A 114,684-nucleotide genomic window follows, 5' to 3' on the forward strand; every position below is an offset into this window, starting at 1 on the left:
ATGGCTGATGTTCTGGATCGGAGCGATCTCGGCGGCCACCGCGGCCACCACATCGGTGAAGTAGAACTTGGCTTCCTGATAGTCGCGCTCACGGCGGGCGAACAACTCACCCACCGCCGCCAACCGCCGACCCATCGCCGCCGACTCCTCCCGGGTCTCCTCACCCATGAAATCAACCAGCTCGCCATCCGACACCGCCTCGAACATAGGTTCGACAATAGTCGGCGCCGCCGACATATCTCAGAGTTCGGCGGCGGCGCCCTCGTCGAGCAGCCAGACCGTTGCTTCTCGACCGACCGCGCCTGCCGACGGCCAATCGGCGGGGTTGGCGCCGCCGACGGCGGCGGCCACCGCTTCGGCCTTGGCCCCTCCGGATACCACCAGCCACACCTCCCGCGCCCGCTGCACCGCCGGCAGCGTCAGCGTGATGCGCTGCGGCGGCGGCTTGGGGGAGTCGGTGACGGCCACGACCATCCGGTCCTTCTCGCGCACCGCGGCGGTGTGCGGAAACAATGAGTTGATGTGGCCTTCGGGACCCATGCCCAGCAGGTGCACATCGAAGGCCGGAGCCGGCTCACCGTCGTCCGCGTTGGCCGCCAACTCCCGCTCGTAGTCCTGCGCGGCGGCCTCGATGTCATCGCCGAACTGGCCGCCGCTGGCCGACATCGGGTGCACGTTGGCGTCGGGGATGTCGATATGGTCCAGCAGCGCCTCACGGGCCTGCTTGTAGTTGCGCTCGTCGTCGTCCTCGGGCACGAACCGGTCATCGCCCCAGTACAGATGCACCTTCGCCCAGTCGATTCCAGAACCGTGCGCGCCGACATGCTTGAGCAGGCCGATGCCCGTACCGCCGCCGGTCAACACGACGTGGGCGATGCCCCGCTCGGCGATCGCGTCGCCGATCGCACCGATCAGGCGATCACCTGCGGCCTCGACCAAAGCGGTGGTGTCCGGGTACTTCTCGACGACCGTGCTCATGTGTATTGCACCTTGCCTATGCCCTGTAGCGCTTCATGGTAGATCTCATCCGGGTCGAGCCTGCGCATGTCCTCGGCCAGGCACTCCTTGGCTTCCCTGCGCGCCAACGGAATTCGCGCCTCCGGCCTGCTGGTGCGGGTCAGTGTGGCGGTGACGCCGTCCTGCGGCCGCTGCAGCGTGATCGTCTCGCCGGTGCGGACCAGTTCCACCTTGAGGTCACCCGACACCCGCCGTACCGGACCGTCGATCCTGCTGGCCAGCCAGCCGGCCAGGATGTCCAGCGCGGGTTCGTTGCTGAGTCCCGACACTAGCGCCGAGGTGATCGGCTCGTGGGGATCCAGTTCCACGGCGGCGGCCAGCAGGGCTCGCCAGTAGGTGACCCGGCTCCACGCCAGATCGGTGTCGCCGTCGGCGTAGCCATCCAGGCGGCTCTTGATCGTTGCCAGCGGATCGGCGCTGGCGGTGGCGTCCGTGATGCGCCGAATCGCCAACTTGCCCAACGGGTCCTGTGCGGGCACCGGCGGGGCAGCGGCGGGCCACCAAGCCACCACCGGGGTGTCGGGAAGCAGGAACGGAAGTACCACGCTGTCGGCGTGCTCGGCGAGCTCACCGTGTAGGCGCAGCACCACCACCTCGCCGGCGCCCGCATCGGCGCCAACGCGGATCTCACCGTCCAGCCGGGGTTGCGGCGCGCCGCGATCGCCGGCGACCGCCACGATCACCCGGCACGGGTGCTCACGGCTGGCGTAGTTGGCGGCCTCGATGGCGTCCTCGAGGCATTCGTCGGAATCGGGTGCGATGACCAGCGTCAACACCCGGCTGAGGGTGATCGCCCCGCCCTCTTCGCGCAGCCCGGTGATCTTCTTGCTGATGTCGGTGGTGGTGGTGTCTGGCAGCTCGACGATCATGGCCGCCTCCATTCCCGGTCCAACCGGTGCAACATGTCGGACGCCGAAGGCGGACCCCAGGTGCCCGCCTCATAGGGCTCCGGTTTGCCGTGAGCCGCCCAGTAGTCCAGCACGGGATCAAGGATCTCCCAAGACAATTCGACTTCGGCGTTCACCGGGAACAACGAGGGCTCACCCAACAGCACATCGAGGATCAGCCGCTCGTAGGCCTCGGGGGAGTCCTCGGCGAACGCCGAACCGTAGGAGAAATCCATGTTGACGTCACGGACTTCCATCTGGCTGCCCGGCACCTTGGATCCGAACCGTGTGGTGATGCCCTCGTCGGGTTGGATCCGGATCACCAGCGCGTTCTGCCCGAGTTCCTCGGTCATGGTTTCGTCGAACGGCAGAAACGGTGCCTTCTTGAAGATCAGCGCGACCTCGGTGACCCTGCGCGCCAGGCGCTTACCGGTGCGCAGGAAGAAAGGCACACCGGCCCAGCGCCGGTTGTCGACCTCGAGCGTGATCGCGGCGAATGTCTCGGTTGCGGAGTCCTTCGAGAAGCCTTCCTCCTCCAGCAGTCCGGGCACCTTCACGCTGCCCTGCCAGCCGGCGGCGTACTGCCCGCGCGCGGTGGTCTGGTCAAGCGGGTGCATCAGCCGTGTCGCCGAAAGCACCTTGATCTTCTCGGCTTGCAGTTCCCGCGGCCCGAAGTTGGCCGGCTCCTCCATGCACACCAGAGCCAGCAGCTGCAGCAGGTGGTTCTGGATCACGTCCCTGGCGGCTCCGACCCCGTCGTAGTAGCCGGCCCGTCCGCCGAGACCAATGTCTTCTGACATCGTGATCTGCACGCTGTCAACATAATTGGCGTTCCACACCGGCTCATACAACTCGTTGGCGAAGCGCAGTGCCAAAATGTTCTGCACCGTCTCCTTGCCGAGGTAGTGGTCGATGCGAAACACCGACTCCTCGGGGAACACGCTGTTGACCACCGCGTTGAGTTCGCGGGCGCTCTGCAGATCATGGCCGAAGGGCTTCTCGACGACCACCCGGCTCCAGTGGCCTTGCGTTGGACGGGCCAACCCGGTCTTCTGCAGCTGTTCGCACACCAACTGAAAAGCGTTGGGCGGGATGGAGAGATAGAACGCGTGGTTGCCTGCGGTGCCTCGCTCCGCATCCAGCTTCTCCAAGGTTTCGGCGAGCCGCACGAAGGCCGCATCGTCGTCGAAAGTGCCTTTGACGAACCGGATTCCCTCAGCCAAACGGTCCCAGACCTCTTGGCGAAACGGGGTGCGCGCGTTCTTCTTGACGGCCTCATAGACCACCTCGCTGAAACTCTCGTCGGCCCAGTCGCGGCGAGCGAAACCCACCAGGCTGAAGCTGGCGGGCAGCAGGCCACGGTTGGCCAGGTCGTAGACCGCCGGCATGAGTTTCTTGCGGGCGAGGTCGCCGGTGACGCCGAAGATCACCAGACCACAGGAACCCGGGATGCGGGGCATCCGTTTGTCCCGCTTGTCCCGCAGGGGATTACGCCATCCCGCGCCGCCCGATGCGGCTCGCTGGGCCGCGGAGGTCATTTGTTCGCGGCGTCGAGCTGACCCTGGGTAGCTTCGAGCAGTTCGAGCCATGACTTCTCGAACTTCTCAACTCCTTCGTCTTCCAAGACCCGGAACACGTCGGGCAGATCGATGCCGACGCCGCTGAGCTTGTCGAAGACGTCTTGGGACTCCGCGGCCTTGCCGGTCACCGTGTCACCGCTGATGACGCCGTGGTCGGCGACCGCGTCGAGCGTCTGCTCCGGCATGGTGTTCACCGTGTGGGGGGCGACCAGTTCGGTGACGTAGAGCGTGTCGGCGTACTCGGGGTTCTTCACGCCGGTGGACGCCCACAGCGGGCGCTGCACACGTGCACCGGCGGCCTTGAGCGCCTCATACCGTGAGCCGCCGACGAACACCTCCTCGTATGCGGCGTAGGCGAGACGGGCGTTGGCGACGCCGGCCTGGCCGCGCAGCGCGAGGGCTTCGTCCGAACCGATCTTCTCCAGCCGGTTGTCGATCTCAGTGTCGACGCGGGAGACGAAAAACGATGCCACGGAGTGGATCTTGGACAGGTCGTGGCCGGCTTCCTTGGCTTTTTCCAGCCCGGCCAGGTATGCGTCCATCACCATGCGGTGCCGTTCGACGGAAAAGATCAGCGTGACGTTGACCGAAATACCTTCGGCAAGCACCGCGGTGATCGCGGGCAGCCCGGCCATGGTGGCCGGGATCTTGATGAACAGGTTGGGCCGGTCGACGATCTTCCACAGTTCGACGGCCTGCAGGATCGTCTTGTCGGTGTCGTGCGCCAGCCGCGGGTCGACCTCGATGGAAACCCGGCCGTCCACGCCGTCGGAGGCCTCGTGGGCCTTGGCGAGCACGTCGCAGGCGTTGCGGACGTCGTCGGTCGTGACGGTGCGGACCGTGGCGTCCACATCGGCGCCCCGGCTGGCCAGTTCGTTCACCTGATCGTCGTAGGCCGTGCCGTCCGACAGCGCCTTCTGGAAGATCGTCGGGTTGGTCGTGACACCCACAATGCATTTGGTGTCGATCAACTCCTGCAGGTTGCCGGTCTGCAGCCGGTCTCGGGAGAGGTCGTCGAGCCATACCGACACTCCCGCAGCGGACAGCGCCGCCAGGTTGGGATTTTGAGCCATTGCTCTACCTTTCACTTCAGTTGTCTAGCGATCGCTCCGCGGCGGCCACCACAGCTTCTGGGGTGAAGCCGTACTCGCGGAACAACGTCTTGTAATCAGCGGATTCCCCGTAATGCTCAATCGACACGATCTCGCCGGTGTCGCCGACCAGTTTGTGCCAGCTCTGCGCGACCGCCGCCTCCACGGCGACGCGCGCAGACACCGCGGGCGGCAGCACGCTGTCGCGGTACTCGACCGGTTGCGCTTCGAACCACTCGACGCACGGCATCGACACCACGGTCGCCGTGACGCCCTTGTCGCCCAGGATCTTTTGGGCGGCCACGCACAGCTGCAACTCCGACCCCGTGCCGATGAGCACGACGTCCGGTTGCTTGTCGGGGGCGCCGCCCAGGACGTACCCGCCCTTGGCGACGCCTTCGGCGTCCGTGCCCTCGAGCACCGGGATCGCCTGGCGGGTCAGGATCAGGCCGACGGGGCCGCTGTTGGCACCGCGTTCGATGATCGTGCGCCACGCGTAGGCGGTTTCGTTCGGATCGCCTGGGCGCACCACGGACAGGTTTGGGATGGCACGCAGCGCCGCGAGGTGTTCGATCGGCTGATGGGTGGGGCCGTCCTCGCCGAGCCCGATCGAGTCGTGGGTCCAGATGTAGATGGTGTCGATGTCCATCAACGCCGCTAACCGCACCGCGGCGCGCATGTAGTCGGAGAACTGCAGGAACGTACCGCCGAAGGCGCGGGTCGGTCCGTGCAGCACGATGCCGGACAGGATCGAGCCCATGGCGTGTTCACGCACACCGAAGTGCAGCACCCGCCCGTACGGGTCCGCCGTGTAGTCCTTGGTGGAAATCGAGGGCGGGCCAAAGGAGTTCGCGCTCTTGATGGTGGTGTTGTTACTGCCTGCCAGGTCGGCTGAGCCACCCCACAGCTCGGGCAGCTTCGGCGCGACGTCGTTGAGCACCTCGCCGAACGCGGCGCGGGTCGCGATGTCCTTGGAGCCGGGCTCCCAGTAGGTCAGGTCGGCGTCCCAGCCGTCGGGCAGCTTCTTGGCCAGCAGTCGGTCCAGCAGCGCCTTGCGTTGCGGTTCGCGCTGCGCCCAGGCGTCGAACTCGCTCTGCCACTTCTCGCGGGCCTCCTTGCCGCGGTCGACGAGCTTGCGGGTGTGCTCGATGACATCGGGACGTACCTCGAAGTTCTTCTCCGGGTCGAAGTCGAGGATCTTCTTGACCGCGGCGACTTCCTCCTCGCCGAGCGCGGCGCCGTGGGCCTTGCCGGTGTTCATCAGGTTGGGCGCGGGGTAGCCGATGATGGTGCGCAGCGCGATGAACGACGGCTTGTCGGTCACCTTCTTGGCCTCGGCGATGGCCTCCTCGATGCCGACGACGTTCTCGCCGCCCTCGACCTCCTGCACGTGCCAGCCGTAGGCGCGGTAGCGGGCGGCCGTATCTTCGGACAGCGCGATGTTGGTGTCGTCCTCGATCGAGATCTGGTTGTGGTCGTAGAAGACGATCAGGTTGCCCAACTGCTGGGTGCCTGCCAGCGACGACGCCTCACTGGTGACGCCCTCCTCGATGTCGCCGTCGGAGGCGATCACGTAGATGTAGTGGTCGAACGGGCTGGTGCCCGGTGCGGCGTCGGGGTCGAACAGCCCGCGCTCGTAGCGCGACGCCATCGCCATCCCGACCGCGGAGGCCAGCCCCTGGCCCAGCGGGCCGGTGGTGATCTCCACCCCCTTGGTGTGGCGGAACTCCGGATGCCCCGGCGTCTTGGACTTGAAGGTGCGCAGCGCCTCGATGTCGGAGAGCTCCAGCCCGAAACCGCCCAAATACAGCTGGATGTAGAGAGTCAGGCTGGAGTGCCCGCACGACAGCACGAAACGGTCGCGGCCCAGCCAGTGTTCGTCGGTGGGGTCGTGGCGCATCTGGCGCTGAAACAGCGTGTAGGCCAGCGGAGCCAGGCTCATCGCCGTGCCGGGATGACCGTTGCCGCGCTTCTGCACCGCGTCGGCGGCGAGCACCCGCACCGTATCGACGGCGCGCGTATCGACCTCCGTCCAGTCGTCCGGGTGATGCGGGCGGGTAAGGGCGGAAATCTCGTCGAGTGTGGTCACTAGGCGCTCCTGGTCGAGGGTTGAGCTCGGCACGCTGCTCGTAAAAACACCCTAGTGCGGGATAGTCATCCGCTGCAGGCTGCTGGGGGAGGATTAGGACGCCGTTCGGGCGAGGTCTACCATCGTCTGTAGTAGACGCTTCGCGTCGCCGGTATTTCGACAGGAGTGACCTGCGTGAACATTCGGGAAGGCCACCTCAACGAGGAGACGCTGGACCGGACGTCGACCGCCGTAAGCCTGCGGCGAAAGTTCCTCAACAAGGTGCTCGGCTACGTCTCGCTGACCAAGCCGCGCGTCATCGAGTTGCTTCTGGTCACCACCATCCCGGCGATGCTTCTGGCCAACCGCGGAACCGTCGACCCGCTGCTGATCCTAAACACCCTTGTCGGTGGCCTGCTGGCGGCCGCGGGCGCCAACACGCTCAACTGCGTCGCCGATGCCGACATCGACAAGGTGATGAAGCGCACCGAGCGCAGGCCGCTGGCGCGGGCCACCGTGCCGCGCAGCCACGCGCTGGTGTTCGGCCTGATGCTGTCGGTCGCGTCGTTCTTCTGGCTGTGGTGGACGACGAACCTGCTCTCGGCGCACCTGGCGGGCGCAACCATCGCCTTCTACGTGCTGGTGTACACGCTGCTGCTCAAACGCCGCACCTCGCAAAACGTTGTGTGGGGCGGGGCGGCCGGGTGCATGCCGGTGATGATCGGATGGTCCGCGGTCACCGGCACCATCGCCTGGCCCGCGCTGGTGATGTTCGCGATCATCTTCTTCTGGACGCCGCCGCACACGTGGGCGCTGGCCATGCGGTACAAGGAGGATTACCGCGCGGCCGGCGTGCCGATGCTGCCCGCGGTGGCGACCGAACGTCAGGTCACCAGGCAGATTCTCATCTACACCTGGCTGACGGTCGGGGCGACGCTGGCGCTCGCGCCGGCAACCGGATGGCTGTACACGGCGGTGGCGCTGCTCGCGGGCGGCTGGTTCCTGGTGATGGCGCATCAGCTCAACGCTGGGGTGCGCCGCGGTGAACCGGTCAAGCCGTTGCGGCTGTTCCTGCAGTCCAACAACTATCTGGCCGTGGTGTTCTGCGCGCTGGCGATCGACTCGGTGCTCGCGCTGCCGACATTGTTCTGAGCGGGCTGACCCGCCCGGCTACGGCACCAGCACCACTGAGCCGAAGGTCTTTCGGCCCTCCAGGTCACTGTGCGCGGTTGCCGCGTCCTCGAGCCGGTAGCGTTCGCTGACCGTCACGTTGAGGGTGCCGTTGGCGATCGCTTCGAGCAGTTCTCCCGCGCGCCAGGCGAATTCATCGGGTGTGCGGGTGTAGTGCACCAGCGTGGGCCGGGTCAAAAACACCGAACCCGAGGTGTTCAGCAGCTGCGGGTCGAACGGCGGGACGGGCCCGCTGGCCGCGCCGAACAACGCCAGCGTGCCACGCACCGCCAGGCTGGCCAGGCTGGCGTCGAAGGTGGCCGCCCCCACGCCGTCGTACACGACCGAGACGCCGCCGTCGGTCAACTCTTTGATCTTCGCGCCGAACTCGGCCGGGTCGTCGGGGTAGTCCAGCACCTCGATGGCGCCTGCGGCGCGCGACATCTCGGCCTTCTCCGGCGTCGACACCGTCGTGATCACCCGGGCGGCCATGCTGGTCGCCCACTGCGTCAGGATCAACCCGACGCCGCCTGCGCCCGCGTGCACCAGCACGGCGTCGCCCTGCTGCACCGGGTAGGTCGACTTGATCAGGTAGTGCGCGGTCATACCCTTGAGCAAGGATGCGGCGGCCACTTCTGGGTCGACACCGTCGGGTACGTAGGCGCAGAAATCGGCTGCGGCGACGCTGTATTCGGCGTAGGCGCCGTTGGCCTGGGCGGTGACGACCCGGTCGCCGACCTTGAGCGCGGGAACGTTGTCGCCGACCGCCTCCACCGTGCCGCACACCTCGTTGCCGATGATGAACGGCGTCTCCCGCGGATACAGCCCGGAACGAAAATAGGTGTCGAGGAAGTTCACGCCGATCGCCTCGGCCTTGATCAGCACCTCGCCGGGGCCGGGAGCGGGCTGCGGTTTCTCGACGTAGGTGAGGACCTCTGGTCCGCCCGTCTCGGTGATCTCGATAGCGTGCATGCTCACATCCTCCCAATATCCTTGCAGTTGTGAAGCTGGCCCGGCCCGACGTGTTCCATCCCCGCATCGTTCTGGCGGGTAGCCCCGAGCTGCCCGACGGGGACCGCGACGACGCCGGGCTGGTCGGAGCGCTGCGCGAGCACGGTCTGCACGCCCGGTGGCTGCCCTGGGACGATCCCGCCACCCTGGCAGCCGACCTGGTGATCCTGCGCGCGGCCAGCGCCGGCGAGGAGTTCCTGGCCTGGACCCGCCGGGTCCGCAACCTGCTGAACGCGCCGGAGGTGGTCGGCTGGAACACCGGCGCGCGCTATCTACAGGATCTGGCCGACGCCGGCGTTCCGACAGCAGCGCGCGGCGCCAAAGAGGTCTCGCTGGTGTTCCTCGGCGGCCGGCAGTCACACGCCTTCACCCGCCGGGCGCAGGCCGAACCGGACTTCGAGGTGTGGGACGTCGGCCACGCGGCCCTTGGGGCGGCAGCCGATCGCCTGCGGCTCGCACCTGCCGAGTTGCTCTACGCGCGTGTCGACCTGACATGGGAGTCACGTCTGCGCCGCCTCGACCTCGTCGCACCGACGTTGGGCTGGGCACGGCTGGACCCGACCACCCGCGCTCGACAGCAGCGGGTGTTCGTGCGCGGCGTGGAGTCAGCCCTGGAGCGGCTCGGGCTCGGCCCGCTCTCGCATCGACGCCCATAACGCGGCGGTGGCCGCGGTGCACAACGCGGCACCCGCGACGTGCACGGCCACCAGGGCCGCGGGCACGCCGGTGTAGAACTGCACGACGCCGACGAGCCCTTGCACGCACACCAGCACCAGCAGCACCGCCAACCGGATCAGCACGGGGCGGGTGGTTTTCACCGCGAGCAGCCCGAAGCCCAGGCCGACCAGCAGCGCCAGATACGCCACCAGAAGCGACGAGTGCAGGTGCACCAGCGTGGTGATCTCGACTTCGAGCCGCGGGACCGGGCGGGTCGCGCTCTTGTCACCCGCGTGCGGACCCGCGGCGGTGACCAGCGTGCCGGTCACCAGCACGGCGGCCAGCGCGACGCCGCTGAGAAACGTCAGCTGCCGCAACGGTTTCGGCGCCCGCCGCACCAGCACACCGTCGTCGGGTTCGCCGACCTTGACGAACAGCAGCACCGCCAGCCACACCATCGTCATCGAGGCCAGCAGGTGGATGGCCACCGTCCACCACAGCAGCCCGGTCAGCACCGTGATGCCGCCGATCACCGCCTGCACGACCGTCGATGCCGGCATCAGCCACGCATAGATCTGCACCTCGCGGCGCCGGCGGGCCCGGGTGACGGCCAGCACCGCGAGCGCGGCGGTGATCACCACCAGGAACGTCACCAACCGGTTGCCGAACTCGACCACTTGGTGCACCACCGGCACCTCGGCCACCGGAACGGGGGTGAAGCTGCCGGGGAAGCACTGCGGCCAGGTCGGACAGCCCAGTCCGGACGCGGTGACGCGCACGATCGCGCCGGTGACCGAGATGCCGCCCTGGGTCAGGATGACCAGGAAGGCGATGACGCGCTGCGTCCGCAGGCTGGGCAGCGGCAGCAGGTCGACCAGCCGCAGAAAGACGCGTCGCACGCTCCGATGGTAGTGCAGGCCAACTACACGCCGTAGTAGCGGGTGCTCAGTGCCAGATCGCGATCAGTTGGCCGTGCTCGTTGCGCTGCGGCGGATCCGGTACGCACACCGCCTCATCGCGCGCGATCCGGTCGGCGCTCCACGCCACCGCCGCGGCGTCCAGCACATCGTCGGCGGGCACCTGCTCGACCTCGGCGCCGAGGTCCTCCGGCACCATGACCCCGGCCTGAGCGAGCACCCGCAGCCGGGCGCGTTGCCCGCGCCAGGTCTTCTTGGCGCCGTCCTCGTAGCGCAACCCCAGCCGCTGAAACGACAGCTCCGGGTGGACCTCGTGCAGCACCGTGCCGGCATCGTAAAGCCGGTTGGCCTCAAGCACTTTCGTGCGCAGCCCCCATGCCTGCCTGCTGAGCATCCAGCCTGCCAGGGTCTTGCAGCGGCGCTTGGCCGCGTCGTAGTCGGGTGCGTCGAAAACCGGTCGCGGCGGCGTGATGTACACGCTGGCGCCGCGACGGCCGAGCATCGCGCGCGCGGCCCGGTCCGCGGCCCGTTCCCCGGAAGCCACCAGCCCGAGCGGGATGTCGACGGCGACGACGTCGGCGTCGGCGACGCGCGCGACGAGGTCGTCGAGCCGTGCGGCGAAGTGTGCGTCGGCGAATCCGCCGTCGTGCAGCTGCACGCCGACCCAGCCGTCGCGGCAACCGTCCACACCCAGCACGGTCGTCATGACGGGCGGGGCGTCACGAACGGCACAAGCACCTCGTCGACGAGCGCCACGACCAGGGCGTCGGTGATCGGGTCGCCGGTGATCAGCAATCGGTGCCACAACACGCTCTGGCCCAGCTCGCGGGCGATCTCCACGTGCACGTCGGCGCGTACGTCGCCGCGCTCGATGCCCCGCGACAGCAGCGCCGCCATCTCCTTCTTGCGCCAGCCGATGACGTCGGCGCGAAACGCCTCGGACAGCTGCGGATCCTGCGCGGTGGCGGCGACGGCGGCGCGCAGCACCGCGGCATCGGGCCCGGTGAACAGCGCCGCCCAGCCGCGCAGCACGCTGAGCATGTCGGAGCGGTAGCTGCCCGTGTCGGCATGGGGGATCGACGTTGTCGCGATGCGCAGCAAGGTATCTCGCAACAGGGAAGCCGCGTCGGGCCACCTGCGGTACAGGACCGGCTTGCTGGTCTGGGCGGCGGCGGCCACGGCCTCCATCGTCACGCCTGCCGCGCCGTGCTCGGCCAGCAGGCCCAGCACCGCGGTGCGGATGGCGGTGTCGAGTTCGTCGCCGCGGCGTCGCTGCATCACCAGACTCCTAGGAAACGCTTGCGTATCTTAATGCAGGAGCCTAACGTACCGGATATAGGAAACGATTCCGTATCTTGGAGGCTCCTCATGGCCCGGCCCGTGCTCTACCCCCTGCGTTCGGTCGACACCGCGACAGTCCGGTACGCGAGCTTTCCGCACCATCGGCGGCGGGTCACGGTCGTGCACCGGCCGTTGCGCGGGGTCACGCCGACGGACCTGCTGGACTGGTTCACCCAACTGGGCGGGACCATGCGCTACGGCGGCGAGGTCATCGACCGCTACCTCGCCTGGCATCCCGTCGACCACATCGGCTGGGAACTCGCCAAGCCGGCGCCGGGTGGCGGCGCGGCCGAGGGCGCGCGGTTCCGGATTGTGGAGGCGTTCGGTGCCAGGCCAGAGTTTCGCGTCGATGTCGTGGAACGGGTGGAGAAACTCGACGAGACCGGGATCCGGCTGGTGCAGCGCCTCGGCGGGGCGGTGATCTTCGCGCTCGAGCACACGTGGTCGGCCGGCGCAGAGGGGGCGCACTACGTCAGCGTGATGGACGTCGGGGCGCGTGGTGCGTTGATGGCGCCGGTCAACCGGCTGGTGCGGCGCAAACTTCCCGACGAGATGCTGACCGCATGGGTCAAGCACAACATCGAGGAGGTGGGCCAGCTGGAGTATCTGCTGCCCACGCTGGGCTCAGGTGAAGCGGAACCAGCGCAGCGCGCACAACGCGGCAGCCGTCCCCCACACGGCGAGAACCAGCAGGCCGAACCAGTCCACTGACAGCGCCATCGCCTGCGACAGCGCCTCGGTCAGCGCCCCCGACGGGGTCAGCCGGGCCACCCACCGCAGCGCCTGCGGCACCATGCCGCCCTCCAGCGTCAGCGCGCCGAGCCCGGCGAAGACGAACCACAGCAGGTTGGCCACCGCCAGCACGATTTCGGCGCGCAGCGTCCCGCCCAGCAGCAGACCCAACGCCGCGAACCCCGCGGTGCCCAGCGCGATCACCGCCGCGCCGAGCGCCAGCCCGGCCAGCTCCGGTCGCCAGCCCAACGCAAAGCCGATGCCGCCCAACACAATCGACTGCAGAAAGACCACCGCCACCACCGCGAGCGATTTGCCCGCGATGATGCCCCACACCGGAAGAGCCGTCGCTCCCAGCCGTTTGAGCGCACCGTAGCGACGGTCGAACGCGACCGCGATCGCCTGCCCGGTGAACGCCGTGGAGATCACCGCCAGCGCCATGATGGCCGGCACGAACGTCGCCGCTCGGTCCGGACCGAAATCGCCCAGCGGTAGCACGATCAGCCCGATGAGCAACGTGATCGGGATGAACATCGTCAGCAGCAGCTGTTCGCCGTTGCGCAGCAGCAACCGCAACTCCAGCCCGAACTGGGCGGCCAGCATCTTCGACACCGCGGCCGGACGAGGGTCGGGCGTAAACGTGCCTGGCGTAAAACGATTCGGGGTGGTCACGGGCGCAGCTCCCTGCCGGTGAGGTCGAGGAACACGTCTTCGAGGCTGCGCTGTTCCACGCGCATATCGGTGGCCAGCACGTCGAGCCGCGCGCACCACGCCGTCACGGTGGCCAGCACCTGCGGGTCGATCGCACCCTCGACGAGGTACTCGCCGGGGGAGGTCTCGGTGGCTTTGTAGCTCTCCGGCAGCGCCGAGATCAGCAGCGAAAGGTCGAGCCGGCGCGGCGCGCGGAACCGCAACTGGTTCTCCGCGCCGCTGCGCATCAGCTCCTCGGGCGTGCCGGTGGCCACCGGCGACCCGTTGTCGATGATCAGGATCCGGTCGGCCAGCTCCTCGGCCTCGGTGAGCTGGTGGGTGGTCAACACCACCGTCACGCCGTCGCGGCGCAGCCCGTCGATCAACTCCCACACCACGATCCGGGCGTGGGCGTCCAGACCGGCCGTCGGCTCGTCGAGGAATACCAGCTCGGGACGGCCGACGACCGCGCATGCCAGCGCCAGCCGCTGTTGCTGGCCGCCGGACAGCCGCCGATAGGTCGTCCGCGCGGCTTCGCTCAGCCCCAACGTCTGCATCAACCACTGCGGATCCAGGGGGTTGGCGGCGTATGCGGCGACGAGGTCGAGCATCTCACCGGCGCGCGCCGCGGGATAAGCGCCGCCGCCCTGCAGCATCACACCGATGCGTGCGCGCACAGCCGCGTTGTCGTCGAACGGATCGAGGCCGAGGATCTCGATGGTGCCGGAGTCGGGTTTGAGGAACCCCTCGCACATCTCGACCGTGGTGGTTTTTCCCGCCCCGTTGGGGCCGAGCAGCGCGAACACCTCGGCGGTGTGCACCTCTAGGTCGAGGTTCGACACCGCGGTCGTCGAGCCGTACCGCTTGCTGACTCCGCGCAGGCGCACGGGAACGGACGACGCCCGCGATCCAGGGTGGCTCACGGGGAATCAGCGTAGGCGTCGGGCTTCACCGAAGGTGGGGGCGGTGGCGAGGGCTGGTCGTCGGGCGCCGGCTCGTCGGTGGTGGGCAGTTTGCGCCAGGGCAGGCGGTTGTGGGACAGCATCATCAGCAGCAGCACCGTCACAGTGCTCGCCACCACGGCCAGCAGGATCTGGAAAAGCGTGAACCGGTCGCCGTTGGCGGTCGGGCCGAAGATGCCGACCACCAGCGTCACCACGATCGTCGTGCCGCGGAACGCCGGCCGGGTGGCCCAGGCCGCAAGGGGGATGACCGCCCACAGCACGTACCAGGGCTGCACCACGGGGAACAACAGCACCGTCATACCGAGCGCGACGCCGAGCCCGCCGACGGGGTGCAACTTGCCCCGCAGCACGGCCAGCAGCAGCCAGGTGACCAGGATCGCGATCAGAAGGACGCCGATGCCACGGGTCAGGCCGAGGATGGCGGTGGTGTGATCGCCGAGCCCCAGCAGGATGCCGACCTGACCGGTGCCCAGCGCCAGCAGCGTGGGCAGCGACATCCAACTGCGCACGACGTTGGCCGTGCCCAGCGTGAACAGCCAGCCGAACCCGAGCCCGCTGGCCCAGCCGATCAGCGCCATCACGGCCACGGAGATCGCGGCCAGCGACCCTCCGGACACCACGAACGCCTTGACCGTGCCGCCCCAGCGGTGCGCCAGCGCCATCGCCACAAAGCCCAGCGCCAGCAGCGACGGCAGCTTGACCTGCGACGACATCGTGATGAGCACGACGCCGAGCAGCAGCATCGCCAGCGGGTACCACTGCGCCCACTCCTCGCGGCCGCGGGGCCACGTCATCGGGCGCGGAAAAAGAGAGTTGGCGGCGTCGACGCCGCGCAGCGCGAACTCCGTGCCCGCCAGCATCAGGCCCAGCATCAGCGCCTCGTTGTGGATGCCCGCGACCAGATGCATGATCAGCAGCGGGTTGGCCGCGCCCAGCCACAGCGCGCTGACCTCGGCCACCCCGCACCGGCGCGCGAGCCGCGGGGTCGCCCACATGATGAGCGCGACACCGAGCAGCACCACCAGCCGGTGGCAGAGCACCGCGGCCACGATGTTCTCGCCGGTGATCTCGGAGATGCCCTCGCCCAGCCACACGAAGAGCGGGCCGTAGGGCGCGGGGGTCTCGCGCCACATGGTCGGCACCGACAGCGTGAACACGTGATCGAGGCCCAGCCCGGTGGCCGGCCCGACCCGGTAGGGATCGAGGCCCTTGCTCGCGATCTCGCTTTGGGCCAGGTAGGAGTACACGTCGCGGCTGTACATCGGCGGCGCGATGAGCAGCGGCGTCACCCACAGCAGCAGGGTGCGGTCGAGCTGGCTGCGCGACATGCGGCGATCGCCGAGGACGAAGCGGCCCAGCATCAGCCACGCCAGCGCCATCATCACCGCGCCGGTGGTGGTCATGGTCAGCGACACGGTCTGCAGCCGGGACGGCAGGTTCAGCAGCCGCACCCCGAAGGTAGGGTCCTGGACTACCGGGCGGGCACCGACGCCCAGCGCCCCGATGGCCATCAGCACGGTGCCGGCGGCCCCGAAAATTCGGGTCCGCCGCAGCGCGATGACCTCGGCGTCGTTCAGTGGCGAGCCGACCGGCCGCTCGTCGGCGTGCCAGCGCGCGATCGACGAGGACAGGGACTTGAGGCGGGCAGCCACCACAGCAGCGTAGCGGCCGGGAATCGGTGATCTCAGCCACGTTCGCGGCGGCTAAGGGTGCCCTTGCTTTACATGTGTTTTCGAATTCCGTCACAATGGTGTTGTGAAAATAAGTCCGGAAGTCAGCAGCGATCGCCACACGCGTGGCGCGATCGTGCAGATGCTGCTGGAATCCGGACCCATCACCGCAGGTGAGATCGGCGAACGGCTCGGTATTTCCGCCGCGGGCGTGCGCCGACACCTCGATGCGCTGATGGAGGCCGGCGACGCGCAAGCCAGCGCTGCGGCGGCCTGGCAGCACAGCGGCCGCGGCCGTCCGGCCAAACGGTACCGGCTCACCGCTGCGGGCCGGGCCAAACTCGGTCACCGCTACGACGACCTGGCGGCGGCCGCCATGCGGCAACTGCGGGAGATCGGCGGCGACGATGCCGTGCGGACTTTCGCACGTCAACGCATCGACAGCATCCTGTCGGGAGTAACCGGCGGGGCCGATGACGTTGAAACAACTGCGGACCAGGTGGCGGCGGCGCTGACAGAGGCCGGTTACGCCACCACCACGACGCCGGTCGCCGGTCCGGTGGATGGCATCCAGCTGTGTCAGCACCACTGCCCGGTGTCACACGTCGCCGAGGAGTTTCCCGAACTCTGTGAGGCCGAGCAGGAGGCGTTCGCCGAGGTGCTCGGAACCCACGTGCAGCGGTTGGCCACCATCGTCAACGGCGACTGCGCGTGTACCACGCACGTGCCGCTCGCCGAGAAGAGTGCGAAGAAGAGCAAGGCCAAACCGAAGACCCTTCGGCGCACAGCCCGCGCCGAAGCCCCGACAAGCAAACAAGGAGCGTCGAAATGACGACCACCCCCGAGATCCAAAAGGTCGGCGAACCGCTCAGCCAGGAAGATGCCATCGCCTCGCTGGGCCGGTACGGCTACGGCTGGGCGGACTCCGACGACGCGGGCGCGGTCGCGCAGCGCGGGCTGTCCGAAGCGGTGGTGCGCGACATCTCGGCGAAGAAGAGCGAGCCGGAGTGGATGCTGGAGACCCGGCTGCGCGCGCTGCGTACCTTTGACAAGAAGCCGATGCCCAAATGGGGTTCCGACCTCGGCGGTATCGACTTCGACAACATCAAGTACTTCGTGCGCTCCACCGAGAAGCAGGCCGCCTCCTGGGAGGACCTGCCCGAGGACATCCGCAACACCTACGACAAGCTGGGCATCCCGGAGGCCGAGAAGCAGCGCCTGGTCTCCGGCGTCGCGGCCCAGTACGAGTCCGAGGTGGTCTATCACCAGATCCGCGAGGATCTCGAGGCCCAGGGCGTGATCTTCCTCGACACCGACACCGCGCTCAAAGAGCACCCGGAGATCTTCAAGCAGTACTTCGGCACGGTGATCCCGGCCGGCGACAACAAGTTCTCCGCGCTGAACACCGCGGTGTGGTCCGGCGGCTCGTTCATCTACGTGCCGCCCGGCGTGCACGTCGACATCCCGCTGCAGGCCTACTTCCGGATCAACACCGAGAACATGGGCCAGTTCGAGCGGACGCTGATCATCGTCGACGAAGGCGCCTACGTGCATTACGTGGAGGGCTGCACCGCACCGATCTACAAGTCCGATTCACTGCACTCCGCCGTGGTGGAGATCATCGTGAAACCCGGCGGGCGTTGCCGTTACACGACGATTCAGAACTGGTCGAACAACGTCTACAACCTCGTCACCAAGCGTGCCCGCGCCGAGGCGGGCGCCACGATGGAGTGGATCGACGGCAACATCGGCTCGAAGGTCACCATGAAGTACCCGGCCGTGTGGATGACCGGTGAGCACGCCAAGGGTGAGGTGCTCTCGGTCGCGTTCGCCGGTGAGGACCAGCACCAGGACACCGGCGCGAAGATGCTGCACCTCGCGCCGAACACGTCGAGCAACATCGTGTCCAAGTCGGTGGCCCGCGGCGGCGGACGCTCCTCCTATCGCGGTCTGGTGCAGATCAACAAGGGCGCGCACGGCTCGAAGTCCAACGTGAAATGCGATGCGCTGCTGGTCGATACGATCAGCCGCAGCGACACCTACCCGTACGTCGACATCCGCGAGGACGACGTCACGATGGGCCACGAGGCCACCGTGTCGAAGGTCAGCGAGGATCAGATGTTCTATCTGATGAGCCGCGGCCTGTCCGAGGACGAGGCGATGGCCATGGTGGTGCGTGGCTTCGTCGAGCCGATCGCCAAGGAGCTCCCGATGGAGTACGCGCTGGAGCTCAACCGGCTGATCGAGCTGCAGATGGAAGGCGCAGTTGGGTGACGACAAGCAATCTGACCACGGCCGTCGAGGGGCAGAACAAGGGCGAGGTGTTCACCTCGTTCGACGTCGACGCCTTCGAGGTGCCTCACGGCCGTGACGAGATCTGGCGGTTCACTCCGCTGAAGCGGTTACGTGGACTGCATGACGGCACCGCGCCGGCCACCGGAAGCGCGCGCATCGACGTGACGGAGCGCCCGGGTGTGACGGTGGAATCCGTGCGCCGCGGCGACCCGCGTCTGGGTGAAGGTGGTGTGCCCGCCGACCGGATTGCCGCCCAAGCGTTTTCGTCGTTCAACAATGCGACGGTCGTCACCGTCGGGCGCGATACCGTGGTGGACGACCCGATCGAGATCGCGGTGACCGGGCCCGGTGCGGGCGCTACGGCATACGGACATCTTCAGGTGCGCGTCGAAGAACTCGCCGAGGCGGTGATCGTCATCGATCACCGCGGCAGCGGAACCTACGCCGACAACATCGAGTTCGTCGTCGGTGACGCCGCCACGCTCAAGGTGGTGTCGATCGCCGACTGGGCCGACGATGCGCTCAACGTCAGCATGCACCACGCATCGCTGGGCAAGGACTCGGTGTTTCGGCACACCGCCGTCACGCTGGGCGGCGACCTGGTCCGAATGACGGGACGGGTGCGCTACCGCGCGCCAGGCGGTGACGCCGTACTGCTGGGCCTGTACTTCGCCGACGACGGGCAGCATTTCGAGTCACGCCTGCTCGTCGACCACGCCGAGCCGAACTGCCGCTCGCAGGTGACGTACAAGGGTGCGCTGCAAGGCGATCCGGCGTCGGCCAAACCCGATACCCGCACGGTGTGGATCGGCGACGTGCTGATCCGGGCCGCGGCCAGCGGCACCGACACCTTCGAGACCAACCGCAACCTGGTGCTCACCGATGGTGCACGTGCGGACTCGGTACCCAACCTCGAGATCGAAACCGGTGAGATCGTCGGCGCCGGCCACGCCAGCGCGACCGGGCGGTTCGACGACGAGCAACTGTTCTATCTACAGGCGCGCGGCATCCCCGAGGATCAGGCGCGACGGCTGATCGTGCGCGGCTTCTTCGGCGAGATCATCCAGCAGATCACCGTGCCCGCAGTGCGCGAACGCCTCAGCGACGCCATCGAACACGAGCTCGAGCTCACCGAAGTACTTCAAGGCAAGGACAGCTAATGACCACTCTGGAAATCAAGGACCTGCACGTCAGCGTCGCAGCCACTGAAGCGGCCGATGCGATCCCGATCCTTAAGGGCGTCGATCTCACCGTGAACTCGGGGGAGGTCCATGCCCTGATGGGGCCCAACGGGTCCGGGAAGTCGACGCTGTCCTACGCGGTGGCCGGACACCCCAAGTACGAGGTGACGTCGGGCTCGATCACGCTCGACGGCCAGGATGTGCTGGAGATGAGCGTCGACGAGCGCGCCCGCGCTGGCCTGTTTTTGGCCATGCAGTACCCGGTGGAGGTGCCCGGGGTGTCGATGTCGAACTTCCTGCGTTCGGCCGCGACGGCGGTGCGCGGTGAGGCCCCCAAGCTGCGGCACTGGGTCAAAGAGGTCAAGGGCGCGATGCAGGCCCTCGACATCGACACGTCGTTCTCCGAACGCAGTGTCAACGAGGGCTTTTCGGGCGGCGAGAAGAAGCGCCACGAGATCCTCCAGCTGTCGCTGTTGAAGCCGAAGATCGCGATCCTCGACGAGACCGACTCCGGTTTGGACGTCGATGCGTTGCGCGTCGTCAGCGACGGGGTGAATCAGTACGCCGAGACCGAGAACGGCGGCATCCTGCTCATCACGCACTACACGCGGATCCTGCGCTATATCCAGCCGCAGTTCGTGCACGTGTTCGTCGGTGGGCGCATCGCGGAATCGGGTGGACCCGAACTGGCCGACGAACTCGAGGAGCACGGCTACGAACGGTTCGCCCAAGCCGTGGAGGCCTGAGGTGACGACCGCGCAGACTCTGGACGTCACCAGGATCCGGGCCGACTTCCCGATTCTGAAAAAGGTGATGCGCGGTGGAAACACGTTGGCGTACCTGGATTCCGGAGCCACCTCGCAGCGGCCGGTGCAGGTGCTCGACGCTGAGCGGGATTTCCTGACCACGTCCTACGGCGCGGTGCACCGCGGCGCGCACCAGTTGATGGAGGAGTCCACCGACGCCTACGAACAGGGCCGTGAAGACATCGCCGCGTTCGTCGGCGCCAGGCCCGATGAGCTGGTGTTCACCAAGAACGCCACCGAGGCGCTCAATCTGGTGTCCTACGTGTTCGGCGACAACCGGTTCGAGCACGCGGTCGGACCCGGAGACGTCATCGTCACCACCGAGGTGGAGCACCACGCGAACCTGATCCCGTGGCAGGAACTTGCCCGTCGTACCGGTGCGACACTGAAGTGGTACCAGGCCACATCCGAGGATCCAGAGGCCGGACGTATCGACCTCGACTCCCTCGCGCTCGACGAACGCGTCAAAGTCGTTGCGTTCAGCCATCACTCGAACGTGACGGGCGCGCTGGCGCCGGTGCACGAACTCGTGGCGCGGGCCAAGGCGGTCGGGGCGCTGACCGTGCTGGACGCGTGCCAGTCCGTTCCGCACCAGCCGGTGGACTTCGCGGCCCTGGATGTGGACTTCGCGGCGTTCTCCGGACACAAGATGCTGGGCCCCACCGGCATCGGTGTGCTCTACGGACGACGTGAACTGCTCGATGCGATGCCGCCGTTTCTCACCGGCGGCTCGATGATCGAAACCGTCACGATGGATGGCGCGACGTACGCCCCGCCGCCGCAGCGCTTCGAGGCCGGAACGCCGATGACGTCTCAGGTCGTCGGATTGGGCGCCGCCGCACGCTATCTCCGCGAGGTCGGCATGGACGCGGTGGAAGAGCACGAGGCGCAGCTGGTGGCCGCGGCGCTCGAGGGGCTGGCAGGCATCGACGGCGTACGCATCATCGGGCCGACTTCGCTTCAGAACCGGGCGTCCCCGGTGTCGTTCGTCGTCGACGGGGTGCACGCCCACGACGTCGGGCAGGTGCTCGACGACGAGGGTGTCGCGGTGCGCGTGGGTCATCACTGCGCGTTTCCGCTGCACCGCAAGTTCGGGATCGCAGCAACGGCGCGCGCGTCGTTCGCGCTCTACAACACCCTCGACGAGGTCGACCGCCTGGTGGCCGGTGTGCGGCGGGCCATCGAGTTCTTCGGCAGGGCCTGAGGCTTCACGATGCGCCTGGAGCAGATGTATCAGGAAGTGATCCTCGACCACTACAAGCGTCCGCACCATCGGGGTCTGCGCGAGCCGTTCGCCGCCGAGGTGCACCACGTCAACCCGACGTGTGGTGACGAGGTGACGCTGCGGGTGGAGCTGTCCGACGACGGGGAGACCGTCACCGACATCTCCTATGACGGGCAGGGTTGTTCGATCAGCCAGGCGGCGACGTCGGTGCTGACCGATCAGGTGATCGGCCAAAGCGTGGGCGATGCGCTCAAGACGGTGGCGGCGTTCAGTGAGATGGTTTCGTCGCGCGGCACCGTTGAAGGGGATGAAGATGTGCTCGGCGACGGCGTGGCATTCGCGGGGGTGGCGAAATACCCCGCGCGGGTGAAGTGCGCGTTGCTGGGTTGGATGGCTTTCAAGGATGCGCTTGCGCAAGCCAGTGAGGAGATGTCAGATGAGCGACACCGCAGTGCCTAACGAGGAACTGTTGTTCGACCTCGAGGAGGCGATGCGCGACGTCGTCGACCCCGAACTGGGGATCAACGTCGTGGACCTCGGTCTTGTCTACGGTCTGAACGTCGAGAAGGGGGAGCAGGGCAACGTCGCGCTGATCGATATGACGCTGACGTCGCCGGCCTGCCCGTTGACCGACGTCATCGAGGACCAGTCACGCAATGCCCTGGTGGGCACCGGGCTGGTCACCGAGATGAAGATCAACTGGGTGTGGAACCCGCCGTGGGGCCCGGACAAGATCACCGACGACGGCCGCGAACAGCTGCGGGCCCTGGGCTTCACCGTCTAACCACCGTCTAACCACCGTCGTCCGGCCGCCTCGGTTCGGCGTCGGATTACGCTGTTCGCGTGACCAACGGGGACAACACGTTTCGCAGGCAGGCGGAGCCGTTGGGAAGTGCGCTGCGGCGGCGGATGCTGCTTGCCTACCTGGCCATTCTGTGCGGGTTGTACGCGCTGAGCGTGGCGGTCGCCGTCGGCGTGGACTCAGCACCAGCAGATGCCCGTGGGGAGGGCCTCGCGGCCGCGCTGTGCGCGATCGGCGTGTTATTGGCCGTTGGCAGACCCCTCCGTGGCTGGCGGTACATCGCGGCGGTGGTGTGCGTGAGCACGGCACCGATCGTGGCCCTGCTGTTTCACGAACAGCTCGCCGCGCAGGTCTGGTCCGTGGTCCCGCTGATGTTCGTGGCGATATTTCTGCGGAGCTGGCATCGGCCGGTCATGGCGCGCGCGACGTCTGCCGCCATCGCCGTAGGCGCGGCAGCGGCCCTGTCGTTCGCCCCGGCCCCGGTGCCGGCAATGTGGTTGGTGCTGTACCTGGTGTGCATCCCCGGAGCTGGGGAAGTGTGCGGCTGGGTGAGCTCGGCGTTGATCGATCTGGCGTTGCGTGACCCGCTGACGACGGTGTGGAACCGGGCCGGTGTCGAGCGGTACGCGAACGGTATCGCGGCGCGTTCGCGACGCCGGCGCCAGCCGGTTGCGGTGATTGCCCTCGACGTCGACGACTTCAAAGCCGTGAACGACCACTACGGGCATCCGGCCGGCGACGCAATCCTGGTCGAGCTGACGCGGCGGTGGACCGCGACGCTGCCCGAATCGGCAGTGCTGGGCCGGGTCGGCGGCGACGAATTCGTCGTCATTCTCACCGGTTACGACCGAAACGGCGCCCAGGCGGTGGCCACCCAGCTCGTCGACGGACACCCGGTGCACGTCAGTTACGGGCTGACAGTCGAACCCGATGGTGACCGACATTTCGAGACCCTGTTCAGGGCCGCCGACGAGGACCTCTATCGGCGCAAGCGCATGCGCAATCCCAGCCGAGGGTCACGGCTGACCTGACGGACGCCGCACCACGTTGAAGCCGTGCCCTGGGCGCTGCACTCGATGAGATGGTCGACCGCACCTATCCAGGTGGTCCTGCTCAATCCGGTGGCCCTGCATGGCGATCACCACCGGCGCGAGGCGGTGGGCATCGCGCAGGATGTCGATGACGTCCAGACCGTCGAACACGAACTCCAGATCGGGGGGAGCTTCACCGTTTGAGCACCCGGCCAAGGAAGTCGCGCATCAGGACCGCGACCTGCTCGATGTGGGTTTCCAGCAGGAAATGACCACCGTCGAGCAAGTGAATCTCGGCCTCTGGGGCATCCTTGCCGAACGCCCGGGCGCCGTCGGGGCCGAAGATCAGGTCGTTCTGCCCCCAGACCGCGAGCACCGGCACCCGGCTGGTTCGCAGGTGTTCGTGCAGCGCGGGATAGAGCGGCGAGTTCGTCGCGTAGTCGCGAAAGAGCTTGAGTTGCACCAGATCATTACCGGGCCGGGAGATCAGCGCCGCATCGTGTGACCAGGTGTCCGGGCTGACCATCGTCTCGTCGGCCACCCCGGTGACGTACTGCCACTTGATCGCGTCGACGCTGAGTGCGCTGCGGATCGCCGCCTCGGTCTGGGGCGTCTGCTCGCGTTGGTAGGCCCACACCGGTTTCCAGAAGTCCTCGACGAAGCCCTCGTCGTAGCCGTTGCCGTTCTGGGTGACGATCGCGGTGACCGCATCGGGGCGGCGCAGCGCCAGCCGCCACCCGATGGGGGCGCCGTAGTCGTGCACATAGATCGCGTATCGGGCGACGCCGAGGTGGTCCAGCAGCCCCGCGGTCAGGTCGGTCAGCGCATCGAAGGTGTAGTCGAACTCGTCGATGCCCGGAGCGTCGGACAACCCGAACCCGAGGTGGTCCGGCGCGATCACGTGATAGGCGTCGCTGAGCCGGGGGATGAGGTCGCGGAACATGAACGAGCTGGTGGGGTAGCCGTGTAGGAGCACGACGGTCGGCGCGTCGGGGTTGCCGGCCTCCCGGTAGAACAGTTGCCTGCTTTGCACCGTGGCGTAGCGGTGGTGGACCGGTGCGGCCATTTCTAACTCCTTTAGCCTATTTTGTCGGTTAGTACACATTGAACACCGCTTCCTGTAACCTGTCAATAACGATTTGGAGGTTAGATATGGAACTGGCGGCGGTGGGGGATGCGGACGAGGCGCTGTTGCTCGATCTGCTCAACACGACGCCGGTGGTCGACGGTGTGGTCCACGACGACCTCGCCGAATCCGAGTCCGCGCGAAAATGGCTGCACGACAGGGGCGTAGCGACCACCGGCGCGGAATTGGCGGCGTTGCTCGAAGTGCGGCCGGTGCTGCAGGGCGTGGTCCGCGGCGATGTGGAGCCCACGGCACTGCGCGGATTCCTCGACGGCGTTCGGCTGCAGCCGACGATGAGCGGGACCGGCCTGGACTGGCGGCTCACGGTCGACGGTGCTCAGGGAGCGGCACGGGCGGTGCTGGCGTGGGATGCGCTGCGGGTGAGCAGCCCCGGTCGGCTGCGGCCATGCGCGAACACCGAGTGTCAGCTGTTCCTACTCGACCGGAGCAAACCGAACACCGCCCGCTGGTGCTCGATGGCTGTGTGCGGCAACCGCATGAAGGCGCGACGGCACTACCGGCGAACCCGATCAGCGCAGGCCCCGTTATGACGGGCCGGTATGTCGCGACCCGTCGCCAGCTGCGCGGGGTCGCCGAGAGCCTGATCGCGGGTCCGCAGTACCGCGCCGCAGGCACGATCCGGCTCGCGGTGCGTCCGGCGGGCTTCACCGGCACCGCGATCGCGTTGGAGGTTCAGGGCCGCGAGTTGATCTGGCCCAACGGCGCCGTACCGCTGACCGGACCGCTTCGGGAGGTCGCTGCCTGCGCCGGGGTGGTGCCCGGTCCACCCGAAGACGTGTACGACGTCGGCGAAGCGCTGTCACCGGACACCGTCCTCGACATCGACGACGCCGCGGCCGGTTTCCTCTATCGCAGCCTGTATGCCGGCGGGCATGCCCTCAAACGGGTTCTGCCGGAGTGCCACCCGGTGCTGTGGCCGGAGCACTTCGATGTCGCGGTCACCGAGAACGAGGTCAACTACGGCGTGTCCGCCGGCGACGACTTTCATCCCACGCCGTACGCCTACGTCGGCCCGTGGGCCACACCCACCGGCCCGTTCTGGAACGCGCCGTTCGGTGCGCTGCTGGCACTCGATCCCGCGCACGACGTCGATACGCTCACCGAGCGCATCGTCGACTTCTTCGAGCGCGGTCGCGCCGAACTGGGGGATCGCCCGTAGGCTGGGAACATCCCACCGCCAACCAGCGTTAGGAAGCAACGTGGCTACCAAAGACCTGACCGCCGAAGAATTCAACGACACCATCAACGACAACGAGATCGTGCTGGTGGACTTCTGGGCGTCGTGGTGCGGCCCGTGTAAGGCGTTCGCGCCGACGTTTGCAGCGTCTGCGGAGGAACATCCCGACGTGGTGTTCGCCAAAGTCGACACCGAGGCCGAGCAGGAACTCGCGGCCGCCGCCGATATCCGCTCCATCCCCACCCTGATGGCGTTCAAGAAGGGCAAGCTGGTGTTCAACCAGGCCGGTGCGCTGCCGCCCGCGGCGCTCGAGGAGCTCGTGCAGCGCGTCAAGGAGTTCGACGTCGACGCCGCGATCGCCGCCCAGAACGACGGCCAGCCCGAGTGAGCGGACGCACGCGATAGCGTGCAGTCCGTGACCGAGCAGCCCGAATTCGTCCTCGTCGACCGCCCGCGCCCCGATATCGCGCTGGTGACCCTGAACCGGCCCGAACGCATGAACTCGATGGCGTTCGACGTGATGGTTCCGCTCAAGACCGTCCTCGACGACCTGAACTACGACAACGCCGTGCGGGTGATCGTGCTCACAGGCGCCGGGCGCGGCTTCTCGTCGGGCGCCGACCACAAGTCGGCGGGCAGCGTCCCGCACACAGATGGCCTGACCCGGCCGACGTTCGCGCTGCGGTCGATGGAAGTCCTCGACGAGGTGATCCTGGCGCTGCGCAAGATGCACCAGCCGGTGATCGCCGCGGTCAACGGCGCAGCGATCGGCGGCGGCTTGTGCCTGGCGCTGGCCTGCGACATCCGGGTGGCCGCCACCAGCGCGTATTTCCGTGCCGCCGGGATCAACAACGGCCTGACCGCCAGCGAGTTGGGGCTGTCGTACCTGCTGCCCCGCGCGATCGGCACCTCGCGGGCGTTCGAGCTCATGCTCACCGGCCGCGACGTCGACGCCGAGGAAGCCCAACGGATCGGCCTGGTGTCCACGACGGTGGCCGACGACGCGCTGCTGCAGACCTGCTACCAGCTGGGGGAGCGGATCGGGTCGTTCTCGCGGCCGGGAATCGAGTTGACCAAGCGCACACTGTGGAGTGGACTGGACGCCGCTAGCCTGGAAGGGCACATGCAGGCCGAAGGTCTGGGCCAACTCTATGTGCGTCTGCTCACCGCGAACTTCGAAGAGGCGGTGGCCGCGCGCGCCGAGAACCGGGCCCCCAACTTCACCGACGACAAGTAACAGGAGAGCAGCCGCGTGATCACCGCAACGGACCTCGAGGTCCGCGCCGGCGCGCGCACGCTGCTGTCCACCGACGGTTCGGCGCTGCGGGTGCAGCCCGGCGATCGCATCGGGCTCGTCGGACGCAACGGCGCGGGTAAGACGACCACGATGCGGATTCTGGCGGGTGAGGGCGAACCCTACGCCGGGAAGATCCTCCGGGCAGGTGAAATCGGTTACCTGCCACAGGATCCCAAAGAGGGCGACCTCGACATGCTGGCCCGCGACCGGGTGTTATCGGCGCGCGGCCTCGACACGCTGCTCTCCGATCTGGAAAAGCAGCAGGTGCTGATGGCCGAGGTCGCCGATGACACCGCCCGCGACAAGGCCGTCCGCCGCTACGGCCAGCTCGAGGAGCGCTTCGCCGCCCTGGGTGGCTACGCCGCCGAGAGCGAGGCGGGCCGGATCTGCGCGAGTCTGGGCCTGCCCGAACGGGTTCTCACCCAGCCGCTGCGCACGCTCTCGGGCGGACAACGGCGCCGGGTGGAGCTGTCGCGAATTCTGTTCGCCGCCTCCGAGGACGGCTCCGGCGCCTCGGGTTCGACGACCACGCTGCTGCTCGACGAGCCGACCAACCACCTCGACGCCGACTCGATCGGCTGGTTGCGCACCTTCCTGCAGAACCACACCGGCGGGCTGGTGGTCATCAGCCACAACATCGACCTGCTCGCCGACGTCGTAAACCGGGTCTGGTTCCTCGACGCCGTGCGCGGTGAGGTCGACGTCTACAACATGGGCTGGCAGCGCTATCTGGACGCCCGTGCCACCGACGAGCAGCGTCGCCGTCGGGAACGCGCCAACGCCGAACGCAAGGCGGCCGCGCTGCGCACCCAGGCCGCGAAGATGGGCGCCAAGGCGACCAAAGCCGTTGCCGCGCAGAACATGTTGCGTCGGGCAGACCGGATGATGGCCGCGCTCGACGAGGAGCGGGTGGCCGATAAGGTGGCCCGGATCAAGTTCCCGACGCCGGCCGCGTGCGGGCGCACCCCGTTGGTCGCCAAGGGGCTGACCAAGAACTACGGGTCGTTGGAGGTGTTTTCGGGCGTCGACCTGGCCATCGACCGTGGATCACGCGTGGTGGTGCTCGGCCTCAACGGTGCCGGCAAGACCACGCTGCTGCGCCTGCTGGCCGGCGTGGAGACACCGGACGCCGGCGCGATCGAGCCGGGCCACGGCATGAAGGTCGGATACTTCGCCCAGGAGCACGACACCCTCGACGACGCCGCCACGGTGTGGGAGAACATCCGCCACGCGGCACCCGACACCGGCGAGCAGGATCTGCGGGGGCTGTTGGGCGCGTTCATGTTCAGCGGTCCGCAACTCGAGCAGCCGGCAGGCACGTTGTCCGGCGGCGAGAAGACCCGGCTGGCCTTGGCCGGCCTGGTCGCCTCCACCGCCAATGTGCTGCTGCTCGACGAGCCGACCAACAACCTCGATCCCGCGTCGCGCGAACAGGTGCTCGACGCGCTGCGCAGCTACGTCGGCGCGGTGGTGCTGGTGACACACGATCCGGGCGCAGCCGAGGCGCTGGACCCGCAGCGGGTCGTGCTGCTGCCCGACGGCACCGAGGACTTCTGGTCCGAGGACTACGCGGAGCTGATCGAGCTCGCCTGACGGTCGGGCGGCGCGTGTAGCCGAATTGCGAACCGTTTCACCCAATTCCACCCACCGGGTGTAGCCGCTTCCTACCCTGGGTATCCGTCGGGGCATCACAAGTGCGCGGGGAGGTGCCAGGCAGGATGACCCAGAAAAAGTCCAGCAAACCACGAGACCAGCTCATGAACGAGTTGCGCAGCGCGTACGAGAACGGCGCGAGCATCCGGACGCTGGTCGCGTCGACCGGCCGCTCGTACGGCTCGATACACAGTATGTTGCGGGAGTCGGGCACGACGATGCGCAGCCGCGGTGGCCCCAACCACCGCAGCCGCCGTTAGCGTTGCTGCTGGCGCAGCGACGCCTCGACGAGGTCTAGTACGCCGCTGAGCTTTTCAGGATCGTCGCCTGACGCCAGCCGTGCAACCAGACCGTCGAGCACGAGGTCCAGGTAGGTCTGCAGGACGGCGCTGGGGACGTCGTCGCGTAGCCGCCCGGCCTGCTTCTGTCGCCGCAGCCGCGCGGTCGTGGCCGCGGACAGTTCGGCGGACCGCTCCTTCCAGCCGCGGTGGAACTCCGGGTCGTTGCGCAGCTTGCGGGCGATCTCCAGCCGGGTGGCCAGCCAGTCGAACTGATCGGGGGCGGCCAGCATGTCCCGCATCACCTGCACGAGGCCCTCGCGCGCCGCCACATCGGCCATCCGCTCGGCGTCCTCGCGCGCCAACTCGAAAAACAGCGTGTCCTTGTCGCGAAAGTGATGGAAGATGGCGCCGCGCGACAGCCCGATGGTCTGTTCGAGCCGTCGCACGGTCGCCTTGTCGTAGCCGTACTCCGCGAAACACTTCCGGGCGCCGTCGAGGATCTGACGACGGCGGGCCGCCAGATGGTCGTCGGTGACCCGCGGCATCCGTCAGGACTTCAACATGTTGCGCAACACGTACTGCAGGATGCCGCCGTTGCGGAAGTAGTCCGCCTCACCCGGAGTGTCGATCCGCACCACCGCGTCGAACTCGACGTCCTCGCCACCGTCCTTGCTGGCCTTCACCTTCACCGTCCTCGGCGTCTTGCCCTCATTGAGCGCTTCGATGCCGGTGATGTCGAACGTCTCGGTGCCGTCCAGGCCGAGGCTGCTCGCCGACTCGCCCTCCGGGAACTGCAGCGGGATGACGCCCATGCCGATCAGGTTGCTGCGGTGGATGCGTTCGAACGACTCGCAGATCACCGCCCGCACGCCGAGCAGCGTGGTGCCCTTGGCCGCCCAGTCCCGCGACGAGCCCGAGCCGTACTCCTTGCCGCCCAGCACGACCAGCGGAATATTCTGCGCCGCATAGTTTTGCGCGGCGTCGTAGATGAACGCCTGCTCGCCGTCCTTGGTGAAGTCACGCGTGTAGCCACCCGACACGTCGTCAAGCAGCAGGTTGCGCAACCGGATGTTGGCGAAGGTGCCGCGGATCATCACCTCGTGGTTACCGCGCCGCGAACCATAGGAGTTGTAGTCCTTGCGTTCCACACCGTTGGCCTCCAGGTACTGCGCGGCCGGCGTGCCGGGCTTGATGGCCCCGGCGGGGGAGATGTGGTCGGTGGTCACCGAGTCACCCAGCAGTGCAAGCACTCTGGCCCCGGCGATGTCGGACACCGGCTCCGGCTCCGCCGACATTCCGTCGAAGTACGGCGGCTTGCGCACGTACGTCGAGTCGGGGTTCCACTCGAAGGTGTTGCCGCTGGGCGTCGGCAGGTTGCGCCACCGTTCATCGCCCTTGAACACATCGGCGTAGTTCTTGGTGAACATCTCCTGGCTGATCGCCGAGGCGATGGTGTCGCTGATCTCCTGCTGCGACGGCCAGATGTCCTTGAGGTAGACCTCGTTGCCGTCCTTGTCCTTGCCGAGGCAATTGCTTTCGAAGTCGAAGTCCATCGAACCGGCCAACGCGTAGGCGATCACCAGAGGCGGCGACGCCAGATAGTTCATCTTGGTGTCCGGGTTGATGCGGCCCTCGAAGTTGCGGTTGCCCGAGAGGACGGCGGCCACCGCCAGATCGTTGTCGTTGACCGCTTGTGAGATCTCTTCGGGCAGCGGGCCGCTGTTGCCGATGCACGTTGTGCAGCCGTAGCCCACCAGGTAGAAGCCCAGCTTCTCCAGGTACGGCCACAGCCCGGCCTTGTCGTAGTAATCGCTGACGACCTGCGAGCCCGGCGCCATCGTGGTCTTCACCCACGGCTTGGTGGTCAGGCCCTTCTCCACGGCGTTCTTGGCCAGCAGTGCGGCCCCCAGCATCACCTCCGGGTTGGAAGTGTTGGTGCACGAAGTGATCGCGGCGATCACCACCGCGCCGTGGTCGAGCACGAACTCGCCGAGCTCATCGGATTTCACCTGCACCGGTTTGCTTGGCCGGCCTTCGGGTTCGACCGCCGCGGAGGCGATGTGCGCGGGCGGCTTCTTGCCGTTGAGGAACGACGTGTTGCGCACCGGATCGCTTGCCGGGAACGTCTCGTCGATGGCCTCGTCGAGTTGCGAGTACTCGCCGTTGAATTCGCCGTCGGCGACGTAATCGGCGATGTCGCGGCGGAAGGCGCTCTTGGCCTCCGTCAGCGCGATGCGGTCCTGCGGGCGCTTCGGTCCTGCGATCGACGGCACCACCTCCGACAGGTTCAGCTCGATGCACTCGCTGAACCTCGGCTCCCGACTCGGGTCGTGCCACATGCCCTGTTCCTTGGCGTAGGCCTCGACCAGCGCCAGCTGCTCGTCGCTGCGACCGGTGAACCGCATATAGCTGATGGTCTCTTCGTCGATCGGGAAAATCGCTGCGGTGGAACCGAACTCGGGGCTCATGTTGCCCAGAGTGGCGCGGTTGGCCAGCGGCACCTCGGCCACGCCGTCGCCGTAGAACTCCACGAACTTGCCGACCACACCGTGCTGGCGCAGCATCTCGGTGACGGTGAGCACGATGTCGGTGGCGGTGACACCCGGCTGGCGTTCGCCGGTCAGCTTGAACCCGACCACCGGCGGAATCAGCATCGACACCGGCTGACCCAGCATCGCCGCCTCGGCCTCGATACCGCCGACACCCCAGCCCAGCACGCCGAGCCCGTTGACCATCGTGGTGTGGCTGTCGGTGCCCACACAGGTGTCCGGATAGGCCACCCCGTCCCGGTCCATCACGACCGACGCCAGGTACTCGATGTTGACCTGGTGCACGATGCCGGTGCCCGGGGGCACCACCTTGAAGTCGTCGAACGCGCCCTGGCCCCAGCGCAGGAACTGATAGCGCTCCCCGTTGCGCTCGTATTCGATCTCGACGTTGCGTTCGAAGGCGTCGGCGCGGCCGAACAGGTCGGCGATCACCGAGTGGTCGATCACCAGGTCCGCGGGTGCCAGTGGGTTGACCTGCTCGGGGTCACCGCCGAGTTCGGCGATCGCCTCCCGCATGGTGGCCAGGTCGACGATGCACGGCACGCCGGTGAAGTCCTGCATCACCACCCGGGCGGGGGTGAACTGGATCTCCACGCTGGGTTCGGCCTTCGGATCCCAGTTGGCGATCGCCTCGATGTGCTCCTTGGTGATGTTGGCGCCGTCCTCGGTGCGCAACAGGTTCTCGGCGAGCACCTTGAGGCTGAAGGGCAGGTTCTCGGTACCGGGCACCGCGTCGAGGCGATAGATCTCGTAGCTCTTGTCGCCGACTTTCAAGGTGTCACGGGCATCGAACGAATTGAGGGACGAATTGGCGTTATTACCTTTGCTCACATCAACTCCCGGCTAGTTCTCGCCGCCGACGGGCTGAGTCGACGGCCCACGTAACCCTAACAGTACGCTTGTCCTGCAATACGGCCAGGGTCGTCGCTTTACGAGTACCCATAACGTACGGTTCTGACTGTGAACGGACCCCAGGTGCTCCCGTTTTTCCCCGGCTACATCCCGCCGGACGTCGACATGAACCAGATCAACGCCGACGTCGCCGACGACGGGGTCGCCGTGCCGCCCGCCGCCGCAGCCGACGTACCCGCGCTACGTCAGGTCGTCGAGCAGGCCGGCCAGGAAGGCATCGACCTCAAGATCGTCATCATCGAACACAACCCGCCGATCGACACCCCGCTGCGCGACATCGCGACCGAGGTCGGTCAGGCGCACCCGGGGTCCACGGTGCTGGTGCTCAGCCCGTCGGAGTCCGGCACGTACAGCCCGACCATCGACCGGGTCACGCTGGAGGCCGGCCAGGACGTCGCCGAGGGCCGCGGGCCAGTGCAGGGCGCGAAGAACTTTCTCGGCGAGGTGACCAGCGATCATTTTCCGTGGACGGCATTCACGCTATTGCTCGTAGTCGGGGTGGTGGCCGCCGTGATAGCGACCCGAATGTTGCAGGTTCGTAGCAAGCGCGTACTTTCCCGCGACTAACCTCAAAGTCCACGCCAGCCAGCAGCTTTTGTCTGCATTAGGTGTCGCCGGGCAAATGCAAAGATCACGGCGAGATAACACCTTCTGCAATTACAAAGTTGTAGTTTGTTACTAAAGTTTCCCCAGCGTCAGATGTGTCGTACGGTGCAAACGGTGGCTGATGTTGTAGTTGTGATTACTGTGACTTCTGCGTACTCAGGCGCCCGACGAATGTGCCCGCACGTTCGCGTCGAGCCATAGGAGACACGAGTCGATGAGACGCAAACCTGGCGCCTCTGTTTCGCGGCCGCGCGGACGTCTTTGCGCGGCTCTGCTTTCGGTAGGCCTGTTGTTCGCGACACCCGGTTTGTTGACACCGGCCCCCTCCGCCGCGCAACCCGGCGGGGCAGACGGAGTCGCCGAGCTTGTCGCCGCCGTCGCCAACGCCAACCAGAAGCTGCAAGACCTGGGCGCGGCGATCCAGGCCGAACAGGAGAGCGTCAACAAGGCGATCGTCGACGTGGCGACCGCGCGCGACAACGCCGCCGCCGCACAGCGCGAGGTCGAGGCGAGCAGTCAGCGGGTCGAGGACGCCAACCGGGCGATCGAGGCCGCACAGCAGCGGTTCGACAAGTTCGCGGCCGCCGCGTATGTCAACGGCCCCTCGGACTCGTATCTGACGGCAGGCGATCCGGGCGACATCCTCGACACCGTCGCCGTCGGACAGACCCTGGCGGTCAGCACCCAACAGGTGATCGAAGACCTGCAGCGGGCCCGCACCGAACAGGTGAACCGCGACTCCGCGGTGCGGTTGGCCAAGCAGAACGCCGACAAAGCCCTCGCTGAAGCCGAAGCCAGCCAGCAGGAAGCGGTTTCGGCGCTCAAGACCGCGCAGGGCACCTTCAGCGCGCAGCAGGCCGAGTTGGACAAGCTCACCGCCGAACGCGCCACCGCGCAGGCCAAGCTCAACGAGATCCGCCCGATGGCCGCGCAGGCACCGGCGCCGGCCAGCGGCCCGCAGCCGCAAGCGGCACCGGGGGCGCCGGCGAACCCGGCCGCCGACTGGGACCGCGCGCCCCAGAAGATCGACCCGGCCACCGGCAACTGGGCCACCGCGTGGGATCCGTTCCTGCCCGCCATTCCCAGCGCCTTCGTCAGCGGTGATCCGATCGCGATCATCAACGAGATCCTGGGCATCATGGCGACCTCGGCGCAGGTCACCCAGGACCTGGGCCGCAGCTTCCTGCAGAAGTTGGGGCTGCTGCCCACCCCGACCGGCTACACCAACGGCGCGATACCCCGCGTCCACGGCCGCCAAGCCACCGAGTACGTCATCCGGCGGGCCATGACCCAACTCGGGGTGCCCTACTCGTGGGGCGGCGGCAACGCGGCCGGTCCCAGCCGCGGCATCGACTCCGGTGCAGGCACAGTCGGATTCGACTGCTCCGGGCTGATGCTCTACGCGTTCGCCGGTGTCGGCATCAAGCTGGACCACTACTCGGGTTCGCAGTACAACGCGGGCCGCAAGGTTCCGTCGTCGCAGATGCGCCGCGGCGACATGCTCTTCTGGGGACCCAACGGCAGCCAGCACGTGGCCCTCTATCTCGGTGACGGCCAGATGCTCGAGGCGCCCTACACCGGGTCGGTGGTCAAGGTGTCACCGGTGCGCACCAGCGGCATGACCCCGTACGCGACACGTCTCATCGAGTGGTGACAGTAAGGACTCCCTTGCGTTTCAGGCTTTTTCGTTATCTCACCGGTCTGCTGCTCTGGGTAGCGGCCCTGGCGGTGGCGGCCGGGCTGGCCACGCCCACCGCGGCGGCGCCCAACGACGGCCAGTGGGATCCCACCCTGCCCAAACTGATCAGCGCCGGCGCGCCCGGGGATCCGTTGGCCATCGCCAACGCGTCGCTGGCGGCGACCGCCCAGGCCACCGAAGTCACGATGAACCTGGGCCGCAAGTTCTTGTCCACCCTGGGTCTCGCGCCACCGGAGGCGGCGGCGGCCGGCGTCGCGCCGGGCCGGGTGCGCGGCCCGCAGGCCATCGAGTACGTGATCCGTCGCGGCGCCTCGCAGATGGGTGTGCCCTACTCGTGGGGCGGCGGTAAGCCCAACGGCCCGAGCCGCGGCATCGACTCCGGCGCCAACACCGTCGGCTACGACTGCTCGGGGTTCACCCAGTACTCGTTCGCCGGGGTCGGCGTGCTGATCCCCAAGTATTCGGGCGACCAGTACGACACCGGGCGCAAGGTGCCGACCTCCCAGGCCAAGCGCGGCGACCTGTTGTTCTGGGGTCCGGGCGGCAGCCAGCACGTCGCGATCTATCTGGGCGGCGGGAAGATGCTCGAGGCGTCCGGCAGCGCAGGCAAGGTCACCGTCAGCCCGGTGCGACACGCGGGGCTGCAGCCATACGTGGCGCGGATCATCGAAAGCTGAACGCACGCTGAGCGCACGCTGAGGGATTCGACGTACCGTACGGGCAACGTCGACGGATTCCGAACTGCCTGGAATAGTTGACGACGAGCTACCGGCGCAGATCGGGCCGAGCCGCCATGACCAGCGAGTTGATGTGGAAGGAACGTTGATGACGTCACCGAGTGGGCCGCCGCAAGGCGCTGGAGGGTACTCCGGCCAGGCACCGGGGCAGGGTTACCCGCAGGGCTCACAGGGCTCACACGCCGCACCAGCAGGCACGGCCCCCTCCAACGGCGGGCTGCAGCAGGAGGTGCACACCCTCGAACGGGCGATCTTCGAGGTCAAGCGCATCATCGTCGGCCAGGACCAGCTGGTCGAGCGGATGCTCGTCGGGCTGCTGGCCAAGGGCCACGTGCTGCTCGAGGGCGTACCGGGGGTGGCCAAGACCCTGGCCGTGGAGACCTTCGCCAAGGTGGTGGGCGGCACCTTCGCGCGCATCCAGTTCACCCCCGACCTGGTGCCCACCGACATCGTCGGCACCCGCATCTACCGGCAGGGCAAGGAGGAGTTCGACATCGAGCTCGGCCCGGTGGTGGTCAACTTCCTGCTCGCCGACGAGATCAACCGCGCCCCGGCCAAGGTGCAGTCGGCGCTGCTGGAGGTCATGGCCGAGCGCAAGATCTCGATCGGCGGCAAGACGTTTCCGCTGCCGCAGCCGTTCCTGGTGATGGCCACGCAGAACCCGATCGAGCAGGAGGGCGTCTACGCGCTGCCCGAAGCCCAGCGTGACCGCTTCCTGTTCAAGCTGAACATCGACTACCCGACACCCGAGGAAGAGCGCGAGATCATCTACCGGATGGGCGTCAAGCCGCCGGAACCCAAACAGGTGCTCGCCCCCGGTGATCTGCTGCGCCTGCAGGACGTGGCGGCCAACACCTTCGTGCACCACGCCTTGGTCGACTACGTCGTGCGCGTGGTCACCGCCACCCGCCAGCCCGAAAAGTTCGGGATGCCCGACGCCAAGGCGTGGATCGCCTACGGCGCCTCGCCGCGTGCGTCGCTGGGCATCATCGCGGCATCGCGTGCGCTCGCACTCATCCGGGGCCGCGACTACGTGGTCCCGCAGGATGTCGTCGAGGTGATCCCTGACGTGCTGCGGCACCGGTTGGTGCTGACCTACGACGCGCTCGCCGACGAGATCTCGGCCGAGACGGTGATCAACCGCATCCTGCAGACCGTGGCCCTGCCGCAAGTGAATGCCATTCCGCAGCAAGGTCATTCGGTGCCGCCCGTCGTGCCCGCCGCCGCAGGCGCGGCCAGCAGTCGGTGACTAGTTCGCGGCGCCCGGTCGACCTGCCGTCGCTCAAGCGCGGGGAGATCCGTGATCCCGCGCTGAGCGCGGCGCTGCGCAAGCTCGAGCTGACGGTGCGGCGCAAGCTCGACGGTGTGCTGCACGGCGATCACCTCGGGCTGCTGCCCGGCCCGGGTTCGGAACCGGGGGAGTCGCGGCTCTACCAGCCCGGCGACGACGTGCGCCGGATGGACTGGTCGGTCACCGCACGCACCACCCATCCACACGTGCGCCAGATGATCGCCGACCGCGAGCTGGAGACGTGGCTGGTGGTCGACATGTCGGCCAGCCTGGACTTCGGCACCACCGGCTGCGAGAAGCGCGACCTCGCGGTGGCCGCCGCCGCGGCGATCACGTTCCTCAACAGCGGTGGTGGCAACCGGATCGGTGCCGTCATCGCCAACGGCGACACGGTGCGCCGAGTGCCCGCGCTGTCGGGCCGCATGCACGAGCAGCAGATGCTGCGCACCATCGCGACGATGCCCAAGGCGCCGACGGGTGTGCGCGGAGATCTGGCCGCCGCGATCGACGCGCTGCGCCGTCCGGAACGCCGCCGCGGCATGGCGGTGATCATCAGCGACTTCCTCGGCCCGATCAACTGGATGCGCCCGCTGCGCGCCATCGCAGGCCGTCACGAAGTGCTCGGCATCGAGATCATCGACCCGCGCGACGTCGAGCTGCCGCCGGTGGGCGAGGTCGTCCTGCAAGACGCGGAAACCGGTGTGACCCGCGAGTTCACCATCGACGAGCAGCTACGCGACGACTTCGAACGCGCCGCGGCCGCACACCGCGCGGAGGTCGCCAGAACGCTGCGGCGCTGCGATGCGCCGCTGTTGACGCTGCGCACCGACCGGGACTGGATCGCCGACGTCGTCCGATTCGTCGCCAACCGCAGGCGCGGTGCGCTGGCGGGCCACGCCTGATCGGGTTGGCCGTGAAATGATTAGGCGCACATGACATTGCCGTTGCTCGGTCCGATCACCCTCTCGGGCTTCGAACACGCTTGGTTCTTCCTGTTCTTCCTCGTGGTGCTCGCGGTGATCGGGCTCTACATCATCGTTTCGCTGTCGCGGCACCGGCGCATGCTGCGCTTCGCCAACATGGAGTTGCTGGAAAGCGTTGCGCCCAAACGGCAGACACGCTGGCGGCATCTGCCCGCGATCCTGCTCGTGGCCGCATTGGTGTTCTTCACCGTGGCGATGGCCGGGCCGACGCACGACGTTCGCATCCCGCGCAACCGCGCGGTGGTGATGCTGGTGATGGACGTGTCGCAGTCGATGCGGGCCACCGACGTGCTGCCCAACCGGATGGCCGCCGCCCAGGAGGCGTCCAAACAGTTCGCCGACGAACTCACCCCGGGCATCAACCTCGGGCTGATCTCGTATGCGGGTACGGCCACCGTGCTGGTGTCGCCGACGACCGGGCGCGAGGCCACCAAGAACGCGATCGACAACCTGCAGTTCGCCGACCGCACCGCGACCGGCGAGGGCATTTTCACCGCGCTGCAGGCGATCGCCACCGTCGGCGCGGTGATCGGCGGCGGCGACGAACCGCCGCCGGCGCGCATCGTCTTGTTCTCCGACGGTAAGGAGACCGTGCCGTCGAACCCGGACAACCCCAAGGGTGCCTACACCGCGGCCCGCACCGCCAAGGACCAGGGCGTGCCGATCTCGACGATCTCGTTCGGCACGCCGTACGGCTACGTCGAGATCAACGAGCAACGCCAACCGGTGCCCGTCGACGACGAGATGCTCAAGAAGATCGCCGATCTGTCCGGCGGCGAGGCGTTCACCGCGTCCAGCCTCGAACAGCTGCGCGAGGTGTACGCCAACCTGCAGCAGCAGATCGGCTACGAGACCATCAAGGGTGACGCAAGCACCGGCTGGCTGCGGCTGGGAGCGCTGGCGCTGGCGCTGGCAACGCTTGCGGCGCTGGCCATCAACCGTCGGCTGCCGAACTGAGGCGAGAGCTAAGAAGATATGAACCTTCCGCTGCTGGGACCGGTATCGCTGACGGGCTTCCAACACATCTGGTGGTTCGTGCTGTTCCTGGTCGTGGTGCTGGGTCTGGCGGCCTTCTACGTCATCACCCAACTCGCCAGGCGCCGGCGGCTGCAGCAGTTCGCCAACACCGAGCTGCTCGACAGCGTCGCGCCGAAACGGCCGAGCCCGTGGCGGCACGTTCCGGTGGCGTTGCTGGGAATCGCGTTGCTGCTGTGCACGATTGCGCTTGCCGGGCCCACCCACGATCAGCGGCTCCCACGCAACCGTGCGGTCGTGATGCTCGTCATGGACGTGTCGCAGTCGATGAAGGCCACCGACGTCGAACCCAGCCGCCTGGCGGCCGCGCAGGAAGCGTCGAAGAACTTCGTCGACGAACTCACCCCGGGCATCAACCTGGGCGTGATCGCCTATGCCGGTACCGCGACGGTGCTGGTCTCGCCGACCACCAACCGCGACGCCAGCCGGCGCGCCATCGAAAACTTGCAGGTGGCCGACCGCACCGCAACCGGTGAGGCGATTTTCACCGCGCTGTCGTCGATTTCGACCGTCGGCGCGGTCATCGGCGGCGGCGACACCCCGCCGCCCGCGCACATCGTGTTGTTCTCCGACGGTAAGGAGACCTCGCCGAACAACCCGGACAATCCCAAGGGCGCCTACACCGCGGCCCGGGCCGCCAAGGACCAAGGCGTGCCGATCTCGACGATCTCGTTCGGCACCGCCAACGGTTCGGTCGAGGTCAACGGTGAGCGGGTGCCGGTGCCCGTCGACGACGCGATGTTGAAGCGCATCGCCGAACTCTCCGGCGGCGAGGCCTACACCGCGGCCAACCTCGATGAGCTCAACAAGGTCTACGACACGCTTCAGGATCAGATCGGCTATGAGACCGTCCGCGGCGAGGCCACCACGGGCTGGTTGCGGTTGGCCGCGCTGGTGGCCGCCATCGCGGCCGTGGCGAGCCTGTTGATCAACCGCCGGCTGCCGCTGTGACTTTTTACGCCCAACGGGACAAACCGGCGGAGTGATTTCAGTCAACCGCAGCCCGCACGTTAGGTTGGCGGGCATGACCGAGACTGCAACAGGTGAATCGGCCAGCCAGACGCCCGGCGCCCGTCCGCCGTTCGTGTCCCGTTCGGTGCTGGTCACCGGTGGTAACCGGGGTATCGGGTTGACGATCGCGCAACGCCTGGCCGCCGACGGGCACAAGGTGGCCGTCACGCACCGCGGTTCGGGTGTGCCCGACGAGAACCTGTTCGCCGTCGAGTGCGACGTCACCGACAGCGCCGCCGTCGACCGCGCGTTCACCGAGGTCGAAGAGCATCAGGGCCCCGTCGAGGTGCTGGTCTCCAACGCCGGCATCTCCAAGGACGCCTTCCTCATCCGGATGACCGAGGAGCGGTTCGAGGAGGTCATCAACGCCAACCTCACCGGCGCGTTCCGGGTGGCCCAGCGCGCGTCACGCACCATGCAGCGCAAGCGTTTCGGCCGGATCATCTTCATCGGGTCGGTGTCGGGCATGTGGGGCATCGGCAACCAGTCCAACTACGCGGCCGCCAAGGCCGGCCTGATCGGCATGGCCCGCTCGATCTCCCGTGAGCTGTCGAAGGCCAACGTCACCGCCAACGTGGTGGCCCCCGGCTACATCGACACCGAGATGACCCGTGCGCTCGACGAACGGATTCAGGCCGGGGCGCTGGACTTCATCCCGGCCAAACGGGTCGGCACCGCCGAGGAGGTGGCCGGCGCGGTCAGCTTCCTGGCGTCCGAGGACGCGTCTTACATTGCCGGCGCGGTGATCCCGGTCGACGGCGGCATGGGCATGGGCCACTAGAAGAGATAAAAGGAGGCTTCACATGCAACTTCTACAGGGTAAGCGCATCCTCGTCACGGGGATCATCACCGATTCTTCGATCGCATTCCACATCGCGCGGGTGGCACAGGAAGCCGGCGCCGACGTGGTGCTGACCGGATTCGACCGGATGAAGCTCATCCGGCGCATCGCCGACCGGTTGCCGAAGGAGGCGCCGCTACTCGAACTCGACGTGCAGGACGAGAAGCACCTCGACACGCTCGCCGACCGGATCACCGAGGCGATCGGTGACGGCAACAAACTCGACGGCGTGGTGCACTCGATCGGGTTCATGCCGCAATCGGGGATGGGCATCAACCCGTTTTTCGACGCGCCCTACGAGGACGTCTCCAAGGGCATCCACATCTCGGCCTATTCGTACGCCTCGCTGGCCAAGGCGACGCTGCCGATCATGAACCGCGGCGGCAGCATCGTCGGCATGAACTTCGACCCCACCCGCGCGATGCCCGCCTACAACTGGATGACGGTGGCCAAGAGCGCGCTGGAGTCGGTCAACCGGTTCGTCGCCCGTGAGGCCGGCCCCCACGGAGTGCGGTCCAATCTTGTTGCGGCAGGCCCGATCCGCACGCTGGCGATGAGCGCGATCGTCGGCGGTGCGCTGGGCGAGGAAGCCGGTGAGCAGATGCGGCTGCTCGAGGAGGGCTGGGACCAGCGCGCGCCCGTCGGCTGGGACATGAAGGATCCGACCCCGGTCGCCAAGACGGTGTGCGCCCTGCTCTCGGACTGGCTGCCCGCCACCACCGGCACGGTGATCTACGCCGACGGCGGCGCCAGCACGCAGCTGCTGTAAGCGATGGTCGACCCGGCCTTTGACGCCGTCCTGCTGCTGTCGTTCGGCGGGCCGGAGGGTCAGGCCGACGTGATGCCGTTCCTGGAGAACGTCACCAGGGGCCGCAACATCCCGCGCGAGCGGCTGGCCGACGTCGCCGAGCACTACCTTCACTTCGGCGGAGTGTCGCCGATCAACGGGATCAACCGCGCGCTGATCGACCAATTGCGTGAGCTCATCGACGTTCCGGTCTATTTCGGCAACCGCAACTGGCAGCCGTATGCCGAAGACACCGTCGCCGCGATGGCCGATGACGGCGTTCGGCGCGCGGCGGTGTTCGCCACGTCGGCGTGGGGCGGCTACTCCAGCTGCACCCAGTACGTCGAGGACATCGCCCGGGCGCGCGCGGCCGCGGGCGAGCGCGCCCCGCATCTGGTCAAACTGCGCCAGTACTACGACCATCCGCTGTTCGTGCAGATGTTCGCCGACGCCGTCACCGCCGCCGCGCAGACCGTACCCGACGGTGCGCGGCTGGTGTTCACCGCGCACTCCATCCCGCTGTCCGCCCGGTCCCGTTGCGGTCCGGACCTTTACGCGCGCCAGGTCGCCCACGCCGCCCGGTTGGTCGCGATCGCGGCGGGCTACGACGACTACGACCAGGTGTGGCAATCACGCTCCGGCCCACCACAGGTGCCGTGGCTGGAACCCGATGCGGCCGACCACCTCACCAAGCTCGCCGACGGCGGCACGACGGCGGTGATCGTATGTCCCATCGGTTTCGTCGCCGACCACATCGAGGTGGTGTGGGATCTGGACCACGAACTGCGGCTGCAGGCCCACGGCGCCGGCATCGCGTTCGCGCGGGCCGCCACCCCCAACGCCGACCTCGCGCGGGTGGCCGCCGACCTGTTCGACGAGCTGCGCGCCGGACGCGAACCTGCCCGCGTCACTACGGCGAACCCGCCTCCGCTGCAGGGATATTCGATCGACGGGGTGGTGTGCACCCCCAACTGCGAGGGTTAGTCACGCCACGCGGAGTGCAGGATCTCGGTGACCGCAGCCAACCGCGCCGAACGCACCACGGCCGAAAGCGGCTGCAGCACATCGGAGGCCAGCCGTAGCTCCGAGGAGCTGTGCAGGCCGATGGGAATCAGCCCTGCGCTCACGGTGATGATCGCGTCGACCTGTGCCGCGTTCTCGAGCACTCGAAGCGCCCGGGTCGACGCATGGTCGGGGAGCCGGTGTCGGCGCTCGGATTCCAGCACCTGGGCCACCAGCCCGCGCGGGTCGTCGACATCCAACTCTGCGGCGCCCGCGCGCAACGTGGCCAACGCCTCCGCCGCCGAACGCACCGCCGAGCGCAACTCGTACTCGGCGTCCCCGAGATCCGGCACCGCCGCGGGCGCAACGGCGGGCACCGAGTAGACGGTCCACGCGATCGCGCACGGATACGCATCCTCGTCGGCGTCGTCCTCGAGGTCGGCAAGCTCCGGGTACTCGAAATCAGGTACCAGCCCGACGGCCTCAGCGCCGTCGCCGGTGACGATGACGGCCTCGCCGGCCGTCACCGCATCGCGCTGGAACTGGGTTCCGGCCGGTAAACCACGCACGTCGCCGGGGACCGGCAGCGCGAGCACCACCGGGGGAGTCGACCTCGTGCCCGACGCGGTGCGCAACGTCTGAAGCATCGAGACCGCGCCCGCATCGACCAGATCCGGCCACGGCAGGCCCGTGCGGCCGGCCGCGACGGAGTCATAGGCGAGAACGGAATGCTTTGGTGCCCAAAGTGATAACGCATCGAGGAGATCGTCGGGAGCGGCCGCACCTGCGAGCCAGGCGTTGGCCCACACCGACAACGAAACACTGGGACACCACATGATGGTCGCAGTGTAGTTGTTCACCGGGGCGTATCGCGGACCCGCGCTAGGCTGGCGGTATGCCCGCTGCATTGATCTGGCTTGTCGCCGCGCTGGCCCTCGCCGGGGCCGAAGCGCTGACCGGCGACATGTTCCTGCTCATGCTCGGCGGCGGCGCGCTGGCCGCGGCGGGCTCCAGCCTGATCTTCGATGAGCTGTGGGTCCACGGCGTGGTGTTCGCGGTTGTGTCGGTGCTGCTGCTGGTGCTGGTGCGGCCCGCACTGCGCAGGCAAGTCCAGTCCGGACGCGGCCTGCCCGAGCCGGCCAAGGCGCTGGAGGGCAAGAGCGCGCTGGTGCTCGACCGGGTGGCGCGACATGAGGGACAGGTCAAGCTCGACGGTGAGGTCTGGACCGCGCGCCCGCTGAACTCAGACGATGTGTACGAACAGGGCGACCACGTGACCGTGGTGCACATCGACGGCGCCACCGCCGTCGTCCACAAGCTCGACTAGAGGCACGAAAGAAGGAACCACCATGGACGGTGCCATAGCCGGTTTGATCCTCCTCGCGGTGTTGGTGGTGTTCGCCGCCATCGTCGTCGCCAAGGCGGTCGCGCTGATTCCGCAGGCCGAGGCCGCGGTCATCGAGCGGCTGGGCCGCTACAGCCGCACGGTCAGCGGCCAGCTGACGCTGCTGGTGCCGTTCGTCGACCGCATCCGCGCCAGGGTGGACCTGCGCGAACGCGTGGTGTCGTTTCCGCCGCAGCCGGTGATCACCGAGGACAACCTCACGGTCGCGATCGACACGGTGGTCTACTTCCAGGTCACCAACCCGCAGGCCGCGGTCTACCAGATCAGCAACTACATCGTCGGTGTCGAGCAGCTGACCACGACGACGCTGCGCAACCTGGTCGGTGGGATGACACTGGAGCAGACGCTGACCTCGCGCGACCAGATCAACACCGCGCTGCGCGGTGTGCTCGACGAGGCCACCAACCGCTGGGGGCTGCGGGTGGCGAGGGTGGAGTTGCGCGCCATCGACCCGCCGCCCTCGATCCAGGATTCGATGGAAAAGCAGATGCGCGCCGACCGGGAGAAGCGCGCGATGATCCTGACCGCCGAGGGTCAACGCGAGTCGGCGATCAAGCAGGCCGAGGGGCAGAAGCAGGCGCAGATCCTGGCTGCCGAGGGCGCCAAGCAGGCAGCGATCCTGGCGGCGGAGGCCGATCGCCAGTCGCGGATGTTGCGGGCCCAAGGTGAGCGCGCCGCCCAGTACCTGCAGGCCCAGGGTCAGGCCAAGGCGATCGAGAAGACGTTCGCCGCGATCAAGGCCGGCCGTCCGACGCCTGAGCTGTTGGCCTACCAGTACCTGCAGACCCTGCCGCAGATGGCCAAGGGGGAGGCCAACAAGGTGTGGCTGGTGCCAAGCGATTTCGGCGCCGCGCTACAGGGCTTCGCCAAGCAACTCGGCGCCCCCGGCGACGACGGCGTGTTCCGCTACACCCCGTCGCCGGTCGAGGACGATCTGCCCAAACCCGAAGACGACTCCGACGAAGTGGCCGACTGGTTCTCCACCGAGACCGATCCGGCCATCGCGCAGGCCGTCGCCAGGGCCGAGGCAGAAGCCCGCACTCCGGTGCAGCAGCCGGGTTACCCTGCGCCGCAACTGGATCGGTCGCCGAGCACCCAGCCCGAAGGCTGAGCCGGCGACCTCCAGGCCCTACTGGGCGGGCTTGCGGAACCGCTGGATCCCCCACGCGAGGTGGCCGTCGTCGGCGGCCTGCACCCAGTTGCGCAGGCCGACCACCATCTTGTCGAGGTAGGCCTTCGACGACTGCTGTTCGAGCTCGCCGCGGCGGGCCTCGAGTTCGGAATGCACCCGGTCGTAGTGGGTCCGCAGGTTGTGCACCAGGTCGATCTGCTCGACCACCTCGAACCCGAGCGCCAGCGCGGCCTGCTCGTAAAACCGCATGGATCCCAGGTCGGGCAGGTTGAGCCGGTCGTAGACCGGCTGCAGAACGCCGTCGGGCACATCGTCGGCCTGCATCGGATCGGTGAAGATCATCTCGCCGCCGGGTTTGAGCACCCGGAACGCCTCGCTGAGCACTTTGCGGCGGTCCGACGCGTGCAGGATCGCGTCCTGGGACCACACCACGTCGAACGTGTTGTCCGGTGCGGGGATGTCGTCGAAGCTGCCGTGCACGACGTGGATGCGGTCGGCGAGTCCGGCGGCCACGTTCTTGGCGCGGTTGGCGTCGTTCTGAGTTTCGGAGATGTTCAGACACGTCACCGTGCAACCGGTCGTGGCGACCAGGCGACGTGCCGAACCGCCGTAACCGGAGCCCAGATCGAGCACGTTGCTGCCGGGTTCCAGCCGCGGCAGCCGCTCGATCATCCGGTCGACGGTCTCGACGCTGGCCGCCCGGATATCGCGGGTGGTCTCGTAACAGCCGACGTGGATGTCTTCGCCACCCCAGATCATCGAGTAGAACGCGTCGGCGTCGTCGCTGTCGTAGTAGGCCTCGGCATCCGCGCGGGTGGTCACCGTCGCGTCTTCGGCCACCGACTTCTCGGCGATGTGGATGAAGAAGTCGGGCTCGTTCTCCTGGTAGGTCTCCTGGAAGTCGCCGTAGGTGCGGACCCGTTCGAACCCGGCCTCGCGCATCAGGCGCCGAACGTAGTTCTTGCGCAACGGGTACATGTTGAGCGTGTACTTGGAGCCGTCCGGGAACTCGTAGGTGAAGCGGGCCAACCCGTCGTCGATGTGCTCGGGTTCGGCCGACACCTGATCACCGCAGTAGTAGTACTTGTGTTTGGACGAGAAGCCGTTGTCGAGCATTTCGTCGTAGTTGCGCTGGTCCAGGATCAGGATCCCGTCGTGGCGCAGCGCAGCGTAGAACTCGGCCAGCGCGCGGCGCCGGTCCTGCTCGTCGTGCAGGTGGGTGAACGAGTTACCGAGGCAGATGATCGCGTCGTACTTGCCCTGGATGCCGCGGTTCAACTGCCGCCAATCGGCCTGCACGGTCTTGAGGATCAGCCCGCGGCGTTGGCCGTTCTCGAACGCTTTGGCCAGCATCGCCGCCGAACCGTCGGCGCTGGTGACGTCGAAGCCCGCCTTCGTGAGACGCACGGAATGAAATCCGGTGCCGGTCGCCACGTCGAGCACAGTCTGCTTATTGCGCGCCCGCAGTACGTCGATGAAGAACTGTCCCTCGGACTGGGCACGCGCCTCCCAGTCGATCAGCTCGTCCCACTTCTCGACGAAGCTCATCACGTATTCGCCTCGGTACAGATCGGTTTCGCGATCGGCTAGCGGGTCGTCGCCGTAACTCTGTTCGCGCAAAACCAATTCCGCGTTGTCTTGAAGGCCAGGTGGCCGGGACACTTCAACCTCCTCCTGTCGTCGTGCTCCCAACGTCGACACGCGAAAGAGCACTGGTCACGCGGGCGGAAAACACTGCGGTGGGACCAAGAATCGTGCGGAGGGCGAGCTGGCCGCACCGGCCAACGCTCGAATCATCCTCGCTTTTCACCGCTTAACCAGCCTAACGGTTGCCGATAACGCAGGTCACAGCGGGTCAGCGGCAAGTTCATCTTCGGTCGAGATCGCCTGTGCCACAGGAGGAGCCACTTCTGCCGAATGGTGGCGGCGATGCGCGCGGAGTTCGTACACCAAACCGGCGATGCCGACGCTGGCGGTGCACGCCGACACCAACACCAGCAGCGGGTTGACGTTGCCGGTGAGCGCGTCGCCGAGGATGACCACGGCCGCGGTGCCGGGGAGCAGTCCGACCAAGGTCGCCAGGGTGTAGGGCAGCGCCCGCACCGCAGAGGCGCCCGCGGCGTAGTTCAGCACCGAGAACGGCACGGCGGGGATCAACCGCATAGACACCACGGTCGGCCAACCCCGTTGGCGAAGCCGCGCGTCCAGCAAGTCGATGCGCGGATGGCGCACCACGCGCGCCAGCTGCCAGCCGACGGCGCGGACCAACAGCAACGCGATCAGGGCGCTGACGGTGGCCGCCACCACCGCCAGCGGGATGCCGAGCGCCGGGCCGAAGAGCAATCCCGCGGCCAACGTGAAGGCCGTGCGCGGAAACGGGAAGACCGTCGCCACGATGTGCGCGCCCAGAAACGCCAGCGGGAACCACGGCCCGACCGAGGTGGCCCAGTCACGCAGTTGAATCGCGGTCGGCAGGGGCACGAGCAGCGCGAATGCGATGAGGATCACAATCGCGGCGACGATCGTGACGACGCGTCGCCGGGGCACGCCGGTAGCCGTGACGATCACCGCCGCGCGGACCGCGCGCAGGGTGCTGACGACGGTGTTCACGCCTACTAAGAGTACGGAACCCCGCCCGGTATCGGCGCTCGGCGGCGCGGGGAGTCGCCTGCCCGGCGAACAACGGCTCCGGGGTGATCAATTAGCCTGATGGCGTGCAGAAATCCACTGCGATCGAAGCCGATGTCCAGCGTTGGCGCTCGGCGGTGGCCGGGGTGTTGGCGAAGAGCACCAAGCGGGACCCCGCCGATCTGCCCGCCGAACCCGAACGGCTGCTCGACTCGCCGACCTACGAGGGCTTCCCGATCCGCCCGTTGTACACCAGCCTCGACGCCGTCGCCGAGCATCCGCTGCCCGGCCAGTGGCCCTACGTTCGCGGCGGCGACGCGCTGCGCGACGTCAAGGCGGGCTGGAAGGTCGCCGAGGCCTTCCCAACCAACGGCTCGACCGCGGCCGGTGAGCAGAACGGCGCCCTGCTGCTCGCGCTGACCGAAGGTGTCAGCAGCCTGGTACTCACGATCGGCGGACCCGACGGGGTGCCCGCGGCCGAACTGGACCGGCTGCTCGACGGCGTATTCCTCGACCTGGTCCCGGTGGTGCTGGACGCGGGAAGCGACTACGTCGCCGCCGCCGACGCAGTTCTGGCCCTGTTGGCCGATTTCGACGACGACCAACGCGCGCGGTTGTCGCTGGACCTGGGCGCCGATCCGCTGACCGCCGCGGTCAGCGGCAGATCCGCGCCCGACATCGCCGACGTCGTGCAGACCGCGACCAAGGTCACCGGCCATCACGGACACGTGCGGGCCATCACGGTCGACGGCCCGGCGTTCCACAACATCGGCGCCAACGCATCGTGGGAGCTGGCGGGCAGCATCGCGGCGGCGGTGACGTATCTGCGGCTGCTTGGCGACGGTGGCGTCGGCGGGGTCGATGCGCTGCGTCAGATCAGCTTCCGGCTGGCCGCCGACGATGACCAGTTCATGACGATCGCGAAGATGCGTGCGGCGCGGCTGCTGTGGGCGCGGGTGGCTGAGGTCATCGGCGGGGCCGAAGCGGGGGCAGCGACGCTGCACGCGGTGACGTCGTTGCCGATGATGGCCAAACGCGATCCGTGGGTGAACATGTTGCGCACCACGCTGGCCGCCTTCTCTGCGGGCGTCGGCGGCGCAGACACCGTGCAGGTGCATCCGTTCGACGTCGCGATCGTCGGCGGATTTCCCGGCACCGCAGCCAGTTTCGCGCGCCGCATCGCCAGAAACACGCAGCTGCTGCTGATCGAGGAGTCCCATGTCGGCCGGGTGCTCGACCCGGCGGGGGGCTCCTGGCACGTCGAAGACCTCACCGAGCGACTGGCCGAGCAGGCGTGGAAACAGTTTCAGGACATCGAATCCCGCGGCGGTTTCCAGACGGCTCGCGACTACGTCGTCGAACAGATCACCGAGGTGGCCGAGCGGCGCGCGGCCGACATCGCCCACCGCCGGACCGCGATCACCGGTGTCAACGAATATCCGAACCTCGGTGAACCGCCGCTGCCGCCGGGGGAGTCGCTGCCCGGCGTGGCCCGCTACGCGGCGGGATTCGAAGCGCTGCGGGACCGCAGCGACGCGTTCCTGGAGCGCACCGGCGCCAGGCCGGCGGTCCGGTTGCTGCCGCTGGGTCCGCTTGCCGAACACAACATCCGGGCGACGTTCGCGACGAACCTGTTGGCCTCCGGCGGTATCGAGGCCGTGACCGACGCAGACGGGGCGGACCCGGTGAAGGTGGCAGTGATCTGCGGCACCGACGCCCGCTATGCGACCGAGGCGTCGGCCGCCGTCGATGCCTCGCGTCGCTCGGGTGTCGAGCACGTGCTGCTGGCCGGACCGGAACAGGCGGTCGCCGAGGCCGATTCGAAACCGGACGGCTACCTGACGGTCAAGATCGACGCGGTCAGCGTGTTGTCGGACCTGCTCACCAGATTGGGGGCCTGAGATGACTGTCAACGATGTCGCCGGGACGGATATCGCAAGCTTCGCCGACGTGCCGTTGCGCGGCGAGCAGACGCCGGCGCCGCCGACACCGGCCGACGTCGCAGCCCATGTCGAAGCCGCCGCCGCTGCCCACGGCTATGCCGCGGAGCAACTGACCTGGGGAACCCCGGAGGGCGTCGACGTCAAACCGGTCTACGTCGGCGCCGACCGGGAGGCCGCCGTCGCGGCCGGCTACCCGCTGGACACCTTCCCGGGGGAACCGCCCTACATCCGCGGGCCGTATCCGACCATGTACGTCAACCAGCCCTGGACCATCCGTCAGTACGCCGGGTTCTCCACCGCCGCGGAATCCAACGCGTTCTACCGGCGCAACCTGGCCGCCGGCCAGAAGGGTTTGTCGGTGGCGTTCGACCTGGCCACTCACCGCGGCTACGACAGCGACCATCCGCGGGTGCAGGGCGACGTCGGAATGGCCGGCGTGGCAATCGATTCGATCCTGGACATGCGGCAGCTTTTCGACGGCATCGACCTGTCGACGGTGTCGGTGTCGATGACGATGAACGGCGCGGTGCTGCCCATCCTGGCGCTGTATGTGGTGGCCGCCGAGGAGCAGGGTGTGCCGCCGGAGAAACTGGCGGGGACCATCCAGAACGACATCCTCAAGGAGTTCATGGTCCGCAACACCTATATCTATCCGCCGAAGGCGTCGATGCGGATCATCTCCGACATCTTCGGCTACACCAGCGCGAAGATGCCGAAGTTCAACTCGATATCGATCTCGGGCTACCACATCCAAGAGGCCGGTGCCACAGCGGATTTGGAGCTGGCCTACACGCTGGCCGACGGAGTCGAGTACATCAAGGCAGGGCTGGACGCCGGGCTGGACATCGACAAGTTCGCGCCGCGGCTGTCGTTCTTCTGGGGCATCGGGATGAACTTCTTCATGGAGGTGGCCAAGCTGCGCGCCGGGCGGATGCTGTGGAGTGAGCTCGTCGCGCAGTTCGAACCCAAGAACCCCAAATCGCTGTCGCTGCGCACCCACTCGCAGACGTCGGGCTGGTCGTTGACCGCGCAGGATCCGTTCAACAACGTCGCGCGCACCTGCATCGAGGCGATGGCGGCCACCCAGGGCCACACCCAGTCGCTGCACACCAACGCGCTCGACGAGGCGCTGGCGTTGCCGACCGATTTCTCGGCCCGCATCGCCCGCAACACCCAGCTGCTGTTGGCGCAGGAGTCCGGCACCACCCGCCCGATCGACCCGTGGGGCGGCTCCTACTACGTCGAGTCGCTGACCCGGGCGCTGGTGGAGAAGGTCCGCGAGCACATCCACGAGGTCGACGAGCACGGCGGCATGGCGCAGGCGATCAGCGACGGCATCCCCAAGCTGCGCATCGAGGAGGCCGCCGCACGCACCCAGGCCCGCATCGACTCCGGGGCGCAGCCGGTGATCGGCGTCAACAAGTACCAGGTCGACGAGGACCACGAGATCGAGGTGCTCAAGGTCGAGAACAGCAGGGTCCGCGCCGAGCAGCTGGCCAAGCTGGAGCAGCTGCGCGCCGACCGCGATCAGGGCGCCGTCGACGCCGCGCTGCAAGCCTTGAGCCGGGCCGCCGAATCGGACGGCAACCTGCTCGAGTTGGCCGTCGACGCAGCCCGCGCGAAAGCCACCGTCGGCGAGATTTCCGACGCGCTGGAGAAGGTTTGGGGCCGCCATCAGGCCGAGATCCGTACCATCGCCGGGGTCTACCGCGACGAAGTCGGAAAGGTCAGCAACATCTCAAGCGCGAGCGAGTTGGTGCAGGAGTTCGCCGAGGCCGACGGCCGTCGGCCACGCATCCTGGTGGCCAAGATGGGGCAGGACGGCCACGACCGCGGGCAGAAGGTCATCGCCACCGCGTTCGCCGACATCGGCTTCGACGTCGACGTCGGCTCGCTGTTCTCCACCCCCGACGAGGTGGCCCGGCAAGCCGCCGACAACGACGTGCACGTCGTCGGGGTCTCCTCGCTGGCCGCGGGGCACCTCACGCTGGTGCCCGCGCTGCGCGAGGCGCTGGCCGAGGTCGGCAGGCCCGACATCATGGTCGTGGTCGGCGGCGTCATTCCGCCCGGTGACTTCGACGAGCTCTACGCCGCCGGGGCCACGGCGATCTTCCCGCCGGGCACTGTGATCGCCGACGCCGCGGTCGGTCTGCTCAAGAAGCTGGCCGAGCGGTTGGGATACCAGCTGAGCTAAATGGTCGCCACCAAGCTTGCGTCGGGCATTTCGCAGGGCGACCGCGCCGCGCTGGCCAAGGCGATCACGCTGGTCGAATCCACCCGGCCCGACCACCGTGAACAGGCCCAGCAGCTGCTGCTCGAGCTGACCCCGAACGCCGGTGACGCCATGCGCGTCGGGATCACCGGGGTGCCCGGCGTCGGCAAGTCGACGACGATCGAGGCGCTGGGCATGTACCTCATCGAGCAGGGTCATCGCGTCGCGGTGCTGGCAGTCGACCCGTCGTCCACCCGCACCGGCGGATCGATTCTCGGCGACAAAACCCGGATGGCGCGGCTGGCAGTGCACCCCGACGCCTACATCCGCCCGTCGCCGACGTCGGGCACGCTGGGTGGGGTCGCCAAGGCGACCCGGGAGACCATCGTGCTGCTGGAGGCCGCCGGCTTCGACGTCATCCTGGTCGAGACCGTCGGCGTCGGACAGTCCGAGGTGACGGTCGCCGACATGGTGGACACGTTCGTGTTCCTGACCCTGGCGCGCACCGGGGATCAGTTGCAGGGCATCAAAAAGGGTGTCCTCGAACTGGCTGACGTCGTCGTGGTGAACAAGGCCGACGGCGAGCATGCGGTGGAGGCCAGAAAGGCCGCCCGCGAGTTGTCCCAGGCGATCCGGCTGATCTATCCGCGCGAGACGCTGTGGCGCCCGCCCGTGCTGACGATGAGCGCGCTGGAAGGTGTCGGCCTGGCCGAGGTGTGGGACACCGTGCTCAAACACCGTCAGGTGCTCACCGAGGCGGGGGAGTTCGAGGTGCGCCGCCGCGACCAGCAGGTCAACTGGACGTGGTCGATGGTGCGCGACGCGGTGCTGGACCGTGTGCTGTCACATTCGGCAGTAAAGGAGATCCGCGCCGAAGTCGAGCGCCAGGTCAGATCCGGCGAGTTGACCCCTGCCCTTGCTGCACAACGGCTTCTCGATGCGGCTGAACTCGGCTGACCTAACAAATGGGTAACGGCTGGTTTATTTGCCGGGCTAACAGGTAAATTAGATTCATTGTGGCGTACGTCAATAATGGGGAGCGCAGCGTCGCACTCCCGCACGGTGTCCAGGGCGCGGCCGACGCGAACTTCGCGTGTTCTCTGCGCGCGTTCTCCCAGCTGTTCCCGGGGCGCCGATTCGGCGGCGGCGCCTTGGCGGTCTACCTGCACGGCGAACCGGTCGTCGACGTGTGGACCGGTTACTGCGACCGGCGCGGCACCGAGTACTGGACCGCCGACACCGGCGCCATGGTCTTCTCGGTCACCAAAGGCATGGCGTCGACCGTCATCCACCGACTGGCCGACCGCGGGCTGATCGACTACGACCGGCCGGTGGTCAAGTACTGGCCGGAGTTCGGCGCCAACGGCAAGGAAGCGATCACCGTGCGCGAGGTGATGCAGCACCGCGCCGGGCTGTCGCACCTCAACGGCTGCACCAAGGCCGAGTTGCTCGACCACCAGGCGATGGAGAAGCGGGTCGCGGCCGCGCCGGTGAACCGGCTGCTGTACGGGCATCAGGCGTATCACGCGCTGACGTACGGCTGGCTGATGTCGGGACTGGGACGCGCCGTCACCGGCAAGGGGATGCGCGATCTGATACGCGAAGAACTCGCCGAGCCGCTCAACACCGACGGGCTGCACCTGGGCCGTCCACCGGCGAAGGCTCCGACCCGTGCCGCGCAGATCCTCGCACCGCAGGGCACGATGGCCAACCCGGTCTTCAACTTCGTCGCGCCGCGCGTGGCCGCGATGGGCATATCGGGCATGTTCGGCTCGATGTACTTCCCGGGCATGAAGGCCGTCGTACAGGGCGACACACCGTTTCTGGACTCCGAGATCCCCGCGGCCAACGGCGTGGCCACCGCCAGGGCGCTGGCCAAGATGTACGGCGCGATCGCCAACGGCGGCCGCATCGAAGACAGCCAGTTCCTCTCCCAGGAGCGCGTTGCGGCGCTGACCGGGAAACCGGTGTACTGGCCGGACCGAAACATCTTCGTACCGCTGAGTTTTCACCTCGGCTACCACTCCGTGCCGTTCCCGCCGGGTTTCCTGCCCGGCTTCGGGCACGCCGGGTTGGCGGGCTCGGTCGGGTGGGCCGACCCGTCAACGGGGCTGTCGTTCGGCTTCGTGCACAACCGGCTGCTCACCAGAATGGTGTTCGACCAGGTCACGTTCGCCGCACTGGGAACGCTGATCCGCCGCGACGCCGCCAAGGCGCGACGACGCGGTTACGAGACGGTGCCCGGGTTCGGCGCGCCGTACTACCCGGCGCTCAAACCGGTCGCGGGTTAGCGGTCAGGAGTTCGCGCTGGTGAACCACTTGGTCTTGTTGCGCCACGACTCCGCGGAGGTGATCGCGAACCCGGCGCCGCAGCCGCACGCGAACACCCACACGAGCACCGAACCGTTGTCCCAGGCCTGCAGCTGAGGAATGAACGCGGTGGCGAGCCGGGCCAGACACGCAGCCACACCAGAGGCCGACGCGACGAGGTAAATGTTGGCGACCTTGCGCGAACGCGGGTCCTGACGGAGCACCATCAGCGCCCGCGCACCGTAGCCCAGCAAGTAAATCAGGGTGGCGCACAGCAGCAGCCAGTACATGTTGAGCCAGAAGTCGGTGGGCACTGTGAAGAAGTCGGGCCGGTAGATCTTGGCGCCGTTGCCGAGCGTGAAGGTCACCAGCAGCAGCGGGATGCACAGCGTTGCGGGTAACTCGACGTACTGCTTGAAGGAGCGCTGCAGGTCATGGTCGTCTTGAAGCCGGCCGAGGGTGTTGTAGACGACCGCGGAGGCGGCCACGATGTAGAGGTCGTGGCCGATGTAGTCCTCGAGATTGTATTTGCCGGTGAGCGAGTGCAGCATGACGCCGACCGTCTCGGACGCCCACGGCGACATCAGCAAAACGGCGCCGCCTTGCAAGGCGATGTTCAGTGTCGCCGCAAACTCCCACCGCGATGACCACGTGACCCGACGAATCCACAAGCTCCACGCGATACAGCAAAGCGTGATCACGATGAGTGTCGCCAGAGCCATTTGGTTCGCCTTAGAGCCGCGGTGTACTCAGCAAAGTATAGGGCTAGAGCGGGGGTGCGTCACTGCGTGGCTTGAGTTCAGAAAGTTTGGGGGGTCGCGACGTACGCGTGGCTTTCGTTTCGCGTACAGCAGTGACGGTGAAAGCGGGGGACTCGACGTAGCTCCACACCTCTTGGCGGCTCATCAAGCCGAAGCGGATTTGCAGGTCCGGATAGCTGAGATCGAACCTTTCAGCCACCCGCCGCAGCTCCTCGGCGTTCGGATAGTCGGATTCCTTGATGCGCCGGTAATACGTGCTGCTCGACGTTCCCAGCGCGTCGTAGATGTCCTTGGCTTCGACCTCTCCGTCAAGGAGATAGTCGAGCAGGGCCTTGAGCTGTCTGCCGTTCTCGTCGGTGCGTGGCACCCCAACACCTTAAACCAATCTCCTGTTCTTGGGCAGTCCCGTCCGCAAACAGGAAATAGTTGCTTTAATTGACACAGCCGTCACAGTTTTGGGAGGGGTCTCCCATATTTGGGACATGTCCGCTATCTTGATGCCCATGGTTGCTCCCTTTCTGGACACGCCCACAAAACAGGTTGGGCGCCCGGTCGGCAATTTTGCTCTAGCAACAGTCAGCATCGCCGACTACGACATCGCCGAAGCTGCGACTACTGACACGTCGGCCGCCATGGCGAAGGTGTCCACCCCGGCGAACGACGAGTTGACCGCCGAACTCGACGGCGCCACCGAATGGCTGGGCCTGGCCCCGGGCGAGATCCTTCTGGCCGCGCTGACCCGCACCATCGCCCGCACCCTGGGCGAGGGCGTCGTCGCGGTCGATGTCGCCAGTGGGCGCGGTCCGCTGCTCGACGCCGTTCCGCTGGTATGCGCGACCTCGCACCAGATGAGCGCCACCGACGTCCTCGCCGGCGTGCACCGCGCGCTGGCGGCAGGGTCCGAAAGCCTCGCGTCGGCGCCCTCGGAGGTGTACTTCAACTTCATCGGCGAGGCGCCGGACGAGGCTCAGCCCGTCCAGGAGACCCCGCCGACGCTCGGCCATCTGCTGGAGGTCCGGATGTACCGTGCCGACGGCGACATCCACATCGACTGGTGGTACGACACCCGCGGGTTCACCGGCCACACGATCACCGAACTGTGCGAGCAGTTCCCGCTGGCCCTCTACGAGATGACCTCGGACGCGCTGCCACCGTTCTGACCATTAAGATCGGGTCATCGGCGTCGAACCGGCCATCACCGGGGAGCCTTCGGAAGAACGGCTGATCCAGCCCAGTAGAACCGAACGGGTGGGCCCGTCATCGCCCGAAGTGAGCGGCGCGCCTATCGGTGCGCAAGCGGGGTGGTACCGCGGCGCTCGCGCACCGCGCGAGGTCGTCCCCGTGCTTGACACAACATCAGGCACAGGAGAGCAGTGACCGCCTATCCGAAGCCGAGCAGCGGAGCGCCGAACTTTCCGGCGTTGGAAACCGACGTGCTGGCCTACTGGGACCGCGACGACACGTTCCGCGCCAGCATCGCCCGTCGTGCCGATGCGCCGGAGTACGTGTTCTACGACGGCCCGCCGTTCGCCAACGGCCTGCCGCACTACGGGCATCTGCTCACCGGCTACGTCAAAGACATCGTGCCGCGCTACCGCACCATGCGCGGTTACAAGGTGGAGCGCCGCTTCGGCTGGGACACCCATGGTCTGCCCGCCGAACTCGAGGTGCAGCGTCAGCTCGGCATCACCGACAAGGCGCAGATCGAAGAGATGGGCATCGAGAAGTTCAACGACGCCTGCCGGGCATCGGTGCTCAAGTACACCGACGAATGGCGGGCGTACGTCACCCGCCAGGCGCGCTGGGTGGACTTCGACAACGACTACAAGACGCTGGACATCGGCTTCATGGAGTCGGTGATCTGGGCGTTCAAACAGCTCTGGGACAAAGGCCTCGCCTACGAAGGCAACCGCGTCCTGCCGTACTGCTGGAACGACGAGACCCCGCTGTCCAGCCACGAGTTGCGGATGGACGACGACGTCTACCAGAGTCGGCAGGATCCGGCGATCACCGTCGGGTTTCGGGTCACCGGCGGGGCGTTCGAGGGCGCGTACCTGCTGATCTGGACCACCACGCCGTGGACGCTGCCGTCCAACCAGGCCGTCGCCGTGCACCCGGACGTCACCTACGCCCACGTGCAGGGACCCGACGGCAGGCGCTACGTGCTGGCGCAGGCGCGGTTGGCGGCCTACGCGCGCGAGCTCGGTGAGGAGCCCGAGGTGCTGGGTACCGTTTCCGGCCGCGACCTGCTGGGCACCGGCTACCTGCCGCCGTTCCCGTACTTCACCGCCGACGCGGGCAACGCGTTTGCGGTGCTGCCCGCCGACTTCGTCAGCACCGAGGACGGCACCGGCATCGTGCACATGTCACCGGCCTACGGGGAGGACGATATGGCCACGGCCAAGGCCGCGGGCATCGTCGCCGTCACACCCGTCGACGCCAAGGGCCGGTTCGACGACACCGTGCCCGACTACGCCGGCCAGCACGTTTTCGACGCCAACCCGCAGATCATCCGCGACCTGAAGGACCAAACCGGCTCCGCCGCGGCCAATGGCGCGGTGCTGCTACGCCACGAGACCTACGACCACTCCTATCCGCACTGCTGGCGGTGTCGCAACCCGTTGATCTACCGCGCGGTGTCGTCGTGGTTCATCAAGGTCACCGACTTCCGCGACCGCATGGTCGAGCTGAACCAGGACATCACCTGGTATCCCGAACACGTCAAGGACGGTCAGTTCGGTAAGTGGCTGGCCGGCGCGCGGGATTGGTCGATCTCGCGAAACCGCTACTGGGGCACGCCGATTCCAGTGTGGAAGTCCGACGATCCGGCATATCCGCGCATCGACGTCTACGGCAGCCTCGACGAGCTTGAGCGTGATTTCGGGGTGCGCCCCGATGACCTGCACCGGCCCTACATCGACGAGCTGACCCGGCCCAATCCCGACGACCCCACCGGCCGCTCGACCATGCGGCGCATCGAGGACGTGCTCGACGTGTGGTTCGACTCCGGATCGATGCCGTTCGCGCAGGTGCACTACCCGTTCGAGAACGCCGACTGGTTCGTCGGACGCGGCACCGAAGAGCCGCACTTCCCGGGCGACTTCATCGTCGAGTACATCGGCCAGACCCGCGGCTGGTTCTACACACTGCATGTGCTGGCCACCGCGCTGTTCGACAAGCCGGCGTTCAAAACCTGTGTGGCACACGGGATCGTGCTCGGCAACGACGGGCAGAAGATGAGCAAGTCGCTGCGCAACTACCCCGACGTCACCGAGGTGTTCGACCGCGACGGTTCCGACGCGATGCGCTGGTTTTTGATGGCGTCGCCGATCCTGCGCGGCGGCAACCTCATCGTCACCGAACAGGGCATCCGCGACGGCGTGCGCCAGGTGCTGCTGCCGCTGTGGAACGCCTACACGTTTTTGTGCCTGTACGCGCCGAAGAAGGGCACCTGGCGCACCGACTCGACGCACGTGCTGGACCGCTACATCCTGGCCAAGCTCGCCGCGTTGCGCGACGATCTCACCGAGGCGCTGGACGTCTGCGACATCTCCGGCGCCTGCGACCAGTTGCGCCAGTTCACCGATGCGCTGACCAATTGGTATGTGCGGCGGTCGCGTTCGCGGTTCTGGGAGGAACACCCCGACGCGATCGACACGCTGCACACCGTGCTGGAGGTCACCGCCCGGTTGGCGGCGCCGCTGCTGCCGTTGACCACGGAGAAGATCTGGCGCGGCGTGACCGACGAGCGGTCGGTGCACCTGACCGACTGGCCGGAAGCCGATCTGCTGCCCGCCGACCCCGACCTGGTCGCGACCATGGACCTGGTTCGTGAGGTGGCCTCTGCGGGGTCGTCGTTGCGCAAGGCCAAGAAGCTACGCGTGCGGCTGCCGCTGCCGAAACTGACTGTGGCGGTGGAAAACCCGCAACGCCTGCAGCCGTTCACCGACCTGATCGCCGACGAGCTCAACGTCAAGGCGGTGGAGCTGACCGACGATATCGCGGCATACGGCCGCTTCGAGCTGACCGTCAACGCGAAGGTGGCCGGGCCGCGCCTCGGCAAGGACGTGCAGGCCGCGATCAAGGCGGTCAAAGCGGGTGAGGCGGTGGCGAATCCCGACGGCACGCTGACGGCGGGTCCGGCGGTGCTTGGGCCCGAGGAGTACAGCTCGCGGCTGGTGGCCGCGGACCCACGGGAGACGAAGCGCAGCGGAGCTCGACCCGAAGACACGCACACCGCGGCGCTGCCCGACGGGGCGGGCCTGGTGGTGCTGGACGCGACCGTGACGCCCGAACTGGAGGCCGAAGGCTGGGCGCGCGACATGATTCGCGAGTTTCAGGAAGCCCGGCGGCGTGGCGGTCTGGATATCGGCGACCGCATCGAATTGGAGTTGACCGTTCGAGAATTTCCCGATGGTTGGCGCGAGGACCTGAAGGACCTCATCGCCAATGAGTTGTTGGCGACCCGCTTCACTATCGAGCCCGATCCGAGTCTGCGGCTGCGCGCACAGGATGAGCATGACGGATGGATAACTGGAACTGTGGGCGACGGCTACCCATTCCGGCTCAGGAGAAGGGCCGAGACCCCGAAAAGGTAGCTCTGCGCCGAGTGTGGGCTAGATAGACGCGTCTCGCGATTTTGCGTGATACAACCCCACACTCGGCCCAAGGCCCGCACATCAGGAGCGAACAACCACCGCGGCGCGCCCGGCGAGCGATACCTCGTCGCCGGCGCTGAGCTTTCGCCCGCGTCGTTGCTCGACCTCGCCGTTGACGCTGACCAGGCCGTTGGCGATGACGGCCTTGGCGTCGGCGCCAGAATCGATCAGCCCGGCGAGCTTGAGGAACTGGCCGAGCCGAATGGTGTCGTCGGTGATCGCGACTTCATCAGTAGCCACCCCGCCAGGATGGCACGACCCCAATAGCATCAGCAGATGTGGACGGTCGCTGGGTGCTGCACCTCGACATGGACGCGTTCTTCGCGTCCGTCGAGCAGCTGACCCGGCCCACCCTGCGCGGGCGTCCCGTGCTGGTGGGCGGGCTCGGCGGGCGGGGCGTCGTCGCGGGTGCAAGCTACGAGTCGCGGGTGTTCGGCGCCCGCTCGGCGATGCCGATGCACCAGGCGCGCCGGCTGGTCGGGATCTCGGCCGTGGTGTTGCCGCCGCGCGGCGTGGTCTACGGGGTCGCGAGCCGCCGCGTGTTCGACACCGTGCGCACAGTCGTGCCTGTGCTGGAACAGCTTTCGTTCGACGAAGCGTTCGGCGAGCCCGCGGAGCTGGCGGGCGCGTCGGGCGACGAGGTGGAGGCGTTCTGTCGGGCACTGAAGGCCAGGGTGTTCGACGAGACCGGGCTGGTGGCCTCCGTCGGCGCGGGCTCCGGCAAGCAGGTCGCCAAGATCGCCTCCGACCTGGCCAAGCCCGACGGCATCCGGGTGGTGCGCCGCAACGAGGAACGCGCGCAGCTCGACCGGTTGCCGGTGCGCCGGCTGTGGGGCATCGGGCCCGTCGCCGAGGAAAAGCTGCATCGGCTCGGCATCGAGACCATCGGGGCGTTCGCCGCGCTGAGCGACGCCGAAGCCGCCAACATCCTCGGCGGCACCGTCGGTCCCGCGCTGCACCGGCTCGCCAGGGGCATCGACGAGCGGCCCGTCGCCGAGAACGCGCCCGCCAAACAGATCAGCGCCGAATCCACCTTCCCCGCCGACCTGATCACGCTGGACCAGCTGCGCGAGGCGGTCGGCACCATCGGCGAACACGCCCACACCCGGTTGCAGAAGGACGGTCGCGGCGCGCGCACGGTCACCGTCAAGCTGCGCAAGTCCGACATGAGCATCCTCACCCGCTCGGCCACCCTGCCGTACGCCACCGTCGACGCCGCCACGTTGATCGCCACCGCGCGGCGGCTGCTTCTGGACCCGGTCGAGATCGGCCCGATCCGCCTTGTCGGCGTTGGCTTTTCGGGGCTGTCCGAAGTGCGCCAGGAGTCACTGTTCCCCGATCTGGACCTTGTCGCAGAAGAGGTGTCCGACACCGAATTGCCGCCGACGTTGACCGAGGTCGCGGCCACCGCGCCGGCGTGGCGCATCGGCGACGACGTGACGCACACCGAGCACGGACACGGCTGGATCCAGGGCGCCGGGCACGGCGTGATGACGGTTCGGTTCGAGACCCGCAGCACCGGGCCCGGTGTCGCGCGCACCTTTCCCGACGACAGCGCCGACATCGCCCGCGCCAACCCGGTGGACAGCCTGGACTGGTCGGACTACCTCGCGGAGTTCAACCGCTACCAGAGCTCGCCGTAGCGGGGGGCCAGCGCGAACCCGTGCGAGTTGTAGGTCTCGCAGCGCACCACGGAGTCGGCTTCGACCGCGCAGGTGGCGCCCCAGTTCTCCAGCCGGTGTCCCACCGGAAGGACGTCGACGTCGCGGGTGAACGTCGCGTCCTCGGAGTGGCGGTACTGCGCGGGGGCCCAGCTGTTGACGACGGTCTGGTTGACCCCCGGCGGCGCGTCGTCGGGAACGGCGTCGCAGCCCACCGGACCGCCGTTGGGTCCGATCCCACAGAAGCGGCCGTCGGGTGTCTTGAAGAAGACGAAATAGAAGTCGTGGGGCGTGCTGTAGCGGCCCTGGGCCAGCGGATAGTCGCGGATGTCCTTGACGTTGGGGTCGGGCGCGGGCTCGGCGACCGCGACCGGTGCCGCGGCGACGGCCAAGCCGACGAGCCCCGCGGTGAGGGCGGCGCGAAGAACGGTCACCGTTCCTCTCTATCAGCCCCAGCGGGCGAAGGTGTCGGCGACGGGGCGATCGGCGCCCAGCGTCGCCATCAGCAGCACCCGGGCCTGCGGCGAGCGCAGCCGCGGCACCACGACGGCGCCCGCGTCGACCAGTTCGGCGCCCGGTCCGTAGCTGGCGGTCACCCGTCCGCCGGGGACCCGGGTGGTCACCGCCACCGCGACCCCCGCCGCGCAGTGCCGGCGCACCCCGTCGATCAGCGCCTGCCCGGCATTGCCCGCGCCCAGCGCCTCCACCACGATGCCCCGGGCTCCCGCGGCCACACACGCGTCCAGCGCGGCCGTGTCCGCTCCGGGATACGCGGCGACGATGTCGACCCGCGGCGCCGCCGCTGCCTTCTGCTCGCCGAGGTACGGTCGCTCCTTCCGGGCGTGCAGCGTGACGTCACCGTCGGCGACGCTGCCCAGTGCCCGGCCGGTGAAACACTGCAGGTCGTCGGTTGTCTCTTTGTGCATCGCCAGCGGCTGCCAGACGGTGTTCGCGAAGCTCACCGCGACGCCAAGACCGCGGGCCGTCGGGCTGGCGGCCAACGTCAGCGCGTTGCGCAGGTTGGCCGGTCCGTCGGCGTCGGCGGCGTCGGCGCTGCGTTGCGCGCCGGTGAGCACGATCGGCACCGGGCCGTCGTAGGTGAGCTCCAACCACAGGGCCGTCTCCTCCATGGTGTCGGTGCCGTGGGTGACCACCACACCGGCCGCGTCGCCGGGCAGGGCCGTACGGATCCGGTCCCAGTCGGCCGGGGTCAGCTGCGAGCTGTCGACGGCCATCAGGTCGACGACCTGGACGTCGAGGCCCGAGGTCAGGTCCGCGCCGCTGCGCGCCGGGCGCTTGATGCCGTCATCGCCTGCGGCGGCGGCGATGGTGCCACCCGTGGTGACGACGACGAGGTGAGCCATGGGCCGAATTCTTCCTCATCGAATCTTTGGAATGATGGAGGTGTGACTGATGAAGCCCGGCCCGTGACCGACGAGGGCGAGCACGCCGCCGTGCCCGACGACGCGGCGCCGCAGCCTGCGCCGAAGCGCCGGCTGCGCATGCTGCTCGCCGTCGCCGCGGTGGTGTTGGCGGCCGACATCGTCACGAAGGTGCTCGCGGTGAAACTTCTGACGCCCGGTCAGCCGGTGTCGATCATCGGCGACACCGTCACCTGGACCCTGGTGCGCAACTCCGGGGCGGCGTTCTCGATGGCGACCGGGTACACGTGGGTGCTGACGTTGATCGCGACGGGCGTGGTGATCGGCATCATCTGGATGGGCCGCAGGCTGGTGTCGCCGTGGTGGGCCGTCGGGCTCGGCATGATCCTCGGCGGCGCGATGGGCAATCTGGTCGACCGGTTCTTCCGCTCGCCGGGTCCGCTGCACGGCCACGTCGTCGATTTCTTGTCCATCGGCTGGTGGCCGGTGTTCAACGTGGCCGACCCCTCGGTGGTCGGCGGGGCCATCCTGCTGGTGGTGCTGTCGCTGTTCGGGTTCGATTTCGACACGGTCGGTAGGCGTAGCGCCGGCGACGACGGCGGCTGATGGCCAGCCGCTCGATGCCGGTCCCCGACGGGCTGGCGGGGATGCGCGTGGACGCCGGGTTGGCGCGGCTGCTCGGGTTGTCGCGGACCGCGGTTGCCGCCATGGCCGACGACGGCGGCATCAACCTGGACGGTTCGCGGGTCGGTAAGTCCGACAAGCTCACGGCCGGGGCGTGGCTGGACGTGCAGCTGCCGGAAGCCCCTGCGCCGGTTGAGAATACGCCCGTCGAGATCGAGGGCATGGCGGTCCTGTACTCCGACGCCGACATCGTGGCGGTCGACAAGCCGCCCGGCGTTGCCGCGCACGCCACCGTCGGGTGGAGCGGGCCGACGGTGCTGGGCGGGCTGGCCGCCGCCGGGTTTCGGATCAGCACGTCGGGCATCCATGAACGCCAGGGCATCGTGCACCGCCTCGACGTCGGCACCTCGGGCGTCATGGTGGTGGCGCTGTCCGAGCGTGCCTACACCGTGCTGAAGCGGGCGTTCAAACAACGCACCGTCGAGAAGCGCTATCACGCACTGGTGCAAGGACATCCGGATCCGTCGAGTGGAACCATCGACGCGCCGATCGGGCGCCACCGGGGCCACGACTGGAAGTTCGCGGTCACCGAGCACGGCAGGCACAGCATCACCCACTACGACACCCTGGAGGCCCACCAGGCCGCGAGCCTGCTCGACATCGAGCTGGAAACCGGGCGCACGCACCAGATCCGCGTGCACTTCGCCGCGCTGCACCACCCGTGCGTCGGGGACCTCACCTACGGCGCGGACCCCACCCTGGCGAAACGGCTTGACCTGACCCGCCAGTGGTTGCACGCCAGGTCGTTGGCCTTCGCGCATCCGGCCGACGGGCGGCGCGTGGAGATCACCAGCCCATACCCGGCCGATCTGCAGCACGCACTGGACGTGCTGCGCAATCACGCACTGTGACCCAGACCCGTCGATCCGGGTTGCTGTTCGGGGTCGGCGCCTACGTCTGGTGGGGTTTGTGCCCGGGTTTCTTCCTGCTGCTGCTGCCGGCCACCGCGACCGAGATACTGGCGCACCGCTTCGTGTGGAGCGCCGTGTTCCTGCTGGCGATCCTGGCGGTCGCGCACCGGATCGGGGATCTGCGTCGGCTCAGCAGGCGGGCCTGGCTGCAACTGCTGGCCGCCTCGGCGTTCATCGCGATCAACTGGGGCACCTACATCTGGGCCGTCACCAACGGACACGTGGTCGACGCCGCGCTCGGCTACTTCATCAACCCGTTGATCAGCGTGGCGCTGGGAGTGGTGATCTTCCGGGAGCGGCTGGGCCGGTGGCAGCTGGTGGCGCTGGCGCTGGCGGTCGTCGCGGTGGGCATCCTGACCGTCGAGGTGGGCGAGCCGCCGTACCTCGCGCTGGTGCTCGCCGTGTCGTTCGGTCTCTACGGGCTGATCAAGAAGGTGGTCGATGCCGACCCTCGGGTGAGCGTGACCGTCGAAACGCTGTGGGCGCTACCCGCGGCGATCGGCTACCTGCTGTGGCTGCAGGCCGTCGGGCAGGCGCACTTCGTCAACCACGGACCCGACCAGGCCGCGCTGCTGTTGCTGGCCGGACCGGTGACGGCAATCCCGTTGCTGCTCTTCGCCGCTGCGGCGCAGCGTTTGCCGCTTGTGACGCTGGGCGTGCTGTTCTACCTGAACCCGGCCCTGCAGATGGCCTGGGGCGTGGTCGTCGGCGGTGAGCCGATGCCGCCGGCGCGCTGGCTGGGCTTCGCGTTGATCTGGCTGGCGCTGCTGGTGTTCAGCGTCGACGCCGTGCGGCGCGCGCGAGTCGATCGGCGCGCGTTGGCGCTGGCCGCTGACAGCTAACTTCGTGTCCCTCGGCAGCACGTTGCTGTTGACCTTGATCCAGCAATGTCCTAGCGTTTGCTCGTGACCTGTCGGAGCGAGCCAGCGCGAGGTGGACGCGGACGTGGCCGTCCGGCCGGATCCGACTCGGGCGAGACGCGCGCGAGCATCCTGCGTGCGGCCCGCCACGTGTTCAGCGAACGTGGCTACGAGGCGACGACGTTTCAGGCCATCGCGCAGCGCTCCGGGTTCAGCCGCCCGACGATGCACTACTACTTCGACACCAAAGAGCAGATCTACGACGAGCTGGGCCGACAAGCCCATGCGATGGTGTCCGATTGCATTGCGGTCGCCAAGCGCGAGCAGAACCTGCTGGAACAGTTGACGGCGTTCGTGGCCGCCGTGCGCCGGGCGGACACCCCCGACGGCTCGGCCACCCGGTTCGTCATCACATCGCGTCTGGACCTGCACCGCAGCCCCGCGTTGCGCGGTGGCAGCTCACCCATCGCCGAAGCGGTGGGCGGGTTCTACCGCTGGCTGGTCGAGGACGCGGTGCGGCGCGGCGAGGTCCCCGCCGACGTCGACGTGGCCGCCGTCGCCGACCTACTGGCCGCGATGTTCTGGGGGATGGGCTATTTCGCCGGCTTCGTGCATTCGTCCGCCGACGTCGGCGAAATTGCCAAGCAACTACATCGACTCTTGGTCGGGAGATTGCTGGACGGTCCGTCGTGCACCCGTCCGCTCACCGCCGCCCCGACCTGAGCAGGGCCCGCCAGAGACACGCAGCGCGACACGCCGGGAAGTGTCGGAGCTCGGCCATAGACTGGCCTGCCTATGAGCGGTTCGTCTTCGCGGTCCTTCGTGCACCTCCACAACCACACCGAGTACTCGATGCTGGACGGTGCCGCGAAGATCACGCCGATGCTGACCGAGGCGCAACGGCTGGAGATGCCCGCAGTCGGGATGACCGACCACGGAAACATGTTCGGCGCCAGCGAGTTCTACAACAAGGCGACCGAAGTCGGCATCAAACCGATCATCGGGGTCGAGGCCTATATCGCCCCGGCGTCGAGGTTCGACACCAAGCGCATCCTGTGGGGTGATCCGGGCCAGAAGAGTGACGATGTCTCGGGCAGCGGGTCCTACACCCACATGACGATGGTCGCCGAGAATGCGACCGGCCTGCGCAACCTGTTCAAGCTGTCGTCGCTGGCGTCGTTCGAGGGCCAGCTGGGCAAGTGGTCCCGGATGGACGCCGAACTCATCGCCGAACACGCCGAGGGCATCATCGCCACCACCGGGTGTCCCTCCGGCGAGGTGCAGACGCGGCTGCGGCTGGGCCATGACCGCGAAGCGCTCGAGGCCGCCGCCAAGTGGCGCGAGATCTTCGGGCCCGACAACTTCTTCCTCGAGCTGATGGACCACGGCCTCGACATCGAACGCCGGGTGCGTGAGGGCCTGCTGGACATCGGCCGCAAGCTTGGCATCCCGCCGCTGGCCACCAACGACTGCCACTACGTCACCCGCGACGCCGCCCAGAACCACGAGGCGCTGTTGTGTATCCAGACCGGCAAGACGCTCTCGGATCCCAACCGGTTCAAGTTCGACGGCGACGGCTACTTCCTCAAATCGGCCGCCGAGATGCGCGCCCTGTGGGACGACCAGGTGCCCGGTGCCTGCGATGCCACGCTGCTGATCGCCGAACGCGTGTCGTCCTACGCCGACGTGTGGGAACAACGCGATCGGATGCCGACGTTTCCGGTGCCGGAAGGCCACGACCAGGCGTCCTGGCTGCGCCACGAGGTCGACGCGGGCTTGGCGCGACGCTTCCCGGCGGGGGTGCCGCAGCACTACGTCGAGCGCGCGGCCTACGAGATCGACGTCATCTGCGCAAAGGGCTACCCGTCGTACTTCCTGATCGTGGCCGACCTGATCAACTACGCGCGCTCGGTCGACATCCGGGTGGGTCCGGGCCGCGGATCGGCGGCGGGGTCGCTGGTGGCCTACGCGCTGCGGATCACCGACATCGACCCGATCGAACATGGGCTGCTGTTCGAGCGGTTCCTCAACCCCGAACGCGCGTCGATGCCCGACATCGACATCGACTTCGACGACCGTCGCCGCGGTGAGATGGTGCGCTACGCCGCCGAGCGCTGGGGTAACGACCGGGTGGCCCAGGTCATCACGTTCGGCACCATCAAGACCAAGGCCGCGCTCAAGGACGCGGCCCGGGTGCACTACGGGCAGCCCGGCTTCGCCATCGCCGACCGGATCACCAAGGCGCTGCCGCCGCCGATCATGGCCAAGGACATCCCCGTCGCCGGGATCACCGATCCCAACCATGAGCGGTACAAGGAAGCCGCCGAGGTCCGCAACCTGATCGACACCGACCCCGACGTGCGCACGATCTACGAAACCGCGCGCGGCCTCGAGGGTTTGGTCCGCAATGCCGGCGTGCACGCCTGCGCGGTGATCATGAGCTCCGAACCGCTGATGGACGCCATCCCGCTGTGGCGGCGTCCGCAGGACGGCGCCGTCATCACCGGTTGGGACTACCCGTCGTGCGAAGAAATCGGCCTGTTGAAGATGGACTTCCTCGGGCTGCGCAACCTGACGATCATCGGCGACGCGCTGGAGAACATCAAAGCCAACCGCGGCATCGACCTGGATCTGGACACCGTCCCGATGGACGACCCGGCGACCTACGAGCTGCTGGGCCGCGGTGACACGCTGGGGGTGTTCCAGCTCGACGGCGGGCCGATGCGCGATCTGCTGCGCCGCATGCAGCCCACCGGGTTCGACGACATCGTCGCGGTGCTGGCGTTGTACCGGCCCGGCCCGATGGGCATGAACGCCCACAACGACTACGCCGACCGCAAGAACGGCCGCCAGGGGATCAAACCCATCCACCCCGAGCTCGAGGAGCCGCTGCGCGACATTCTCGCCGAGACCTACGGCCTGATCGTCTACCAAGAGCAGATCATGCGCATCGCGCAGAAGGTGGCCGGCTACTCGCTGGCCCGAGCCGACATTCTGCGCAAGGCAATGGGCAAGAAGAAGCGTGAGGTGCTCGACAAGGAGTACGAGGGCTTTTCCGACGGCATGAAAGCCAACGGCTTTTCCGCCGGGGCCATCAAGGCGTTGTGGGACACCGTGTTGCCGTTCGCCGACTACGCGTTCAACAAATCGCACGCCGCCGGCTACGGGCTGGTGTCGTACTGGACCGCCTACCTCAAGGCCAACTTCAAGGCCGAGTACATGGCGGGGCTGTTGACGTCGGTGGGCGACGACAAGGACAAGGCGGCCGTCTACCTCTCCGACTGCCGCAGGCTCGGCATCACCGTGCTGCCGCCGGACGTCAACGAGTCCGCGGTGAACTTCGCTTCGGTGGGGGAGGACATCCGGTACGGGTTGGGTGCTGTGCGCAATGTCGGTGCGAACGTCGTTGCCTCGCTGATCAATACGCGTACGGAGAAGGGCAAGTACATCGACTTCTCCGACTACCTGAACAAGATCGACATCGCGGCGTGCAACAAGAAGGTGACCGAGTCGCTGATCAAGGCGGGCGCATTCGACTCGCTGGGCCATCCGCGCAAGGGCCTGTTCCTGATTCACACCGACGCGGTCGACTCGGTGCTGGGCACCAAAAAGGCCGAGGCGATGGGTCAGTTCGACCTGTTCGGCGGCGCCGACACGGCCACCGACGCGGTGTTCACGATCAAGGTGCCCGACGAGGAGTGGGAGGACAAGCACAAACTCGCGCTCGAACGCGAGATGCTGGGCCTATACGTGTCGGGCCATCCGCTCAACGGGATCGCGCACCTGCTGACCGCGCAGGTCGACACGCAGATCCCCGCCATCCTCGACGGTGACGTGCCCAACGACACCCAGGTGCGCATCGGCGGCATCCTCGCCTCGGTGAACCGCCGGGTCAACAAGAACGGACTGCCCTGGGCCTCAGCGCAATTGGAGGACCTCACCGGCGGGATCGAGGTGTTGTTCTTCCCGCAGACATACTCCACGTTCGGTGCGGAGATCGCCGACGACGCGGTCGTGCTGGTCGGCGCGAAGGTGGCGATCCGCGACGACAGGATCTCGGTGATCGCCAACGAGTTGGTGGTGCCGGACTTCTCCAATGCCGTGCTGGACCGGCCGGTGGCGGTCAGCCTGCCGACGCGGCAGTGCACGGTCGACAAGGTCAGCGCGCTCAAACAGGTGCTGGCCCGCCACCCGGGCACCTCGCAGGTGCATCTGCGGCTGATCAGCGGTGAGCGGATCACCACCCTGGAACTGGATTCGTCGCTGCGGGTGACGCCGTCGTCGGCGTTGATGGGTGACCTCAAAGCCTTGCTCGGTCCCGGCTGCCTGGGCGGTTGAGCATGGAGTCAAGACATCTGAGCGTATGGGTCGACGCGACGGCCGAGGCGGTGTACGACTTCGCCGCCGATCCGCAGACCTGGCCGCGGTGGGCGGCCGGCCTGGCCGAGGGCGGGTTGCGGCGCACGGCGGCCGGGTGGGTGGCCGATTCACCGATGGGCGAGGTGACCGTCGAGTTCTCTCCGCCGAACGAGTTCGGGGTGCTCGACCACATCGTGCGGTTGCCGTCAGGGCAGGCTGTCTACAACCCGTTGCGGGTGCTTCCCGGCGCGGTCGGTGAGGCGCGCTGCGAGGTGGTGTTCACCCTGCGGCGGCAACCGGGGATGACCGATGAGGAGTTCGACGCCGACGCCACCGCGGTGGCCACCGACCTATCGACGTTGCGCCGACTGGTCGAGGCTTAGCCCGCGCGCTGGAACGGGCGCAGAAACAGCCACGTCGCGGTGCCCGCGGCCGCGGCGGCCAGCACGGCGGGCGCCGCCGACATCGTCGCGAACGCCACGATCGCCAGCACCACGAAGCCGATGACGAGAGACAGCACTTTGTACACCGGCCACGGAACGCCGGCGATGCTGACTTCGTCACGTACGGTCATATGCCCACGATAGCTCGTAACCGAAGTTTCGGCTAGCCGAAACACTGGATCCGGGTGGCGGATCACATACGGCATCTAAGGTGGTCACATGGCTTTTTCCGGAGATTACGAACCGAGCCCGTGGGACTGGGTGCGCGAACACGCCGACAAGATCATGGAGTCCGGCACCACCACCGGCGTGGACATGAACGGGAGGCCGATCATCCTGCTGACCACGGTGGGCGCCAAGACCGGCAAGATCCGCAAGACGCCGCTGATGCGGGTGGAACACGACGGCCAGTACGCGGTCGTCGCGTCGTTGGGCGGCGCGCCGAAGAACCCGGTCTGGTACCACAACGTCAAGGCACACCCCCTGGTGCAGTTGCAGGACGGCGCGGTCACCAAGGACTACGAGGCGCGCGAGGTCTTCGGCGAGGAAAAGGCGCTGTGGTGGGAGCGCGCGGTCGAGGCCTATCCGGACTACGCCGAGTACCAGACCAAGACCGACCGGGCGATCCCGTTGTTCGTGCTGACCCCGATTAGCTGATAACCGCAGGTTGGTGGCACCATTGTCCGGTGACCGCTGAACTGAGCCAGAGTATTCGCGCACGTTCGCAGCAACTTCGTGCTGCGGACATCGACGATGCGGCTCAGCGAATTGCGGGTGTGGTGCTGCGCAGCCCGCTGCAGTTCAGCGAACGACTCTCGGATGCCACCGGCGCCACGGTCTACCTCAAGCGCGAGGATCTGCAGCCGGTCCGCTCGTACAAGCTGCGCGGCGCCCACAACATGTTGATGCAGTTGTCTTCGGAGGAGACCGCCGCCGGGGTGGTGTGCTCGTCGGCGGGCAACCACGCCCAGGGGTTCGCGATGGCGTGCCGGTCGATGGGCATCCACGGCCGCGTCTACGTGCCGGGCAAGACGCCCAAACAGAAGCGGGACCGGATCCGCTACCACGGCCGTGAGTTCATTGAGCTGATCGTCGTCGGCAAGACCTACGACGAGGCCGCGGCGGCGGCGCGCGACGACGTCGCGCGGACCGGTGCGACGTTGGTGCCGCCCTACGACGATCTGCGCACGATGGCCGGCCAGGGCACCATCGCCGCCGAGGTTCTCGATCAACTCGACGAGGAACCGGACCTGGTGATCGTCCCGGTCGGTGGCGGCGGCTGTATCGCCGGCATCACCACGTATCTGGCCGAACGGACATCGGGCACCTCGGTGCTCGGGATCGAACCCGCGGGTGCGGCGGCGATGATCGCCGCGCTGGCCGCCGGCGGGCCGGTGACCCTCAATTCCGTCGACCAGTTCGTCGACGGTGCCGCGGTGAACCGCGCGGGCGAGCTGACCTACGCGGCGCTGGCCGCCGCGGGCGACATGGTGTCGATCACCACCGTCGATGAGGGCGCGGTGTGCACGGCGATGCTCGACTTGTACCAGAACGAGGGCATCATCGCCGAGCCGGCGGGCGCACTGTCGGTCGCCGGATTGATGGAGGCCGAGATCGAGCCGGGATCGACCGTGGTGTGCGTGGTGTCCGGGGGCAATAACGACGTGTCGCGCTACGGGGAGGTGCTCGAGCGTTCGCTGGTGCACCTCGGCCTCAAACACTATTTCCTCGTGGACTTTCCGCAGGAGCCCGGCGCGCTGCGGCGTTTCCTCGACGGCGTGCTGGGGCCGGGCGACGACATCACGCTGTTCGAGTACGTCAAGCGCAACAACCGCGAGACCGGTGAGGCGCTGGTGGGCATCGAGCTCAGCTCGGCGGCCGATCTGGAAGGGCTGCTGGAGCGGATGCGGGCCTCCGATATGCACGTCGAGGCGCTTGAACCCGGCTCGCCGGCATACCGTTTCCTGCTCTAGCTTGGCGTTTGTGGGTCGACCTGGACCAATGACTCGTCGTTGGCGCGGAATATGGGTTCGATCGGCACACCGTGTTCGTTGGCCGCATCGGTCAGCAGGCACGCCCATTGTCGGTCCAGATCAGAGATCGGACCGCCGCCGGGGCGCGTCAGCAGGAACGCCACCGTGGTGCGCTCCTCGATGTTGTCCACCATGAACCGCAGCCGCGACATCACATCCCCGACGAGCCGACGAGTTGGGCGGCTTCCGAGCGGAAGCTGACTCATCGTTTGGTACATGCGACGATCGGCGCCGACGAAACCGATCCACAGCAGCCGCTGACCGAACCCCAAGGGCCCCAACAGGGCTTGCCAACGCCGCCTCATATCGGCGGCCGAATGAACCGGGTCGGTAGCTGATTCGATCGGCGGGGGAAGGTAGGGACTCACCATGCCGACAGCTTGCGCCAGCGCGAACAAATCGCGGTAGTCAGTTATCCACAGGCGCCGACGGTGGTTCGACATCGTCGGCGGCCACCAGCGCGCTCAGCTCGGCTCGCGACTGGATACCCGCTTTCTGGTAGATGTGCCGCAGGTGGTACTCGACGGTCTTGGGACTCAAGAACAATGCGGCAGCGGTCTGTTTCGTCGTGTTCCCCGCGCCGAGCATCTGCGCGACCCGACTCTCCTGGGGTGTGAGGGCCGCGAGCGGTCCGTCACCGGCGCGGCGGACGCGTCCGCCGGTGGCGTCCAGCTCATTGGCCGCAAGGTCAGCCCACGGGCGCGCGCCGAGTCGCTCGAACACCGCCAGGGCATGCTGAAGCTGCGCGCGGGCGGCGGTTCTGCTCTTGTCGCGGCGCAGCGCCGCCCCGTAGGCCAGTCGAGTGCGTGCGTACTCGAACATGTCCGGGCTCCGGGTGTGCAGTTCGACCGCCGTTTCGAAGAGTTTCGACCGTTGGTCGGGATCCGACGTCGTCATCGCTAGCGCACGGTGCGCACGTGCAAGCGCCCAGGGTTGGTTCTTGTCCCGCGCCCGGCAGTGGTATTCAGATGCCGTGCGCGCTGCGCCGGTGCGGTCGCCGTGACGGAGTTGCGCTTCGGCGAGTTCTGGCCCGGGTTCGACATCGACATCTCGAAAGCCGATGTCGCACAACATGTCTTGTAGCCCGCAGTATCGCCGGATCGCCTCGGCGGTGTCGCCCGCCGCTAACGCTGCGTCGCCGAGGGCGAACTGCGCCCACACCGACGCCAACGCGATGTCGTGCATTTCGGCGAGCGTCAACGCCTCGGCGGCGTTCTCTCGGCATGCCTCGTCGAGTCCCATCCGCGCTTGTAGCCATGCGAGTCCGGCCAGGGACACAGCGAGGTCGGTGCTCTGTTGCGTTTCACGGGCCAGCGCGATGCTTTCGTCGTAGCTCAGCACAGCAGAACGCCACCGATCGGTGGTGGCATCGTCGCGCCCGGTGTGAAACAGCAGGTTCGGCAGCGCACCCAGCGCGGTGCGATCCCGGCGGCGCGCCACCACATGGCGGATGAGTTCACGACCGACAGCGGATTCGCGCAGGAACAGCGTGCCGATGATGGTCCAGTCGGGGCGGCCCGGGTCATCGAGCAGATTCGGCTCGGTGTGCAAGGCCTGCACCGCTTTTCGGATCCACACCACACCGGCCTGCCCGGCCAGCACCTGTGCGATACCGATCGCCATCTGAGCGCGTACTCGTGCTGCCGCGGTACCGCAGTCGTCCAGCAGTGCCGCCAGACGGTCGGCGGCCGCCAAACCTGCGTCGGCGTCACACAAGTAGAAAGAGGCCGTGACGGCGTCGGCGAGTAGGTGTGCCGCCACGTCGGGATCATCGGGCTCGACGCGCATCGCGGCCTGCGTGAAGAGCTGGTGGGCGGTACGCGGAGAGGCGGTGCGCAACGCCACATTGCCTCGAAGCCCGTCGATTTCGGCGCACGCCACGGCAGCGGTGACCAACTCCGCTGCCTGCGTGAGCAGCTCGTTGGCGCGCTTGGGCCGGCCGGCCAACCACGCCGATTCGCCTGCCGCCGCCAAGCGGGTGCCGCGCAGTGCATGGTCCGCGGTCAGTTCGGCGCTGCGGGCGAAAGCGGCGGCGGCCACGCCGTATGCGCCGCGGTCGCGGGCCCGCGTACCAGCCTCGAAAACCAGCAGCGCCACAACCTCGTCGGGGCCGATCGCCGCTTCGCTCAAGTGCCACGCGCGCCGGTCGTCGGCACGCTCGGGAAGTGCCGCGGCAACGGCGCGGTGGGCAGCGCGTCGCTCCTGCGGATCCGCGGCGGCATACACCGCCGAGCGCACCAGCGGGTGCCGAAACTCGGCCCGCCCCGCGCGCAGCCGGATCAGCCCGATTGCCTCGGCGTCCGCCAGCCCGTGCAGCCCGGCGCCGACCTTGGTGACGGCGTGAGCGACCACACCGAGGTCCCCGTCGGCGATGACCGTGACCAGCAGCGCACGTCGGGACGGTTCGGGTAGGTCGGCGACTCGCCGCGCGAAGGCGCCGGCAACTGTGCGGGGCACCGGCAGCGGCAGCTCGGGCGAAAGAAAGTCGATGTGGTCCGCATCGCGCGCTAACTCGATGAGCGCCAGCGGATTTCCGGCGGTGGCGCGATGCAGCGAAGCCACCAGACCCGTGGTGAGCGGCGCCCCGCTCGTCGCACCGATCAGCGTCGTGGCGGCCGGCAGGTCGATACCGGCCAATTCCAGTGCCGCCAAGTTGGATTCGACCAGCACGCTGGTGTGTTCCGAACGCATCGTGATCAGCATCGTGATCGGGTCCGCCAACAGGCGGCGCGCAACGAACGCCAACGTCTCCGCCGAGGGCGGATCGAGCAGGTGCGCATCGTCGACGAGGATCAGCAGCGGGGCCTCTTCGGCGTACCGGCTCAGAAGGCTGAGCACCGCGGCGCTGACCGCGAACCGTTCCGGCGCCGAGCCGCGACGCAGCGTCAATGCCACGGCCAGCGCGTCGCGCTGCGGCGCGGGGATGTGACCGATCAGATGCAGGGCAGGGCGCAGCAGGTGGTGCAACGCGGAGAACGCGAGCCCCGACTCCGGTTCGCTGCCCGACGTGCGCATCACCCGCATGTCGCCGGCGCGCTCAGCGGTGTCCTCGAGCAGGGCCGTCTTGCCGATGCCGGGCTCCCCACGAACGACGAGCACTCCGCTCTGGCCGAGCCGTCCCGCGGCGACCAGCCTGGCGATCTGCTGCTGTTCTGGTTCCCGCCCGACCAGCATCGGCTGATCGTACGGCGACAAAGACTAGGGGGGCCACCGGATTCGAAGACCCGGTCGGTGGTGCCACGGTGAATACGACCGTGCGCACGAGGAGGGCGAGATGGCCCACACCATGATCACCGCGGCGCTCGCCGCCGCAGGTGTTTTGACCGCCGCAGGCGCCGCCGGCATGGATTCGACCCGGCCCGAACCGCAGGTTGCCGATGCGGCGCCAACATCCGCCGCGGCCGCGCCCAGCACACCGGACCCGGTGAGCGCACCGACCGGCGCATCACCCGGTGTCGTGCTTCGACCGATCGGCAGCTTCGCCTCCGGCGTTGGGTATTTCGTCGCCCCGGTGACGGAATGGCGCTCGACCGCCGTCGTGGTGTCGAACCCGAGCCTGTCGTTTGCTCCCACCACGATCGTGCGGCCGGCGTGGATATCCAGTGGCGCGTCGACCGTGACCAACCTGGCGCCCACGATGGGCGGCCCGGGGCTGTTCTCGTCGACCGGGGCCTTTCTCGGTTTGATCGGCCCCGGCGGCCTGCTGATCGGCGATGGTGTGCTTCCCGGGCAGAACGGCGGCTGGCTGATCGGCAACGGCGCCGACGGCGGGCCCGGCCAGCGAGGCGGCAACGGGGGACTTCTGTTCGGCGACGGCGGCAACGGTGGTGCGGGGTTGCCAGGGCAGGCCGGCGGCGACGGCGGAAACGCGGGCCTGTTCGGCAACGGCGGTGCCGGTGGCGCAGGCGGCGGCGCCATAGCAACTGGCGCCGATGTCGCGGCGGGACGCAAGGGCGGAAACGGCGGCCACGGCGGCCGGCTGTTCGGCAACGGCGGTAACGGTGGTAACGGTGGTGACGGCATCGCCGGCCTCGGCCAAGCCATCGGCGGCGCGGGAGGCTCTGGCGGCGCGGCGACCAACGGCAACGCCGGCGACGGTGGTGACGGCGGCGATGCCAGCTCGGCCGGTGACGCGTTCGGCGGTCCTGGCGGCAACGCCGGCAGCACTGCGGTGAGCGGTAGCGGCGGCGCCGGCGGCGAGGGCGGCAACGCTTCCACCGAAGACGCCACGGCCGGCGCAGGCAGCGGCGGCCTGGGCGGCTTCGGGGGCCTATTCGGACGGCCGGGCGACGGTGGAAATGGCGGCGGCGCCGGTGCCAGTACAGGCGACGTCACCGGCGGCAACGGCGGCGACGGCGGTGATGGGGGCGTCGGCGCCGACGGCGGGAGCGGGGGTGCGGGCGGCGGCGCCATGTCGGTTGCGGGGGAGGCCAGCGGCGGTGATGGCGGAGATGGCGGAAACGGCGGCTTCGGAGCTGACGGCGGGTCCGGCGGAGCCGGCGGCGAAGGTGCCGGCGGCAGCGGCAGCGGCGGTGACGGCGGCGATGGCGGAGATGGCGGTGTCGGTGGGGCCGGCGGGCCGGGCGGAGCCGGAGGCGCAGGCAGCACCAGCGACGGCAACGACGGCAACGACGGAACAGACGGCTAACGCCAAGAGAGGAATGGTTCGTGCCATGAGATCGAACATCCGGTCAACACAACTACTCGGTATCCCCGTGCTGATCGCCGCGCTGCTTGCAAGCGCACCCGCGGCCGGCGCGCTGCCAGAATCGACCATCAAGCGCGAGTGCAAGGAAGCCAACGGCAGCTACCACACGGCGGTATTCGACGGGCATCGGTATTCGCGGTGTTGCTACAAGGACATCGACGGCGAACAGGATTGCGACAACTTCAAGGACGGCGAGCACACCGGTTCGGACTCCGACATCGCGGCGCAGCAGCCGCAGGCCGAGCCGACACCACCACCGGTGGGTCCCTGGATTCCGGTGGCGCCTTTACCGACGGCGGTCAATCCACGATGACCGACGCCCTCTCGCCTCGCAGCGCCGTCGATCCGGACAAGCTGATGCAGTTCGTCGTCCGCGCCGTCGAGGAGGCAGGTGCCGCGCTCAATTGTGCGCTGGTCGTCATGGGCGAGCGCCTCGGTTTCTACCGGTCCTTGGTTGAGCATGGCCCCAGCACCGCAGTGGAACTGGCCGAACGGACGGCCACCGACGAGCACTACGCTCGCGAGTGGCTCAATGCGCAGGCGGCCGGGGCATTCGTGGCCTACGACCCGGCGACCGGTCGCTATTGCCTGGCGCCCGAGCAGGCCGTCGCGCTCACCGACGAGCACAGCCCTGCGTTCGTCGGCGGTCTCTTTCAGATCGTGCACGGCACGGTGCGCGACGCCGCGCACGTCATCGACGCCGCCGCCGCGGGCGACGGCGTCGGCTGGGGCGATCACAACAACGATGTGCACCAGGGCTGCGAACGCTTCTTCCGGCCCAGCTATGCGGCGCACCTGGTCGACGAGTGGCTTCCGGCCCTCGATGACGTCGCAGCAAAACTCGCCCGCGGGGCGGTGGCCGCCGACATCGGTTGCGGCCACGGCGCATCGACAATCCTGATGGCCCAAGCCTTTCCGACTTCGGAATTCCGCGGCAGCGACGCGCACGCCGGCTCCATCAAGATCGCGCGGGAGCGCGCTCGACAGGCCGGTGTGGCCGTCGACTTCGAGACCGCGGCTGCCGACGCGTTCACCGGCGGACCCTTCGACCTGGTCACGATGTTCGACTGCCTGCATGACATGGGCGATCCGATCGGCGCCGCCCGGCACATCCTGCACATGATCAAAGATGACGGCACATGGATGATCGTCGAACCCGCCGCCGGTGACCGACCGGAGGACAATTTCACCGCGATCGGCCGGGCCTACTACGCGTTTTCCACCTTGCTCTGCACGCCGGCGTCGCTGGCGCAGCCCGTCGGTCTCGCGCTGGGCACACAGGCGGGCCCGGCCCGTATCCGCGACGTGGTGATCGCGGCGGGCTTCAGCAGGTTTCGGCTCGCGGCACAGACCCCGTTCAACAACGTTTTCGAAGTCAGGCCCTGAATCCACCCAAGCGAGCCACGATAGGGCAATGAGGGCCGAACAGATGCGGGCCCGCCAACCGGACGCCTCCGGCGCGGTCAGCCGCGCCGGCGTGGCGCTGCACTTCGACATCTACGGCGACGGTGTACCGACGCTGCTGTTGCTGCCCACCTGGTCGATCGTGGACTCCCGGTTCTGGAAGTCGCAGGTGCCGTTCCTGGCGCGCCACTACCGCGTCGTCACCTTCGACGGACGTGGCTGCGGGCAATCCGGGAAGCCGCGTGGGCCGGCCGCTTTCGCCGATTCCGAATACGTGGCCGACGCGTCGGCAGTGCTCGACGCGACCGAAACCCGGCGGTGCGTGCTGGTCGCGTTCTCCCGCGGCGCGACGTGGGCGGTCCAGCTGGCTGCCGCGCAGCCGGAACGGGCGCTGGGCGTTCTCGCGATCGCCCCGGCGTGCCGCGTTCGCGGCGTTGAATCCGGGCGCGACGCCGCGCAGTGGCGCCAGACCGTCGATGGGCCGCGTGGCTGGCAGTTGTACAACCGCCAACACTGGCTCGACGGCGGTGATGCCGAGTTCAAGGAGTTCTTCTTCGCCGAGACTTTTCCCGAACCGCATTCGACCAAACAGATCGAGGACATGGTCGGCTGGTCGGCCGACACCGACGCGCAGACACTGGTCGACACCACCGCCGCGTTTCACACCATGGGCGAACCGCTCGACGACATCGCCAAGGCCGTGCGCTGTCCGGTTCACGTCGTCCACGGCACCGCCGACCGGGTGCGGACCTGGCGCATCGGTGAGCGGTTGGCTGCCCTCACGGGCGGTTCGCTGACCCTCGTCGAAGGCGCAGGGCACGGCGTGTTGGCCCGCGACCCGGTGCGCGTCAACGCGGTGATCCGCGATTTCGTCGACCGCGTGGCCCCACGTGCAAAGCACCACAAGTGGACCCGCGCGCAGCGGCGCCGCCGGCGCGTGCTGTACCTGTCGTCGCCAATCGGTCTGGGCCACGCCCGCCGCGACATCGCGATCGCCCGCGAACTGCGCGGGCTGCGAACGGATGTCGACGTCACCTGGTTGGCTCAGGATCCGGTGGTCCGACTGCTCGACGACGCGGGGGAGTCCGTGCACGCGGCGTCGCGCCACCTGCTCGGTGAATCCGCACACGTCGAAACCGAAGCGGGCGAACACGATCTGCACGCGTTCGAAGCGATCCGGCGCATGGACGAGATCCTGGTCGCCAATTTCATGACGTTCACCGAGGTGATCGCCGACGAACCGCCCGATCTGGTCGTGGCCGACGAAGCATGGGAGGTGGACTATTTCCTGCACGAGAACCCCGAGCTCAAGCGGTTCGCATTCGCCTGGCTCACCGATTTCGTCGGTTGGCTGCCGATGCCCGACGGCGGGCCGCAGGAGACCGCGCTCACCGCGGATCACAACGCCGAAATGCTCGAGCAGCGGGCACGGTTCCCGCGCGTGCGGGACCGCTCGATCTTCGTCGGCAACCCCGACGACGTAGTCGACCGACCGTTCGGGCCGGGCCTGCCCGGGATCCGCGAGTGGACCCGCCAGCACTTCGACTTCTCCGGTTACGTGATGGGCTCGGCGCCCCCGGCAGGACCCGAACGCGCAACGCTGCGCCGACGACTCGACGTCCGCCCCGAACATCGCCTGTGCGTCGTCACCGTCGGCGGCACCGCCGTCGGCGAACACCTGCTGCGGCGGGTGCTGGCTGCGGTGCCGATCGCCCGGCGTGCGATGCCTGAACTGCGATTCCTGGTTGTCACGGGACCCCGCATCGCGCCCGACTCGCTGCCGTGTCCGAACGGGGCGCGGATACGTGGCTTCGTGCCCGATCTCGTCGACTATCTCGCCGCCTGCGACATCGCGGTGGTGCAAGGCGGGCTGACGACCTGCATGGAGTTGACCGCCGCCGGCACCCCGTTCGTCTATGTGCCGTTGGAGCACCACTTCGAACAGCAGTTTCACGTTCGGCATCGGCTCGACCGCTATGCGGCCGGACGGCCGATGCGCTACGCCGAGGCCTCGGATCCCGACCTGCTGGCTAAGGTCATCGTCGACGAGTTGGCGACGCCGCCGCGGTTTCGCGCCGTGGAGACCGACGGCGCCCAACGTGCGGCCGCGATGCTCGCTGAGCTGCTGTAGCTAGGTGCGCACGACCGCGAACGAATGCCCCGGCAGCCGCGTGGTTTTCGCCCCGGCCGTGGGTTCATCCCAGGACAGCACCACCTCACCGGTGACCGGGACGTCGACGGCCTCGGTGCCGAGGTTGCACGCGACCGCGAACGCGCCGCGGTGCATCACGACCCACCGCCGATCCTCGTCGTAGTCGATCCGCAGGTGGTCCAGCCACGGGTCGGCGAAATCGGCGTGGTTGTCCCGCAACGCGATCAGCTGCCGGTAGACCTCCAGCAGCCGGGCATGGTCGCCCTGATCGACTTCCTCCCAGTTGAGTTTGGAGCGCAGAAACGTCTCGGGGTCCTGCGGGTCGGGGATCTCGTCGGCGTCCCAGCCGTGCTCGGCGAACTCGCGTTTGCGGCCCTCGGCGGTGGCCCTGGCCAGCTCCGGCTCCGGATGCGAGCTGAAGAACTGAAAAGGCGACGACGAAGCCCACTCCTCGCCCATGAACATCATTGCCGTATACGGGGACCCGAACACCAGCGCGGCCTTGACCGCGAGCTGTCCGGTGGTCAGGTTCTGCGACGGCCGGTCACCGACGGCCCGGTTGCCGACCTGATCATGGGTCAGCGTGTAGGCCAGCAGCCGGGTCGCCGGGATGGACGAGGTGTCCAGGGGCCGGCCGTGGCGGCGGTGCCGAAACGACGAGTAGGTCCCGGCGTGGAAATAGCCGTTCTTGAGCGTGGTGGCCAACGCTTCCAGCGTCCCGAAATCACCGTAGTAGCCCTGCCGTTCGCCCGACGCCGCGGCGTGGATGGCGTGATGGATGTCGTCGTCCCACTGTGCGGTCATCCCGTAGCCGCCGCGCTCGCGCGGGGTGATCAGCCGCGGATCGTTGAGGTCGCTCTCGGCGATCAGCGACAGCGGACGGCCCAACTCTGCTGCCAGCGCGTCGGTTTCGGCGGACAACTCCTCGAGGATGTGAATCGCGGTGGTGTCCACCAGCGCGTGCACGGCGTCCAACCGCAGCCCGTCGGCGTGAAAGTCGCGCATCCATCGCAGCGCACAGTCGAGGATGTAGCGGCGCACCTCGTCGGCGTCGGGTCCGGAGATGTTGATCGACTCGCCCCACGGGTTGCTGCCCGACGACAGATACGGGCCGAACCGCGGCAAGTAGTTGCCCGACGGGCCGAGGTGGTTGAAGACGGCGTCGATCAACACACCCAGGCCGCGCGCGTGGCAGGCGTCGATCAGGCGCACCAATTCGTCGGGTCCGCCGTACGGTTCGTGCACGGCGTACCACAGCACACCGTCGTAGCCCCATCCGTGTGTCCCGCCGAACGCGTTCACCGGCATCAACTCGACGAAGTCGACCCCCAGATCGACCAGATAGTCCAGCTTCTCGATCGCGGAGGCGAACGTGCCCTCGCCGGTGAAGGTGCCGACATGAAGTTCGTAGATCACCTGACCCTCGATCGAGCGGCCCGCCCAGCCGCCATCGGTCCACGCCGACGGATCCGGCTGCCACAGTTGCGATCTGTCGTGCACGCCGTCCGGCTGACGGGGGGAGCGGGGGTCGGGCAGCACCGTCTCGTCGTCGTCGAGGACGAAGCCGTAGCGGGCGTCCGGGCGGGCGGTCACCTCGGCGCGCCACCAGCCGTCGTCGGTGCGGTCCATGTCGTAGCGGGTGCCGTCGACGTCGAGACGGACCCGCTCGGGCACCGGCGCCCACACCGCGAACTCAGCCATCGACACGCTCCAGCAGCGCCACCGGCAGGTCGGTGAACAACTCGGCGGCCAACACGTCGCCGCGGTGCCGGACACCCGACAGCCGGTCCGCCCACATCCCGGCAGGCAGCGACAACGACGTGTCGTCCCAACCGGTTTCGGACAGCCGCACGGAGTGGCGGGTCACCGCGGTCAGCACGTCGTTGCTGCGCAGGAACCCCAGCAGGTGCTCGGCGGCGGGGCCGTCGGCCAGCACCGGGCGGTAACCGCCCTCGGAGAACGTGTCCGGGCGCTCCCGTCGCAGCGCCAGCGCCGCGGCCACCACCCGCAGCTTCGGATGCCGCATGGCGCGCAACGCGTCGCGACGCGCCGAATAGTCGACGGGCCTGCGGTTGTCGGGATCGACGAGGCTGTCCTCCCACAGTTCGGTGCCCTGGTAGACGTCGGGCACGCCGGGCACGGTGAGCCCGAGCAGCTTCTGGCCCAGCGCGTCGCTGCGCGCGTGCGCGTCGAGGCGGGCCACCAGCGACGTCATCTCGGCGGCGACCGGCCCGTCGAACACCGCGTCGAGCCACGTGTGCACCGCGGTCTCGAAGTCGGCGTCCGGGTCGTTCCAGGTGGTGTGCACCGCGGCCTCGCGGATCGCTTTCTCGGCGTAGCCGTGTACCCGCTGCCGTAGGGTGTCGGTGATCGCCCCGTCGGCGGGCCATACGCCGAACAGGTTCTGCCACAGGAAAAGACCGGTGCCCGCATCCGGCGGCGGGGTGGACAGGCTCCAGTTGCCGGTCAGCTCCGCCCACAGCGACGGCACCTGCGACAGCACCCCGATCCTGGCGCGCACATCCTCACCGCGTTTGGTGTCGTGGGTGGTCAGCCCGACCATCGCGGCCGGCCACATCCGCGCACGCACCGTCGCCCGCTGGTGAAACTCCGCGACGCCGACCCCGAACAGGTGCGGCTCCGAGCCGACCTCGTTGAGCGAGACCAACCGCGCGTCGCGGTAGAACAAACAGTCCTCCATGGACTTCGCCGTCGCCGCGCCGCACAGCTGCTGCAGCCGGACCTCTACTTCCGGTTGCGCAGCCAACGCCCCGGCGACGAGCGCCAGCGGGCCCGCCAGATCCGGTTGCGCGCTGGTGGTTTCGGCGAACGCGGTGGGCAGCACCCCCGACAACGACCGGTAGTCGGATCGGTAGACGCCGACGCGGCTGAGCAGCGCGGCGATCGCCGCGGGCAGATCGTCGTGGTCGGTGCCGGTGGCGGCCACGACCGTGCGGCGCAACCGGGCCAGCTCGCTGGCCAGGGTCTCGGTCACGGCTTCGGACTTGAGAGTTCGGGCCAACTCCGGCATCGAGCGGTAGGGCACACCGGCGGAGTCGAACAAGTTGGTCAGCGGCTGCTGACCGCCGGGATCGAGGAACACTCCACCGATTTCGCGCATCGCGTCGTATCCGGTGGTTCCTGCGATCGGCAGCGTCGGTTCCAGCGGTTCGTCGGGGGCCAGGATCTTCTCGACGACGATCCACGCATCCGGTCCGGTGAGCTCACGCAGCCAGATCAGGTATCCCTCGGGGTCGGACAGCCCGTCGGGGTGGTCGATGCGCACCCCGTCGACCAGACCCTCGTCGAACCAACGTTTGACCTCGACATGGGTGGCGTCGAACACCGCCCGGTCCTCCTGACGCAGCCCGGCCAGCGAGGTGATCGAGAAGAAACGGCGGTAGCCGCAGACGCCCGATAATTTTCCCGTCGCTTCGCTCGCCCCGGCTCGCCAGCTGACCAGCCGATAGTGCTGCCGCTCATGGACTTCGGCGCCCGACCCGTCACCGGTGCCGTCGGCGATCGGGTACACCAGATCGCCGAGGCGCAGCACGTCGCCGTCGACCTGCAGATCGTCGACGTCGGCGTCGGAACCGAGCACGGGAAGTACGATCCGCCCGCCGCCCAGCTCCCAGTCGATGTCGAAAAACGAGCTGTACGCCGAGTCGCGGCCGTGTTTGAGCACATCCCACCACCACGGGTTCTGCTCGGGCCGTTCGACCCCGACATGGTTGGGCACGATGTCGACGATCAGCCCCATCCCGCGGGCCCGCGCCGCCTGCGACAGCCGCGCCAACCCCTGTGGTCCGCCCAACGCCGCCGACACCGTCGTGGGATCGGTGACGTCGTAGCCGTGGGTGGACCCCTCGGCGGCCGTCAGGATCGGCGACGAGTACAAGTGGGAAACACCCAGCGACTCAAGATAATCCAGCTGGGCTTCGGCGTCGGCGAAGGTGAAGCAGTCGCCGCGCATCTGCAGCCGATACGTCGAAAGCACCCGGGACGGCATACGCTAGGCGGTCTTACGCATCACCAGCAGGGACCGCGCCTGCAGTGCGATCTTTTCGCCGGCTCCGACCACCAGATCGCTGGCGCCGGTGGGATGTGCGGTGTCCAGCGCGGCGCTCCACTGGGCGGCGTAGTAGCCCGTCGGGGCGACGAAGTCCTGCGGTTGATCGTAGGCGTTGAAACACAGCAGAAACGAATCGTCGACCACACGTTGACCGCGCGCATCCGGCGTCGGGATGGCGTCGCCGTTGAGGAACACCGCGACGCACTTGCCGAGGCCGTGTTCCCAGTCCTCCAGCGTCATCTCCTCGCCCGCGGGGGTCAGCCACGCGATGTCGCGGACCTGATCGCCGGTGCGGATCGGCTTACCTTCGAAGAACCGCCGCCTGCGGAACACCGGGTGGTCGGTGCGCAACTGCACGACCTTGCGGGTGAACTCCAGCAGGTCGGCGTTCCTCTCGCACAGCGACCAGTCCATCCACGAGATCTCGGAGTCCTGGCAGTAGACGTTGTTGTTGCCGCCTTGGCTGCGGCCGATCTCGTCGCCGTGCGAGATCATCGGTGTGCCCTGCGACACCATCAGCGTGCCCATGATGTTGCGCATCTGCCGGGCCCGTAGCGCCAGGATGTCGGGGTCGTCGGTCGGGCCCTCCACACCGCAGTTCCACGACCGGTTGTGGCTCTCGCCGTCGCGGTTGTCCTCGCCGTTGGCCTCGTTGTGCTTCTCGTTGTAGGACACCAGATCGGCCAGCGTGAACCCGTCGTGGCAGGTGACGAAGTTGATGCTGGCGCTCGGGCGCCTGCCGGTCTCCTCGTAGAGGTCCGACGATCCGGTCAGCCGTGAGGCGAACTCACCCAGGGTTGCGGGCTCGCCCCGCCAGTAGTCACGCACAGTGTCGCGATACTTCCCGTTCCACTCGGTCCACAAACCTGGGAAGTTGCCGACCTGGTAGCCGCCCTCGCCGACGTCCCACGGTTCGGCGATCAGCTTGACCTGGCTGACCACCGGATCCTGTTGCACCAGGTCGAAAAACGCGCTCAGCCGGTCGACGTCGTAGAACTCCCGGGCCAGCGTGGCGGCGAGGTCGAAGCGGAAGCCGTCGACGTGCATCTCCAGCACCCAGTAGCGCAGCGAGTCCATGATCAGCTGCAGCGTGTGCGGGTTGCGGGCGTTGAGGCTGTTGCCGGTGCCGGTGAAGTCCTTGTAGAACCTCAGGTCGTCGTCATCGAGGCGGTAGTAGGCGGTGTTGTCGATGCCGCGGAAGTTCAGTGTAGGGCCCAGGTGGTTGCCTTCGGCCGTGTGGTTGTAGACCACGTCGAGGATGACCTCGATGCCGGCTTCGTGAAACGCGCGGACCATCGCCTTGAACTCGGCGACGGCGCCGCCGGCATGTTTGTTCGCCGCGTACTCGTAGTGCGGGGCGAAGAACCCGAACGTGTTGTAGCCCCAATAGTTTCGCAGACTCAGGTCGATCAGCCGGTGATCGTGGAGGAACTGGTGCACCGGCATCAGCTCGATCGCGGTGACGTTGAGCGACTTGAGGTGGTCGATGATGACCGGGTGCGCCAGGCCGGCGTAGGTGCCGCGCAGCTCCTCGGGAATGCCGGGATGGGTCTGGGTCATGCCCTTGACGTGCGCCTCGTAGATCACCGTCTCGTGGTACGGGGTGCGTGGTGCGCGGTCCGACGCCCAGTCGAAGTAGGGGTTGATCACCACGCTGGTCATGGTGTGGCCCAGTGAGTCGACCTGCGGAGGCACGCCGCCGGACGCGGGATCCTCGGCGTCGAGGTCATACGAGTACAGCGCCTGCGAGAAGGTGAAGTTGCCGTGAAAGGACTTGCCGTACGGGTCCAGCAGCAGCTTGCTCGGATCGCAGCGGTGCCCGGCCGCGGGGTCCCACGGCCCGTGCACGCGATAGCCGTAGCGCTGCCCCGGCGCGACGGTGGGCAGGTAGCAGTGCCACACATAGCCGTCGACTTCGTCGAGTGCGATGCGCTGTTCGGTGCCGTCCCTGGCGATCAGACACAGTTCGACCTTCTCGGCCACTTCGGAGAACAGCGAGAAGTTCGTGCCGCCACCGTCGTAGGTGGCGCCCAACGGGTAGGGCGCACCGGGCCATACGGTCGATACCGGTGCGCGTCCAGAGGTCATCAATCAACCCACCAGCCGGTGGCGGCGGCCATCTGGCGACCGAGTTCGGCCGTCATCGTGCGCATGTAAGTGCTGGAGATGTGGTGCGCGTCGTGGTAGACGAGCACGTTGCCTTCCACCACGCGGCAGATGTCCTTGCGGCACACCGCGTCGCTCATGTCCAGCGGGCGCAGGTTCGGGAACCGGGCGAGGTAATTGCGTGTGGGGTTGCGCGACGACAGCACGTCGGATCGTTTGATCCCGCACGACGTGGCGTCGCCGCCGTTGGCGATGCAGTCGGCGGCCAGGTACGGCTTGTTGTTGCGCACCAGCCACGGGGTGTCGCGCATGGCCAGTACGGGAATGCCGTTGTCGGCGAACGCCTGCCAGATGCCGAGATAGAAGCTGGGCATCACGTCGCCGGGTTTGATGTTCCACGGCCGGGTGGAGGTGGTGAACACGAAGTCGGGGCGGTCCTCGATGAGCTGGGGCAGCACCCGCTCGTTCCATTCGCGGCACTTCGGGTACGGCCGGTTGTTGCCCATCACCCGCGGCATCTTCTGGGTGCTCAGCGGGCAACCCATCTTCAGGTAGGTGACGACCTTGAAATGGTGCAGCCGGCCGAGCAGGTCCAGCGAGGTGATCCAGTGCTCGGCGTGCGAACCGCCGGCCAGCGCGATCGTGCGGGTGGCGTCCTTGTCGCCGTAGGTGCAGTTGATGATGTCGACATCGTCGAAGGTGCTGATGCAGCCATCGGTGGTGGTCTGCGGGATGTCGTTCTTGGCCTCCAGCACCGTCGGGCGCATCGGCAGCTTGGGCACCCGCACCTTCTCGGTTAACGCGCGGGCACCGGGATAGTCGCGCGATGACAGACCGGCCAGCTCCTTGCCGCTCGCGCGTTCGACGATGATGTGCTCCCGCCACGTGAACGACGTCGCCGTCAACGCCACCCCCAGCAGCGCGACCGTCGAGCCCAGCACCATCGTCGGTCGACGCAGCCGGATCCGCAGCGGCACAATGGGCGTCGTCGCCGCCTGGGCCCGGTACCGCAGCGGGTTCTCCACGTACTTGGTGGTCAGCCACGCCAGCACACACGAGACCAGCAGCACGCCCGCGCCGTCGAGGAATCCGGCGCTGCTGCGCCCGGTGTAGGCCAGCCAGAAGATCAGCAGCGGCCAGTGCCATAGGTACAGCGAGTACGCCATCGATCCGAGCGAGACGAACGGCGCCGACGCCAGCAACCGGTTGGGCGCGGGCATCCGCCCGCCGGTGTGCGGATCGGCGGCCCGGTTGGCCGCCGACAGGATGAGCAGCACCGTCGCACCCACCGGCACCAGCGCCCACGGCCCGGGGAACTCGTTGACCCCATCGATCAGCGCGCCGCAGGACAGGATCGCGGTCAACGCCACCACCGCGACCGTCGTGCGCAACCACATCGGCCAGCGCACGTAGGGCACCAACGCGCCGACCAGCGCACCGAGTAACAACTCCCACGCCCGCGCGAAGCTGTTGTAGTAGGCCGCCGATTGATCGGCGTTGTGGGCGAAGATCGCGTAGACAAACGAGGCGACCGTCAGCGCGGTCAGCAGCGCGACGAACACGGTCCGCATGTGCTTGCCCAGCACCCCGCGGAACAGGTACGCGAACCCGAAGATCAGGATCAGAAACGCGATGTAGAACTGGCCCTGCACCGACATCGACCAGATGTGCTGCAGCGGGCTGACGGCTTCACCGGCGCGCAGGTAGTCCGCCGCGGAGGTGGCTAACTCCCAGTTCTGGTAGTAGCCGAGGCTGGCCAGGCTCTGGGAGGCGAAGGCTTCCCAACGGGTTTCGGGCTGGATGAGGATCGTCAGCACCGCCGACGCCGCCAGCACCACCACCATCGCGGGCAGCAACCGCCGCACCAGCCGGGTCACCTCCGGCACCGGCGACAGCGACGCCCCGGGTTTCATCGCCGCGCGCAGCAGCTTTCCGCCGAAGAAGAACCCCGACAGCGCAAGAAAGACGTCCACGCCGCCGGAGACCCGCCCGAACCACACGTGAAAGACCGCGACCAGAAGGATCGCGATGCCACGCAGACCGTCGAGGTCGTGCCGGTAGAACCCCGATGCGCGCGCACTGGTGTACGCCGAATTGGCGCGCGGGGACTGTCCCGGTCCGGTGGCAGACGCCGGCCGGGGAGGGGCGAGGGTCATCATGGTTGACCGATAATCTACCTAAGGTGCCGAAAATGACGCCTGCCGAGATCATCGCGGTCGACGCCGCGCACGTCTGGCATCCGTATAGCAAAATCGGCGCGGGCGCACCGGCTCCCGTCGTCGCCGTCGCCGCGCGCGGCGCCTGGCTCACGCTGCACCACCGCGGGCGCGACGTCGAAGTGCTCGACGCGATGGCGTCGTGGTGGACCGCCGTGCACGGCCACGGCCACCCCGCGCTGGACTCCGCGATCACCGATCAGCTGGCCATCATGAACCACGTCATGTTCGGCGGGCTCACCCACGAACCCGCCGCGCGCCTAGCAGAACTGCTGGTCGAGCTGACCCCTGACGGGCTGGACACCGTGTTCTTCAGCGACTCCGGTTCGGTGTCGGTGGAGGTGGCGACCAAGATGGCGCTGCAGTACTGGCGCAGCACGGGCCGCCCGGCCAAGCACCGGCTGATGACCTGGCGTGGCGGATATCACGGCGACACGTTCACGCCGATGAGCGTGTGCGACCCGGACGGCGGCATGCACGAGCTGTGGACCGATGTGCTCACCCCGCAGGTGTTCGCACCGCAGGTGCCGTCCGACTACGACCCCGCCTACAGCGAGGTGTTCGAGAAGCAACTGGCCGGGCACGCCGATGAGCTGGCGGCCGTCATCGTCGAACCCGTGGTCCAGGGCGCGGGCGGCATGCGATTCCACGACCCGCGCTATCTGAGCGACCTTCGCGAGATGTGCCGTCGCCACGACGTGTTGTTGATCTTCGACGAGATCGCCACCGGCTTCGGCCGCACCGGCGAACTGTTCGCCGCCGACCACGCCGGCGTCACCCCCGACATCATGTGCGTCGGCAAGGCGCTGACGGGCGGTTACATCACGCTGGCGGCGACGCTGTGCACCCGCGAAGTGGCGCAGACGATCAGCGGCTCCGAACCCGGCGCGCTGATGCACGGCCCGACGTTCATGGCCAACGCGCTGGCGTGCGCGGTCGGGGTGGCGTCGGTGGAACTGCTGCTCGACGGCGACTGGCAGGCGCGGGTGGCCGCCATCGCAGACGGCCTGCGCGCGGGCCTGGCGCCCGCCGCGACGCTGCCCGGCGTCGCCGACGTCCGGGTGCTGGGCGCGATCGGCGTGATCGAGATGGCCGACTCCGTGGATCTGGCGGTGGCCACGCCCGTCGCGATCGAGCACGGCGTGTGGCTGCGCCCGTTCCGCAACCTCATCTACGTGATGCCGCCCTACATCTGCACACCCGAGGAGATCGCGCAGATCTGCTCGGCGATGATCGCCGTCGCACGTGCACTAACCTGAACGGTGTTCAACTGTTCCCGGGAGGTGCCATGACGCGCGCAGGTCTATCCCCGCTGGCGTGGCTCGACGACGTCGAGCAGCAGCGCCGCGAGGCCGGGCTGCGGCGGTCGCTGCGCACGCGCGCAGCCGTCGGCACCGAACTGGACCTGGCGTCCAACGACTACCTCGGCTTGTCCCAGCACCCCGACGTGATCGACGGCGGGGTGGCCGCGCTGCGCACCTGGGGCGCCGGATCCACCGGCTCGCGGCTGGTCACCGGCAACACCGAACTACACGAAGGCTTCGAGCAGACGCTCGCCGATTTCGTCGGCGCCGAATCGGCCCTGGTGTTCTCCTCGGGCTACACCGCCAACATCGGCGCGGTGGTCTCGCTGTCCGGGGCCGGATCGCTGGTGGTGTCCGACGCCCTAACGCACGCCTCGCTGGTCGACGCCTGCCGGTTGTCGCGGGCCAGGGTGGCGGTGACCCCGCACCGTGACGTCGCCGCGGTGGAGGCGGCGCTGGCCGGCCGCGACGAGGAGCGCGCGGTGGTGGTCACCGACTCGGTGTTCTCCGCCGACGGCGTGCTGGCGCCGCTGCGGGCGCTGCACGACGTCTGCCGCCGGCACGGGGCGCTGCTGATCGTCGACGAGGCGCACGGGCTGGGGGTGCGCGGCACCGGCGGACGCGGGCTGCTGCACGAGGTCGGGTTGTCCGGTGCGCCCGACATCGTGATGACGACGACGCTGTCGAAGGCGCTCGGCAGCCAAGGTGGCGTCGTGCTGGGACCCGCCGCGGTGCGCGACCATCTCATCGACGCGGCGCGGCCGTTCATCTTCGACACCGGCCTGGCGCCCGCGGCGGTCGGGGCGGCGTGGGCGGCGCTGAACGTGTTGATCGCCGAGCCGTGGCGCGCCGACGACGTGCTGGCCCACGCGCAAACGCTGGCGTCGGCGTGCGGCGTGCCGACGCGACCCGACTCGGCGGTGGTTTCGGTGGTCCTGGGTGAGCCGGAAGTGGCGTTGGCCGCCGCGGTCGCATGTCTGGATCGCGGCGTGCGGGTCGGTTGTTTCCGCCCGCCGACGGTGCCCGCCGGCACCTCGCGGCTGCGGCTGACCGCTCGGGCGTCGCTCACCGACGGCGAGATGGCGCTGGCGCGTGAGGTTTTGGCCGACGTGCTCGCACAAGCCCGCCGGTGAGCACGCTCGTCATCACCGGGACCGACACCGGCGTCGGTAAGACGGTGGCGACCGCGGCGCTGGCGTGTTCAGCGCGGTTGGCCGGTATCGACGTGGCGGTGTGCAAACCCGTGCAGACCGGAAGCCCCCGCGACGACGACCTCGCCGACGTAGGCCGGCTGTCCGGGGTGACCGCGCTGCACGGCGGGTGGCGCTATCCCGAACCGTTGGCGCCGCGCGCGGCCGCGCAGCGGGCGGCCATGGCGTTGCCCACCCGCGCGGAACTGGTGTCCTCGGTGCGCGGTGTCGGTGCGCAGCTGGTGCTCGTCGAAGGGGCAGGCGGCCTGCTCGTCGAGCTGGGCGACGACGGCGTCACGCTGCGCGACGTCGCGGCGGATCTCGGCGCGCCGGTGCTCGTCGTCGTCGCTGCCGGGCTCGGCACCCTCAACCACACCGCGTTGACGCTGGAAGCCCTTGCTGTCCAAGGTGTTTCGTGTGCTGGTCTGGTGATCGGGGCGTGGCCGCGGAATCCCGGTACCGCCGAGGAGGGCAACCGTGAGGCGCTGGCGGGGCTGGCGCCGCTGCGTGGTGTGCTGCCCTCGGGCGCGGGGACGATGAGCGCTTCGCAGTTCGAGGCCATGAGCGCGAACGCTTTCGACGCCGACTGGGTCAAAAGCCTGGGGTAGCCATGGTGCATTCCGTTGAGGTGGTGTTCGACCCTGATACCGAGGCGACGATCCGCAGCGTCTGGGATCAACTGCGCGACGCCGGCATTCCCAGCCAGGCGCCGGCGAGCAGACCACACGCGACGCTGGTCGTCGCCGAGCGCATCGATCCTGAGGTCGACGCCCTGTTGGCGCCGGTGGCCGCGCGGCTGCCGATCCCGGTGCGGATCGGCGCACCGTTGCTGTTCGGACGAGCGAAGCTGATCCTGACCCGTCTGCTCGTTCCCACCGTCGGGCTGCTCGAGATGCACGCCGAGGTGCACCAACTGGCGCTATCGCATGTGCACCCGGGACCGATGGCCAATTCGCTTCCTGGGCAGTGGACCCCGCATACGACGTTGGCGCGGCGGGTCGTGCCCGCCCAGATGGGTCGCGCCGTGCGGATCGCGGGGAAACCCGCGGAGATCGAGGGCGCCATCGTCGGGCTGCGCCGCTGGGTCGGCGAGACCAAGCGCGAATTCGCGATCTGAGGAGTCGGCGTCCTGCGATCGCAGGAGCCGACATTCATCGGCCCAATCAATCGATCAGCGGAGTGAATTCCTGTCCGTATCTCGGCACGCTGGGCGGCAGCCGAAGAACCAGCAATCCCAATTCGGGCAGGAGAAACCATGAATTCACGACATTCGACGGAGCGATCCGCGCGCTGGGCCCTCACAGCGGTGGTCGCAGCCGCGGCCATGGGCGCGGTGCAGTTCATCTCGACGGCGATCGCCGCCGCCGACGACAGCACCGATCCGGGTTCGGACACGTCCGCCTCGAGCGACTTCGACATGACGCCCATCGATCCACCGTCCGCGACGTTCACCCCGTCTCAGCAGTCGGCAGGCGACCTCACCGGTGGCTCCGGCGGCCTCGTCGGCGCGCCGCACGGACCGATTAGCGTCGGGAAGGCTCCGTTTAAGTTCCCCGAGCCGGACGTCGTCGTGTGGTACCAGGGCCCCGGTGCAGATTCTGGTCCTGGCGTGGCACCCAACCTTGGCGAGTTTTATGAGGTGCTTCCAGACGACGCGGGATGGTGAGCGACCGGGCCCAACGTGAGCTTATGCGCGAGTTTTCGGCTGATCCTCGAACACGAGCTCACGCTCGGCGGCGATGCCGTTGAGCAGCAGGCGCAACCCGAACGCAAAACGGGCGTCGGCGTCGTCGGTCAGCACCGACTGTTCGTCGGGCAGCTCGGCGCCCGCGGCGTCCCACTGCAACCGCGACTGTTCGTCGACGGTGAAGCCCAGCACGTAGTAGACGACCGTGCGAGCGGCCAGCTCGGCGTGCGTGGTGTCAAGGCCGGCGTCGGCCGCCGCGGCGCCAAGCGACGCCAGAACCTGTTTCATCGCCTTCGACTGACCCGCGGCGAAACTGGCCGACACCAACTCCGCGCCGTCGGTATGCGACAGCAGGGCGTTCCGCAGCCGGGTGCACACGTCGACGACGTCCACGGCAGCGGGCACCCCGTCGAGGATCCGGTCCGCGACGGCGCCGAGTAGCTCCTGTTTGTTGGCGAAATGCCAGTACAGCGCGCCGGGGGAGACCTCGAGCTCACGGGCCAGCCGGCGCATCGTCAGGTCGGCGAGCCCGTAGTTGTCCAGCAGGGCGGCCGCGGCCGCCACCACGTCGCGTTTGGTCAGCTGCACGCCCGTACCCTAACCTGAACAGCGTTCAATTGTCGGTTCGCCGACGTGTTCAAGACGAGAGGACAACGGGTGACCGACATTCTGGCAGTGGCCCGCTTGCAGGTACTCGAGCGCGGCGAAGGCCTCGACCAGGACCAGACGCTGCAGGTGCTGCAGCTTCCCGACGACCGACTCGATGACCTGCTAGCCCTGGCCCACGACGTGCGGATGCGCTGGTGCGGACCCGACGTCGAGGTCGAGGGCATCATCAGCCTCAAGACCGGCGGCTGCCCGGAGGACTGCCACTTCTGTTCGCAGTCAGGGCTTTTTGCCTCGCCGGTGCGTAGCGCGTGGCTGGATGTGCCGAGCCTGGTGGAGGCCGCCAAGCAGACCGCCAAGACCGGTGCGACGGAGTTCTGCATCGTCGCCGCGGTGCGCGGCCCCGACGAGCGGCTGCTGGCCCAGGTGGCGGCGGGCATCGAGGCGATCCGCAACGAGGTCGACATCCAGATCGCCTGCTCGCTGGGCATGCTCACCAAGGACCAGGTCGATCAGCTCGCCGAGATGGGCGTGCACCGCTACAACCACAACCTCGAGACCGCCCGGTCGCACTTTCCCAACGTCGTCACCACCCATACCTGGGAAGAGCGATGGGACACACTGCAGATGGTGCACGACGCCGGCATGGAGGTGTGCTGCGGCGGCATCCTCGGCATGGGCGAAACCCTCGAGCAGCGAGCCGAATTCGCCGCCAACCTCGCCCAACTCGACCCACACGAGGTGCCGCTGAACTTCCTCAACCCACGGCCGGGGACCCCGTTCGGTGACCTGGAGGTGCTGCCCGCGTCGGAGGCGCTCAAAGCCGTCGCGGCATTCCGGCTCGCGCTGCCGCGCACCATGCTGCGCTTCGCCGGAGGCCGCGAGATCACGCTGGGCGATCTGGGCGCCAAGAAGGGCATTCTCGGCGGCATCAACGCCGTCATCGTCGGTAATTACCTGACCACGTTGGGCCGCCCGGCCGAGTCCGACCTGGAACTGCTCGACGATCTGCAGATGCCGATCAAGGCGCTCAACGCCACCCTGTAAGACTTCTTGGATGGCGTTCAACGTCTACACCGGCGAACCCGACGGCACCCCGGTGCCGACCGCGGCCCAACTCGGGCTGGAACCGCCCCGGTACTGCGCCGAGTGCGGACGCCGGATGATCGTTCAGGTGCGTCCCGACGGCTGGTCGGCCAAATGCTCCCGGCACGGCGTCACCGATTCCAAGGATTTGGAGCTGCGATGAACGACGGCGATGAGCGCTCGCGCGAAGAGCGGAACCAGGTTGGTGCGCCCCGTATTTCACGTCGTCGCGCGGCGGTGATCATCGTCGCCGGGCTGACGCTGGCCGGTGTGGCGGTCGGGGCGCTGTGGGCCTGGCTGGCGCCGGCGATCCACGGCGTCATCGCGCTCACCAAAGACGGGGACCGCATCCGGGCCTACCTCGGCAACGAAGGCGACCACTTCTTCACGGCGGCGTTTCTGCTCCTCGGCATGACCAGCGTCGTCGCGGTGGTGGCCGCAGTGCTGGTCTGGCAGTGGCGCGCGCACCGCGGTCCGACGTTGGTAGCGGCGCTTTCCATCGGTTGCGCGGCCGCGGCTGCCGTCGCCGCGGTTGTGGGCGCCGTGCTGGTGCGCATGCGCTACGGGATCATCGACGTCGCGGCGGCACCGCTCTCACCCGACAACCGCGTCCACTACGTCGTCGAGGCGCCGCCGGTGTTCTTCGGGCATACGCCGCTGCTGATCGCTGTGACGCTGATGTTTCCGGCGGCCACCGCGGCGTTGGTGTACTCACTGATCGCCGTCGCGACCCCGCGCGACGACCTGGGGGCGTGGCCGCCGGTCGACGAAGCGCCGGTCGGGCCTGCGCTCACAGCGGGCGGCGCTCCACCGTCCGCCCCGTGATCACCTTGGCGGCGATCTTCACCAACCGCGCCATCCCCACGTAGGTGATCGGGTTCAGCAGCGTCGGCCACTTGGTCCGCACCAGATGCTCGTTTACCGGCCTGCCGTCGAAGCGATCGATCAGCCAGCGCAACGCCATCGGCGCCGACATCGGGTGCAGCAGCATGTGCTCGCTGAACATGTCGCGGTGGTAGGTCACCGACGCCCCACCGGAGATGTACATCTCGGTGAGCTCGTCGATGTCGCCGACGGACACGATCCGGTCGTGCACCGCCTGCACCACCAACACCGGGGGTGTGGGCACCGCGGTGCCGAGCTTGATGCTGTCGAAGACGTGCTTGACCTCGGGCATGTCGAGGATCGCCTCGAGCGGCATGTCGACCAGCTTGTCCATGTCCATGCCGATCAACCGCAACACCGCGTGTGCAGTGGTCATGTTCTGCACCCGCAGCAGCATCGCCTTGCCCTCGTCGGTGGCGTGCTCCTGGATGACCCGGTCGAGGTCGGGATAGACGTGCGAGAGCGCCGCGACCACCATCGCGGGCAGCCCCGAGTACAGGCTGCCGTTGAGCCTGCGGAAGGCGTGGCCGAGATCGGCGACCGGCGAGCCCAACACGGCGCCGACGATGTTGAGCTCGGGGGCGTACTGGGCGTGCATCTCGGCCGCCCACGCCGACGCCAGACCGCCGCCTGAGTACCCCCACAGCCCGATCGGCGCGGTCGGGGCCAGGCCCAGCCGTTCGCAGTTCACCGCGGCACGCAGGCCGTCGAGGATGCGGTAGCCCGGCTCGAACGGGGTGCCCCAGATGCCGCGCGAGCCCTCGTGGTCGGGCACCGAAACCGCCCAGCCCTCGGCCAGCGCGGCGGCGATCAGGAAGAACTCGACCTGCGCGAGCGCACCCGGCGCCACGGCCCCGCGGCGCAGCGCATACGACGGAAAGCAGCGCGATGTCACCGCATCGATCGCGCACTGGTACGACAACACCGGGACCACCGCCCCGTCCGCGCGCTCAGCAGGCACTATCACGGTGGTGACGGTCGCCTCCGGGTTTCCGTTCATGTCGGTGGTGCGGTAGAGCACCTGGGTGGCGGTGAACTTCTGCGGGATCAGGCCGAAAAACGCCAATTCGACGTCGCGGCTGCGCAGCACAGTGCCCGGCGTCGCATGCTGGAAACCAGCGGGTGGTTCATAGAACGGGTCGTCGACTGGCAGTTTCGGGCGGCTACCACCGCGGACCAGGTCCTCGTGCGGTACGCGGCCGATCCACTCGGCACCGGTTGCCGGTGCGGCGCTGCCCAGATCCATTCGGTCCTTTCTACCTTAAGAAAGCTTTAAGAAGCTAGCCGGGTCAACCTGGTGGCCGAAGCGCGGCGAACTCGTCGGTTACCCGGTAGCGCGCGTCCGCGAACCTGTACAGCGCCGCGGGCCGCCCGCCGCTGCGACCCGACCGGGCGGTGGTCCCGGTGCGGGTGATGACCTTGCGTCGCTCCAGCACACGTTGCAGGTTCGTCGCGTCGACCTGGTGTCCGAGCGCCGCGTGGTAGATGTCCCGCAACGTGGACAACGCGAATTCCGTTGGCGCCAGCGCGAAGCCGATGTTGGTGTAGGACAATTTGGCGACCAGCCGGGCGCGGGCGTGCTCGACCATGGGCCCGTGGTCGAACGCCATCTGCGGCAGCGCGCTCACCGGGTGCCAGCGGGTGTCGGGTGGCAGTTCGGGGGTCGCGGGGGAGGGCACCAGGCCCAGGAACGTCGACGCGATGGTGCGCACGCCGGGCACCCGATGGGGATCGGAGAACACCGCCAGCTGCTCGAGGTGAGCAAGTTCACGAAGATCGACTTTTTCGGCCAGTTGGCGGCGAACAGAGCTGGTCAGATCCTCGTCCACGCCCAGCCGGCCACCCGGCAACGACCACTTGCCGCGCTCCGGAGCCAGCGCCCGCTGCCATAACAGCACGTGAAGTCCCGGTTTCTCGGCTTCGTCCTGCGGGTGCACACCCCGAACCTGGAACACGACGGCGAGCACTTCATGTGCGGTGTTACCATATTGCATGTTTTCGATTGTAAGTCGAAAACCCCGATACGGGATGGAGGAGACACCGTGACGGTTCTCGACCGTATGCCCGCCAACGATCTGGCCAGCCGGATCACCGACGGTGCGACCGGCTACTCCGGCGTCGACGGCGACGAGCAATGGGCCGCCGAGGTTCGTCGGTTGGCCGACCTGCGAGGCGCGACGCTGCTGGCGCACAACTATCAACTGCCCGCCATTCAGGAGGTGGCCGACCACGTCGGTGACTCCCTGGCGCTGTCGCGCATCGCTGCCGACGCGCCCGAAGACACCATCGTGTTCTGCGGCGTGCACTTCATGGCCGAGACCGCCAAGATCCTGTCCCCGGACAAGACCGTGCTGATCCCGGACCAGCGCGCCGGCTGTTCGCTCGCCGACTCCATCAGCGCCGACGAGCTACGCGCCTGGAAAGCCGAACACCCTGGGGCCGTGGTCGTTTCCTACGTCAACACCACGGCTGCGGTGAAGGCCGAGACCGACATTTGCTGCACGTCGTCCAACGCGGTCGACGTGATCGAGTCGATTCCGGCGGATCGCGATGTGCTGTTCTGCCCCGACCAGTTTTTGGGCGCCCACGTGCGACGGGTCAGCGGCCGCGAAAACATCCATGTGTGGGCGGGTGAGTGCCACGTGCACGCCGGCATCAACGGTGACGAACTCGCCGACCAGGCGCGCAGCCATCCGGAGGCCGAACTGTTCGTCCATCCCGAATGCGGCTGCGCCACTTCGGCGTTGTATCTGGCCGGTGAAGGCGCGTTTCCAGAGGACCGGGTGAAGATCCTGTCCACCGGCGGCATGCTGGACGCCGCCCGCGAGACCGGCGCGCGGCAGGTGCTGGTGGCCACCGAGGTCGGCATGCTGCACCAGTTGCGCCGGGCCGCGCCGCAAGTCGACTTCCAAGCCGTCAACGACCGGGCGTCGTGCAAGTTCATGAAGATGATCACGCCCGCCGCCCTGTTGCGTTGCCTGCTGGAGGGTAAGGACGAGGTCGACGTCGACCCGGAGACCGCCCGGCTGGCGCGGGCCAGCGTGCAGCGCATGATCGAGATCGGCCAGCCCGGCGGCGGCGAATGACGCGTCCCGCGGCCTGCGGCGGGTCGGGCCCCTGGGCGGGCCACTGGCAGCAGCGCGCTGACGTCGTCGTGATCGGCACCGGGGTGGCCGGGCTGGTCGCGGGTCTGGCCGCGCACCGGCTCGGCCGCAAAGTGGTGGTGCTGAGCAAGACCTCCGATACCGCAACCCTTTTCGCGCAAGGCGGTATCGCCGTGGTGTTACCGGACGCACTGCGCGAGGACGGGGATTCGGTCGAGGCGCACGTCGCCGACACGCTGGCCGCCGGTGCGGGCCTGTGCGACCCGGAGGCGGTGCGCTCGATCGTGGCCGACGGCTACCGGGCCGTCCGCGACCTGGTCGGCGACGGTGCCCGATTCGACGAAGCTGTGCCGGGGCGGTGGTCGTTGACCCGCGAAGGGGGCCATTCGCGCAGGAGGATCATCCACGCGGGGGGAGACGCGACCGGCGCGGAGGTGCAGAGGGCACTCAACGGCGCCGCCGCGGTCCTGGACATCCGGCACAACCACGTCGCGGTCGAACTGCTCTGCGACGACGATGCGGTCACCGGGGTGCTGGTGCTCAGCGACGACGGTCCCGGCGTGGTGCACGCACCTTCGGTGATCCTGGCGACCGGGGGACTGGGCCATCTCTACTCGGCGACCACCAACCCTGCCGGGTCGACCAGTGACGGTGTGGCGCTGGCGATGTGGGCGGGGCTGCCGATCGGCGACCTGGAGTTCGTGCAGTTCCATCCGACCATGCTGTTCGACAGAAACGCCGGCGGTCGACGTCCGCTGATCACCGAGGCGGTCCGCGGTGAAGGCGCCGTTCTGATTGACTCCCAGGGGACTTCGGTCACCGAGGGCGTGCACCCGATGGGAGATCTGGCGCCGCGCGACGTGGTCGCCGGTGCGATCCACGCCCGGCTGGAGGCCACCGGCGACGAGTGTGTGTATCTGGACGCCCGGCGAATCGCCGACTTCACCACCCGGTTTCCGACCGTCACCGCCGCCTGCCGGGCCGCCGGTATCGACCCCACCGTCGAGCCGATTCCGGTGGTTCCCGGCGCGCACTACAGCTGCGGCGGCGTCCTCACCGACGTGCACGGCCGCACCGACATCGCGGGTCTGTTCGCCGCGGGTGAGGTGGCCTGTACCGGCATGCACGGCGCGAACCGGCTGGCGTCCAATAGCCTGCTCGAGGGACTGGTGGTCGGCGGTCGCGCCGGAAACGCCGCAGCCGCACACGCTTTGACGTCGGCGCCGGTGACCGCACACCCGCCGGAGCCGGTGGCACGGTGCGCACTGCGGCGCGCGGACCTGCAAGCGGCGATGTCGCGCCACGCGTCGGTGATGCGCGACGCAGACGGCCTCGGCGTACTGGCAGCGCAGCTCGAGGACGCGCCGCAGCGCGTTATCCGCTCGCGCACCGATTTCGAGGATGTCGCGCTGACCACGACTGCAGGTGCTCTGGCCTCGGCGGCCTTGGCCCGCACCGAATCCCGCGGGTGCCACCATCGGCGTGACCATCCGGCTACCGATCCCGCGCTCTCACGCAGCCTGGTTGCCGCGGCGACGTACTGCTGATGGAACTGACCGCCGACGAGTTGACCGAGGCGCGCCGGGTGATCGCCTGCGCGCTCGAGGAGGACCTGCGCTACGGCGCCGACGTCACCACGCTGGCCACGGTGCCCGCCGATGCGACGACGACCGCGTCGATGGTCGCCCGCGAGGCGGGGGTGATCGCCGGTGTGGATGTCGCGCTGCTGGCGTTCGACGAGGTGCTCGGCGCGGACGGATACCAGGTGTCGCACCGGGTGGCCGACGGGACACGGGTCGAACCCGGCGCCGCCGTGCTGACCGTAGAGGCGCTCACGCAGGGCCTGCTGACGGCCGAGCGGACGACGCTGAACCTGGTATGCCACCTCTCCGGTATCGCGACGGCCACCGCGGCGTGGGTGGATGCGGTGTCGGGGACGAAGGCCAAGATCCGCGATACCCGCAAGACGCTGCCGGGTCTTCGCGCCCTGCAGAAGTACGCGGTGCGCGTCGGCGGCGGCGTCAACCATCGCATGGGTCTGGGCGACGCGGCGTTGATCAAGGACAACCACGTGGCGGCCGCCGGTTCAGTGGTCGCCGCGCTGCGGGCCGTACGCGCGGCCGCACCGGGGCTGCCGTGTGAAGTCGAGGTCGACTCGCTCGAACAACTCGATGAAATCCTGGCCGAGGATCTCGGCGATGAAGCGCTGGTGCTTCTCGACAACTTCCCGGTGTGGCAGACGCAGATTGCCGTGCAGCGACGCGACTCTCGTTCGCCGGCAACCAAACTCGAGTCCTCGGGCGGTTTGTCGCTGGCCACCGCGGCAGAGTACGCGGGCACCGGTGTCGACTATCTGGCCGTGGGCGCGCTGACGCACTCGGTGTCAGTGCTCGACATCGGCTTGGACCTCTAGCGACTTCTAGGCGATATCGGCGACGAGCACGGCCATCTTCTTGGCCTGCGTGCGGGCCGCAAACGGCAGGCCTTCCGCGTCGCCGCCGGCGGGCACGATCCGCGGGTTGACGATGCGGACCGTGCGCGAACCGAAGACCACCTCGGCCTCGTTCGCGGCGAGCACATTTTTCACCCAGTCCGTCTTGCCGTGGCCCAGCACGATGGCGAGCGTGTTGTCCTTGCGAAACGGGGTGATGACGGTTTCGTAGGTCGCCCCGGATTTGCGGCCGCGGTGGCGGATCTTGGCGACGCCGGGCAGAAACCGCGCCATCCGTTTGACCACGGGGTTCATGTACTTGATCTGCAGGCGCTCGAACGCCGGCGGATAGACCATCGGAACGCCCGGGGCGTTGTTGGGGTGATCCTTGGCGGACATGGATGTTGAGATTACGTGACGATGCCCGCCCCACAAGGGGACGGGCATCGCCACTTTGGTTTCGGCGTCAGCCGACGAAGCGACTACTCGGAGTCGCCGCTGTCGCTGTCGGCGCTGTCGGGGGCGTCGCTGCCATCGTTGCCGTCCGGGCCATCGCTGCCGTCGTTGCCGAAGATGCCACCGGATCCGCCGTTGCCGCCGTTGCCGCCGGTTGAGTCGCCACCGCTGGCATTGCCGCCGCTGGCACCATTGCCGCCGTCGGAGAAGAAGCCGCCGTTGCCGCCGTCTCCACCGTTACCGCCGTTGGTGTTGCCGCCCGCGGATGTCGCGTTGCCGGCGTTGCCGCCGTTACCGCCGTCGCCGACGAAGCCGCCGCTGCCGCCGTCACCGCCGTTGCCGCCGGCGGCTGTGCCGGTGGTGGAGGTGGCGTGACCGGCGTTACCGCCGCTACCGCCGCCGCCGAAGAAGTCGGCGTTGCCGGCATCACCGGCGTCGCCGCCGGTAGCTGCGCCGACGGTCGAGGTGGCGTTGCCGCCGTCACCGCCGTCACCGCCACCGATGGTGCCGTTGGCGCCGTCAGCGCCGGTGCCGCCAGTGGCTGTGCCGGTGAGGCTCTCGGCGTCACCGCCGTCGCCGCCGGAGCCGCCGGTTCCGACGAACCCGCCCTGGCCCGCCGCGCCGCCGTTGCCACCTTGCGCATCACCGAGAACGCCGGAATCGTTGCCGCCGTCGCCGCCGTCGCCGCCGTTGCCGAAGAAGCCGCCGTTGCCGCCGGCGCCGCCGTTCTGCGCGGGACCGATCCCGAGGAGTGCATCGGCGCCGTTGCCGCCGTTGCCGCCGTTGCCGCCGAAGAGGCCGGCATTGCCGCCGTTGCCGGCGGGGATGAGGAGACCGTCGACCGCGGTCGGGCTGTAGCCGTCACCACCGCTGCCGAACAGGAAGCCGCCGTTGAAGCCGTCGGGGTGAAGCGCGTTGCCGTCGGCGCCGTTGCCGATCATCCCGAAGGTGAACACCAACGTCAGCGGGTTGTCGAGGATGGGGTTGAACAAGTTCACCGCATCGCCCGGGTTGAACGCGAGAGCCTGAGGCGCACCGCCGTCGCCGACCAAGCTGCCCCCCGCGAAATCACAGAACAGCGGGCAATCAAGCGGTGCAGCTTGCGCCGTACCGGCCGAGCCGAAACCGACGAATGCCGCGGCCATGGCCCCGCCGGCCATTGCGCCGCCAACCGCGCGCCGGACGTTGGTACCTCGTGCAGCTGCGCGGTGTTTACCGGCAGAAGTTGCAGTGGACATGTTTCTCCCCTTCATGAAAATGGATCACGCACCCGACCCCCGCCGATTACCATTCGCGCAACCGTGGACCGATTTGCTTCAGCCCCCAACGTCTGGTCTTCACACAGCTAATCGATGAATGCCGGTTGGGACCATATTGACACCTCTGAAGAGCAAAGGCCAGCAACTTGGTCAAATTGGACGCAGAATTTTTCGCAAACCGTTCTGACGTGCTGACACGATCGTTTATTTCCTCGTTGTGGCTTGCTGCGATGAGGCCGTCGCGCCCACGCATGCCCCGTGTGCCGCTGGTGCATCCACGATCATCGACGTCGCAGAAAGCCCAGGTAGTGGCGCAAAATATCGAAAAGTCCGGCAAAGTTGTGCAACGTCGAAAGTCCTATACCAGCCCCGGAGCAGGCCGAGGGCCGATCGCTCTGCCCCGTTCGCTGGCGCCTGCTCCCATCGCCGACAAGTTGCGCATCCGGCAATCAGGGCAAGGCGTTTCTTCGTTATCTGGCTAACGATCAAGATCAGCTAATTTCGGACGAAACTATCTCTACTAGTGAAGCTAGCTAACTGATCTTGATAGCCGAAAGTTTCGACAATGGCGGCTGTGCAAGTTTGCTGAATTTGCGCCGCGCTTCGCATTACGCGGTCAGAGGGCGACAGCGGAAAGCGCCGGGCTATTGCCGCATTCGTCATTTGCTGCACGCGCGAAGCAATTTCTGCGTACTCGCCGACCCGACTTCGTAGTCGAGCCCGGCGCGGTCGCTACGATCAGCGGCATGTCTGAAGCATCGGGGTCGTCAAGGAGTTTCATCGTTTCGGTCGCGGCGTTGGTCGTCGCGCTTGTCGCGGGAGGTCTCGCCGTCTGGGCATTGTTGAAGGAACCTGAGCAGCCGCCGCAGTCGAATTCGCTCTTCACCGGCACCGAAACCGATGACCCCAAGGCCAGCATCTGCCAAACCTTCGCCGTCGTGCGCAACGGCGTCCAGATCAACACCAACCTGCAGCCGCCCGGCGGCCCTGAGGACGTCACCGGCTCACTGGCCGTCGCGGCCAACGCCCGCGTGGCGCTCTACGACGGTGGCCAGTACCTGCTGGCCCGTCTGCAGCCCGACACCCCACAGGAACTCGCCGACGCCGTGCGGACCTTCGCCAACCATCTGATGGACATCGGTTCGCGCTCCACCGCAGGCACCCCGAACACCGATCCCGAACAGGCCGCGCGGTTGCAGGAGGCCGACGCCGCCAGCAACAAGCTCATCGAACTGTGCCAGTGAGCGCCTGCTGTAGCTGACCGCAGAGCCTTGCCGCTTGCCGCGGCGATATCGATTTGGCCTGTTCTGGGACAATGGCAGGGTGAGCGCATCGTTCCCGGATACCTCCCCGGATACCAAGGCCGCGGGGCCGCCTTCCACGATCGCCCGCATCGATCTGCGCGGCGCTGAGCTTTCGGCCGCCCGGTTGCGCTCGGCCCTGCCCCGGGGCGGTGTCGATGTCGACGCCGTCGTGCCCAAGGTCCGTCCGATCGTCGATGCGGTAGCCGCACGCGGCGCTGAGGCCGCCCTGCAATACGGCGAATCGTTCGACGGTGTGCGCCCCGACCGGGTACGGGTGCCGCACGAGCGCCTGCAGGCGGCGCTGGCCGAACTCGACCCGGAGGTGCGCACCGCGCTCGAGGTGGCCATCGACCGTGCCCGCGCCGTGCACGCCGATCAGCGCCGCAGCGATATGACGACCGCGCTGGCCCCCGGCGCCACGGTCACCGAGCGCTGGGTGCCCGTCGAACGGGTCGGGCTGTATGTGCCGGGCGGCAACGCTGTTTACCCCTCCAGCGTGGTGATGAACGTCGTTCCGGCGCAGACGGCCGGGGTGGACTCCCTGGTGATCGCCAGCCCGCCGCAGTCGGAGCCCGGACCCTTCCGTGGCCTTCCGCACCCGACGATCCTGGCCGCCGCCGCGCTGCTCTGCGTCGACGAGGTGTGGGCGGTCGGCGGTGCACAGGCCGTCGCGCTGCTGGCCTACGGCGGTGCGGACACCGACGGCGCCGAGTTGGCGCCCGTGGACATGATCACCGGGCCCGGAAACATCTACGTCACCGCCGCCAAGCGCATTTGCCGGTCCCAGGTCGGCATCGACGCCGAGGCGGGCCCGACCGAGATCGCGATCCTCGCCGACCACACCGCCGATCCCGCGCATGTCGCCGCGGACCTGATCAGCCAGGCCGAGCACGACGAGATGGCCGCCAGCGTGCTGGTCACCCCTGACGTGGCGCTGGCCGACGCCACCGAGCGTGCGCTTGCCACCCAGCTCGAGACCACGGTGCACCGCGCCCGGGTGTCCGCCGCGCTAGGCGGCAGGCAGTCGGCGATCGTGCTCGTCGACAACCTCGTCGAGGCCATCCGCACGGTCAACGCGTACGCCGCCGAGCACCTGGAGATCCAGACCGCCGACGCGCGCTCCGTCGCACAGCAAATCCGTTCGGCCGGCGCCATTTTCGTCGGGCCCTACGCACCGGTCAGCCTCGGCGACTACTGCGCGGGATCGAACCACGTGCTGCCGACGGCAGGCTGCGCACGGCATTCCAGTGGCCTGTCGGTGCAGACGTTTCTGCGCGGTATCCACGTCGTCGACTACGACGAGACGGCGCTCAAGGACGTCTCGGGGTATGTCATCACCCTCGCCGAGGCCGAAAACCTGCCCGCCCACGGCGAAGCGGTTCGGCGGAGGTTCGAAACGTGACGCTCGCCAAGAACGTCACGCTCGACGACTTGCCGCTGCGCGACGACCTGCGCGGCAAGTCGCCGTACGGCGCACCGCAGTTGGACGTCCCGGTACGGCTCAACACGAACGAGAACCCGCATCCGCCGACCAAGGCGATCGTCGATGACGTGACGGCTTCGGTCCACGCGGTCGCCGGCGACCTGAACCGGTATCCCGACCGCGACGCCGTCGCGCTGCGCGCCGACCTGGCCGCGTACCTCACCGTGCAGACCGGTACCGCGCTGAGCGTGGAAAACCTCTGGGCCGCCAACGGTTCCAACGAGATCCTGCAGCAGCTGTTGCAGGCGTTCGGCGGCCCGGGCCGCAGCGCGATCGGTTTCGTGCCGTCTTACTCCATGCACCCGATCATCTCCGACGGCACCCAGACCACGTGGCTGGTGGCCAACCGGGCCGCCGACTTCAGCCTCGACACCGACGTCGCCGTCGCGGCCATCAGAGCGCATCGCCCGGACATTGTTTTCCTCGCGAGCCCGAACAATCCGTCGGGACAGAGCATTTCGCTCGATCAGCTGCGTCTGCTGCTGGAGGCCACCCCGGCAGGGGTCGTCATCGTCGACGAGGCCTACGGCGAGTTCTCCTCGCAGCCCAGCGCGGTCAACCTCATCGACGACTATCCGACCAAGCTCGTCGTCACCCGCACCATGAGCAAAGCCTTCGCCTTCGCCGGTGGGCGACTCGGATACCTGGCGGCCGCGCCTGCCGTGATCGAGGCGCTGCTGCTGGTCCGGTTGCCGTATCACCTCTCGTCGATCACCCAGGCCGCCGCGCGCGCCGCATTGCGCCACGCCGACGACACCCTCGGCAGCGTTGCCGAGCTGATCGCCGAACGTAACCGCGTAGCAGAGGCGTTAAGTACCATGGGCTTTCGCGTCATCCCCAGCGACGCCAACTTCGTGCTGTTCGGCGAGTTCGCCGACGCACCCGCAACCTGGCAGCGCTATCTGGACGCCGGGGTGTTGATCCGCGACGTCGGTCTCCCCGGATACCTGCGCTCGACCATCGGTCTGGCCGAAGAGAACGACGCGCTGCTGACCGCCAGCGCCCGAATAGGAGCATCGTGACCGAACCCGTGCGCGCGCCACGCCGCGCGAAAATCGAACGCAAGACCAAGGAATCCGACATCACCGTCGAACTCGACCTCGACGGCTCCGGACGCGTCGACGTTAGAACCGGCGTGCCGTTCTACGACCACATGCTCACCTCGCTGGGCAGCCACGCCAGCTTCGATCTGACCGTGCACGCCGACGGCGACGTCGAGATCGAAGGCCACCACACCATCGAGGACACCGCGATCGTGCTCGGTCAGGCGCTGGGTCAGGCGCTGGGCGACAAGAAGGGCATCCGCCGCTTCGGCGACGCCTGGATCCCGATGGACGAAACCCTGGCCCACGCCGCCGTCGACGTCTCCGGTCGGCCCTACTGCGTGCACACCGGCGAGCCCGAACACATGCTGCACACCACGATTGCCGGCTCAGAAGTGCCGTACCACACCGTGATCAACCGGCACGTCTTCGAGACCCTGGCCTCCAACGCCCGCATCGCGCTGCATGTGCGCACCATCTACGGCCGCGACCCGCACCACATCACCGAGGCCCAGTACAAGGCCGTCGCCCGCGCGTTGCGTCAGGCAACCGAGTACGACCCGCGGGTCAGCGGCGTGCCCTCCACCAAAGGGATGCTATGAGATCCAAAGCGCATTCGCGGCACCGCCGCGGCGTCGTCATCCTCGACTACGGCTCGGGCAACCTGCGTTCCGCGCAACGTGCGCTCGAGCGCGTCGGCGCCGACGTCACGGTGACCTCAGACACCCAGGCCGCTGAGAACGCCGACGGTCTGGTGGTTCCGGGGGTCGGCGCGTTCGAAACCTGTATGACAGGGCTGCGCAGGATCGGCGGTGAGAAGGTCATCGCCGCCCGGGTGGCGGCGGGCCGCCCGGTGCTCGGGGTGTGCGTCGGCATGCAGATCCTGTTCAGCCGCGGCGTCGAGTTCGGCAACGAAAGCGAGGGCTGCCGCCAGTGGCCGGGGTCAGTGGTACGGCTCGATGCCCCCGTCATACCGCACATGGGTTGGAACGTCGTCGACGCGCCGCAGGGCACCCGGCTGTTCGACGGGCTGGACGCCGAAACCCGCTTCTACTTCGTGCACTCCTACGCCGCGCAGCAATGGGAAGGCCGGCCCGACGCGCAGTTGACATGGGCCACCCACCACGTCCCGTTCCTTGCCGCGGTCGAGGACGGAGCGTTGTCGGCGACACAGTTTCACCCCGAGAAGAGCGGGGACGCCGGTGCCGCGTTGCTCACCAACTGGGTCAGGGGGTTAGGTTGACCGATGTGTCGAAGCGACTGATTCTTCTTCCCGCCGTAGACGTCGTCGAGGGCCGCGCTGTGCGCCTGGTACAGGGCCAGGCCGGCAGCGAAACCGAATACGGTTCGGCGCTCGATGCGGCGATGACCTGGCAACGCGACGGCGCGGAGTGGATCCACCTGGTCGATCTCGACGCGGCGTTCGGCCGCGGCAGCAACCGGGAATTGCTCGCCGAAGTGGTCGGCAAGCTAGACGTCGCGGTGGAGCTGTCCGGCGGCATCCGTGACGACGAATCGCTGGCCGCTGCGCTGGCCACTGGGTGCGCGCGCGTCAACCTCGGGACCGCCGCGCTGGAGAACCCGACGTGGTGCGCCGGCGTCGTCGCAGAACACGGCGACCGCGTCGCGGTCGGGCTGGACGTGAAGATCGTCGACGGCGCGCACCGGTTGCGCGGGCGCGGCTGGGAAACCGACGGTGGCGACCTGTGGGAAGTGCTGGAACGCCTTGACCGCGAAGGATGTTCACGCTTCGTGGTCACCGACGTCACCAAAGACGGCACGCTCAAGGGCCCCAACCTCGAGTTGCTCGGGCAGGTCACCGAACGCACCGAGGCCCCGGTGATCGCGTCCGGCGGCGTATCGAGCCTCGACGACCTGCGGGCCATCGCGACCCTGACCGACCGCGGCGTGGAAGGCGCGATCGTCGGCAAGGCGCTGTATGCCGGGCGGTTCACGCTGCCGGAGGCGCTGGCCGCGGTGAGGTCGTAGATGGCGCTTGACACAACAGAACTCGACAGGCTCGTCGCCGAGGCCACTGCGATCCTCGACGATGCGGCCAAGCCGTTCATCGAAGGCCACCGCGCGGAATCCGCTGTGCAGAAGAAGGGCAACGACTTCGCCACCGAGGTCGACCTGGCCATCGAACGGCAAGTGGTCGAGGCGCTGAGAGCCAACACCGGCATCGACGTGCACGGCGAGGAATTCGGTGGCGCCGACCTGGGTTCGCCGCTGGTGTGGGTGCTTGACCCGATCGACGGCACATTCAACTACGCGGCCGGATCTCCGCTCGCGGCGATCCTGTTGGGCCTGCTGCAGGATGGGAAGCCGGTGGCGGGTCTGACGTGGCTGCCGTTCACCGGTGAACGGCTCACCGGCGTCCAGGGTGGACCGCTGCGCTACAACGGCGTCGAGCAGGACCGGTTGCAACCCGGCGAACTCGACGACTCCATCGTCGGGGTGACCACCTTCAACGTCGACTCGCGCGGCAGGGTGCCCGGACGGTACCGCCTCGCGATCATCGAAAACCTGAGCCGGAAATGCTCGAGGCTGCGGATGCACGGCGCGACCGGTATCGACCTCGCCTACACCGCCGCGGGCATCCTCGGCGGCGCAGTCAGTTTCAGTGGCCATGTTTGGGACCACGCCGCGGGGATCGCGCTGGTGGAGGCCGCCGGCGGCATCGCCACCGACCTGGCCGGAAACGAATGGACAGCGTCGGCGCCGTCGGTGCTGGTCGGAGCGCCCCGCGTGCACAGGCAGCTGCTGGATCTCGTCCAATCGGTCGGTGAAGCCGAGGACTACTGATGAACCCCAAAGACCTTGCGGTGCGGATCATCCCGTGTCTCGATGTCGACGACGGCCGGGTGGTCAAAGGTGTCAACTTCGAAAACCTGCGTGACGCAGGCGATCCGGTCGAACTGGCCGCCGTCTACGACGCCGAAGGCGCCGACGAGCTGACGTTCCTCGATGTCACGGCGTCGTCATCGGGCCGGGCCACCATGCTGGAGGTCGTCAAGCAGACCGCCGAGCAGGTGTTCATCCCGCTGACCGTCGGTGGCGGGGTGCGGTCGGTGGCCGACGTGGACGCGTTGCTGCGGGCCGGCGCCGACAAAGTCTCGGTCAACACCGCCGCGATCGCCAACCCCGAACTGCTGGCCGAGTTGTCGCGTCAGTTCGGGTCGCAGTGCATCGTGTTGTCCGTGGATGCCCGCACGGTTCCGCATGGCGAGCAGCCGACACCGTCGGGTTGGGAGGTCACCACGCACGGCGGCCGACGCGGTACCGGCATCGATGCCGTCGAATGGGCTTTGCGCGGTGCCGAACTCGGCGTCGGCGAGATCCTGCTGAACTCGATGGACTGCGACGGCACCAAGGCGGGTTTCGATCTGCCGATGATCAAGGCCGTCCGCGGGGCGGTCACCGTGCCGGTGATCGCCAGCGGCGGCGCCGGCGCGGTCGAGCACTTCGCACCGGCGGTCGCCGCCGGCGCCGACGCCGTGTTGGCGGCCAGCGTGTTCCACTTCCGCGAACTGACCATCGCGGAGGTGAAGGCGGCGATGGCGGCCGAAGGGATAGTGGTGCGATGAGCCTGGATCCGCAGATCGCGGCGCGGCTCAAGCGCGACGCCAACGGCCTGGTCGCGGCTGTGGCGCAGGAGCGCAGCACCGGGCAGGTCCTCATGGTGGCATGGATGAACGACGACGCGCTGGCCCGTACGCTGGAAACGCGTGAAGCGACGTACTATTCGCGCTCACGCGGCGAACAGTGGATCAAGGGTGCGACGTCGGGCCACACCCAGTACGTGCACTCGGTGCGGCTGGACTGCGACGGCGACACCGTGCTCCTGCAGGTCGATCAGGTCGGCGCGGCCTGCCACACCGGCGCTCACACCTGCTTTGACGCCGACGAGCTACTCGGGCCGCCGTGACCGAATTCGAACCTGCGACCCCCGACGCCGTAAAGGGATCGGGCATCGAACCGCCGGTCGACCCGCGCGTGCGTCGGGCGTTCTGGTGGTTGGAGCGCGTTGCGCCCGTCATCGGGTCGCGGTGGGCGGTCGAACTGTGGTGCACCCCGCCGGTCATGGATTTTGACCTGCGCCTGCCGCCGGGTGTCGCACCCGGCGAGCCGCTGGAAGCGCACTGGGACGGCCACCGGATCGTGGGCGAATCGTGGGGCGAGGGGCCACCAATCTATCTCGTGCACGGGTGGGGCGGGCGGCGCCCGCATCTGGGCATGTTCATCAAACCGCTCGTCGAATCCGGTCACCGGGTGATCGCGTTCGACCTGCCCAGCCACAACGAGTCCGAGGCGGGGGCGCTGAAGCCCGGCCGCACCACGCTCATCGAGTGCGCAGAAGCGGTCAGGGCCATGATCGGACAACACGGCCCGGCGCGAGCGGTGATCGCTCATTCCCTCGGTGCCAACGCGACCACGTTCGCGATCGCCGATGGCGCGAAAGTCGAGCGTCTGGTGTATCTGGCGCCGATGGGCGAATTCCCGCTCTATCTTGACCTTTTCGCGGTACGCCACGGCTTCGGTCCGCGCATCCGCAGGGGTCTGCACCGGCGCCTGGAACGCCGCATCGAGATGCCGCTGTACGAAACCAACATGACCGTCGTCGGCGCCCGCACCGGCTATCCGCCGCTGCTGCTCATCCATGATCCGGACGACCCGGACACACCCTACGAGACCAGCGAACGGGTGGTCGCGTCATGGCCGGGCGCACAGTTGGTGACCACCAAAGGTCTGGGCAGATTGGCGCATTACCGGCTTCTGCGGCACCGCCCCGCGATCCGCGCGGCGGTCGACTTCATCGGCCCCGCTTCACGCTGACTGGCGCTGCCTCAGCACCTCGAGGGCTTTGTCGGCGTGGCTGTCCATACTGATCTCGGAGGCGATCACGGCGAGCACAGTGCGGTCGGTGTCGATGACGAACGTTGTGCGCTTGACGGGCATGAACTTTCCGAGCAGGCCGCGCTTCACGCCGAACTGGCTGGCCACCGCGCCTTCGGCGTCGGACAGCAGCGGATAGTCGAAGCCCTCCTTGTCGGCGAACTTCGCCTGCTTGTCGACGGGATCGGTGCTGATCCCGACCCGGCTGGCCCCGACCGAGGCGAACTCCGCCGCCAGATCGCGGAAGTGGCAGGCCTCCTTGGTGCAGCCCGGGGTCATCGCGGCGGGGTAGAAGAACAGCGCGATCGGCCCGTCGGCCAGTAGCTCGGTGAGGCTGCGGACGGTGCCCGTCTGGTCCGGCAGACTGAACTCGGCAACTTTGTCACCCTGTTTCATGCCGGTCACGCTACGCGCTGACCGCCGCCCTATCGCCCAGGCCGACGTTTTGGTTGGTTTCGGGCCGTCGGATCGACCATTGCGTCAGTCTCGAGGACCAAAAATCGTTGGCGCCTGCGCTCATGGCCGTGAAAGCCTCTGCGGCGATGCCCGAAACCCTCGATATCGACGCGTTCATCTCCGACGGCTACCTCAAACTCGAGCGGGTTGTACCGCGCGCGGTCGGCGATGCGGCGCGAGACCTGCTGTGGCGCCAACTCGGGCTGTCCCCGCAGGACCCAAACGGATGGTCGGAACCGGTGCGGTGGGCCGTCGACCCGACCGGCGCGGGCCCGTTCGGCGAGCTGCTGAAAAGCCCGACGCTGGCCGCCGCGCTGGATCGCATCTGCGGTGTCGGCGGATGGCAGCCCCGCGGCACACTGGGCAACATCCCGGTGCGCTTTCCGGTCGCCCCCGTCGCCGACGACCGCGGCTGGCATATCGACGCGAACACGCCGCTACCCGACGGGGCGTGGGCGGTCACCGGGCGTCCGCACACGATGCTGCTGCTCACCCTGCTCTCCGATGTCGGGCCACACGACGCGCCGACACGCATCCGCATCGGCTCGCACCGCGACGTGGTCCGCGCACTCGGGCCCGACCCCGTGGACTTCACCGAGATGGGCGCGCTGGTGGACCGCGTCAGCACCGGACGCGACGTGGCGTACGCGACCGGGGCGCCCGGCGACATGTACCTGCTGCACCCGTTCACCGCACACGCCGCCGACGAGCACCGCGGCGCCACCCCGCGGTTCATGGCCCAGTCACCCGTCGTGCTGACCAGCCCGCTGACACCGGCGTCGTCCTCGCCGCTGGGCTGCGTCTGGGAAGATTGAGGGGTGCCAACCACCGCCAGCCTGTCCGTGACCACGTCGCGCGAAGATTTCCGAGCGCTGGCCGGCGAGCACCGGGTGGTACCGGTGACACGCAAGGTGCTCGCCGACAGCGAGACGCCGCTGTCGGCCTACCGCAAGCTCGCCGCCAACCGGCCGGGAACGTTTCTGCTCGAGTCGGCCGAGAACGGCCGGTCCTGGTCGCGCTGGTCGTTCATCGGCGCGGGCGCCCCATCGGCGCTGACGGTGCGCGACGGGGAAGCGGTGTGGCTGGGCACCACACCGCAGGACGCGCCCAGCGGCGGTGACCCGCTGACGGCGCTGACCGCGACGCTGACGCTGCTCGAAACCGAACCGCTGCCCGGTCTGCCGCCGCTGTCGAGCGGTCTGGTCGGCTTCTTCGCCTACGACATGGTGCGCCGCCTGGAGAAGCTGCCGTCGCTGGCGGTCGACGACCTCGGCCTGCCCGACATGCTGCTGCTGCTGGCCACCGACATCGCCGCCGTCGACCACCACGAGGGCACCATCACGCTGATCGCCAACGCGGTGAACTGGAACGGCACCGACGAACGCGTCGACTGGGCCTACGACGACGCCGTGAAGCGTCTCGACGTGATGACCGCGGCGCTCTCCGAGCACCTGCCGTCGACGGTCGCAACGTTCAGCCGCCCGCAGCCGCTGCACCGCTCGCAGCGCACCGTCGAGGAGTACACCGCGATCGTCGACAAGCTCGTCGGCGACATCGAAGCCGGCGAGGCGTTCCAGGTGGTGCCGTCGCAGCGGTTCGAGATGGACACCGACGCCGACCCGCTCGACGTGTATCGGATGCTGCGGGTGTCCAATCCGAGCCCCTACATGTATCTGCTCAACGTGCCCAACGCCGATGGCGGGCTGGATTTTTCGGTGGTCGGCTCGAGTCCGGAAGCATTGGTGACGGTCAAGGACGGCCGCGCCACCACCCACCCGATCGCGGGCACGCGGTGGCGCGGGGCGACCGAGGAGGAGGACCTGCTGCTCGAAAAGGAGTTGCTGGCCGACGACAAGGAACGCGCCGAACACCTGATGCTCGTCGACCTCGGACGCAACGATCTGGGCCGGGTCTGCCGGCCCGGGACCGTGCGGGTCGAGGACTACAGCCACATCGAGCGCTACAGCCACGTCATGCATCTGGTGTCGACGGTGACGGGGCTGCTCGCCGACGGCAAGACCGCGCTGGACGCGGTGACGGCGTGCTTTCCGGCAGGCACCTTGTCGGGGGCGCCGAAAGTGCGCGCGATGGAGCTCATCGAAGAGGTTGAAAAGACCCGCCGCGGCCTCTACGGCGGCGTGCTGGGCTACCTGGACTTTGCGGGCAACGCCGACTTCGCGATCGCGATCCGCACCGCGCTGATGCGCGACGGCACCGCCTACGTGCAGGCCGGCGGGGGAGTCGTGGCCGACTCGAACGGGCCCTACGAGTACACCGAGGCGGCCAACAAGGCGCGCGCGGTGCTCAACGCCATCGCCGCCGCCGAAACCCTGGCCGAGCCGTGATCCGGATCGCCCAGGTCACCCTCGTGCTCGCCGCGGCCGCGCTGTGGGGTGCGTCGCGCATGACTTGGGTCGAGGTGACGTCGTTCGACGGTCTGGGACAGCCCAGGACCGTCGCGCTGTCCGGCGCCCAGTGGTCGACGGCGGTGGTGCCCCTCGCCGTGCTGTTGGTGGCTGCTGCTGTCGCTGTGTTGGCGGTGCGGGGCTGGCCGCTGCGCCTGCTGGCGCTGTTGGTGGCGGCCAGCAGCGGTGGAATGGCTTATCTGGCGATCACCCTGTGGACGACGGCCGACGTGGCGGTACGCGCGTCGCACATCGCCGAGGCGCCCGTCGCCGACCTGATCGACAGCCAGCGCCACTACGGGGGCGCGGTGCTGACGTTGGTCGCCGCGGTGGTCACGCTCGTCGCCGCGGTGCTGCTCCTGCGGTCGGCGGCCACGAAACGTTCCAGCGTGTCCCGCTACACGCGCCGAGCCGCGGCGCCGTCCGAGGAGCCCGGTGACGAGATGTCCGAACGCAGGATCTGGGACGCCCTCGATCAGGGCGCCGATCCGACGCGCGACCCGACCGATCCAGAGACCAAGGGCCGGTGATCGACGGTGGGGTGCGGCCGGTACCCTTCGATGCAGACCATTGGGCGCGACGGCGGAAGGGATTCGGACCCATGAGTTCGGCAACCGTACTCGACTCGATCATCGAGGGAGTCCGCGCCGACGTCGCCGCCCGCGAGGCCGTCATACCGCTGGCCGAGATCAAGGCACGCGCCAAGGACGCCCCGCCGCCGCTTGATGTGATGGCTGCGTTGCGCGCGCCCGGCATCGGCGTGATCGCCGAAGTCAAACGTGCCAGCCCCTCGCGCGGCGAGTTGGCGCCGATCGGTGATCCGGCCGAGTTGGCCCGCGCCTACGAGGACGGCGGCGCACGCATCGTCAGCGTGCTGACCGAACAGCGCCGGTTCAACGGTTCCC

110 protein-coding genes and 1 pseudogene (1 of these 111 only partly in view) are annotated in these 114,684 nt (G+C 68.1%); 74 read left to right on the forward strand and 37 right to left on the reverse strand.

What is annotated here, in order from left to right:
- The 6 genes and pseudogenes from ABQE93_RS23505 to tkt all read right to left on the reverse strand — a co-directional run.
- Nucleotides 1-207, reverse strand: a pseudogene (locus ABQE93_RS23505) (HNH endonuclease); the annotation flags it as partial.
- Between the two features lie 33 nt (nt 208-240).
- Nucleotides 241-978 (reverse strand): 6-phosphogluconolactonase, encoded by a 738-nt coding sequence (pgl, locus tag ABQE93_RS23510; RefSeq protein ID WP_448411028.1) that lies wholly within the window; start codon nt 976-978, stop codon nt 241-243.
- Complete coding sequence (gene opcA / locus ABQE93_RS23515) at nt 975-1,886, reverse strand: glucose-6-phosphate dehydrogenase assembly protein OpcA (RefSeq protein WP_448411026.1); 912 nt, start codon at nt 1,884-1,886, stop codon at nt 975-977. Before opcA ends, pgl begins: the two co-directional genes overlap by 4 nt.
- The gene (zwf, locus tag ABQE93_RS23520) at nt 1,883-3,442 is read right to left on the reverse strand and encodes a glucose-6-phosphate dehydrogenase (RefSeq protein ID WP_448411024.1); all 1,560 of its coding nucleotides are present in this window, start codon (nt 3,440-3,442) and stop codon (nt 1,883-1,885) included. The genes opcA and zwf overlap by 4 nt, the downstream gene beginning before the upstream one ends.
- Nucleotides 3,439-4,557 carry a transaldolase gene (gene tal, locus ABQE93_RS23525; protein ID WP_448411023.1) on the reverse strand — a complete coding sequence of 373 codons (1,119 nt, stop codon included), beginning with the start codon at nt 4,555-4,557 and terminating at the stop codon, nt 3,439-3,441. Before tal ends, zwf begins: the two co-directional genes overlap by 4 nt.
- A 16-nt stretch (nt 4,558-4,573) precedes the next feature.
- The gene (gene tkt, locus ABQE93_RS23530) at nt 4,574-6,664 is read right to left on the reverse strand and encodes a transketolase (protein ID WP_448411021.1); all 2,091 of its coding nucleotides are present in this window, start codon (nt 6,662-6,664) and stop codon (nt 4,574-4,576) included.
- 210 nt (nt 6,665-6,874) lie between these two features.
- On the opposite strand from tkt, the gene ABQE93_RS23535 reads away from it, so the two are divergent.
- The gene (locus ABQE93_RS23535) at nt 6,875-7,795 is read left to right on the forward strand and encodes a heme o synthase (RefSeq protein ID WP_448411052.1); all 921 of its coding nucleotides are present in this window, start codon (nt 6,875-6,877) and stop codon (nt 7,793-7,795) included.
- 18 nt (nt 7,796-7,813) lie between these two features.
- Here the strand turns inward: ABQE93_RS23535 and ABQE93_RS23540 are convergent, their stop codons facing one another.
- Entirely contained in the window at nt 7,814-8,785 is a 972-nt protein-coding gene (locus ABQE93_RS23540) for a quinone oxidoreductase family protein (RefSeq protein ID WP_448411019.1), read from the reverse strand.
- A gap of 29 nt (nt 8,786-8,814) precedes the next feature.
- Between ABQE93_RS23540 and ABQE93_RS23545 the strand changes: the two genes are divergently transcribed.
- On the forward strand, nt 8,815-9,480 hold the full coding sequence (locus ABQE93_RS23545) for a DcsG N-terminal domain-containing protein (RefSeq protein WP_448411017.1): 666 nt from the start codon (nt 8,815-8,817) through the stop codon (nt 9,478-9,480).
- On the opposite strand, the gene ABQE93_RS23550 is transcribed toward ABQE93_RS23545, so the two are convergent.
- The 3 genes from ABQE93_RS23550 to ABQE93_RS23560 are packed head-to-tail and all read right to left on the reverse strand — an operon-like array spanning nt 9,430 to nt 11,676.
- On the reverse strand, nt 9,430-10,380 hold the full coding sequence (locus ABQE93_RS23550; RefSeq protein ID WP_448411015.1) for a COX15/CtaA family protein: 951 nt from the start codon (nt 10,378-10,380) through the stop codon (nt 9,430-9,432). The two genes, ABQE93_RS23545 and ABQE93_RS23550, sit on opposite strands and share 51 nt — an antisense overlap.
- A 46-nt stretch (nt 10,381-10,426) precedes the next feature.
- Nucleotides 10,427-11,104 (reverse strand): DUF429 domain-containing protein, encoded by a 678-nt coding sequence (locus ABQE93_RS23555; RefSeq protein ID WP_448411013.1) that lies wholly within the window; start codon nt 11,102-11,104, stop codon nt 10,427-10,429.
- Nucleotides 11,101-11,676 carry a TetR/AcrR family transcriptional regulator gene (locus tag ABQE93_RS23560; protein ID WP_448411011.1) on the reverse strand — a complete coding sequence of 192 codons (576 nt, stop codon included), beginning with the start codon at nt 11,674-11,676 and terminating at the stop codon, nt 11,101-11,103. The genes ABQE93_RS23555 and ABQE93_RS23560 overlap by 4 nt, the downstream gene beginning before the upstream one ends.
- A 90-nt stretch (nt 11,677-11,766) precedes the next feature.
- On the opposite strand from ABQE93_RS23560, the gene ABQE93_RS23565 reads away from it, so the two are divergent.
- Complete coding sequence (locus ABQE93_RS23565; protein WP_448411009.1) at nt 11,767-12,450, forward strand: hypothetical protein; 684 nt, start codon at nt 11,767-11,769, stop codon at nt 12,448-12,450.
- On the opposite strand, the gene ABQE93_RS23570 is transcribed toward ABQE93_RS23565, so the two are convergent.
- The 3 genes from ABQE93_RS23570 to mptB are packed head-to-tail and all read right to left on the reverse strand — an operon-like array spanning nt 12,364 to nt 15,778.
- A complete protein-coding gene (locus ABQE93_RS23570; protein WP_448411007.1) occupies nt 12,364-13,143 on the reverse strand; it encodes an ABC transporter permease in 780 nt (259 codons plus the stop codon). The genes ABQE93_RS23565 and ABQE93_RS23570 overlap by 87 nt on opposite strands.
- Nucleotides 13,140-14,048: an ABC transporter ATP-binding protein gene (locus tag ABQE93_RS23575; protein WP_448411050.1), complete on the reverse strand. Its 909-nt coding sequence runs from the start codon at nt 14,046-14,048 to the stop codon at nt 13,140-13,142. The genes ABQE93_RS23570 and ABQE93_RS23575 overlap by 4 nt, the downstream gene beginning before the upstream one ends.
- A gap of 32 nt (nt 14,049-14,080) precedes the next feature.
- A complete protein-coding gene (gene mptB / locus ABQE93_RS23580) occupies nt 14,081-15,778 on the reverse strand; it encodes a polyprenol phosphomannose-dependent alpha 1,6 mannosyltransferase MptB (protein WP_448411005.1) in 1,698 nt (565 codons plus the stop codon).
- A gap of 109 nt (nt 15,779-15,887) precedes the next feature.
- Here mptB and ABQE93_RS23585 point away from each other — a divergent pair, with 109 nt between their 5' ends.
- The 9 genes from ABQE93_RS23585 to ABQE93_RS23625 are packed head-to-tail and all read left to right on the forward strand — an operon-like array spanning nt 15,888 to nt 23,340.
- Entirely contained in the window at nt 15,888-16,628 is a 741-nt protein-coding gene (locus tag ABQE93_RS23585; RefSeq protein ID WP_448411048.1) for a helix-turn-helix transcriptional regulator, read from the forward strand.
- The gene (gene sufB / locus ABQE93_RS23590; RefSeq protein WP_448411004.1) at nt 16,625-18,070 is read left to right on the forward strand and encodes a Fe-S cluster assembly protein SufB; all 1,446 of its coding nucleotides are present in this window, start codon (nt 16,625-16,627) and stop codon (nt 18,068-18,070) included. The genes ABQE93_RS23585 and sufB overlap by 4 nt, the downstream gene beginning before the upstream one ends.
- A complete protein-coding gene (sufD, locus tag ABQE93_RS23595) occupies nt 18,067-19,251 on the forward strand; it encodes a Fe-S cluster assembly protein SufD (protein WP_448411002.1) in 1,185 nt (394 codons plus the stop codon). Before sufB ends, sufD begins: the two co-directional genes overlap by 4 nt.
- Nucleotides 19,251-20,018, forward strand: a complete 768-nt coding sequence (gene sufC / locus ABQE93_RS23600; RefSeq protein WP_448411000.1) for a Fe-S cluster assembly ATPase SufC — start codon at nt 19,251-19,253, stop codon at nt 20,016-20,018. Before sufD ends, sufC begins: the two co-directional genes overlap by 1 nt.
- Before the next feature lies 1 nt (nt 20,019).
- On the forward strand, nt 20,020-21,282 hold the full coding sequence (locus tag ABQE93_RS23605; RefSeq protein WP_448410998.1) for a cysteine desulfurase: 1,263 nt from the start codon (nt 20,020-20,022) through the stop codon (nt 21,280-21,282).
- 9 nt (nt 21,283-21,291) lie between these two features.
- Nucleotides 21,292-21,762, forward strand: a complete 471-nt coding sequence (sufU, locus tag ABQE93_RS23610) for a Fe-S cluster assembly sulfur transfer protein SufU (protein ID WP_448410997.1) — start codon at nt 21,292-21,294, stop codon at nt 21,760-21,762.
- Nucleotides 21,740-22,087: a metal-sulfur cluster assembly factor gene (locus ABQE93_RS23615; RefSeq protein WP_448410996.1), complete on the forward strand. Its 348-nt coding sequence runs from the start codon at nt 21,740-21,742 to the stop codon at nt 22,085-22,087. The genes sufU and ABQE93_RS23615 overlap by 23 nt, the downstream gene beginning before the upstream one ends.
- Nucleotides 22,088-22,146: 59 nt before the next feature.
- Nucleotides 22,147-23,136 (forward strand): GGDEF domain-containing protein, encoded by a 990-nt coding sequence (locus tag ABQE93_RS23620; protein ID WP_448410995.1) that lies wholly within the window; start codon nt 22,147-22,149, stop codon nt 23,134-23,136.
- A gap of 24 nt (nt 23,137-23,160) precedes the next feature.
- Complete coding sequence (locus tag ABQE93_RS23625) at nt 23,161-23,340, forward strand: hypothetical protein (protein WP_448410994.1); 180 nt, start codon at nt 23,161-23,163, stop codon at nt 23,338-23,340.
- On the opposite strand, the gene ABQE93_RS23630 is transcribed toward ABQE93_RS23625, so the two are convergent.
- Nucleotides 23,330-24,202, reverse strand: coding sequence for an alpha/beta fold hydrolase (locus tag ABQE93_RS23630; RefSeq protein ID WP_448410993.1), 873 nt, complete (start codon nt 24,200-24,202; stop codon nt 23,330-23,332). The two genes, ABQE93_RS23625 and ABQE93_RS23630, sit on opposite strands and share 11 nt — an antisense overlap.
- 86 nt (nt 24,203-24,288) lie before the next feature.
- On the opposite strand from ABQE93_RS23630, the gene ABQE93_RS23635 reads away from it, so the two are divergent.
- The 6 genes from ABQE93_RS23635 to ABQE93_RS23660 all read left to right on the forward strand — a co-directional run bounded on the left by ABQE93_RS23635 (nt 24,289) and on the right by ABQE93_RS23660 (nt 28,670).
- Nucleotides 24,289-24,813: a CGNR zinc finger domain-containing protein gene (locus ABQE93_RS23635; protein WP_448410992.1), complete on the forward strand. Its 525-nt coding sequence runs from the start codon at nt 24,289-24,291 to the stop codon at nt 24,811-24,813.
- The gene (locus ABQE93_RS23640; RefSeq protein WP_448410991.1) at nt 24,810-25,442 is read left to right on the forward strand and encodes a hypothetical protein; all 633 of its coding nucleotides are present in this window, start codon (nt 24,810-24,812) and stop codon (nt 25,440-25,442) included. Before ABQE93_RS23635 ends, ABQE93_RS23640 begins: the two co-directional genes overlap by 4 nt.
- A 40-nt stretch (nt 25,443-25,482) precedes the next feature.
- On the forward strand, nt 25,483-25,848 hold the full coding sequence (trxA, locus tag ABQE93_RS23645; RefSeq protein WP_448410990.1) for a thioredoxin: 366 nt from the start codon (nt 25,483-25,485) through the stop codon (nt 25,846-25,848).
- Between the two features lie 18 nt (nt 25,849-25,866).
- Entirely contained in the window at nt 25,867-26,697 is an 831-nt protein-coding gene (locus tag ABQE93_RS23650; RefSeq protein ID WP_448410989.1) for an enoyl-CoA hydratase, read from the forward strand.
- A gap of 15 nt (nt 26,698-26,712) precedes the next feature.
- The gene (locus tag ABQE93_RS23655; protein ID WP_448410988.1) at nt 26,713-28,350 is read left to right on the forward strand and encodes an ABC-F family ATP-binding cassette domain-containing protein; all 1,638 of its coding nucleotides are present in this window, start codon (nt 26,713-26,715) and stop codon (nt 28,348-28,350) included.
- Nucleotides 28,351-28,475: 125 nt separating this feature from the next.
- Complete coding sequence (locus tag ABQE93_RS23660) at nt 28,476-28,670, forward strand: helix-turn-helix domain-containing protein (RefSeq protein WP_448410987.1); 195 nt, start codon at nt 28,476-28,478, stop codon at nt 28,668-28,670.
- Here ABQE93_RS23660 and ABQE93_RS23665 read toward each other — a convergent pair.
- Both ABQE93_RS23665 and ABQE93_RS23670 read right to left on the reverse strand, forming a co-directional pair.
- Entirely contained in the window at nt 28,667-29,236 is a 570-nt protein-coding gene (locus ABQE93_RS23665) for a TetR/AcrR family transcriptional regulator (RefSeq protein ID WP_448410986.1), read from the reverse strand. The genes ABQE93_RS23660 and ABQE93_RS23665 overlap by 4 nt on opposite strands.
- Before the next feature lie 3 nt (nt 29,237-29,239).
- Nucleotides 29,240-32,071 (reverse strand): aconitate hydratase, encoded by a 2,832-nt coding sequence (locus tag ABQE93_RS23670; RefSeq protein WP_448410985.1) that lies wholly within the window; start codon nt 32,069-32,071, stop codon nt 29,240-29,242.
- A 129-nt stretch (nt 32,072-32,200) separates the two neighbouring features.
- On the opposite strand from ABQE93_RS23670, the gene ABQE93_RS23675 reads away from it, so the two are divergent.
- The 10 genes from ABQE93_RS23675 (at nt 32,201) to ABQE93_RS23720 (ending at nt 42,126) form a co-directional block, all read left to right on the forward strand.
- The gene (locus tag ABQE93_RS23675) at nt 32,201-32,719 is read left to right on the forward strand and encodes an Rv1476 family membrane protein (RefSeq protein WP_448410984.1); all 519 of its coding nucleotides are present in this window, start codon (nt 32,201-32,203) and stop codon (nt 32,717-32,719) included.
- Nucleotides 32,720-32,972: 253 nt separating this feature from the next.
- Nucleotides 32,973-34,412: an NlpC/P60 family peptidoglycan endopeptidase RipA gene (gene ripA / locus ABQE93_RS23680; protein ID WP_448410983.1), complete on the forward strand. Its 1,440-nt coding sequence runs from the start codon at nt 32,973-32,975 to the stop codon at nt 34,410-34,412.
- A 14-nt stretch (nt 34,413-34,426) separates the two neighbouring features.
- A complete protein-coding gene (gene ripB / locus ABQE93_RS23685) occupies nt 34,427-35,134 on the forward strand; it encodes an NlpC/P60 family peptidoglycan endopeptidase RipB (protein ID WP_448394351.1) in 708 nt (235 codons plus the stop codon).
- A gap of 148 nt (nt 35,135-35,282) precedes the next feature.
- Complete coding sequence (gene moxR1, locus ABQE93_RS23690; protein ID WP_448410982.1) at nt 35,283-36,443, forward strand: chaperone MoxR1; 1,161 nt, start codon at nt 35,283-35,285, stop codon at nt 36,441-36,443.
- Complete coding sequence (locus ABQE93_RS23695; RefSeq protein WP_448394353.1) at nt 36,440-37,387, forward strand: DUF58 domain-containing protein; 948 nt, start codon at nt 36,440-36,442, stop codon at nt 37,385-37,387. The genes moxR1 and ABQE93_RS23695 overlap by 4 nt, the downstream gene beginning before the upstream one ends.
- A gap of 30 nt (nt 37,388-37,417) precedes the next feature.
- Nucleotides 37,418-38,425, forward strand: coding sequence for a VWA domain-containing protein (locus ABQE93_RS23700; RefSeq protein ID WP_448410981.1), 1,008 nt, complete (start codon nt 37,418-37,420; stop codon nt 38,423-38,425).
- An 18-nt stretch (nt 38,426-38,443) separates the two neighbouring features.
- Nucleotides 38,444-39,454 (forward strand): VWA domain-containing protein, encoded by a 1,011-nt coding sequence (locus ABQE93_RS23705; RefSeq protein WP_448410980.1) that lies wholly within the window; start codon nt 38,444-38,446, stop codon nt 39,452-39,454.
- 73 nt (nt 39,455-39,527) lie between these two features.
- A complete protein-coding gene (gene fabG, locus ABQE93_RS23710) occupies nt 39,528-40,295 on the forward strand; it encodes a 3-oxoacyl-ACP reductase FabG (RefSeq protein ID WP_448410979.1) in 768 nt (255 codons plus the stop codon).
- Between the two features lie 22 nt (nt 40,296-40,317).
- Entirely contained in the window at nt 40,318-41,124 is an 807-nt protein-coding gene (gene inhA / locus ABQE93_RS23715; protein WP_448410978.1) for an NADH-dependent enoyl-ACP reductase InhA, read from the forward strand.
- Between the two features lie 3 nt (nt 41,125-41,127).
- A complete protein-coding gene (locus ABQE93_RS23720; RefSeq protein ID WP_448410977.1) occupies nt 41,128-42,126 on the forward strand; it encodes a ferrochelatase in 999 nt (332 codons plus the stop codon).
- On the opposite strand, the gene ABQE93_RS23725 is transcribed toward ABQE93_RS23720, so the two are convergent.
- On the reverse strand, nt 42,123-42,980 hold the full coding sequence (locus tag ABQE93_RS23725; RefSeq protein ID WP_448410976.1) for an Rv1486c family protein: 858 nt from the start codon (nt 42,978-42,980) through the stop codon (nt 42,123-42,125). The genes ABQE93_RS23720 and ABQE93_RS23725 overlap by 4 nt on opposite strands.
- A 59-nt stretch (nt 42,981-43,039) precedes the next feature.
- Here ABQE93_RS23725 and ABQE93_RS23730 point away from each other — a divergent pair, with 59 nt between their 5' ends.
- Entirely contained in the window at nt 43,040-43,471 is a 432-nt protein-coding gene (locus ABQE93_RS23730) for an NfeD family protein (RefSeq protein ID WP_448410975.1), read from the forward strand.
- 22 nt (nt 43,472-43,493) lie between these two features.
- The gene (locus ABQE93_RS23735; RefSeq protein WP_448410974.1) at nt 43,494-44,660 is read left to right on the forward strand and encodes an SPFH domain-containing protein; all 1,167 of its coding nucleotides are present in this window, start codon (nt 43,494-43,496) and stop codon (nt 44,658-44,660) included.
- Nucleotides 44,661-44,678: 18 nt separating this feature from the next.
- Here ABQE93_RS23735 and ABQE93_RS23740 read toward each other — a convergent pair whose 3' ends face one another.
- Both ABQE93_RS23740 and ABQE93_RS23745 read right to left on the reverse strand, forming a co-directional pair.
- Nucleotides 44,679-46,343: a glycine/sarcosine N-methyltransferase gene (locus tag ABQE93_RS23740; protein WP_448410973.1), complete on the reverse strand. Its 1,665-nt coding sequence runs from the start codon at nt 46,341-46,343 to the stop codon at nt 44,679-44,681.
- Between the two features lie 183 nt (nt 46,344-46,526).
- Complete coding sequence (locus tag ABQE93_RS23745; protein WP_448410972.1) at nt 46,527-47,291, reverse strand: TVP38/TMEM64 family protein; 765 nt, start codon at nt 47,289-47,291, stop codon at nt 46,527-46,529.
- Nucleotides 47,292-47,395: 104 nt separating this feature from the next.
- Between ABQE93_RS23745 and mutA the strand changes: the two genes are divergently transcribed.
- The 4 genes from mutA to lipL are packed head-to-tail and all read left to right on the forward strand — an operon-like array spanning nt 47,396 to nt 53,755.
- Nucleotides 47,396-49,210, forward strand: a complete 1,815-nt coding sequence (gene mutA / locus ABQE93_RS23750) for a methylmalonyl-CoA mutase small subunit (RefSeq protein ID WP_448410971.1) — start codon at nt 47,396-47,398, stop codon at nt 49,208-49,210.
- Nucleotide 49,211: 1 nt separating this feature from the next.
- The gene (gene scpA, locus ABQE93_RS23755) at nt 49,212-51,446 is read left to right on the forward strand and encodes a methylmalonyl-CoA mutase (protein ID WP_448410970.1); all 2,235 of its coding nucleotides are present in this window, start codon (nt 49,212-49,214) and stop codon (nt 51,444-51,446) included.
- Entirely contained in the window at nt 51,447-52,421 is a 975-nt protein-coding gene (gene meaB, locus ABQE93_RS23760) for a methylmalonyl Co-A mutase-associated GTPase MeaB (RefSeq protein WP_448410969.1), read from the forward strand. It abuts the gene before it with no gap.
- A gap of 59 nt (nt 52,422-52,480) precedes the next feature.
- A complete protein-coding gene (lipL, locus tag ABQE93_RS23765; protein ID WP_448410968.1) occupies nt 52,481-53,755 on the forward strand; it encodes an esterase/beta-lactamase LipL in 1,275 nt (424 codons plus the stop codon).
- Between the two features lie 3 nt (nt 53,756-53,758).
- On the opposite strand, the gene ABQE93_RS23770 is transcribed toward lipL, so the two are convergent.
- Entirely contained in the window at nt 53,759-54,496 is a 738-nt protein-coding gene (locus ABQE93_RS23770) for a hypothetical protein (RefSeq protein WP_448410967.1), read from the reverse strand.
- Nucleotides 54,497-54,539: 43 nt separating this feature from the next.
- Nucleotides 54,540-54,902: an XRE family transcriptional regulator gene (locus ABQE93_RS23775; protein ID WP_448410966.1), complete on the reverse strand. Its 363-nt coding sequence runs from the start codon at nt 54,900-54,902 to the stop codon at nt 54,540-54,542.
- A gap of 136 nt (nt 54,903-55,038) precedes the next feature.
- Here ABQE93_RS23775 and ABQE93_RS23780 point away from each other — a divergent pair, with 136 nt between their 5' ends.
- Both ABQE93_RS23780 and ileS read left to right on the forward strand, forming a co-directional pair.
- The gene (locus ABQE93_RS23780; protein ID WP_448410965.1) at nt 55,039-55,695 is read left to right on the forward strand and encodes a hypothetical protein; all 657 of its coding nucleotides are present in this window, start codon (nt 55,039-55,041) and stop codon (nt 55,693-55,695) included.
- Nucleotides 55,696-55,908: 213 nt separating this feature from the next.
- Complete coding sequence (gene ileS / locus ABQE93_RS23785) at nt 55,909-59,133, forward strand: isoleucine--tRNA ligase (protein WP_448410964.1); 3,225 nt, start codon at nt 55,909-55,911, stop codon at nt 59,131-59,133.
- A gap of 81 nt (nt 59,134-59,214) precedes the next feature.
- On the opposite strand, the gene ABQE93_RS23790 is transcribed toward ileS, so the two are convergent.
- Complete coding sequence (locus ABQE93_RS23790) at nt 59,215-59,433, reverse strand: RNA-binding S4 domain-containing protein (RefSeq protein ID WP_448410963.1); 219 nt, start codon at nt 59,431-59,433, stop codon at nt 59,215-59,217.
- A gap of 38 nt (nt 59,434-59,471) precedes the next feature.
- Here ABQE93_RS23790 and ABQE93_RS23795 point away from each other — a divergent pair, with 38 nt between their 5' ends.
- Nucleotides 59,472-60,836: a DNA polymerase IV gene (locus tag ABQE93_RS23795; protein WP_448410962.1), complete on the forward strand. Its 1,365-nt coding sequence runs from the start codon at nt 59,472-59,474 to the stop codon at nt 60,834-60,836.
- On the opposite strand, the gene ABQE93_RS23800 is transcribed toward ABQE93_RS23795, so the two are convergent.
- Nucleotides 60,818-61,288 carry a hypothetical protein gene (locus tag ABQE93_RS23800; protein ID WP_448410961.1) on the reverse strand — a complete coding sequence of 157 codons (471 nt, stop codon included), beginning with the start codon at nt 61,286-61,288 and terminating at the stop codon, nt 60,818-60,820. The genes ABQE93_RS23795 and ABQE93_RS23800 overlap by 19 nt on opposite strands.
- A gap of 12 nt (nt 61,289-61,300) precedes the next feature.
- Nucleotides 61,301-62,218 (reverse strand): asparaginase, encoded by a 918-nt coding sequence (locus tag ABQE93_RS23805; RefSeq protein ID WP_448410960.1) that lies wholly within the window; start codon nt 62,216-62,218, stop codon nt 61,301-61,303.
- Between the two features lie 63 nt (nt 62,219-62,281).
- Between ABQE93_RS23805 and lspA the strand changes: the two genes are divergently transcribed.
- The 6 genes from lspA to ABQE93_RS23835 all read left to right on the forward strand — a co-directional run bounded on the left by lspA (nt 62,282) and on the right by ABQE93_RS23835 (nt 69,433).
- The gene (gene lspA / locus ABQE93_RS23810) at nt 62,282-62,842 is read left to right on the forward strand and encodes a signal peptidase II (RefSeq protein WP_448411046.1); all 561 of its coding nucleotides are present in this window, start codon (nt 62,282-62,284) and stop codon (nt 62,840-62,842) included.
- Nucleotides 62,842-63,771, forward strand: a complete 930-nt coding sequence (locus tag ABQE93_RS23815) for an RluA family pseudouridine synthase (RefSeq protein WP_448410959.1) — start codon at nt 62,842-62,844, stop codon at nt 63,769-63,771. Before lspA ends, ABQE93_RS23815 begins: the two co-directional genes overlap by 1 nt.
- Nucleotides 63,768-64,673, forward strand: a complete 906-nt coding sequence (gene rarD, locus ABQE93_RS23820; RefSeq protein WP_448410958.1) for an EamA family transporter RarD — start codon at nt 63,768-63,770, stop codon at nt 64,671-64,673. Before ABQE93_RS23815 ends, rarD begins: the two co-directional genes overlap by 4 nt.
- A 63-nt stretch (nt 64,674-64,736) precedes the next feature.
- Nucleotides 64,737-65,414: a TetR/AcrR family transcriptional regulator gene (locus ABQE93_RS23825; protein ID WP_448410957.1), complete on the forward strand. Its 678-nt coding sequence runs from the start codon at nt 64,737-64,739 to the stop codon at nt 65,412-65,414.
- Nucleotides 65,415-65,486: 72 nt separating this feature from the next.
- Complete coding sequence (gene dnaE / locus ABQE93_RS23830; RefSeq protein WP_448410956.1) at nt 65,487-69,029, forward strand: DNA polymerase III subunit alpha; 3,543 nt, start codon at nt 65,487-65,489, stop codon at nt 69,027-69,029.
- Nucleotides 69,030-69,031: 2 nt separating this feature from the next.
- Nucleotides 69,032-69,433 carry an SRPBCC family protein gene (locus ABQE93_RS23835; protein ID WP_448410955.1) on the forward strand — a complete coding sequence of 134 codons (402 nt, stop codon included), beginning with the start codon at nt 69,032-69,034 and terminating at the stop codon, nt 69,431-69,433.
- Here ABQE93_RS23835 and ABQE93_RS23840 read toward each other — a convergent pair.
- Nucleotides 69,430-69,624 carry a hypothetical protein gene (locus ABQE93_RS23840; protein ID WP_448410954.1) on the reverse strand — a complete coding sequence of 65 codons (195 nt, stop codon included), beginning with the start codon at nt 69,622-69,624 and terminating at the stop codon, nt 69,430-69,432. The genes ABQE93_RS23835 and ABQE93_RS23840 overlap by 4 nt on opposite strands.
- Nucleotides 69,625-69,712: 88 nt before the next feature.
- Here ABQE93_RS23840 and ABQE93_RS23845 point away from each other — a divergent pair, with 88 nt between their 5' ends.
- Together ABQE93_RS23845 and ilvA are read left to right on the forward strand one after the other, a co-directional pair.
- Entirely contained in the window at nt 69,713-70,150 is a 438-nt protein-coding gene (locus tag ABQE93_RS23845) for a nitroreductase family deazaflavin-dependent oxidoreductase (RefSeq protein WP_448410953.1), read from the forward strand.
- Nucleotides 70,151-70,179: 29 nt separating this feature from the next.
- Complete coding sequence (gene ilvA, locus ABQE93_RS23850) at nt 70,180-71,466, forward strand: threonine ammonia-lyase IlvA (protein WP_448410952.1); 1,287 nt, start codon at nt 70,180-70,182, stop codon at nt 71,464-71,466.
- On the opposite strand, the gene ABQE93_RS23855 is transcribed toward ilvA, so the two are convergent.
- The gene (locus ABQE93_RS23855) at nt 71,463-71,897 is read right to left on the reverse strand and encodes a hypothetical protein (RefSeq protein WP_448410951.1); all 435 of its coding nucleotides are present in this window, start codon (nt 71,895-71,897) and stop codon (nt 71,463-71,465) included. The two genes, ilvA and ABQE93_RS23855, sit on opposite strands and share 4 nt — an antisense overlap.
- A gap of 37 nt (nt 71,898-71,934) precedes the next feature.
- The gene (locus ABQE93_RS23860) at nt 71,935-74,700 is read right to left on the reverse strand and encodes a helix-turn-helix transcriptional regulator (protein WP_448410950.1); all 2,766 of its coding nucleotides are present in this window, start codon (nt 74,698-74,700) and stop codon (nt 71,935-71,937) included.
- Nucleotides 74,701-74,800: 100 nt separating this feature from the next.
- Between ABQE93_RS23860 and ABQE93_RS23865 the strand changes: the two genes are divergently transcribed.
- From ABQE93_RS23865 to ABQE93_RS23880, 4 genes are read left to right on the forward strand one after another with little or no spacing between them, the layout of a single operon-like run.
- The gene (locus ABQE93_RS23865) at nt 74,801-76,174 is read left to right on the forward strand and encodes a PGRS repeat-containing protein (protein ID WP_448410949.1); all 1,374 of its coding nucleotides are present in this window, start codon (nt 74,801-74,803) and stop codon (nt 76,172-76,174) included.
- A gap of 25 nt (nt 76,175-76,199) precedes the next feature.
- Nucleotides 76,200-76,547: a hypothetical protein gene (locus ABQE93_RS23870; RefSeq protein WP_448410948.1), complete on the forward strand. Its 348-nt coding sequence runs from the start codon at nt 76,200-76,202 to the stop codon at nt 76,545-76,547.
- Complete coding sequence (locus ABQE93_RS23875; RefSeq protein WP_448410947.1) at nt 76,544-77,620, forward strand: class I SAM-dependent methyltransferase; 1,077 nt, start codon at nt 76,544-76,546, stop codon at nt 77,618-77,620. The genes ABQE93_RS23870 and ABQE93_RS23875 overlap by 4 nt, the downstream gene beginning before the upstream one ends.
- Before the next feature lie 28 nt (nt 77,621-77,648).
- Nucleotides 77,649-79,769 (forward strand): alpha/beta hydrolase, encoded by a 2,121-nt coding sequence (locus ABQE93_RS23880; protein ID WP_448410946.1) that lies wholly within the window; start codon nt 77,649-77,651, stop codon nt 79,767-79,769.
- Here the strand turns inward: ABQE93_RS23880 and treZ are convergent, their stop codons facing one another.
- From treZ to ABQE93_RS23900, 4 genes are read right to left on the reverse strand one after another with little or no spacing between them, the layout of a single operon-like run.
- Nucleotides 79,770-81,491, reverse strand: coding sequence for a malto-oligosyltrehalose trehalohydrolase (gene treZ, locus ABQE93_RS23885; RefSeq protein WP_448410945.1), 1,722 nt, complete (start codon nt 81,489-81,491; stop codon nt 79,770-79,772). It abuts the gene before it with no gap.
- Nucleotides 81,484-83,799 carry a malto-oligosyltrehalose synthase gene (gene treY, locus ABQE93_RS23890; RefSeq protein WP_448410944.1) on the reverse strand — a complete coding sequence of 772 codons (2,316 nt, stop codon included), beginning with the start codon at nt 83,797-83,799 and terminating at the stop codon, nt 81,484-81,486. Before treY ends, treZ begins: the two co-directional genes overlap by 8 nt.
- 3 nt (nt 83,800-83,802) lie before the next feature.
- The gene (gene glgX / locus ABQE93_RS23895; RefSeq protein WP_448410943.1) at nt 83,803-85,950 is read right to left on the reverse strand and encodes a glycogen debranching protein GlgX; all 2,148 of its coding nucleotides are present in this window, start codon (nt 85,948-85,950) and stop codon (nt 83,803-83,805) included.
- The gene (locus ABQE93_RS23900) at nt 85,950-88,127 is read right to left on the reverse strand and encodes an acetyltransferase SucT (protein ID WP_448410942.1); all 2,178 of its coding nucleotides are present in this window, start codon (nt 88,125-88,127) and stop codon (nt 85,950-85,952) included. The genes glgX and ABQE93_RS23900 overlap by 1 nt, the downstream gene beginning before the upstream one ends.
- Nucleotides 88,128-88,150: 23 nt before the next feature.
- Here ABQE93_RS23900 and ABQE93_RS23905 point away from each other — a divergent pair, with 23 nt between their 5' ends.
- From ABQE93_RS23905 to ABQE93_RS23925, 5 genes are all read left to right on the forward strand, one after another.
- Complete coding sequence (locus tag ABQE93_RS23905; RefSeq protein WP_448410941.1) at nt 88,151-89,443, forward strand: adenosylmethionine--8-amino-7-oxononanoate transaminase; 1,293 nt, start codon at nt 88,151-88,153, stop codon at nt 89,441-89,443.
- Between the two features lie 29 nt (nt 89,444-89,472).
- Nucleotides 89,473-90,621 (forward strand): 8-amino-7-oxononanoate synthase, encoded by a 1,149-nt coding sequence (locus ABQE93_RS23910; protein WP_448410940.1) that lies wholly within the window; start codon nt 89,473-89,475, stop codon nt 90,619-90,621.
- Nucleotides 90,618-91,286 carry a dethiobiotin synthase gene (bioD, locus tag ABQE93_RS23915; protein WP_448410939.1) on the forward strand — a complete coding sequence of 223 codons (669 nt, stop codon included), beginning with the start codon at nt 90,618-90,620 and terminating at the stop codon, nt 91,284-91,286. Before ABQE93_RS23910 ends, bioD begins: the two co-directional genes overlap by 4 nt.
- A gap of 2 nt (nt 91,287-91,288) precedes the next feature.
- Entirely contained in the window at nt 91,289-91,795 is a 507-nt protein-coding gene (locus ABQE93_RS23920; protein WP_448410938.1) for a 2'-5' RNA ligase family protein, read from the forward strand.
- A gap of 138 nt (nt 91,796-91,933) precedes the next feature.
- Complete coding sequence (locus tag ABQE93_RS23925) at nt 91,934-92,344, forward strand: hypothetical protein (RefSeq protein WP_448410937.1); 411 nt, start codon at nt 91,934-91,936, stop codon at nt 92,342-92,344.
- 21 nt (nt 92,345-92,365) lie between these two features.
- Here ABQE93_RS23925 and ABQE93_RS23930 read toward each other — a convergent pair whose 3' ends face one another.
- Nucleotides 92,366-92,953: a TetR/AcrR family transcriptional regulator gene (locus ABQE93_RS23930; RefSeq protein ID WP_448410936.1), complete on the reverse strand. Its 588-nt coding sequence runs from the start codon at nt 92,951-92,953 to the stop codon at nt 92,366-92,368.
- A 69-nt stretch (nt 92,954-93,022) separates the two neighbouring features.
- On the opposite strand from ABQE93_RS23930, the gene bioB reads away from it, so the two are divergent.
- Genes bioB through ABQE93_RS23945 form a run of 3 tightly spaced genes read left to right on the forward strand, consistent with a single transcriptional unit; the run spans nt 93,023 to nt 94,882 of the window.
- Nucleotides 93,023-94,018 carry a biotin synthase BioB gene (gene bioB / locus ABQE93_RS23935; protein WP_448410935.1) on the forward strand — a complete coding sequence of 332 codons (996 nt, stop codon included), beginning with the start codon at nt 93,023-93,025 and terminating at the stop codon, nt 94,016-94,018.
- 10 nt (nt 94,019-94,028) lie between these two features.
- Nucleotides 94,029-94,220, forward strand: coding sequence for a biotin synthase auxiliary protein BsaP (gene bsaP, locus ABQE93_RS23940; protein ID WP_448410934.1), 192 nt, complete (start codon nt 94,029-94,031; stop codon nt 94,218-94,220).
- Nucleotides 94,217-94,882: a DUF2567 domain-containing protein gene (locus ABQE93_RS23945; RefSeq protein WP_448410933.1), complete on the forward strand. Its 666-nt coding sequence runs from the start codon at nt 94,217-94,219 to the stop codon at nt 94,880-94,882. The genes bsaP and ABQE93_RS23945 overlap by 4 nt, the downstream gene beginning before the upstream one ends.
- Here the strand turns inward: ABQE93_RS23945 and ABQE93_RS23950 are convergent.
- A complete protein-coding gene (locus ABQE93_RS23950; RefSeq protein ID WP_448410932.1) occupies nt 94,848-96,188 on the reverse strand; it encodes a lipase family protein in 1,341 nt (446 codons plus the stop codon). The genes ABQE93_RS23945 and ABQE93_RS23950 overlap by 35 nt on opposite strands.
- Before the next feature lie 43 nt (nt 96,189-96,231).
- Nucleotides 96,232-96,936 carry an NUDIX hydrolase gene (locus tag ABQE93_RS23955; protein ID WP_448410931.1) on the reverse strand — a complete coding sequence of 235 codons (705 nt, stop codon included), beginning with the start codon at nt 96,934-96,936 and terminating at the stop codon, nt 96,232-96,234.
- A 66-nt stretch (nt 96,937-97,002) separates the two neighbouring features.
- Between ABQE93_RS23955 and nadA the strand changes: the two genes are divergently transcribed.
- From nadA to nadC, 3 genes are read left to right on the forward strand one after another with little or no spacing between them, the layout of a single operon-like run.
- Nucleotides 97,003-98,028: a quinolinate synthase NadA gene (nadA, locus tag ABQE93_RS23960; protein ID WP_448411044.1), complete on the forward strand. Its 1,026-nt coding sequence runs from the start codon at nt 97,003-97,005 to the stop codon at nt 98,026-98,028.
- Nucleotides 98,025-99,593: an L-aspartate oxidase gene (locus ABQE93_RS23965; protein WP_448410930.1), complete on the forward strand. Its 1,569-nt coding sequence runs from the start codon at nt 98,025-98,027 to the stop codon at nt 99,591-99,593. The genes nadA and ABQE93_RS23965 overlap by 4 nt, the downstream gene beginning before the upstream one ends.
- Nucleotides 99,593-100,459, forward strand: coding sequence for a carboxylating nicotinate-nucleotide diphosphorylase (gene nadC, locus ABQE93_RS23970; RefSeq protein WP_448410929.1), 867 nt, complete (start codon nt 99,593-99,595; stop codon nt 100,457-100,459). The genes ABQE93_RS23965 and nadC overlap by 1 nt, the downstream gene beginning before the upstream one ends.
- Before the next feature lie 6 nt (nt 100,460-100,465).
- Here nadC and ABQE93_RS23975 read toward each other — a convergent pair whose 3' ends face one another.
- Nucleotides 100,466-100,876, reverse strand: a complete 411-nt coding sequence (locus ABQE93_RS23975) for a nitroreductase family deazaflavin-dependent oxidoreductase (RefSeq protein ID WP_448410928.1) — start codon at nt 100,874-100,876, stop codon at nt 100,466-100,468.
- An 83-nt stretch (nt 100,877-100,959) separates the two neighbouring features.
- Nucleotides 100,960-102,171 carry a PGRS repeat-containing protein gene (locus ABQE93_RS23980; RefSeq protein WP_448410927.1) on the reverse strand — a complete coding sequence of 404 codons (1,212 nt, stop codon included), beginning with the start codon at nt 102,169-102,171 and terminating at the stop codon, nt 100,960-100,962.
- A gap of 767 nt (nt 102,172-102,938) precedes the next feature.
- Here ABQE93_RS23980 and ABQE93_RS23985 point away from each other — a divergent pair.
- The 10 genes from ABQE93_RS23985 to ABQE93_RS24030 all read left to right on the forward strand — a co-directional run bounded on the left by ABQE93_RS23985 (nt 102,939) and on the right by ABQE93_RS24030 (nt 110,858).
- On the forward strand, nt 102,939-103,436 hold the full coding sequence (locus ABQE93_RS23985; protein ID WP_448410926.1) for a hypothetical protein: 498 nt from the start codon (nt 102,939-102,941) through the stop codon (nt 103,434-103,436).
- A 79-nt stretch (nt 103,437-103,515) separates the two neighbouring features.
- On the forward strand, nt 103,516-104,898 hold the full coding sequence (hisD, locus tag ABQE93_RS23990; protein ID WP_448410925.1) for a histidinol dehydrogenase: 1,383 nt from the start codon (nt 103,516-103,518) through the stop codon (nt 104,896-104,898).
- Nucleotides 104,895-106,001 carry a histidinol-phosphate transaminase gene (locus tag ABQE93_RS23995; RefSeq protein ID WP_448410924.1) on the forward strand — a complete coding sequence of 369 codons (1,107 nt, stop codon included), beginning with the start codon at nt 104,895-104,897 and terminating at the stop codon, nt 105,999-106,001. The genes hisD and ABQE93_RS23995 overlap by 4 nt, the downstream gene beginning before the upstream one ends.
- Before the next feature lie 8 nt (nt 106,002-106,009).
- Entirely contained in the window at nt 106,010-106,624 is a 615-nt protein-coding gene (gene hisB, locus ABQE93_RS24000) for an imidazoleglycerol-phosphate dehydratase HisB (RefSeq protein ID WP_448411042.1), read from the forward strand.
- Nucleotides 106,621-107,265 (forward strand): imidazole glycerol phosphate synthase subunit HisH, encoded by a 645-nt coding sequence (gene hisH / locus ABQE93_RS24005; protein WP_448410923.1) that lies wholly within the window; start codon nt 106,621-106,623, stop codon nt 107,263-107,265. The genes hisB and hisH overlap by 4 nt, the downstream gene beginning before the upstream one ends.
- A 5-nt stretch (nt 107,266-107,270) precedes the next feature.
- Nucleotides 107,271-108,011, forward strand: a complete 741-nt coding sequence (gene priA / locus ABQE93_RS24010; RefSeq protein WP_448410922.1) for a bifunctional 1-(5-phosphoribosyl)-5-((5-phosphoribosylamino)methylideneamino)imidazole-4-carboxamide isomerase/phosphoribosylanthranilate isomerase PriA — start codon at nt 107,271-107,273, stop codon at nt 108,009-108,011.
- Nucleotides 108,012-108,827, forward strand: coding sequence for an inositol monophosphatase family protein (locus ABQE93_RS24015; protein WP_448410921.1), 816 nt, complete (start codon nt 108,012-108,014; stop codon nt 108,825-108,827).
- Nucleotides 108,827-109,609, forward strand: a complete 783-nt coding sequence (hisF, locus tag ABQE93_RS24020; protein WP_448410920.1) for an imidazole glycerol phosphate synthase subunit HisF — start codon at nt 108,827-108,829, stop codon at nt 109,607-109,609. Before ABQE93_RS24015 ends, hisF begins: the two co-directional genes overlap by 1 nt.
- On the forward strand, nt 109,606-109,950 hold the full coding sequence (gene hisI / locus ABQE93_RS24025) for a phosphoribosyl-AMP cyclohydrolase (RefSeq protein WP_448410919.1): 345 nt from the start codon (nt 109,606-109,608) through the stop codon (nt 109,948-109,950). The genes hisF and hisI overlap by 4 nt, the downstream gene beginning before the upstream one ends.
- The gene (locus tag ABQE93_RS24030; RefSeq protein WP_448410918.1) at nt 109,947-110,858 is read left to right on the forward strand and encodes an alpha/beta fold hydrolase; all 912 of its coding nucleotides are present in this window, start codon (nt 109,947-109,949) and stop codon (nt 110,856-110,858) included. The genes hisI and ABQE93_RS24030 overlap by 4 nt, the downstream gene beginning before the upstream one ends.
- On the opposite strand, the gene ABQE93_RS24035 is transcribed toward ABQE93_RS24030, so the two are convergent.
- A complete protein-coding gene (locus ABQE93_RS24035; RefSeq protein ID WP_448410917.1) occupies nt 110,850-111,314 on the reverse strand; it encodes a peroxiredoxin in 465 nt (154 codons plus the stop codon). The two genes, ABQE93_RS24030 and ABQE93_RS24035, sit on opposite strands and share 9 nt — an antisense overlap.
- A gap of 146 nt (nt 111,315-111,460) precedes the next feature.
- On the opposite strand from ABQE93_RS24035, the gene ABQE93_RS24040 reads away from it, so the two are divergent.
- The 4 genes from ABQE93_RS24040 to trpC all read left to right on the forward strand — a co-directional run.
- On the forward strand, nt 111,461-112,189 hold the full coding sequence (locus ABQE93_RS24040; RefSeq protein WP_448411040.1) for a phytanoyl-CoA dioxygenase family protein: 729 nt from the start codon (nt 111,461-111,463) through the stop codon (nt 112,187-112,189).
- A gap of 3 nt (nt 112,190-112,192) precedes the next feature.
- Nucleotides 112,193-113,719, forward strand: a complete 1,527-nt coding sequence (locus ABQE93_RS24045; protein WP_448410916.1) for an anthranilate synthase component I — start codon at nt 112,193-112,195, stop codon at nt 113,717-113,719.
- The gene (locus tag ABQE93_RS24050) at nt 113,716-114,309 is read left to right on the forward strand and encodes a TIGR02234 family membrane protein (protein ID WP_448410915.1); all 594 of its coding nucleotides are present in this window, start codon (nt 113,716-113,718) and stop codon (nt 114,307-114,309) included. The genes ABQE93_RS24045 and ABQE93_RS24050 overlap by 4 nt, the downstream gene beginning before the upstream one ends.
- Before the next feature lie 71 nt (nt 114,310-114,380).
- Nucleotides 114,381-114,684: the beginning of an indole-3-glycerol phosphate synthase TrpC gene (trpC, locus tag ABQE93_RS24055; RefSeq protein WP_448410914.1), read on the forward strand. The gene runs 515 nt beyond the window's last position; 304 of the gene's 819 nt are visible here — the first part of the coding sequence; it begins with the start codon at nt 114,381-114,383; its stop codon lies beyond the right edge, outside the window.

The organism is Mycolicibacterium sp. XJ662 (assembly GCF_053484035.1).

Bases quoted from the DNA above. Each gene is read 5' to 3' on its own strand.
- ABQE93_RS23565 (WP_448411009.1), top strand. From the start codon at position 11,767: ATGGCCCGGCCCGTGCTCTACCCCCTGCGTTCGGTCGACACCGCGACA.
- ABQE93_RS23945 (WP_448410933.1), top strand. From the start codon at position 94,217: ATGAACGACGGCGATGAGCGCTCGCGCGAAGAGCGGAACCAGGTTGGT.
- ABQE93_RS23735 (WP_448410974.1), top strand. From the start codon at position 43,494: ATGGACGGTGCCATAGCCGGTTTGATCCTCCTCGCGGTGTTGGTGGTG.
- ABQE93_RS23555 (WP_448411013.1), bottom strand. From the start codon at position 11,104: ATGACGACCGTGCTGGGTGTGGACGGTTGCCGCGACGGCTGGGTCGGC.
- ABQE93_RS23975 (WP_448410928.1), bottom strand. From the start codon at position 100,876: ATGTCCGCCAAGGATCACCCCAACAACGCCCCGGGCGTTCCGATGGTC.
- ABQE93_RS23900 (WP_448410942.1), bottom strand. From the start codon at position 88,127: ATGATGACCCTCGCCCCTCCCCGGCCGGCGTCTGCCACCGGACCGGGA.
- opcA (WP_448411026.1), bottom strand. From the start codon at position 1,886: ATGATCGTCGAGCTGCCAGACACCACCACCACCGACATCAGCAAGAAG.
- fabG (WP_448410979.1), top strand. From the start codon at position 39,528: ATGACCGAGACTGCAACAGGTGAATCGGCCAGCCAGACGCCCGGCGCC.
- nadC (WP_448410929.1), top strand. From the start codon at position 99,593: ATGGAACTGACCGCCGACGAGTTGACCGAGGCGCGCCGGGTGATCGCC.
- ABQE93_RS23720 (WP_448410977.1), top strand. From the start codon at position 41,128: ATGGTCGACCCGGCCTTTGACGCCGTCCTGCTGCTGTCGTTCGGCGGG.
- ABQE93_RS24040 (WP_448411040.1), top strand. From the start codon at position 111,461: ATGCCCGAAACCCTCGATATCGACGCGTTCATCTCCGACGGCTACCTC.
- ABQE93_RS23730 (WP_448410975.1), top strand. From the start codon at position 43,040: ATGCCCGCTGCATTGATCTGGCTTGTCGCCGCGCTGGCCCTCGCCGGG.
- ABQE93_RS23635 (WP_448410992.1), top strand. From the start codon at position 24,289: ATGGAACTGGCGGCGGTGGGGGATGCGGACGAGGCGCTGTTGCTCGAT.
- ABQE93_RS23870 (WP_448410948.1), top strand. From the start codon at position 76,200: ATGAGATCGAACATCCGGTCAACACAACTACTCGGTATCCCCGTGCTG.
- ABQE93_RS23965 (WP_448410930.1), top strand. From the start codon at position 98,025: ATGACGCGTCCCGCGGCCTGCGGCGGGTCGGGCCCCTGGGCGGGCCAC.
- ABQE93_RS23630 (WP_448410993.1), bottom strand. From the start codon at position 24,202: ATGGCCGCACCGGTCCACCACCGCTACGCCACGGTGCAAAGCAGGCAA.
- treY (WP_448410944.1), bottom strand. From the start codon at position 83,799: ATGCCGTCCCGGGTGCTTTCGACGTATCGGCTGCAGATGCGCGGCGAC.
- nadA (WP_448411044.1), top strand. From the start codon at position 97,003: ATGCCCGCCAACGATCTGGCCAGCCGGATCACCGACGGTGCGACCGGC.
- ABQE93_RS23875 (WP_448410947.1), top strand. From the start codon at position 76,544: ATGACCGACGCCCTCTCGCCTCGCAGCGCCGTCGATCCGGACAAGCTG.
- treZ (WP_448410945.1), bottom strand. From the start codon at position 81,491: ATGGCTGAGTTCGCGGTGTGGGCGCCGGTGCCCGAGCGGGTCCGTCTC.
- ripA (WP_448410983.1), top strand. From the start codon at position 32,973: ATGAGACGCAAACCTGGCGCCTCTGTTTCGCGGCCGCGCGGACGTCTT.
- sufB (WP_448411004.1), top strand. From the start codon at position 16,625: ATGACGACCACCCCCGAGATCCAAAAGGTCGGCGAACCGCTCAGCCAG.
- hisF (WP_448410920.1), top strand. From the start codon at position 108,827: ATGAACCCCAAAGACCTTGCGGTGCGGATCATCCCGTGTCTCGATGTC.
- ABQE93_RS23855 (WP_448410951.1), bottom strand. From the start codon at position 71,897: ATGGTGAGTCCCTACCTTCCCCCGCCGATCGAATCAGCTACCGACCCG.
- zwf (WP_448411024.1), bottom strand. From the start codon at position 3,442: ATGACCTCCGCGGCCCAGCGAGCCGCATCGGGCGGCGCGGGATGGCGT.
- dnaE (WP_448410956.1), top strand. From the start codon at position 65,487: ATGAGCGGTTCGTCTTCGCGGTCCTTCGTGCACCTCCACAACCACACC.
- scpA (WP_448410970.1), top strand. From the start codon at position 49,212: ATGACTGTCAACGATGTCGCCGGGACGGATATCGCAAGCTTCGCCGAC.
- sufU (WP_448410997.1), top strand. From the start codon at position 21,292: ATGCGCCTGGAGCAGATGTATCAGGAAGTGATCCTCGACCACTACAAG.
- meaB (WP_448410969.1), top strand. From the start codon at position 51,447: ATGGTCGCCACCAAGCTTGCGTCGGGCATTTCGCAGGGCGACCGCGCC.
- ABQE93_RS23865 (WP_448410949.1), top strand. From the start codon at position 74,801: ATGGCCCACACCATGATCACCGCGGCGCTCGCCGCCGCAGGTGTTTTG.
- ABQE93_RS24015 (WP_448410921.1), top strand. From the start codon at position 108,012: ATGGCGCTTGACACAACAGAACTCGACAGGCTCGTCGCCGAGGCCACT.
- ABQE93_RS23705 (WP_448410980.1), top strand. From the start codon at position 38,444: ATGAACCTTCCGCTGCTGGGACCGGTATCGCTGACGGGCTTCCAACAC.
- ABQE93_RS23700 (WP_448410981.1), top strand. From the start codon at position 37,418: ATGACATTGCCGTTGCTCGGTCCGATCACCCTCTCGGGCTTCGAACAC.
- ABQE93_RS23815 (WP_448410959.1), top strand. From the start codon at position 62,842: ATGGCCAGCCGCTCGATGCCGGTCCCCGACGGGCTGGCGGGGATGCGC.
- ABQE93_RS23780 (WP_448410965.1), top strand. From the start codon at position 55,039: ATGGTTGCTCCCTTTCTGGACACGCCCACAAAACAGGTTGGGCGCCCG.
- ABQE93_RS23540 (WP_448411019.1), bottom strand. From the start codon at position 8,785: ATGCACGCTATCGAGATCACCGAGACGGGCGGACCAGAGGTCCTCACC.
- ABQE93_RS23560 (WP_448411011.1), bottom strand. From the start codon at position 11,676: ATGCAGCGACGCCGCGGCGACGAACTCGACACCGCCATCCGCACCGCG.
- ABQE93_RS23640 (WP_448410991.1), top strand. From the start codon at position 24,810: ATGACGGGCCGGTATGTCGCGACCCGTCGCCAGCTGCGCGGGGTCGCC.
- ABQE93_RS23835 (WP_448410955.1), top strand. From the start codon at position 69,032: ATGGAGTCAAGACATCTGAGCGTATGGGTCGACGCGACGGCCGAGGCG.
- ABQE93_RS23920 (WP_448410938.1), top strand. From the start codon at position 91,289: ATGGTGCATTCCGTTGAGGTGGTGTTCGACCCTGATACCGAGGCGACG.
- sufC (WP_448411000.1), top strand. From the start codon at position 19,251: ATGACCACTCTGGAAATCAAGGACCTGCACGTCAGCGTCGCAGCCACT.
- ABQE93_RS23860 (WP_448410950.1), bottom strand. From the start codon at position 74,700: ATGCTGGTCGGGCGGGAACCAGAACAGCAGCAGATCGCCAGGCTGGTC.
- ABQE93_RS23725 (WP_448410976.1), bottom strand. From the start codon at position 42,980: ATGTGGTGTCCCAGTGTTTCGTTGTCGGTGTGGGCCAACGCCTGGCTC.
- tal (WP_448411023.1), bottom strand. From the start codon at position 4,557: ATGGCTCAAAATCCCAACCTGGCGGCGCTGTCCGCTGCGGGAGTGTCG.
- ABQE93_RS23955 (WP_448410931.1), bottom strand. From the start codon at position 96,936: ATGCAATATGGTAACACCGCACATGAAGTGCTCGCCGTCGTGTTCCAG.
- ABQE93_RS23985 (WP_448410926.1), top strand. From the start codon at position 102,939: ATGTCTGAAGCATCGGGGTCGTCAAGGAGTTTCATCGTTTCGGTCGCG.
- ABQE93_RS23880 (WP_448410946.1), top strand. From the start codon at position 77,649: ATGAGGGCCGAACAGATGCGGGCCCGCCAACCGGACGCCTCCGGCGCG.
- ABQE93_RS23615 (WP_448410996.1), top strand. From the start codon at position 21,740: ATGAGCGACACCGCAGTGCCTAACGAGGAACTGTTGTTCGACCTCGAG.
- ABQE93_RS23665 (WP_448410986.1), bottom strand. From the start codon at position 29,236: ATGCCGCGGGTCACCGACGACCATCTGGCGGCCCGCCGTCGTCAGATC.
- ABQE93_RS23840 (WP_448410954.1), bottom strand. From the start codon at position 69,624: ATGACCGTACGTGACGAAGTCAGCATCGCCGGCGTTCCGTGGCCGGTG.
- ABQE93_RS23925 (WP_448410937.1), top strand. From the start codon at position 91,934: ATGAATTCACGACATTCGACGGAGCGATCCGCGCGCTGGGCCCTCACA.
- ABQE93_RS23770 (WP_448410967.1), bottom strand. From the start codon at position 54,496: ATGGCTCTGGCGACACTCATCGTGATCACGCTTTGCTGTATCGCGTGG.
- hisH (WP_448410923.1), top strand. From the start codon at position 106,621: ATGAGATCCAAAGCGCATTCGCGGCACCGCCGCGGCGTCGTCATCCTC.
- ABQE93_RS23950 (WP_448410932.1), bottom strand. From the start codon at position 96,188: ATGGATCTGGGCAGCGCCGCACCGGCAACCGGTGCCGAGTGGATCGGC.
- pgl (WP_448411028.1), bottom strand. From the start codon at position 978: ATGAGCACGGTCGTCGAGAAGTACCCGGACACCACCGCTTTGGTCGAG.
- hisI (WP_448410919.1), top strand. From the start codon at position 109,606: ATGAGCCTGGATCCGCAGATCGCGGCGCGGCTCAAGCGCGACGCCAAC.
- glgX (WP_448410943.1), bottom strand. From the start codon at position 85,950: ATGACCTCTGGACGCGCACCGGTATCGACCGTATGGCCCGGTGCGCCC.
- bsaP (WP_448410934.1), top strand. From the start codon at position 94,029: ATGGCGTTCAACGTCTACACCGGCGAACCCGACGGCACCCCGGTGCCG.
- inhA (WP_448410978.1), top strand. From the start codon at position 40,318: ATGCAACTTCTACAGGGTAAGCGCATCCTCGTCACGGGGATCATCACC.
- ABQE93_RS23845 (WP_448410953.1), top strand. From the start codon at position 69,713: ATGGCTTTTTCCGGAGATTACGAACCGAGCCCGTGGGACTGGGTGCGC.
- ABQE93_RS23910 (WP_448410940.1), top strand. From the start codon at position 89,473: ATGACGCGCGCAGGTCTATCCCCGCTGGCGTGGCTCGACGACGTCGAG.
- ABQE93_RS23805 (WP_448410960.1), bottom strand. From the start codon at position 62,218: ATGGCTCACCTCGTCGTCGTCACCACGGGTGGCACCATCGCCGCCGCC.
- ABQE93_RS23980 (WP_448410927.1), bottom strand. From the start codon at position 102,171: ATGTCCACTGCAACTTCTGCCGGTAAACACCGCGCAGCTGCACGAGGT.
- ABQE93_RS24035 (WP_448410917.1), bottom strand. From the start codon at position 111,314: ATGAAACAGGGTGACAAAGTTGCCGAGTTCAGTCTGCCGGACCAGACG.
- ABQE93_RS23660 (WP_448410987.1), top strand. From the start codon at position 28,476: ATGACCCAGAAAAAGTCCAGCAAACCACGAGACCAGCTCATGAACGAG.
- moxR1 (WP_448410982.1), top strand. From the start codon at position 35,283: ATGACGTCACCGAGTGGGCCGCCGCAAGGCGCTGGAGGGTACTCCGGC.